Source organism: Cryobacterium serini, assembly GCF_004404025.1.
Taxonomy (GTDB): Bacteria; Actinomycetota; Actinomycetes; order Actinomycetales; family Microbacteriaceae; genus Cryobacterium; species Cryobacterium serini.
Window position 1 is genome coordinate 1 of the sequence record NZ_SOHN01000013.1, and the last position, 109,918, is coordinate 109,918.

100 protein-coding genes, 3 tRNA genes, 1 other RNA gene and 3 pseudogenes are annotated in these 109,918 nt (G+C 64.8%); 53 read left to right on the top strand and 54 right to left on the bottom strand.

Features of this window, described 5'->3' with window-relative positions:
* Window positions 1-454 (bottom strand): DUF222 domain-containing protein (locus tag E3T51_RS10855; protein WP_134529855.1); only part of this gene is annotated, 454 nt, incomplete at its 3' end.
* Between the two features lie 115 nt (window positions 455-569).
* On the opposite strand from E3T51_RS10855, the gene E3T51_RS10860 reads away from it, so the two are divergent.
* Window positions 570-1,007 (top strand): hypothetical protein, encoded by a 438-nt coding sequence (locus E3T51_RS10860; RefSeq protein ID WP_134529856.1) that lies wholly within the window; start codon window positions 570-572, stop codon window positions 1,005-1,007.
* A gap of 217 nt (window positions 1,008-1,224) precedes the next feature.
* A complete protein-coding gene (locus E3T51_RS10865) occupies window positions 1,225-2,424 on the top strand; it encodes a TerC family protein (protein WP_134529857.1) in 1,200 nt (399 codons plus the stop codon).
* A 120-nt stretch (window positions 2,425-2,544) separates the two neighbouring features.
* On the opposite strand, the gene E3T51_RS10870 is transcribed toward E3T51_RS10865, so the two are convergent.
* Window positions 2,545-2,620: transfer RNA gene (locus E3T51_RS10870), tRNA-Lys, on the bottom strand.
* A gap of 125 nt (window positions 2,621-2,745) precedes the next feature.
* Between E3T51_RS10870 and E3T51_RS10875 the strand changes: the two genes are divergently transcribed.
* Window positions 2,746-3,576 (top strand): inositol monophosphatase family protein, encoded by an 831-nt coding sequence (locus tag E3T51_RS10875; protein WP_134529858.1) that lies wholly within the window; start codon window positions 2,746-2,748, stop codon window positions 3,574-3,576.
* A gap of 3 nt (window positions 3,577-3,579) precedes the next feature.
* Here the strand turns inward: E3T51_RS10875 and E3T51_RS10880 are convergent, their stop codons facing one another.
* Window positions 3,580-4,323 carry a trimeric intracellular cation channel family protein gene (locus E3T51_RS10880; RefSeq protein WP_134529859.1) on the bottom strand — a complete coding sequence of 248 codons (744 nt, stop codon included), beginning with the start codon at window positions 4,321-4,323 and terminating at the stop codon, window positions 3,580-3,582.
* Between the two features lie 53 nt (window positions 4,324-4,376).
* Between E3T51_RS10880 and E3T51_RS10885 the strand changes: the two genes are divergently transcribed.
* The 3 genes from E3T51_RS10885 to E3T51_RS10895 all read left to right on the top strand — a co-directional run bounded on the left by E3T51_RS10885 (window position 4,377) and on the right by E3T51_RS10895 (window position 7,678).
* Window positions 4,377-4,826, top strand: coding sequence for an RrF2 family transcriptional regulator (locus tag E3T51_RS10885; protein WP_134529860.1), 450 nt, complete (start codon window positions 4,377-4,379; stop codon window positions 4,824-4,826).
* A 110-nt stretch (window positions 4,827-4,936) separates the two neighbouring features.
* Complete coding sequence (locus E3T51_RS10890) at window positions 4,937-6,100, top strand: globin domain-containing protein (protein ID WP_134529861.1); 1,164 nt, start codon at window positions 4,937-4,939, stop codon at window positions 6,098-6,100.
* Window positions 6,101-6,160: 60 nt separating this feature from the next.
* Window positions 6,161-7,678 (top strand): CYTH and CHAD domain-containing protein, encoded by a 1,518-nt coding sequence (locus E3T51_RS10895; RefSeq protein ID WP_134529862.1) that lies wholly within the window; start codon window positions 6,161-6,163, stop codon window positions 7,676-7,678.
* 4 nt (window positions 7,679-7,682) lie between these two features.
* Here E3T51_RS10895 and E3T51_RS10900 read toward each other — a convergent pair whose 3' ends face one another.
* A complete protein-coding gene (locus E3T51_RS10900) occupies window positions 7,683-8,663 on the bottom strand; it encodes a LysR family transcriptional regulator (RefSeq protein ID WP_134529863.1) in 981 nt (326 codons plus the stop codon).
* A gap of 131 nt (window positions 8,664-8,794) precedes the next feature.
* Between E3T51_RS10900 and E3T51_RS10905 the strand changes: the two genes are divergently transcribed.
* The 9 genes from E3T51_RS10905 (at window position 8,795) to E3T51_RS10945 (ending at window position 18,668) form a co-directional block, all read left to right on the top strand.
* Window positions 8,795-9,682, top strand: a complete 888-nt coding sequence (locus tag E3T51_RS10905; protein ID WP_134529864.1) for an FAD binding domain-containing protein — start codon at window positions 8,795-8,797, stop codon at window positions 9,680-9,682.
* Between the two features lie 13 nt (window positions 9,683-9,695).
* The gene (locus E3T51_RS10910; protein ID WP_134529865.1) at window positions 9,696-10,193 is read left to right on the top strand and encodes a (2Fe-2S)-binding protein; all 498 of its coding nucleotides are present in this window, start codon (window positions 9,696-9,698) and stop codon (window positions 10,191-10,193) included.
* Entirely contained in the window at window positions 10,190-12,583 is a 2,394-nt protein-coding gene (locus E3T51_RS10915; RefSeq protein WP_104192885.1) for an aerobic carbon-monoxide dehydrogenase large subunit, read from the top strand. The genes E3T51_RS10910 and E3T51_RS10915 overlap by 4 nt, the downstream gene beginning before the upstream one ends.
* 7 nt (window positions 12,584-12,590) lie before the next feature.
* Window positions 12,591-13,535: an XdhC family protein gene (locus E3T51_RS10920; RefSeq protein WP_241989277.1), complete on the top strand. Its 945-nt coding sequence runs from the start codon at window positions 12,591-12,593 to the stop codon at window positions 13,533-13,535.
* Window positions 13,536-13,565: 30 nt separating this feature from the next.
* Window positions 13,566-14,468, top strand: a complete 903-nt coding sequence (locus E3T51_RS10925; RefSeq protein ID WP_134529867.1) for an AAA family ATPase — start codon at window positions 13,566-13,568, stop codon at window positions 14,466-14,468.
* Window positions 14,461-15,717, top strand: a complete 1,257-nt coding sequence (locus E3T51_RS10930) for a vWA domain-containing protein (protein WP_134529868.1) — start codon at window positions 14,461-14,463, stop codon at window positions 15,715-15,717. The genes E3T51_RS10925 and E3T51_RS10930 overlap by 8 nt, the downstream gene beginning before the upstream one ends.
* Complete coding sequence (locus tag E3T51_RS10935; RefSeq protein ID WP_134529869.1) at window positions 15,717-16,550, top strand: SRPBCC family protein; 834 nt, start codon at window positions 15,717-15,719, stop codon at window positions 16,548-16,550. Before E3T51_RS10930 ends, E3T51_RS10935 begins: the two co-directional genes overlap by 1 nt.
* A gap of 27 nt (window positions 16,551-16,577) precedes the next feature.
* Window positions 16,578-17,756 carry an XdhC family protein gene (locus tag E3T51_RS10940; protein WP_134529870.1) on the top strand — a complete coding sequence of 393 codons (1,179 nt, stop codon included), beginning with the start codon at window positions 16,578-16,580 and terminating at the stop codon, window positions 17,754-17,756.
* A 153-nt stretch (window positions 17,757-17,909) separates the two neighbouring features.
* Complete coding sequence (locus E3T51_RS10945) at window positions 17,910-18,668, top strand: PIG-L deacetylase family protein (RefSeq protein ID WP_134529871.1); 759 nt, start codon at window positions 17,910-17,912, stop codon at window positions 18,666-18,668.
* A gap of 64 nt (window positions 18,669-18,732) precedes the next feature.
* On the opposite strand, the gene ssrA is transcribed toward E3T51_RS10945, so the two are convergent.
* The 5 genes from ssrA to prfB all read right to left on the bottom strand — a co-directional run bounded on the left by ssrA (window position 18,733) and on the right by prfB (window position 23,014).
* Window positions 18,733-19,107, bottom strand: a transfer-messenger RNA (tmRNA) gene (gene ssrA / locus E3T51_RS10950).
* 119 nt (window positions 19,108-19,226) lie between these two features.
* Window positions 19,227-19,703 (bottom strand): SsrA-binding protein SmpB, encoded by a 477-nt coding sequence (gene smpB / locus E3T51_RS10955; RefSeq protein WP_134529872.1) that lies wholly within the window; start codon window positions 19,701-19,703, stop codon window positions 19,227-19,229.
* An 86-nt stretch (window positions 19,704-19,789) separates the two neighbouring features.
* Window positions 19,790-20,704: a permease-like cell division protein FtsX gene (gene ftsX, locus E3T51_RS10960; protein ID WP_104192892.1), complete on the bottom strand. Its 915-nt coding sequence runs from the start codon at window positions 20,702-20,704 to the stop codon at window positions 19,790-19,792.
* Complete coding sequence (gene ftsE, locus E3T51_RS10965; RefSeq protein WP_134529873.1) at window positions 20,701-21,825, bottom strand: cell division ATP-binding protein FtsE; 1,125 nt, start codon at window positions 21,823-21,825, stop codon at window positions 20,701-20,703. The genes ftsX and ftsE overlap by 4 nt, the downstream gene beginning before the upstream one ends.
* Window positions 21,826-21,901: 76 nt before the next feature.
* The gene (gene prfB, locus E3T51_RS10970; protein ID WP_134529874.1) at window positions 21,902-23,014 is read right to left on the bottom strand and encodes a peptide chain release factor 2; all 1,113 of its coding nucleotides are present in this window, start codon (window positions 23,012-23,014) and stop codon (window positions 21,902-21,904) included.
* 96 nt (window positions 23,015-23,110) lie between these two features.
* Here prfB and E3T51_RS10975 point away from each other — a divergent pair, with 96 nt between their 5' ends.
* The 3 genes from E3T51_RS10975 (at window position 23,111) to E3T51_RS10985 (ending at window position 25,756) form a co-directional block, all read left to right on the top strand.
* Window positions 23,111-24,397 (top strand): MFS transporter, encoded by a 1,287-nt coding sequence (locus tag E3T51_RS10975; RefSeq protein WP_134529875.1) that lies wholly within the window; start codon window positions 23,111-23,113, stop codon window positions 24,395-24,397.
* A gap of 263 nt (window positions 24,398-24,660) precedes the next feature.
* Entirely contained in the window at window positions 24,661-25,098 is a 438-nt protein-coding gene (locus tag E3T51_RS10980) for a nitroreductase family deazaflavin-dependent oxidoreductase (protein ID WP_104192896.1), read from the top strand.
* A 1-nt stretch (window position 25,099) separates the two neighbouring features.
* Window positions 25,100-25,756: a pentapeptide repeat-containing protein gene (locus E3T51_RS10985; RefSeq protein WP_134529876.1), complete on the top strand. Its 657-nt coding sequence runs from the start codon at window positions 25,100-25,102 to the stop codon at window positions 25,754-25,756.
* 50 nt (window positions 25,757-25,806) lie between these two features.
* On the opposite strand, the gene E3T51_RS10990 is transcribed toward E3T51_RS10985, so the two are convergent.
* The 11 genes from E3T51_RS10990 to E3T51_RS11035 all read right to left on the bottom strand — a co-directional run bounded on the left by E3T51_RS10990 (window position 25,807) and on the right by E3T51_RS11035 (window position 34,360).
* A complete protein-coding gene (locus tag E3T51_RS10990; protein ID WP_134529877.1) occupies window positions 25,807-26,691 on the bottom strand; it encodes an EamA family transporter in 885 nt (294 codons plus the stop codon).
* Between the two features lie 85 nt (window positions 26,692-26,776).
* On the bottom strand, window positions 26,777-27,091 hold the full coding sequence (locus E3T51_RS10995; RefSeq protein ID WP_134529878.1) for a hypothetical protein: 315 nt from the start codon (window positions 27,089-27,091) through the stop codon (window positions 26,777-26,779).
* A 199-nt stretch (window positions 27,092-27,290) separates the two neighbouring features.
* Window positions 27,291-27,737: a pilus assembly protein TadG-related protein gene (locus E3T51_RS11000; RefSeq protein ID WP_134529879.1), complete on the bottom strand. Its 447-nt coding sequence runs from the start codon at window positions 27,735-27,737 to the stop codon at window positions 27,291-27,293.
* Window positions 27,734-28,120, bottom strand: coding sequence for a hypothetical protein (locus tag E3T51_RS11005; protein ID WP_241989278.1), 387 nt, complete (start codon window positions 28,118-28,120; stop codon window positions 27,734-27,736). The genes E3T51_RS11000 and E3T51_RS11005 overlap by 4 nt, the downstream gene beginning before the upstream one ends.
* A gap of 46 nt (window positions 28,121-28,166) precedes the next feature.
* Window positions 28,167-28,598: a TadE/TadG family type IV pilus assembly protein gene (locus E3T51_RS11010; protein ID WP_241989279.1), complete on the bottom strand. Its 432-nt coding sequence runs from the start codon at window positions 28,596-28,598 to the stop codon at window positions 28,167-28,169.
* 9 nt (window positions 28,599-28,607) lie between these two features.
* Window positions 28,608-28,784 carry a hypothetical protein gene (locus E3T51_RS16775; RefSeq protein ID WP_166806445.1) on the bottom strand — a complete coding sequence of 59 codons (177 nt, stop codon included), beginning with the start codon at window positions 28,782-28,784 and terminating at the stop codon, window positions 28,608-28,610.
* A 41-nt stretch (window positions 28,785-28,825) separates the two neighbouring features.
* The gene (locus E3T51_RS11015) at window positions 28,826-29,758 is read right to left on the bottom strand and encodes a type II secretion system F family protein (RefSeq protein WP_134529881.1); all 933 of its coding nucleotides are present in this window, start codon (window positions 29,756-29,758) and stop codon (window positions 28,826-28,828) included.
* 16 nt (window positions 29,759-29,774) lie between these two features.
* Window positions 29,775-30,632 (bottom strand): type II secretion system F family protein, encoded by an 858-nt coding sequence (locus E3T51_RS11020; RefSeq protein WP_134529882.1) that lies wholly within the window; start codon window positions 30,630-30,632, stop codon window positions 29,775-29,777.
* Entirely contained in the window at window positions 30,629-31,861 is a 1,233-nt protein-coding gene (locus E3T51_RS11025) for a TadA family conjugal transfer-associated ATPase (RefSeq protein ID WP_134529883.1), read from the bottom strand. Before E3T51_RS11025 ends, E3T51_RS11020 begins: the two co-directional genes overlap by 4 nt.
* A 167-nt stretch (window positions 31,862-32,028) precedes the next feature.
* Entirely contained in the window at window positions 32,029-32,841 is an 813-nt protein-coding gene (locus E3T51_RS11030; RefSeq protein WP_134529884.1) for a 3-hydroxybutyrate dehydrogenase, read from the bottom strand.
* Between the two features lie 112 nt (window positions 32,842-32,953).
* Entirely contained in the window at window positions 32,954-34,360 is a 1,407-nt protein-coding gene (locus tag E3T51_RS11035; protein WP_134529885.1) for an MFS transporter, read from the bottom strand.
* Window positions 34,361-34,520: 160 nt separating this feature from the next.
* On the opposite strand from E3T51_RS11035, the gene E3T51_RS11040 reads away from it, so the two are divergent.
* The 3 genes from E3T51_RS11040 to E3T51_RS11050 all read left to right on the top strand — a co-directional run bounded on the left by E3T51_RS11040 (window position 34,521) and on the right by E3T51_RS11050 (window position 36,644).
* Entirely contained in the window at window positions 34,521-35,465 is a 945-nt protein-coding gene (locus tag E3T51_RS11040; protein WP_134529886.1) for a LysR family transcriptional regulator, read from the top strand.
* 41 nt (window positions 35,466-35,506) lie between these two features.
* Window positions 35,507-35,588, top strand: a tRNA-Leu gene (locus tag E3T51_RS11045).
* 321 nt (window positions 35,589-35,909) lie between these two features.
* Window positions 35,910-36,644: a DedA family protein gene (locus E3T51_RS11050; protein ID WP_199183456.1), complete on the top strand. Its 735-nt coding sequence runs from the start codon at window positions 35,910-35,912 to the stop codon at window positions 36,642-36,644.
* A gap of 13 nt (window positions 36,645-36,657) precedes the next feature.
* On the opposite strand, the gene E3T51_RS11055 is transcribed toward E3T51_RS11050, so the two are convergent.
* From E3T51_RS11055 to murI, 4 genes are all read right to left on the bottom strand, one after another.
* Window positions 36,658-37,566, bottom strand: a complete 909-nt coding sequence (locus tag E3T51_RS11055; protein ID WP_134529887.1) for a cation diffusion facilitator family transporter — start codon at window positions 37,564-37,566, stop codon at window positions 36,658-36,660.
* 101 nt (window positions 37,567-37,667) lie between these two features.
* Window positions 37,668-38,261 carry an RdgB/HAM1 family non-canonical purine NTP pyrophosphatase gene (gene rdgB / locus E3T51_RS11060; protein WP_104192927.1) on the bottom strand — a complete coding sequence of 198 codons (594 nt, stop codon included), beginning with the start codon at window positions 38,259-38,261 and terminating at the stop codon, window positions 37,668-37,670.
* Between the two features lie 3 nt (window positions 38,262-38,264).
* A complete protein-coding gene (rph, locus tag E3T51_RS11065; RefSeq protein ID WP_104192928.1) occupies window positions 38,265-38,999 on the bottom strand; it encodes a ribonuclease PH in 735 nt (244 codons plus the stop codon).
* A gap of 9 nt (window positions 39,000-39,008) precedes the next feature.
* The gene (murI, locus tag E3T51_RS11070; protein ID WP_134529888.1) at window positions 39,009-39,881 is read right to left on the bottom strand and encodes a glutamate racemase; all 873 of its coding nucleotides are present in this window, start codon (window positions 39,879-39,881) and stop codon (window positions 39,009-39,011) included.
* Window positions 39,882-39,922: 41 nt separating this feature from the next.
* Here murI and E3T51_RS11075 point away from each other — a divergent pair, with 41 nt between their 5' ends.
* Window positions 39,923-41,284, top strand: coding sequence for a nicotinate phosphoribosyltransferase (locus E3T51_RS11075; RefSeq protein WP_255453231.1), 1,362 nt, complete (start codon window positions 39,923-39,925; stop codon window positions 41,282-41,284).
* Window positions 41,285-41,302: 18 nt separating this feature from the next.
* Here E3T51_RS11075 and E3T51_RS11080 read toward each other — a convergent pair whose 3' ends face one another.
* The 3 genes from E3T51_RS11080 to E3T51_RS17165 are packed head-to-tail and all read right to left on the bottom strand — an operon-like array spanning window position 41,303 to window position 44,012.
* On the bottom strand, window positions 41,303-41,587 hold the full coding sequence (locus E3T51_RS11080) for a DUF3039 domain-containing protein (RefSeq protein ID WP_134529889.1): 285 nt from the start codon (window positions 41,585-41,587) through the stop codon (window positions 41,303-41,305).
* 32 nt (window positions 41,588-41,619) lie between these two features.
* Window positions 41,620-43,194 (bottom strand): hypothetical protein, encoded by a 1,575-nt coding sequence (locus tag E3T51_RS11085; protein WP_134529890.1) that lies wholly within the window; start codon window positions 43,192-43,194, stop codon window positions 41,620-41,622.
* Window positions 43,170-44,012 carry an ABC transporter ATP-binding protein gene (locus E3T51_RS17165; RefSeq protein ID WP_420898429.1) on the bottom strand — a complete coding sequence of 281 codons (843 nt, stop codon included), beginning with the start codon at window positions 44,010-44,012 and terminating at the stop codon, window positions 43,170-43,172. The genes E3T51_RS11085 and E3T51_RS17165 overlap by 25 nt, the downstream gene beginning before the upstream one ends.
* A 468-nt stretch (window positions 44,013-44,480) precedes the next feature.
* Between E3T51_RS17165 and E3T51_RS17535 the strand changes: the two are divergent.
* The 4 genes and pseudogenes from E3T51_RS17535 to E3T51_RS11105 form a co-directional block, all read left to right on the top strand.
* A pseudogene (locus tag E3T51_RS17535) lies at window positions 44,481-44,888 on the top strand (pentapeptide repeat-containing protein); the annotation flags it as partial.
* 130 nt (window positions 44,889-45,018) lie between these two features.
* Complete coding sequence (locus tag E3T51_RS11095; protein ID WP_255453232.1) at window positions 45,019-45,741, top strand: phosphocholine cytidylyltransferase family protein; 723 nt, start codon at window positions 45,019-45,021, stop codon at window positions 45,739-45,741.
* 140 nt (window positions 45,742-45,881) lie between these two features.
* Window positions 45,882-46,682, top strand: a complete 801-nt coding sequence (locus tag E3T51_RS11100; protein ID WP_241989280.1) for an ABC transporter permease — start codon at window positions 45,882-45,884, stop codon at window positions 46,680-46,682.
* The gene (locus E3T51_RS11105) at window positions 46,682-47,455 is read left to right on the top strand and encodes an ABC transporter ATP-binding protein (protein WP_104192934.1); all 774 of its coding nucleotides are present in this window, start codon (window positions 46,682-46,684) and stop codon (window positions 47,453-47,455) included. The genes E3T51_RS11100 and E3T51_RS11105 overlap by 1 nt, the downstream gene beginning before the upstream one ends.
* On the opposite strand, the gene E3T51_RS11110 is transcribed toward E3T51_RS11105, so the two are convergent.
* Entirely contained in the window at window positions 47,431-47,772 is a 342-nt protein-coding gene (locus E3T51_RS11110) for a helix-turn-helix domain-containing protein (protein ID WP_134529892.1), read from the bottom strand. The two genes, E3T51_RS11105 and E3T51_RS11110, sit on opposite strands and share 25 nt — an antisense overlap.
* A gap of 148 nt (window positions 47,773-47,920) precedes the next feature.
* On the opposite strand from E3T51_RS11110, the gene E3T51_RS11115 reads away from it, so the two are divergent.
* Window positions 47,921-48,766: a hypothetical protein gene (locus E3T51_RS11115; protein ID WP_420898426.1), complete on the top strand. Its 846-nt coding sequence runs from the start codon at window positions 47,921-47,923 to the stop codon at window positions 48,764-48,766.
* Window positions 48,767-48,777: 11 nt separating this feature from the next.
* Here the strand turns inward: E3T51_RS11115 and E3T51_RS11120 are convergent, their stop codons facing one another.
* The 5 genes from E3T51_RS11120 to E3T51_RS11140 form a co-directional block, all read right to left on the bottom strand.
* Entirely contained in the window at window positions 48,778-50,052 is a 1,275-nt protein-coding gene (locus E3T51_RS11120) for a CDP-glycerol glycerophosphotransferase family protein (protein ID WP_134529893.1), read from the bottom strand.
* Window positions 50,053-50,071: 19 nt separating this feature from the next.
* The gene (locus tag E3T51_RS11125) at window positions 50,072-50,947 is read right to left on the bottom strand and encodes a glycosyltransferase family 2 protein (RefSeq protein ID WP_134529933.1); all 876 of its coding nucleotides are present in this window, start codon (window positions 50,945-50,947) and stop codon (window positions 50,072-50,074) included.
* A 34-nt stretch (window positions 50,948-50,981) separates the two neighbouring features.
* Window positions 50,982-51,806: a CDP-alcohol phosphatidyltransferase family protein gene (locus E3T51_RS11130; protein WP_134529894.1), complete on the bottom strand. Its 825-nt coding sequence runs from the start codon at window positions 51,804-51,806 to the stop codon at window positions 50,982-50,984.
* A gap of 4 nt (window positions 51,807-51,810) precedes the next feature.
* On the bottom strand, window positions 51,811-52,839 hold the full coding sequence (locus E3T51_RS11135) for a glycosyltransferase family 2 protein (RefSeq protein WP_134529895.1): 1,029 nt from the start codon (window positions 52,837-52,839) through the stop codon (window positions 51,811-51,813).
* A 151-nt stretch (window positions 52,840-52,990) separates the two neighbouring features.
* Complete coding sequence (locus E3T51_RS11140) at window positions 52,991-54,610, bottom strand: trypsin-like peptidase domain-containing protein (RefSeq protein ID WP_134529896.1); 1,620 nt, start codon at window positions 54,608-54,610, stop codon at window positions 52,991-52,993.
* A 146-nt stretch (window positions 54,611-54,756) separates the two neighbouring features.
* Between E3T51_RS11140 and E3T51_RS11145 the strand changes: the two genes are divergently transcribed.
* The gene (locus E3T51_RS11145; RefSeq protein WP_134529897.1) at window positions 54,757-55,956 is read left to right on the top strand and encodes an aminotransferase class I/II-fold pyridoxal phosphate-dependent enzyme; all 1,200 of its coding nucleotides are present in this window, start codon (window positions 54,757-54,759) and stop codon (window positions 55,954-55,956) included.
* A gap of 130 nt (window positions 55,957-56,086) precedes the next feature.
* Here E3T51_RS11145 and E3T51_RS11150 read toward each other — a convergent pair whose 3' ends face one another.
* On the bottom strand, window positions 56,087-57,160 hold the full coding sequence (locus E3T51_RS11150) for an alkene reductase (protein ID WP_134529898.1): 1,074 nt from the start codon (window positions 57,158-57,160) through the stop codon (window positions 56,087-56,089).
* 205 nt (window positions 57,161-57,365) lie between these two features.
* Between E3T51_RS11150 and E3T51_RS11155 the strand changes: the two genes are divergently transcribed.
* Together E3T51_RS11155 and E3T51_RS11160 are read left to right on the top strand one after the other, a co-directional pair.
* Window positions 57,366-58,448, top strand: coding sequence for an alpha/beta fold hydrolase (locus E3T51_RS11155; protein WP_166806446.1), 1,083 nt, complete (start codon window positions 57,366-57,368; stop codon window positions 58,446-58,448).
* Between the two features lie 112 nt (window positions 58,449-58,560).
* Window positions 58,561-59,001, top strand: a complete 441-nt coding sequence (locus E3T51_RS11160) for a DUF7882 family protein (protein WP_338145157.1) — start codon at window positions 58,561-58,563, stop codon at window positions 58,999-59,001.
* A 4-nt stretch (window positions 59,002-59,005) separates the two neighbouring features.
* On the opposite strand, the gene E3T51_RS11165 is transcribed toward E3T51_RS11160, so the two are convergent.
* From E3T51_RS11165 to E3T51_RS11170, 4 genes are all read right to left on the bottom strand, one after another.
* Window positions 59,006-59,836, bottom strand: a complete 831-nt coding sequence (locus E3T51_RS11165; RefSeq protein ID WP_134529900.1) for a carbon-nitrogen hydrolase family protein — start codon at window positions 59,834-59,836, stop codon at window positions 59,006-59,008.
* A 138-nt stretch (window positions 59,837-59,974) separates the two neighbouring features.
* The gene (locus E3T51_RS17330) at window positions 59,975-60,100 is read right to left on the bottom strand and encodes a hypothetical protein (RefSeq protein ID WP_255453233.1); all 126 of its coding nucleotides are present in this window, start codon (window positions 60,098-60,100) and stop codon (window positions 59,975-59,977) included.
* 60 nt (window positions 60,101-60,160) lie between these two features.
* A complete protein-coding gene (locus E3T51_RS16780) occupies window positions 60,161-60,334 on the bottom strand; it encodes a hypothetical protein (protein ID WP_166806447.1) in 174 nt (57 codons plus the stop codon).
* 397 nt (window positions 60,335-60,731) lie between these two features.
* Window positions 60,732-61,580: a phosphatidylinositol-specific phospholipase C/glycerophosphodiester phosphodiesterase family protein gene (locus E3T51_RS11170; protein ID WP_134529901.1), complete on the bottom strand. Its 849-nt coding sequence runs from the start codon at window positions 61,578-61,580 to the stop codon at window positions 60,732-60,734.
* A 263-nt stretch (window positions 61,581-61,843) separates the two neighbouring features.
* Here E3T51_RS11170 and E3T51_RS11175 point away from each other — a divergent pair, with 263 nt between their 5' ends.
* From E3T51_RS11175 to E3T51_RS11210, 8 genes are all read left to right on the top strand, one after another.
* Window positions 61,844-63,388 (top strand): glycosyltransferase family 39 protein, encoded by a 1,545-nt coding sequence (locus E3T51_RS11175; protein WP_134529902.1) that lies wholly within the window; start codon window positions 61,844-61,846, stop codon window positions 63,386-63,388.
* 4 nt (window positions 63,389-63,392) lie between these two features.
* Complete coding sequence (locus tag E3T51_RS11180) at window positions 63,393-64,160, top strand: polyprenol monophosphomannose synthase (RefSeq protein WP_134529903.1); 768 nt, start codon at window positions 63,393-63,395, stop codon at window positions 64,158-64,160.
* A gap of 87 nt (window positions 64,161-64,247) precedes the next feature.
* Complete coding sequence (locus E3T51_RS11185) at window positions 64,248-64,967, top strand: NUDIX hydrolase (RefSeq protein WP_241989281.1); 720 nt, start codon at window positions 64,248-64,250, stop codon at window positions 64,965-64,967.
* A gap of 98 nt (window positions 64,968-65,065) precedes the next feature.
* Window positions 65,066-66,424: a quinolinate synthase NadA gene (nadA, locus tag E3T51_RS11190; protein WP_134529904.1), complete on the top strand. Its 1,359-nt coding sequence runs from the start codon at window positions 65,066-65,068 to the stop codon at window positions 66,422-66,424.
* Window position 66,425: 1 nt separating this feature from the next.
* Window positions 66,426-68,018 carry an L-aspartate oxidase gene (nadB, locus tag E3T51_RS11195; RefSeq protein ID WP_134529905.1) on the top strand — a complete coding sequence of 531 codons (1,593 nt, stop codon included), beginning with the start codon at window positions 66,426-66,428 and terminating at the stop codon, window positions 68,016-68,018.
* Window positions 68,012-68,899, top strand: a complete 888-nt coding sequence (nadC, locus tag E3T51_RS11200; RefSeq protein ID WP_134529906.1) for a carboxylating nicotinate-nucleotide diphosphorylase — start codon at window positions 68,012-68,014, stop codon at window positions 68,897-68,899. Before nadB ends, nadC begins: the two co-directional genes overlap by 7 nt.
* Window positions 68,896-70,035 carry a cysteine desulfurase family protein gene (locus E3T51_RS11205; RefSeq protein ID WP_134529907.1) on the top strand — a complete coding sequence of 380 codons (1,140 nt, stop codon included), beginning with the start codon at window positions 68,896-68,898 and terminating at the stop codon, window positions 70,033-70,035. Before nadC ends, E3T51_RS11205 begins: the two co-directional genes overlap by 4 nt.
* Before the next feature lie 663 nt (window positions 70,036-70,698).
* A complete protein-coding gene (locus tag E3T51_RS11210; protein ID WP_241989282.1) occupies window positions 70,699-72,081 on the top strand; it encodes a short-chain fatty acid transporter in 1,383 nt (460 codons plus the stop codon).
* Window positions 72,082-72,185: 104 nt separating this feature from the next.
* On the opposite strand, the gene E3T51_RS11215 is transcribed toward E3T51_RS11210, so the two are convergent.
* From E3T51_RS11215 to E3T51_RS11225, 3 genes are all read right to left on the bottom strand, one after another.
* Window positions 72,186-72,259, bottom strand: a tRNA-Met gene (locus E3T51_RS11215).
* 207 nt (window positions 72,260-72,466) lie between these two features.
* The gene (locus tag E3T51_RS11220; RefSeq protein WP_174844592.1) at window positions 72,467-75,388 is read right to left on the bottom strand and encodes a UPF0182 family membrane protein; all 2,922 of its coding nucleotides are present in this window, start codon (window positions 75,386-75,388) and stop codon (window positions 72,467-72,469) included.
* A 133-nt stretch (window positions 75,389-75,521) separates the two neighbouring features.
* On the bottom strand, window positions 75,522-76,625 hold the full coding sequence (locus tag E3T51_RS11225) for a YlbL family protein (RefSeq protein ID WP_134529909.1): 1,104 nt from the start codon (window positions 76,623-76,625) through the stop codon (window positions 75,522-75,524).
* A gap of 209 nt (window positions 76,626-76,834) precedes the next feature.
* On the opposite strand from E3T51_RS11225, the gene E3T51_RS11230 reads away from it, so the two are divergent.
* The 3 genes and pseudogenes from E3T51_RS11230 (at window position 76,835) to E3T51_RS11240 (ending at window position 79,407) form a co-directional block, all read left to right on the top strand.
* A complete protein-coding gene (locus E3T51_RS11230; RefSeq protein ID WP_134529936.1) occupies window positions 76,835-78,136 on the top strand; it encodes a zinc-dependent metalloprotease in 1,302 nt (433 codons plus the stop codon).
* Window positions 78,137-78,201: 65 nt separating this feature from the next.
* Window positions 78,202-78,435 (top strand): annotated as a pseudogene (locus tag E3T51_RS11235) (zinc-dependent alcohol dehydrogenase); the annotation flags it as partial.
* Window positions 78,436-78,561: 126 nt separating this feature from the next.
* Window positions 78,562-79,407 carry a hypothetical protein gene (locus tag E3T51_RS11240; RefSeq protein ID WP_134529910.1) on the top strand — a complete coding sequence of 282 codons (846 nt, stop codon included), beginning with the start codon at window positions 78,562-78,564 and terminating at the stop codon, window positions 79,405-79,407.
* Here E3T51_RS11240 and E3T51_RS11245 read toward each other — a convergent pair.
* Window positions 79,298-81,013 carry an ATP-dependent helicase gene (locus tag E3T51_RS11245; protein ID WP_369852646.1) on the bottom strand — a complete coding sequence of 572 codons (1,716 nt, stop codon included), beginning with the start codon at window positions 81,011-81,013 and terminating at the stop codon, window positions 79,298-79,300. The genes E3T51_RS11240 and E3T51_RS11245 overlap by 110 nt on opposite strands.
* The gene (nudC, locus tag E3T51_RS11250) at window positions 81,010-81,993 is read right to left on the bottom strand and encodes an NAD(+) diphosphatase (protein ID WP_134529911.1); all 984 of its coding nucleotides are present in this window, start codon (window positions 81,991-81,993) and stop codon (window positions 81,010-81,012) included. The genes E3T51_RS11245 and nudC overlap by 4 nt, the downstream gene beginning before the upstream one ends.
* An 84-nt stretch (window positions 81,994-82,077) precedes the next feature.
* On the opposite strand from nudC, the pseudogene E3T51_RS17170 reads away from it, so the two are divergent.
* Window positions 82,078-82,776: pseudogene (locus tag E3T51_RS17170) on the top strand (phosphotransferase); the annotation flags it as partial.
* Window positions 82,777-83,108: 332 nt separating this feature from the next.
* Here E3T51_RS17170 and E3T51_RS11260 read toward each other — a convergent pair.
* Window positions 83,109-86,504 (bottom strand): ATP-dependent DNA helicase, encoded by a 3,396-nt coding sequence (locus E3T51_RS11260; protein WP_134529913.1) that lies wholly within the window; start codon window positions 86,502-86,504, stop codon window positions 83,109-83,111.
* Window positions 86,501-89,677: an ATP-dependent helicase gene (locus E3T51_RS11265; RefSeq protein WP_134529914.1), complete on the bottom strand. Its 3,177-nt coding sequence runs from the start codon at window positions 89,675-89,677 to the stop codon at window positions 86,501-86,503. Before E3T51_RS11265 ends, E3T51_RS11260 begins: the two co-directional genes overlap by 4 nt.
* A 95-nt stretch (window positions 89,678-89,772) precedes the next feature.
* On the opposite strand from E3T51_RS11265, the gene E3T51_RS11270 reads away from it, so the two are divergent.
* Together E3T51_RS11270 and E3T51_RS11275 are read left to right on the top strand one after the other, a co-directional pair.
* Window positions 89,773-89,997: a DUF3107 domain-containing protein gene (locus E3T51_RS11270; protein WP_104192964.1), complete on the top strand. Its 225-nt coding sequence runs from the start codon at window positions 89,773-89,775 to the stop codon at window positions 89,995-89,997.
* A 6-nt stretch (window positions 89,998-90,003) separates the two neighbouring features.
* Window positions 90,004-90,312 (top strand): hypothetical protein, encoded by a 309-nt coding sequence (locus E3T51_RS11275; RefSeq protein ID WP_134529915.1) that lies wholly within the window; start codon window positions 90,004-90,006, stop codon window positions 90,310-90,312.
* 128 nt (window positions 90,313-90,440) lie between these two features.
* Here the strand turns inward: E3T51_RS11275 and E3T51_RS11280 are convergent, their stop codons facing one another.
* The gene (locus tag E3T51_RS11280) at window positions 90,441-91,181 is read right to left on the bottom strand and encodes a ferritin-like fold-containing protein (RefSeq protein WP_134529916.1); all 741 of its coding nucleotides are present in this window, start codon (window positions 91,179-91,181) and stop codon (window positions 90,441-90,443) included.
* Between the two features lie 145 nt (window positions 91,182-91,326).
* Here E3T51_RS11280 and E3T51_RS11285 point away from each other — a divergent pair, with 145 nt between their 5' ends.
* Entirely contained in the window at window positions 91,327-92,925 is a 1,599-nt protein-coding gene (locus E3T51_RS11285) for a DEAD/DEAH box helicase (protein ID WP_134529917.1), read from the top strand.
* Window positions 92,926-93,034: 109 nt separating this feature from the next.
* Here the strand turns inward: E3T51_RS11285 and E3T51_RS11290 are convergent, their stop codons facing one another.
* Window positions 93,035-93,904 carry a PHP domain-containing protein gene (locus E3T51_RS11290; RefSeq protein WP_134529918.1) on the bottom strand — a complete coding sequence of 290 codons (870 nt, stop codon included), beginning with the start codon at window positions 93,902-93,904 and terminating at the stop codon, window positions 93,035-93,037.
* 85 nt (window positions 93,905-93,989) lie between these two features.
* Here E3T51_RS11290 and E3T51_RS11295 point away from each other — a divergent pair, with 85 nt between their 5' ends.
* A complete protein-coding gene (locus E3T51_RS11295) occupies window positions 93,990-95,042 on the top strand; it encodes an endonuclease/exonuclease/phosphatase family protein (RefSeq protein WP_174844593.1) in 1,053 nt (350 codons plus the stop codon).
* Between the two features lie 64 nt (window positions 95,043-95,106).
* The gene (locus E3T51_RS11300) at window positions 95,107-96,651 is read left to right on the top strand and encodes an aminopeptidase P family protein (protein WP_134529919.1); all 1,545 of its coding nucleotides are present in this window, start codon (window positions 95,107-95,109) and stop codon (window positions 96,649-96,651) included.
* A gap of 71 nt (window positions 96,652-96,722) precedes the next feature.
* On the opposite strand, the gene E3T51_RS11305 is transcribed toward E3T51_RS11300, so the two are convergent.
* Window positions 96,723-97,262: a YflT domain-containing protein gene (locus tag E3T51_RS11305; RefSeq protein ID WP_134529920.1), complete on the bottom strand. Its 540-nt coding sequence runs from the start codon at window positions 97,260-97,262 to the stop codon at window positions 96,723-96,725.
* 164 nt (window positions 97,263-97,426) lie between these two features.
* Here E3T51_RS11305 and E3T51_RS11310 point away from each other — a divergent pair, with 164 nt between their 5' ends.
* From E3T51_RS11310 to E3T51_RS11320, 3 genes are read left to right on the top strand one after another with little or no spacing between them, the layout of a single operon-like run.
* A complete protein-coding gene (locus E3T51_RS11310; RefSeq protein ID WP_104192972.1) occupies window positions 97,427-98,758 on the top strand; it encodes a magnesium transporter MgtE N-terminal domain-containing protein in 1,332 nt (443 codons plus the stop codon).
* Complete coding sequence (locus E3T51_RS11315) at window positions 98,745-99,332, top strand: DUF1003 domain-containing protein (RefSeq protein ID WP_134529921.1); 588 nt, start codon at window positions 98,745-98,747, stop codon at window positions 99,330-99,332. Before E3T51_RS11310 ends, E3T51_RS11315 begins: the two co-directional genes overlap by 14 nt.
* Window positions 99,329-100,480, top strand: coding sequence for an Mrp/NBP35 family ATP-binding protein (locus E3T51_RS11320; RefSeq protein WP_134529922.1), 1,152 nt, complete (start codon window positions 99,329-99,331; stop codon window positions 100,478-100,480). The genes E3T51_RS11315 and E3T51_RS11320 overlap by 4 nt, the downstream gene beginning before the upstream one ends.
* Window positions 100,481-100,483: 3 nt before the next feature.
* Here the strand turns inward: E3T51_RS11320 and ppk2 are convergent, their stop codons facing one another.
* Together ppk2 and E3T51_RS11330 are read right to left on the bottom strand one after the other, a co-directional pair.
* Window positions 100,484-101,305, bottom strand: coding sequence for a polyphosphate kinase 2 (ppk2, locus tag E3T51_RS11325; protein WP_134529923.1), 822 nt, complete (start codon window positions 101,303-101,305; stop codon window positions 100,484-100,486).
* A 43-nt stretch (window positions 101,306-101,348) separates the two neighbouring features.
* Entirely contained in the window at window positions 101,349-101,738 is a 390-nt protein-coding gene (locus E3T51_RS11330; protein WP_134529938.1) for a sec-independent translocase, read from the bottom strand.
* An 86-nt stretch (window positions 101,739-101,824) separates the two neighbouring features.
* Here E3T51_RS11330 and E3T51_RS11335 point away from each other — a divergent pair, with 86 nt between their 5' ends.
* Window positions 101,825-102,457 carry an O-methyltransferase gene (locus E3T51_RS11335; RefSeq protein ID WP_134529924.1) on the top strand — a complete coding sequence of 211 codons (633 nt, stop codon included), beginning with the start codon at window positions 101,825-101,827 and terminating at the stop codon, window positions 102,455-102,457.
* A gap of 73 nt (window positions 102,458-102,530) precedes the next feature.
* Here E3T51_RS11335 and E3T51_RS11340 read toward each other — a convergent pair whose 3' ends face one another.
* The 3 genes from E3T51_RS11340 to dapE all read right to left on the bottom strand — a co-directional run bounded on the left by E3T51_RS11340 (window position 102,531) and on the right by dapE (window position 105,168).
* Window positions 102,531-102,707: a DUF3117 domain-containing protein gene (locus E3T51_RS11340; RefSeq protein ID WP_104193188.1), complete on the bottom strand. Its 177-nt coding sequence runs from the start codon at window positions 102,705-102,707 to the stop codon at window positions 102,531-102,533.
* 106 nt (window positions 102,708-102,813) lie between these two features.
* Window positions 102,814-104,064, bottom strand: a complete 1,251-nt coding sequence (locus E3T51_RS11345; RefSeq protein ID WP_241989283.1) for a hypothetical protein — start codon at window positions 104,062-104,064, stop codon at window positions 102,814-102,816.
* A gap of 27 nt (window positions 104,065-104,091) precedes the next feature.
* The gene (gene dapE, locus E3T51_RS11350; protein ID WP_134529940.1) at window positions 104,092-105,168 is read right to left on the bottom strand and encodes a succinyl-diaminopimelate desuccinylase; all 1,077 of its coding nucleotides are present in this window, start codon (window positions 105,166-105,168) and stop codon (window positions 104,092-104,094) included.
* An 83-nt stretch (window positions 105,169-105,251) separates the two neighbouring features.
* Between dapE and dapD the strand changes: the two genes are divergently transcribed.
* Entirely contained in the window at window positions 105,252-106,235 is a 984-nt protein-coding gene (dapD, locus tag E3T51_RS11355) for a 2,3,4,5-tetrahydropyridine-2,6-dicarboxylate N-succinyltransferase (protein WP_134529925.1), read from the top strand.
* A 94-nt stretch (window positions 106,236-106,329) separates the two neighbouring features.
* Complete coding sequence (locus E3T51_RS11360) at window positions 106,330-108,984, top strand: penicillin acylase family protein (RefSeq protein ID WP_134529926.1); 2,655 nt, start codon at window positions 106,330-106,332, stop codon at window positions 108,982-108,984.
* Between the two features lie 45 nt (window positions 108,985-109,029).
* Here E3T51_RS11360 and E3T51_RS11365 read toward each other — a convergent pair whose 3' ends face one another.
* Entirely contained in the window at window positions 109,030-109,794 is a 765-nt protein-coding gene (locus E3T51_RS11365; protein ID WP_134529927.1) for an HNH endonuclease signature motif containing protein, read from the bottom strand.
* Window positions 109,795-109,918: the final 124 nt, after the last annotated feature.

Here is a 109,918-nt window from a genome sequence, read left to right on the forward strand (position 1 = left end):
GGCTGAGCGTGCGGGGCTCGTCGGGGCCCTGCAGGCTAATGGCGGCGTCGGTGACGCGGGTGTAGATGCCGTGCAGGTCGTCACCGGCAGCGCGCAGCCACAGCGTGGCCATGCCGTCTTTGTCCGGAAAGAACATAACCTTGCGGTCGGCCAGGCACTTGGTGCGGCGACCGGTGATGCTATCGGGATGGAACCGTTCCCGCAGCTTGCGGGCCTTGCCGTCGAACTGCGCCGGAGTGAGCCTGCGAGCGTGCGGCAGCAGCACCGCTTCCAGCTCGGCCCGGGCGGGCGGAGGCACGGAGTCGAGCTGGTCGAGCACCCGCCGCGCATGCCGCAGGGAAATGTCCCCGGTGCGCAGCGCATCGAGGGTCTGCGGGCGGGACTCGACCAACACCCGGCTCTCCTGCAGGAGACCGGACGCGGTGCCGGCCGGGATGCGCAGCGCACACGCCACCTCCGCGACCAAGCCCTGCTGGGCGGCGAACGTGGCGTCCCAATCGTGCTCGTGTTGCGGCCCAGCCNCTGGAAGTGTAGTTCCACGCGTCGGCGAGGACCTCGGCTTTGCTCGCTTGCGCCCAGGCAATGACTTTTTCGAAATAAAGCACCCGGTTGACGAACTGCGCCTGCCGCCGCTGGAACGGGTTCAGCTCAGTAAGCGCGGCAGGGTCGCACGCATCAGGGTCGGGCTCGTCGAACAGATGCTCGGGCGACACCGCGGCGAACACCTCAGTCAGATCGAGGTCGGCGGGGATGGGCGGGCCGTCAGCGTTCCAAAAATTTGGGCTAGTGGCGGCTCTCGCGTCGGCTTCTTCTTCGGCCTGCCAGACCGAGTGGCACTCCGCCCGAAAGGCATCACTTCGCGCGCGATCCTCTGCCGACATCAACCAGTCCGCGAACAATTGGCCCGCGAATTGCCCATCAGGCAGCCCTTCCAAGAAGCGGTCAATCACGCCCTGCTGTGGAGTATCGCCGCTTTGGCTCATGGTCTTATTGTACCAAATCGGTGAGTCAGAGTCGAGAAATTCTCAAATGCACTTGTATATTTGTGCGCAATTTTATTCGAAGTCCCGACAGGGACACCTTCGGCCTACAGCCCGACACGACCTCACTAAACTGTCGCCCTGAACGACGAGCTCACGTAGTCTCAGTACCACCGCTGGAGCAGAGAACGTGTTCGCTCCGGACGTCAGAATGCGGCCCGTTTATTGACTGAAAGCAGCAAAAATGGATGTTTCGCCCCTCACTTGGATCTTGACCGTCGCGGCCATCGTCGCTCTCCTCGCTTTCGACTATGTCTTCCATGTCCGCAAGGCGCATGCTCCGACTTTGAAAGAAGCCGCAATCTGGTCATCGCTCTATGTGGGAATGGCCATACTCTTCGGGTTTGGCGTTCTCCTCCTGGGCGGCGCTACCCCTGGTGCGGAGTATTTCGCTGGCTACATCACCGAAAAGGCGCTGTCGGTCGACAATCTCTTTGTCTTCCTCATCATCATGACGAGTTTTCGGGTCCCGCGCGAAGACCAACAGAAGGTATTGCTGTTCGGCATCACGTTTTCACTAATTGCCCGTACCGGATTCATCTTCCTGGGCGCAGCGCTGATCAATTCGTTTGCCTGGGTGTTCTACTTCTTCGGCCTCATCCTTCTGCTCACTGCTGGCAACATGCTCAAGCCGGAGAGTTCAGAGTCCAGATCGTCTGAAAACTTCATGGTGCGAATCGCACGCAAAATCTTTCACACCAGTCCGGACTACGACGGAGACAAGCTCTTCACCGTGCATGAGGGCAAACGAGCGCTGACCCCGATGCTCCTCGTCATGGTCGCAATCGCGGGCACAGACCTTTTGTTCGCTCTCGATTCGATCCCTGCCATCTTCGGACTGACTCAGAACGTCTATATCGTGTTCACGGCGACCGCATTCTCGCTCCTCGGGCTCCGACAGCTGTACTTCCTGCTCGACGGGCTGCTGGACCGACTCATCTACCTCTCCTTTGGTCTTGCGTCGATCCTCGCCTTCATCGGCGTGAAGCTCATCCTCCACGCCCTGCACGAGAACAACCTGCCATTCATCAACGGAGGAGAACCGGTACCGGTGTTCGAAATCAGTACGGGTCTCTCATTGACAGTCATTATCGGTGTGCTCGTGGTCACGGTGCTCGCGTCGCTGCTCAGCCCGGCCGGCCGGGCGCAGACCATTATCGCCAACGCCCGACGCCACGCGATCAACTATTTGGACCTCGGCTACACCGCGGACCGCACCGAACGCATCCGCGTCTACTCGGCCCTGACCCGGGAGGAAGAATCTCTCCGCGCACTCCGGCCGAAATATCAGGAGTTGGCCAAAGACAAGGCTGGACTGATGGAACTTCTTCATGCGGCACACACCGAACATGACGCATCGGTGCAGCGCGCAGCGCGCGAATAGTCAAATAGTCGAATAGTCGAATACGGCAAATACCCAAGCATTCTGGAGGGTTTTGACAACACGTTGCTGCGAGGGTTGCTATGTCCGGCAATCCGACTATGTGCGATACCGCTGTTTCAGTGGTGCACCCCCCCGGACTTGAACCGGGAACCCACTGATTAAGAGTCAGTTGCTCTGCCAATTGAGCTAGAGGTGCGTGTGAGGCAGCGGAACGACCCGCGGCAACGTGTAACCCTAACACCCAAATAGGGCTCGATGCCAATCGAGGCGAAAACGGGGCGGTGACCGGCATCCGCTCGCGAAATTACTATCCTTGGGAGGGTGACCGAACCGCGAATCTACGCCCTGTCCGACGACCTCCAGCTCGGCCTGGCCCTCGCCGAAGCCGCCGACGCCATCTCTAGCGCCCGCTTCACCGCGCTCGATTTGATCGTGACGACCAAACCCGACCGCACACCGGTAACGGATGCCGACCAGGCGGTTGAGCGTGCCCTCCGCGCCCTGCTCGCCGATCACCGCCCCGACGACGGCATCCTCGGCGAAGAGTTCGGTACCGCCGGGTCCACCGCGCGTCAGTGGATCATCGACCCCATCGACGGCACGGCCGGGTTTCTCCGTGGCATCCCGATCTGGGCCACCCTCATCGCCCTCGCCGTCGACGGCGTTCCGGTGCTCGGTGTGGTCAGCGCCCCCGCGCTCGGCAAGCGCTGGTGGGCGGCCGCGGGTAGCGGCGCCTGGTCAATCGACACAACGCAGGCGGATGCCGCGCCCACCCGCCTGCGCGTCTCCGGCATCGAGACCCTCGCCGAGGCATCCATCAGCTATGGCAGCCTGCAGCAGTGGGATCAAGCCGGGCACCTCGATGAGCTCGTCACGTTGTCCCGCCAGGTCTGGCGTACCCGCGCCTACGGCGACATGTGGTCATACATGCTGCTCGCCGAGGGCCACCTCGACGTGGCCGGCGAATTCGACCTGCAGCCCTACGACATGGCCGCTCTCGCGCCGATCGTGCAGGAGGCCGGCGGCACGTTCACCTCGGTCGATGGCCAGCCCGGCCCGTGGCATGGCAGCGCCCTGGCCACCAACGGCCTGCTGCACGCGGCGACGCTCGCCGTACTGAACCCGGCGCAGGCTTTGGCACAGAAACCGTAACGGTCAGAGCGACGCACCCGGATCGTCAGGGAAGATGCCGTTGTGTGCGCGGCGCGCATCGAGTCGGCGCTGGCGCCAGGCCCGGGGGTTCAGGAGCAGAATCGGCTTCGGAATACGCAGCGCGTAGCCGGTCGGCAGAACCCAGCCGTAACGTTTGGCCAGCAGGGAGAGCGCAGCGCCGCTCAGAATGGCCACGCCGGTGCCGACCGCTACGAACCCGAGCTTGCTTAGAATCACCATCTCGACGCTTGCCAGCAGGGCACTCGTGGCATAGAGCGTATTGCCGCCGAAGATCGTCGGCACCTTGAGCAGCATGATATCGCGCACCATACCGCCGCCGACCGCGGTGATCATGCCGAGCAGGATGGCCGGAAGCCAGCCGAGACCGGCATCAAGCGCTTTCTGCACACCCACCGCCGCCCAGCACCCCACGGCGAGCGCGTCAAGCAGCAACAGCACTCGTCGGGTCCAGCGACCGTTGAAAGTCACGAAGAAGGCGATGACCCCGCCGAGGACGGCAAAGATGAGATAGGCCGGGTCGAGCAGTGCCGCCGGGCTGCCCTGCTGCAGCAGGGTATCCCGGATCATGCCGCCGCCGAGCCCGCTCATGATAGCGAGCACGACGAAACCGACGATGTCGAGTCGGGCTGTGCGCGCGGCGACCCCGCCGAGAATGGCATTGGAGAGCACGCCGGCCAGGTCTACGAAACGGATTACCTCAAACAGTGTCTCCGACTCAGTGTTCACCTGCCCCATTCTCTCATCTCGGCGACGGTGGCGGTCGCATCTACAGTTAGAGCATGAGGATCAACGCTTTTTCGGACGTCTGCCTGCGGGTCGTCATGCTGCTCTCTGCGGCGCCGGAAAAAGTGACGTTCACCTCGCGGGTCGTCGCCGCCGAGGTCTGCACCCCCTATAACCATGTGAGCAAGGCGCTGTTGCGCCTGCGCGAGCTTGGCCTGGTCGAGGCCATTCGAGGGCGGAGCGGCGGCGTGCGCATCAGCCCGCTCGGCCGCGAAGTCACCGTCGGGGCGCTCCTTCGTCAGCTCGACACACGCACCGACCTCGCCGCCTGCGACTCGCCCGCCGGGCCCTGCCCTTTATTGAGCGGATGCGGCCTGCGCGGCGCCCTCCGCCGGGCCCGGGATGCCTTCTACCGCGAGCTGGACGACCTCGTCATCGCCAGCCTTCCGCACGGAAAACCGGCCGGGCCGGTCCTGGTCGATCTCGGATTGATGCGGCAGGACTAAAGTCCCTACTTTCTACGACTTGTAGAAAGCATCCGTTTAATTGGTATTTCAAATGCTACTTTTGTAGGAGACGCCCACAAACGGGAGTCGGTCATATAGAAGGAGTATTAATGCTTTCGGCCCAGTCCCTGCCCCTCATCGAAGCCACCCTGCCGTTGGTCGGCGAGCGGATGCCACAGATCGCGAGAAACTTCTACAAGCGCATGCTCACCGCCCACCCCGAACTGTTCGATGGGCTGTTCAGCCGGTCCAACCAGAAGAACGGCACGCAGCAGCAGGCCCTCGCCGGCAGCATCGCCGTCTTCGCGACCCATCTGGTGGCGAACCCTGACACCACGCCGGAGGCCATGCTCTCCCGCATCGCCCACAAGCACATCTCCCTCGACATTCAGCCCGAGCAGTACGACATCGTCTACAAGTATTTGTTCGAGGGCATCGCCGATGAACTCAGCGACGTCATCACCGCCGAGATCGCCGCCGCCTGGACCGAGGTCTACTGGCTGATGGCCCACGCACTGATCAAGATGGAGAAGGGCCTCTACGCCGGACTCGCCAGCGACAAGCCGCTCGCTCCCTGGATCGTCGTGAAAAAGGAAGCGGCCGGTACCGACGCCGTTACGTTCACCCTCGAACCAGCCGACGACACCCCCGTGACGCCCGCCCTGCCGGGCCAGTACATTAGCGTCACCGCCACCATGCCCGACGGTATCCGCCAGGTGCGTCAGTACTCCCTCTCAGCCGGCACGGCCACAACGAGGGTCTTCACCACCAAGCTCGACGCCGACGGCGAGGTCTCCCCCGTGCTGCACCGCGACGTGCAGGTCGGCGACACGCTCATCCTCTCCGTGCCGTGCGGCGATATCACCCTTGATGCGGGCAGCGGCCCGCTGATCCTGGCCTCGGCCGGAATCGGCTGCACGCCCAGCGCCTCCATCCTGCGTTCCCTGGTGGACACGGGCTCGAAGCGCGAGGTGCTTGTGCTCCACGCCGAAAGCAACCTCGAACGCTGGGCGCTGCGCGAGCAGATGAACGAGGACATCGCCCTGCTGGAGGCGGCCGAACTCGAGCTCTGGCTGGAGATCCCGAGCGAGGGCCACCACGAGGGCTTCATGTCACTGGAGAACGTGACGATCCCGGAGGATGCCTCGGTGTACCTCTGCGGTCCGCTCCCGTTCATGCGCAGCCTGCGCGCCCAGGCGCTGCAGTCCGGCGTGCCGGCCGACCGCATCCACTATGAGATCTTCGGCCCTGACCTGTGGCTCGCCAACGCCTGACCAGCCTCTGGCACGCAGCACGATTCGGCCTGGCCGGGCACGCCCGCGCTAGGCTGAATCGTGGACGCTAACGGTGGTATCGAGATAGAACGCAAGTTTGACGTCGACGAGCTGGCCCCGTTGCCACGGTTGCAAGACCTGCCCGGCGTGCAGGCAATCGCGGAACCGGTGGCCTTGGATCTCGCGGCCGTTTATTTCGACACCCACCATCTCGCCCTCAGCGCTGCGCGCATCACCCTGCGCCGGCGCACCGGCGGCGACGACGCTGGATGGCACCTTAAACTGCCCGGTGCCGCTAACCGTCGCTGTGAGATCCACGCGCCCCTCGGCACGAACGTGCCGGGCGAAGCCAATGTCGTACCCGAGTCGCTGGCGCAACTCGTTCGGGTCTATGTGCGAGACGCACCGCTCATTCCCATTGCCCGCCTTCATACCTCCCGTGTCGTATACGCTCTGATCGGTGCGGGCGGCGAAACCCTCGCCGTGCTGTGCGATGATCGGGTGCGCGCTGACCGCCTCATTGATGAACCGGCCTCCAAAGCGTGGCGCGAATGGGAGATCGAGCTCGTCGAAGGACCGGAGGACCTGCTCGACGCCGGGCAGTCAGTGCTCGAAAGCTGCGGCATCCTCTTGTCACGGCACGCCTCGAAACTCTCCCGCGCGCTCGGCGACCGGTCTCCGACCGCACCCGCTTCGAAGCAGCCTCGCCCCACCCCGGGCGGCCCGGCCGGTGATGTTCTACTGGCCAGTCTGAGCGAGCAGATCGATGTTCTACACCGTCACGACCCGCAGGTTCGCCAGCACGCCGACGGCGCCGTACACATCATGCGCGTTGCCACCCGCCGACTGCGGTCAATACTGGCCACCTATCATTGCCTCCTTGACCCGACCGTGGTGCAGCATCTCCGCACCGAACTCGGCTGGCTCGCCGCCGTGCTCGGCGGATCCCGCGACGAACAGGTGCTGCAACGCCGCCTTGCCGGCCTGCTCGACCGCGAGCCCCCGGTTTTGCTCCTCGGCCCGATTCGGGAGCGCCTCGAGGCTCGCTCCGAAGCGGATGTCGACACCGCCGGGCGCTCGCTCGTCACCGCCCTTGACTCCCACCGCTACTTTCGGTTGCTCGACGCACTCGATTCTCTCGCCACCACGCCGCCTTTCACCGCCGCGGCCGGCCAGGACGCCCGCGTGGTCGTGCCCGATCTGATCGTGAAGGAGTGGAAGAAGCTCCGCCGCGCTGTGCGCCGGGCCGCCACGACCGTACCGGGGCCAGCGCGTGACCTCGCCCTGCACGCCGCTCGCAAGCGCGCCAAGCGGCTGCGCTATGCAGCTGAGACGGCGCAGCCGCTCAACCCGAAGCGTGCCGCGCGGGTGAGCGGATTCGCCCAGAAACTGCAGACCATGCTCGGTGACCATCACGACAGCGTCATCGCCCGCGAGCGCCTGCTGCGCCTCGGTGGGGTCGACGCCTACCTTCGCGGCGAGAACACCTTCAGTTACGGCCGCCTGCACGCCTTGGAACAGCAGAAGGCAGCGGATGCCGAGACTCTTTTCTGGAAGACCTGGTCGCGCCGCCCCTGACGATTCAGCTCCAGAGCGCCACGTGCACCTTTGAGCCGCGCCGCGCAACCCCGCGCGAGCCGCCGGGGGCGAGCATAGCGGCGGTGGCCTCAGCGGTGGTGACGAACCGTTGCAGTGTGCGCGCGGCGGCCGGTGCCCGCCCGCGATCCAGGGTGCTCGCGCACCACAACCCAGCAATGGGGGTGTTCGGCACCGGCACAACAATGAGCGACCCTGCCAGCACCTCGGCCCGCACGATGTGCATGAACGCGAGCATGATCCCCTCGCCGGCGCGCACCGCGGCGAGGGCATCCGTTTCGCTGCTGAGCGGCACGATCTCGGGTACACCGAGCGAGGAGGCGAGAAACGCTGCCGCCAGCCAACCGCTCTCGGCCGTGAACTCTTCGACCCCGGCCGGACCGGTGAACCACGGCTCCCCCAGCAGGGCTGCGAGCGGCAACGACTGCTGCCGCCGGCCAAATGGATGCTCCGGCGCAGCCACCAGCACCCGCTGGTAGCGCAGAAATGGCACCACCTCCAACTGTGATCCCCGCGGAGGCCGGGCGCCGAGAGCCACGTCGTAGGCGTGGTCCTGCAGCAGCGACCCCACGTCATCGGCGGACTCAACGACCACGTCGATGCCACCCGCCTGGCCCGGCACCCGGCGCGTGAAGGCATCGAGCAGTCGACCGGCAGCATGCTCGGCGAACCCCGCCGTGGCCACCACGCGCAGGTTCGCCGCGGACTCCTGTGCGTGCGATACCTCCCAGCGCACCTGGTCGGCCAGGCCCACAATCTCCTGCGCGTGATCGGCGAGCGCCCGCCCGCCCGGAGTCAGCGCGATGCCGGCTCCAGCGCGTACGAAGAGAGCGTCGCCGAGGTCGACGCGCAGAGCGGCGAGCGACGAAGACACCGCCGGCTCGCTGATATGCAGTGCTGCTGCTGCCGCGCGCAGGGACCCGAGTCGGGCCACCAGGGCAAAGGCCCGCAGCTGATTCAGCGTCATTGCCACAGCTCATAACCTTTCCCTTAGGTTGATATTGACAGCTTCGGGGGCCGGAGAGCAAGCTGTGGCACACAACAGCGCCGCGCAACGATGCGCGGTGTCATGGAACCTTCTTTCGTAAGGAGAAGCCCGTGCAGATTCCGGCTCCGTTCGATTATGTTCGCGCCAGTTCGGTCGATAACGCCCTCGCCCTGCTCGACCGACACGGAGCTGAATCCCGGGTGGTTGCCGGCGGACACAGCCTGCTTCCCATGATGAAGCTGCGCCTCGCCCGGCCCGACTGGCTAATCGACATCAACGACCTTTACGAGTTGGACTACCTGCTCGTCGACGGCCCGGTATTGCGTATCGGCGCCATGACCCGGCACACGACCCTGCTCGAATCCGACGACGTCAAGCGCCTCTTTCCCATTATTACCGACGCCGAGCGGGTCATCGCCGACCCGATCGTACGCAACCGTGGCACTATCGGTGGCTCGCTCTGCCAGGCCGACCCGGCAGAGGACCTCTCGACCGTGTGCCACGTCCTCGAAGCGGTGGCCGTCGTGCGCGGGCCAGCCGGCGAGCGGATGCTGTCCATGGCCGACTTTCACCGCGGCCCGTATGAGACCGCCGTCGCCCAGAATGAACTGCTCATCGAGGTGCGCATGCCGATTCGCGCCGGCTCTGGCAGCGCCTACGAGAAGGTCGAGCGCCGCGTCGGCGACTGGGCTGTCGCCGCGGCCGGTGCCAGCGTGACGCTCGGGTCCGACGGCACGATCAGCCATGTCGCTGTCGGCCTCACCGCGGTCGGACTCGACCGCACCGTAACCGAGGTCGAAGCCGCCCTCGTCGGCCAGGCTCCCGCCGAAGCACTCTTCGTCGAAGCCGGGCGCCTGGCTGCACTTGCCTGCGACCCCCTCGCCGACCAGCGCGGCCCGATCGACTACAAACGGCACCTTGCCGACGAACTCACCCGTCGGGTACTGCGGGCGGCCTGCCGACGCGCCGCGGCATCCGTCTCAGAGATCACGATTTAGGAGTTGAGCCCTCATGCAGATCAACCTGACCATCAATGGCACCGACGTCACCCGCGAGATTGAACCGCGCGTGCTGCTCGTGCACTTCATCCGTGACGACCTGCGGCTCACCGGAACCCACTGGGGTTGCGATACCAGCAACTGCGGCACCTGCGTCGTGCTGATGGACGGCCAGCCGGTGAAATCGTGCACCGTGCTCGCCGCCATGGCCGACGGCCACGCCATCACGACCGTCGAGGGACTGGCCAACGGCGCCACCCTCGACCCCGTGCAGCAGGGCTTCATGGAGGAGCACGGCCTGCAGTGCGGCTTCTGCACCCCCGGCATGATGCTCACCGCCCGCGCCCTGCTCGACCACAACCCGCACCCGGAACCGCTGGAGATTCGCGAGGCCATCTCAGGCCAGATCTGCCGCTGCACCGGCTACGCCACCATCGTGCGGTCCATCCAGTGGGCCGCCGAACATCCGATGAGTGCCGCTGACACCGCGGAAGAGGAAGTGCGCGCATGACCATTTTGGAGGACCGCCCGACGAACCCGGCGGCCGGCGGCCACGATCGACCGATCGGCCACGGCCGCATGCAGCGCAAGGAAGACCCACGCTTCGTTCGCGGCAAGGGCCACTACGTCGACGACATCGTGCTGCCCGGCATGCTGCACGGTGCCATCCTGCGCGCTCCCGTCGCCCATGCCCGACTGGTGTCGATCGACACCACCGAAGCACTCGCGCACCCCAAGGTGCTCGCCGTCATCACCGGCGCTGACCTCCAGGCCCTCGGCCTCGCCTGGGCGCCCACCCTCTCGATGGACGTGCAGGCCGTGCTGGTCACCGACAAGGTGCGCTTCCAGGGCCAGGAGGTTGCGTTCGTCGTCGCTGAAGACCGCTACGCCGCCCGTGACGCCCTCGAACTGATTCAGGTCGAGTACGACGTTTTACCGCCCGTCGTCGACGCCCGCAAGGCCATGGACCCGGGCGCTCCCGTCATTCGCGACGACCTTGCGGGCCGCACCGACAACCATATCTTCGACTGGGAAGCCGGCGACAAGGCTGAAACGGATGCCGTCTTCGCGAGCGCCGACGTCGTTGTGTCTCAGGAAATCGTCTACCCGCGCGTGCACCCGGCACCAATGGAAACATGCGGCGCCGTGGCCGACTTCGACCCCATCGACGGCCGCCTCACCCTGTACGAAACGACGCAGGCGCCCCACGCCCATCGCACCCTGTTCGCGATGGTCTCCGGAATTCCCGAGCATAAGATTCGGGTGGTCTCCCCCGATATCGGCGGCGGTTTCGGTAACAAGGTCGGCATTTACCCGGGCTATATCCTCGCCGTGGTCGGCTCCATCGTCACCGGCAAACCGGTGAAATGGGTCGAGGACCGTTCCGAGAACCTCATGAGCACCTCGTTCGCCCGCGACTACATCATGCAGGGCGAGATCGCGGCGACCAAGGACGGCAAGATCCTGGCCCTCCGCACCAACGTGCTCGCCGACCACGGCGCGTTCAACGCCACCGCCCAGCCGACCAAGTATCCGGCCGGGTTCTTTCATATCTTCACCGGTAGTTACGACCTGGCCGCCGCGCACTGCACCGTCACCGGCGTGTACACCAACAAGGCCCCGGGCGGCGTGGCCTATGCCTGCTCGTTCCGGGTCACCGAGGCGGTCTACCTGGTCGAGCGGATGGTCGACATCCTGGCCCGCAAGCTCGACATGGATCCAGCCGAGTTGCGCCTGAAAAACTTCATCAAACCCGAGCAATTTCCCTACGCCAACAAGACCGGCTGGGAATACGACTCCGGGGACTACGAGCCCACGATGAGGCTGTCGATGAAGATGGCCGGCTACGACGAACTGCGCCGCGAGCAGAAAGAGAAACGGGCACGCGGCGAATTGATGGGCATCGGCATCTCCTTCTTCACCGAGACGGTCGGTGCAGGGCCGCGCAAAGACATGGACATTCTCGGCCTCGGCATGGCGGACGGCGCCGAACTGCGCATCCACCCCACCGGTAAGGCGGTCGTGCGCATCTCGGTGCAGAGCCAGGGTCAGGGTCACGAGACGACGTTTGCCCAGATCGTGGCGGAAGAGATCGGCATCCCGCCGGAAGACATCGATGTCGTGCACGGCGACACCGACCAGACCCCGTTCGGCCTCGGCACCTATGGCAGCCGGTCCACTCCGGTCAGCGGCGCCGCCGTGGCCCTCGTGGCCCGCAAGGTGCGGGAGAAGGCCCGGTTCATCGCCGCTGCCATGCTCGAGACCCGGCCCGAAGACCTCGAGTGGGAGAAGGGCCGCTGGTTCGTCAAGGGCGACCCGAGTGTCGGTAAGACCATTGCCGAGATCGCGATGGGCGCCCATGGCACGGTCGCACTGCCAGAGGGCATTGAGGGCAACCTCGACGCCGAGGTCACCTACGATCCGCCTAATCTCACTTTTCCCTTCGGCGCCTACATCTGCGTCGTCGACGTCGACCCGGGCACCGGTCACGTCAAGGTACGCCGCTTCATCGCCGTCGATGACTGCGGCACCCGCATCAACCCGATGATCATCGAGGGTCAGATTCACGGCGGTCTCACCGATGGAGTCGGTATGGCACTGATGGAATTCATCGAATTCGACGCCGAGGGAAACTGCCTCGGCGGCTCGTTCATGGACTACCTCATCCCCACGGCCATGGAAGTGCCCGACTGGGAGACCGGCTTCACCGTGACCCCGTCGCCGCACCACCCGATCGGCGCGAAAGGCATCGGCGAATCGGCCACGGTTGGTTCTCCCCCCGCCGTCGTCAACGCCGTCGTCGACGCTCTTGCCCCGTTTGGCGTCGTGCACATGGACATGCCCTGCACGCCCGCCCGCGTGTGGGAAGCCATGCAGGGCCGCACGAGACCGCCGGTATAGCGTGCCCGTGCTGCAATCCGTGCTGGTGCGCGAGCTCGAGGCACGCCGCGAACCGTTCGTGCATGCGACCGTCGTGCGCGCGGTGCGCCCAACGAGTGCGCACGCCGGCGATACGGCTCTCGTGCGAGCCACCGGCGAGATCAGCGGTTTCGTCGGGGGAACGTGCGTGGAGGCATCCGTTCGCCTGTACAGCCTGCAGGTACTCGAAAGTCGCCAGCCGCTGCTGCTCAAAGTCGTGGCCGGTGTACCGTCGAGCACCGTGCAGGACGGCGCGGTCGAGGTTTCCAATCCCTGTGTCAGCGGCGGGGCAATCGAGATCTTCCTCGAACCGCGTATTCCGCTGCCGCGCCTGATTTTGGTCGGGTCGACACCCGACGCCGAGGCGCTCGCCGCCCTGGCTCCGCTCGTGGGCTTCGACCTCGTGCAGGCGGATGGCGCCTCCGCCGTCCCCGAGGCTGGCGACGCCGCCCTGATCGTTGCGTCGCACGGACGGGACGAGGAACCGGCCTTGCTCGCCGCTCTCGCAGCCGGGGTTCCCTATGTCGCGCTCGTGGCCAGTCCCCGGCGCGGTGCAGCGGTACTGGCGTCGCTCGACGTGTCCCCCGAGCAGCGCGCACGGGTGTTCAGTCCTGCGGGCCTCGACCTCGGGGCGCACACACCCGGGGAGATCGCGGTGTCGATCTTCGCGCAGCTGGTGCAGGAGCGGGCCGGGCACGGGCATCCGTTTGCTGCGGGTGTCGATGCGGCCGCCGAGGCGTCGGCCGCGGCGAGCACCGCCGAGTCGAACGCGGAGATCGCCGGCGCGGCCATCGACCCAGTCTGCGGCATGACGGTGGCAGCGCTGCCCTCGTCGCTGCAGGTGGAGTTGGACGGCGAATCCGTGTATTTCTGTGCGCGGGGTTGCCGCACAGCGTTTCTGGCAAATCCGGAGCGGTATGCGACAGCGCGCTAGGGCGTCGCTTGCCTCGGCATGGGGCGAGCGATGACTACGGAGGGCGTAGCAAAGTTGTTGCCCTCAGTTGCCGCGTTGCAACGCGACCTGGATGCCGAGGATTATCTGGCCGACGATGGGCTCGCCACGGCCGTGTTTTTGGCCGTGCGCATGCAACAGCCGCTGCTGCTTGAGGGCGAGCCGGGGGTCGGCAAGACCGAGATCGCCAAGGCGCTCGCCCGACTGCTGCACACCGAACTGTTTCGCCTGCAGTGCTACGAGGGAATCTCCGCTGGTGAAGCGCTCTACGAATGGGATTACCCGCGACAGCTGCTCGGCATCCGTGTGGCTGAGGCACGCGGGGTCGAACTGGCCGAAACCGATTTGTTCAGCCGCGACTACCTGCTGCGTCGCCCTTTATTGCAAGCAATCGAACATGCCGGGCCACGGCCGGCCGTGCTGCTCCTCGACGAGATTGATCGGGCCGACGCCGAGTTCGAAGCGTTCACCTTTGAGCTGCTCGCCGAGGCGGCCGTCACCATTCCGGAGCTGGGAACGATACAGGCGACGCATCCGCCGATCGTGATTCTCACGAGCAATCGCACCCGCGACCTGCACGACGCCCTCACCCGGCGCTGCCTGTATCACTGGATCGACTACCCGGGGCCGGAGCGGATCGCCCAGATCGTGCGACGTCGGGTGCCGAGCAGTTCGCAGGACCTTGCCACCGAGGCTGCGGCCGCGATCACCCGGTTGCGCTCGCTCGACCTGGTGAAGCCGCCCGGTATCGCCGAAGCCATCGACTGGGTCAGCGCCCTCGGAGTGCTCGGTATCGAGCAGCTGAGCGGCCGCGCGGTAGAGCAAACTTGGGGCTCGGTTCTGAAGAATCGGGACGACCTTGATTTGGCGGCCGCCCGCGGCGGCGCCTGGGTGGCGGAGGCCGCGCGTGGCTGACCGCGATCTTCAGCCACGGATCGAAGCGGCCGCCCTCGCCGCCGGATTCAGCACGGCCCTGTACCGGGCTGGGCTGCCGGTGTCGCCCGACCGCGCGGCCCGGCTGGCCGAAGCACTGCGGCTGGTCCCGCCGACCGACCGGGCAGCCCTCTACTGGGCCTGCCGCATCGTATTCGTCTCCCGGCAACAGCACCTCGCCCGCTTCGACGCGGTGTTCAGCGCCGTGTTCGACGGCCGACTCGACCCGGCCGAGAGTCGCGGTGATCCGAACGCTCCGCCGGCAATCGGGGCGGAGACACGCACGAAAGCCGCCCCCTCGACCAACCGGCCGGCCGGCGCGCCGGAACCGCAGCCCGATCGCCCGACTGCCCCGCTGCCCGGCGCCGACTCGGCCGATGAAGAGACCGACCGCCCGGAGCGTGACGCGATCCTCGCCCTGGCGTCCCGCGACGAACACCTGCACGAGACGGCGTTCGCCGACCTCGACCCCGAGGAACTCGCCCGGTTGCGCCAGCTCGTGGCCCGCATCGTGCTGGCGACGCCAACGCGGCTGAGCCGCCGCACGCATCCGTCGCCGCACAGTCGCGACCGGCTCGATCCAGCCCGCACCGTGCGGGCCGCGCACCGCACCGGCGGAGATCCGATCACCCTCCACTACGCCCGGCGCCGCCCGAGGCCGCGCCGACTCGTGCTGCTCTGCGACGTCTCCGGTTCGATGGAGCCCTACACCCGGGTTTTTCTGTCGCTGTTACAGGGCGCGGCCTCCGGCGCGCGGGCCGAAGCGTTCGTGTTCTCGACCCACCTCACCCGGTTGACCCGCCAGCTCACCCTGCGCGACCCCGACCAGGCACTCGCGCAGGCGGCAGCCACCGCGACCGACTGGGCCGGCGGCACCCGACTGGCCGCCAGCATCCGTCGATTCATCGATGACTTTGGGCGGCGCGGCCTGGCTCGCGGCTCCGTGATCGTGGTGTTTTCCGATGGCTGGGCGCAGGACGACCCCGCCGACGTCGACGCCCAGATGGCGCGCCTTCGCCGACTGGCGCACCGCATCGTCTGGGTGAATCCGCGCAAGGCCGCAGCGTCCTACCGGCCACTCGTCGGCGGTATGGCCGCCGCCCTGCCCTACTGCGACGCCTTCGTCAGCGGGCACAGCTACGCTGCCCTCGCCGAGGTGGCGGCGGCGATTCGCGGCGACGTGTCGGCAGCCAATCGACCATCCGTAACCATCCAGCAGAGGACACCCTGATGCAACTCGACAGTACTTTCACCGTCATCGCTCCCGTCGATACGGTGTGGAACACCCTGATGGACTTCGAACGCGTCGCCGGCTGCGTGCCCGGTGCGCAGATTCTGAACAAACTTTCCGACGACAACTACCAGGTCGGAATGAAGGTCAAACTCGGCCCGGTGACCATGCAATACCGTGGCCAGATGAACGTCGACGAGCGCGACGCCGCAGGACACCGGGCCGTGTTTTCCGGCAAAGCGCAGGAAACCCGCGGCCAGGGCACCGCCCAGGCCACAGTCACACTCGTACTGGTCGAAACCGACGGCGTCACCCAGGGCACGGTCAGCGCCGACATGTCGCTCTCGGGCAAGGCGGCAGCCATGGGCAAAGGCGTCATCAGCAGCGTCACCGAGCAGATGATGGGGCTGTTCGCTGGCAACCTTCAAGACCTCATCGAAGGCGACGACGACGCTGCCGCTGCGACGCCCGTCGGCGACCATGTCGAAGACCCGACCACCCTCGCCCAGGCAGCTCCGCGGGCGGTTACCGACGTGACCGACATTCCGCCGGGGTACGCCCCCGCCGCCGACCGTCTTCCCGACATTCAAGCGGATGCCCCGGAGCGGCCCGGCCTGCCGCCGCGCCCGGTGCCTCCCCGCGTCGCACCCGCCAGCGAGCACCGGGTCACGCCGCGTCGGTCAGCGGCTGCCGCAGCGCCGAGCCTCGACGCTGTGAGCCTGGTCAAGGGCGTCATTACCGACCAACTGGCCGACCCGGTGAAACTTTTGGGCCTGCTGGCCACGGTAGCGTTCATCGCATACCGAATTGGTCGCCGCGCGTCCGGCCACTAGCGCCACGCTAAGAGAAGGAACACCGATATGCGCGAAGTTTTGGACACCCTCTTCACTGGCTGGGAGAGCGGTGCCACCGCCGGCTTGGCCACGGTCGTGCGCACCTTCCAGTCCGCGCCACGCCCGGCGGGTGCTTCGATGCTGGTCAGCGCCGACGGCACCGTAGCCGGATCGGTCTCGGGCGGCTGCGTCGAAGGCGCTGTCTATGAACTGGCCACTCAGGTAGCCCAGGACGGTGTGCCTCTGCTCGTGCGTTACGGCATCAGCGACGATGACGCCTTTGCCGTCGGGCTCACCTGCGGCGGCATCCTCGACGTCTTCGTTGAACCCGTCTCGCGGGCCACTTTCGCGCTGCTTGAGAGCGTGCACGACGACGTGGACGCCGGCCGACCGGTCGGCGTCGCCACGGTGATCGAGCACCCGGATGCTGCCTGGCTCGGCCGCCACCTCGTGGTGCGGCCGAACGGTTTCGAAGGCGATCTCGGCTCGGAGCATGCCAACCACGCCATCGGCGACGACACCCAGGGCTTGCTCGCCGCCGGACGCAACACCATCCTCACCTATGGCCCTGACGGGGAGCGGCGAGGCGAGGGAATGCGGGTGTTCTTCGCGAGCTACGCGCCGAGGCCGCGTCTGCTGGTGTTCGGCGCGATCGACTTCGCCACCGCCCTGGCCCGACTCGGCACCTTTCTCGGGTACCGGGTCACGGTCTGTGACGCGCGCGGCGTCTTCGCGACCGCGGCCCGGTTTCCGGGTGTCGACGAGGTCGTGGTGAGCCGGCCCGACCGCTACCTGCGCGAGCAGATCGCTGGCGGGTTTATCGACCCCCGCACGGTGATCTGCGTGCTCACCCACGACCCCAAATTCGATGTTCCCCTGCTGGAAGCTGCCCTGCACGGCCCTCCGGTCGCGTATATCGGCGCGATGGGGTCCCGCCGCACCCACCTCGACCGGCTGGCGCGCCTGCGGGCGGTGGGGGTGACCGACGCCGAGCTAAACCGCCTGCGCAGCCCGATCGGCCTCGACCTCGGCTCACGCACGCCGGAGGAGACGGCGGTCTCGATCGCCGCCGAAATCATTTCGCTGCAGTGGGGCGGAAGCGGCGAGCCGCTGCACACCCTCGTCGATGCCATCCACCACGACGACCTCGTCGACCGCAGCATGCCGCCCGCCGCGTTTCTCGAGACGACACCTGCGGCCCCTTGAGTCGGGCCAGTGGGAGCGCTCGGCGCTGCACGCACGGCCGTCCCGCCACCGCGATCGGGTGAGACCGGGCCGCCCGCGATAGGCTCGACGAATGGCTCCCGCATCCGCTGTCCCCGCGCAGTTGGCACCTATCGCTGGCCGCTCCCGAGCACGATGAGCATTCTGGATTCCGTCACGTCGGTGCTGTTCGTGCACGCGCACCCCGACGACGAGACCATCGGAACCGGCGGGCTGATCGCTGAGCTCGCGAGCCGCGGCATCCGCATCACTCTCGTCACAGCCACCCGCGGTGAGCGTGGAGAAGTCGTCGCCGGGCCGCTCTCGGCGCTCGCCGAAACCGCTGCCTTGGCCCAGGAGCGCGAGCACGAACTCCAGCGCGCTGCCCGCATACTCGGCATCAACGAGGGATTCTGGCTCGGCGAGGCCCCTGCCCGAGCTTCCGGGCTGCCCGAACGCCGTTACCGCGACTCGGGTATGGAATGGATTCGCCCCGGTGTGGCCGGTCCGGCACCCGACTCCCAAGCGGATGCGTTCGCCCGCGCGCCGCTCGACGAGGTCACGGCCGACCTCGTCGCCGTTCTCCAGCACGTGCATCCGAGCCTTGTCATCAGCTACGACCGCACCGGCGGTTACGGGCATCCGGACCACGTGCGCGTGCACGACGCCGCCCTCTCCGCCAGCCGCAGCCTTGCGATCCCCTACGCCGAGATCATCCACAGCCCCGAAGCGGATGCGGAATGGTTCGAACTCGACTCACAGCTGGGCCCAGTCGTCGCCGCCCTGCGCTGTCACGCGAGCCAGCTCACCGTCGACGGGGATTTCATCGTGCACTCCGGCGGCCAGCGCGACCCCATCCGCTCATCGATCGGCCTGCGCCTGCTCTATGCACCCAGCCCGAAATCGCGCACTTAAACAACTCAGGCCGCCCAGTGGACGGCCGAAGAAGCGGTGACTCAACAACGTGTGACAGAACCTACTGTGGAGATGCGGGGAATTGAACCCCGGTCCACTGCTGTGGTCATATGCCTTCTACGGGTGTATCCAGTGAAGTCGCTTTCTCGGCCCCGGAATTTGCCACTGGCATCTACTCCGACAGGCCCAGCCTTCGTTTAAGTCCCTCTACGCCCCGTGGCTCAATGTAGAAGCAAGCTCTCTAAATGGCGTCAGGATCCGGGTAGAGAGCATTCCCGGTCTGGCGGACTTCTTTAGTGCTTTCGCTTAGGCAGCGAGAGCGAAGTCAGTGCGGTTTGATTTGGCACTTATTGTTTTGCAGAGATCGTTTACGAGATAACCCTGCATCCTCGACCCGCTTCTCACAATTGCGCAAACAATGTCGAAACCGATCATCCCCATACACATCGCGCCCGGCGTCTTAATCAAGACCGGAGCTGGCGATGGATTCATGTCACACGCTGTTGAATTACCAAACTGCACTTTGGGTGCAGCCCTCTACCCTACTACAGAAGCGGGCTAGTCGCCGAGGTGGCGCTGCGCCGATATCGCGCGGTCCGATTCGCGCTTGTCGGTGCGTTCCCGCAGCGTCTGGCGCTTGTCGTACTCCTTCTTGCCCTTGGCCACGGCAATTTCCACCTTGGCCCGACCGTCCGCAAAATAGATGCGCAGCGGAATGAGCGTATAGCCGCCCTCTTTGGTCTTGTGGCTGATCTTGACGATCTCCTTCTTGTGCAGAAGGAGTTTGCGCTTGCGGCGCGGCGGGTGGTTGGTCCACGAGCCGCCGGAATATTCCGGAATGTGCACCGCGTCCAGCCACGCTTCGCCGCCCTCGATGAAGGCATAGCCGTCGACCAGAGTCGCCCGGCCGGCGCGGAGCGATTTGACCTCGGTGCCGCTCAAGACCATCCCGGCCTCGTAGGTGTCACTGATGAGGTAGTCGTGTCGGGCCTTGCGGTTGGTCGCTACGACTTTTTCGCCACGTTCCCTGGGCATGTGCTCACCTCGATTCTTCTTCTTCAAGCGGATGCCGTCGGCCGTTCGGCAGACAGCCCACTAGTCTAGCGGCATCCGCTTGCAGGCTAGACCTTGAGGTAGCGAGTGATCGCGAAGTTCGCGGAGAACGCGGCGAGCACCGCACCGACCACGAGCAAAATAGGCACCACCACGAGAGCATCGTCCATGCCAACCAGGGCGAAACCGGTCAGCCTCGCACCGAGGTAGCCCTGCACAAAGAAATACACGAGCGCCACAATCGCGCCGCCGGCCAGCAGCGAGCCGAGGAGCGCTGCGAACACACCCTCCAGAATGAACGGCGTCTGGATAAACCGGTTGCTCGCGCCCACCAATCGCATGATGCCCAGTTCCCGACGCCTCGAGAATGCCGACAAACGGATGGTCGTGGCGATCAGAAGCGCCGCCGCGATCAGCATCAACCCGGCGATACCGATGGCCGTGTAGCTTGCCACATTGAGCACGGAGAAGATCTGGTCGAGATATTTACGCTGGTCAGCGACATTCTCAACGCCGGCGACCCCCGACAGGCTCTCCACCAGCACGGCGGACTGGGACGGGTCTTTCAGGTTCACCCAGAACGTCTGGTTCAGCTGGTCAGCCGTGACATAGTCGGCGACCGGGTTGCCCTCGAACTGCTTCTTGAAGTTCTCGAAGGCCTGCTCGTGCGTCTCGAAATAGTAGTTGTCGATGAAGGACGCTAGCGTCGGTGAGGTCAGCTGGGCTTCGACCGCGGCGATCTGCTCTGGTGACGCGTCGCCGCCGGTGCAGGTTTCGCCCGGCGAGATATCGGAGCACATATAGATGCCGACCTGGGCCTTGTCGTACCAGAAGTTCTTCATCTGGCCGATCTGCATCTGCATGAGAATGGCCGCGCCGACAAAGGTGAGCGAGATGAAGGTCACGAGCACGACGGAGACGACCATGGACGCATTGCGCCGAAGACCATTTGCGGCCTCGGACAGCACCAAACCGAACCTCATCGGGTTGGCCCCACGTTCTGTTCGCCCGTTTGATCGGGTTTCTCCCCCGGCGCCCGCAGCCCGAGTTTCTCGGCGAGAGTGAGCTGCTCCGGGTCATCGTTTTGGGCGACCGGCAGCACCGGGCGTGTCATCGGGGGCACCGGTGTAGTGAGGACTTCGTCGACAACTGGGGCGTTGACAACTGGGGCGCTGACAACTGGGGCGCTGACAACGGGGGCGCTGGCGGGAGGCGCAGCGATCGGTTCCGGCGCCACGGCCGCCGCCGCGGCAACAGCCGCCGCTGCAGCCTGGTGCAACGACACGGAAGTTTCGGGAACCGGCGCAGAGGGGTGCGTCAGCGATGGTTCAGGCGCAGCGGCAGGCCGGGCGTAGGCGACGGGCGCCGGCTCGCTGGCCGGGACTTGGGCTGTCGATGCCGGCAGGATGGTGGGAATGGACGCCGTGGCGTAGCCGCCCTGACGCTCGTCACGCACGATCTCACCGTGCACGAGCTCGATCACCCGGCGCTGCATCTGGTCGACGATGCCGGCCTCATGGGTGGCCATGATGACGGTGGTGCCACTGGCGTTGATGCTCGCGAGCAGCGACATGATCTCGGCGCTCGTGGTGGGGTCGAGGTTTCCGGTGGGCTCATCGGCCAGCAGAATCTGCGGCTTGTTCACGATGGCGCGGGCGATGGCCACGCGCTGCTGCTCACCTCCGGAGAGTTCGTGGGGCAGCCGCTGCGCCTTCTCTGCCAGGCCGACCATCTTGAGGGTGTCGGGCACAGCTTCCTGAATGAAGCCGCGGCTTTTGCCGATGACCTGCAGGCTGAAGGCGACGTTGTCGAACACGGTCTTGTTGGGCAGCAGGCGAAAGTCTTGGAAGACGACACCCATGTTGCGGCGAAAGTAGGGCACCTTGCGGTTCGAGATCGATCGCAGGTCCTGGCCCAACACGTGAATGCTGCCGCTGGTCGGCTTTTCCTCCTTGAGCACGAGCCGCAGACAGCTCGATTTGCCCGATCCGGAGGCGCCGACCAGAAAGACGAATTCGCCTCGCAAAATCTCGACGTCGATCGAGTTCAGTGCCGGCCGAGAGGTGCCGGGATACTTCTTGGATATGTGATCAAAACGGATCATAGCTCTTAGAGCCTAAGCATCCGCGGGCGTTTTCCCTATAGCGACATACCCGCGGGGCCCAAGCCCCAGCAAGCCTTTAGTCTTCGGGTGCCTTCTTGCGCCAGCGGATGCCGGCCGAGATGAATCCGTCGAGGTCGCCGTCGAACACGTTGCTGGGATTGTTCACCTCATACTCGGTGCGCAGGTCCTTGACCATTTGGTAGGGCGCGAGCACGTAGCTGCGCATCTGGTCACCCCAGCTCGCCGTGATGTTGCCGGCGAGTTCTTTCTTGGTGGCTGCTTCCTTCTCGCGCTCCAGCACCAACAGTCGCGACTGCAACACGCGCATGGCGGCCGCGCGGTTTTGAATCTGGCTTTTCTCGTTCTGGCAGCTCACCACGGTGCCGGTGGGAAGGTGAGTGATGCGCACGGCCGAGTCGGTGGTGTTGACAGACTGGCCGCCGGGGCCGCTGGAACGGAACACGTCGACTCGAATGTCGCCGTCGGGAACCTCGATCGACTCGGTCTGTTCGATCAGGGGCACCACCTCGACCGCAGCGAACGAGGTCTGGCGTTTGCCGGCCGAGTTGAACGGGCTCATGCGCACCAGGCGGTGTGTGCCGGCCTCGACGCTGAGCGTGCCAAAGGCGTAGGCGGCGTCGACCTCGAAGGTGGCGCTCTTGATACCGGCCTCTTCGGCGTAGCTGATGTCGAGCACCGTGGTGCGGTAGTCGTGCTGTTCCGCATAACGCAGGTACATGCGCAGCAGCATCTCGGCGAAGTCGGCCGCGTCCACTCCCCCGGCACCGGCACGAATGGTGATCACGGCATTACGCTCGTCGAATTCACCGTTGAGCAGGGTCTGCACCTCGAGCTCGCCGAGCAGTTTCTGCAGGCCGGCGAGTTCGACGGTGGCCTCGTCGGCCAGTTCCTGGTCACCCTGGCCATCGTTGGCCATCTCCACGAGAGTCTCAAGATCGTCGAGCCGCGTCGAGATGCTCTCGATGCGCGCCAGCTGCGCCTGCCGGTGGCTGAGGTCGCTGGTCACCTTCTGCGCGTGCTCGGTGTCGTCCCATAAGTCGGGCATTCCGGCCTCGCCGCTGAGGTCGTCAATGTCCGCGCGCAGTCGATCAATGTCGATCACCGAACGGATGTCGCCGAACGTGGTCCGCAGCGCGGCGATCTGTACTGAGAAATCCAAGTCAATCATGTTCTGTTCAGCCTACCGGGCGAAGTCTGCGGTGGGGCGGGCACGGCAAGCACGCGGAAAAGCGTGGAACGAGTGCACCGGGGTAGCATCGAAGCGATGAGCAACGACGAGCGCCCCTTTAGCCTGCGCTCGGTCGCCCTGGTGGCGTTTCTGCCGACGCTGCTCTTTTCGATCGGTGAGGGCGCCATTATCCCCCTGATTCCCGTGGTTGCGAGCGACCTCGGAGCGTCCCTCGCCATCGCGGGCGTCATCGCGGCAATGGTCATGCTCGGCGAACTCGTCGGTGATATTCCCAGCGGCTGGATTGTCTCGCGCATCGGGGAGCGCAATGCGATGATCGGGGCATCCGCTTTGACTATCGGTGCCGTGATCGTGTGCATTCTCGCACCCAACCCGCTCGTACTCGGCCTCGGTATTTTTCTGGTGGGCCTCGCCACGGCAATCTTCGCTCTCGCCCGGCACGCCTTCATGACCAATTACGTGCCACTGGTCTACCGGGCCCGCGCGCTGTCCACCCTCGGCGGTGTGTTTCGGGCCGGCTGGTTTGTGGGCCCATTTCTCTCGGCGGGACTGATCCACCTGACCGGCGGCACCCAGGTCGTGTTTTGGGTGTTCATCGTCTGTTGCGTCGGTGCCTCAGTGCTGCTGCTGTTGTTGCCAGACCCATCGAAAACATTTGCCGTTCCCTCCGCTGGTGAAACCGTCTTCGACGCCACCGACACGACCACGGGGGCAATCAGCAGCACCGGAACCGCGCGGCCGGCCGTGCCCGTTCAGGGGCTGTTCCAAACCATTTGGAGTCACCGCGGAGTTCTGCTGCGGCTCGGCACCGGCGCTGGCCTGATCGGTGCGATGCGGGCCACCCGCACAGTCATGCTCCCGCTCTGGGCAGTCAGCATCGGCATCAGCGCCCCCGACACAGCGCTCATCATCGGCATCGCCGGCGGCATCGACTTCGCCCTGTTTTATGCCAGCGGCCAGATCATGGACAGATTCGGTCGCATCTGGAGCGCCCTGCCGTCAATGATCGGACTCGGCGCCGGTCATCTGGCGCTCGCGTTTACGCACGACCTGCCGAGCAACGTGGAATGGTTCATCGGCGTGGCCATGTTTCTGTCGCTGGCCAATGGGATCGGCAGCGGCCTGCTCATGACCCTCGGTGCCGATCTGGCTCCCCGCCCGAATCCCGCACCGTTCCTCGGCGCCTGGCGGTTCACGGCCGACTTTGGCAGCGCCGCCGCCCCGCTGGCCGTTGCGGGCATCACTGCCCTGGCCTCCCTCTCGGTCGCGAGCGGACTCATGGGGGTTATCGGCCTGTGCGGTGCTGTTCTGCTGCGCCGTTACCTTCCCCGGTACGCCCCGCACCACCCCCGCCAGCTCTAACCACCCACCCAGCCGCCCAGCCGCCCAGCCCGCACACCCACCCACCCAGCCAGCCCACCCAGCCCGCACACCACCCACCCACCCAGCCAGCGGCGCATATCTCCTGCAATTTGCGAGCCGGCCAGAGTTTTTCCTTGAAATTGCGGGCATCCGCACATCGGGGCCCACGATATGCAGGAGTTATGCTCCGGGTGTGGTGACGTACGACTCGCCGGTGCCGGCCGGGTGGAATGTTCCCAGCGGCTCAGGCGTTGCCTCCGAGTATGCCCCTCATCGGAGAATACGAACCAAGCACCGCCCAATGGGTGCGCGACCAGGTCGACCAGATCGAGAAGTCCGGCGGCACGGAGGGAACGACCCTGCGCGGCATGCCCGTGATCGTGCTGACCACCGTCGGTGTGAAAAGCGGCAAGCTCCGCAAGGCACCGCTGATGCGCGTCGAACACAACGGCCAGTACGCCGTCGTCGCTTCGCTCGGCGGCAGCCCCAAGAACCCGGTCTGGTATGCCAATGTTGTAGCTCATCCCGAGGTTGAACTGCAAGACGCCACAAAGAAGTGGGACATGCGCGCCCGCGAAGTCACCGGCGACGAAAAGGCTGCCTGGTGGAAGCGTGCCGTGGCAGCATTCCCCGACTACGCTGACTACCAGGTCAAGACCGAGCGCGAGATTCCCGTCTTCGTTCTCGAACCCATCGAATAGGGTGGCGAAAGCAAGCACCCGGAAGGCGTCGATCGACCGCATCATCCTGCCCGACCTCGTTGACGACGATGGCGTGCTGTTGCGCTCCGGCGACACACGCGAAGCCAAGCGGTACACCGGCATCGACCTGGATGGCCGCGACCTCACCGGGATCACCTTCGAGGAGTGCGAATTTAGCAAGGTGTCCCTGCACGAGACCACACTGCGCGGGGCATCCTTTTCGGAGTGCCTCGCGACCGACCTCCACGCGCCGGTGTTCAGCGCGCCGCGCTCCAGCTGGCGTGACGTACGCATCGAGCACGCCCGGCTCGGCTCGGTCGAGGCCTACGAGGCGACGATGCGTTCCGTGCACATCGACGGCTCGAAGCTCGATTTCGTGAATCTGCGCAACGCCACCCTGACCGACGTGCTCCTCAGTAACTGCATCATCGAAGAACTCGACCTTGGCAGCGCCACCGTGCAGCGACTGGAGCTGCAGAACTGCCGCATCGGCACACTGGAGATCGGCAGCGCCAAGCTCAAAGACGTCGACCTGCGCTCGAGTGATTTCTTGGCCGTGCACGGCCTCGAGGGACTGCGCGGCGCGACGATCGACGACGCCCAGCTGAGCCTGTTGGCACCGTTGTTGGCCGCGCACCTCGGCCTGCGCGTCGAGTAGCGCCGTTTCATGAGTGGATACCACGCCCCTGCCCCACAGATCCATCAGCTCTAAGGAATGGCGGTCGCGGTCAGTTCGAGGTCGTAGATTGGCCGGTCGCGCTGGGTCGCGATCGCTGCGCCCGCCGCCACGCAGACGACGACGATAGCGATCTGCTGCAGCAGTGTGAAGGTCTCGCCCAGCACGAGCGCGCCGAAACCGGCCGCGATCACCGGGCCGAAGCTGGTGATGATCGCGTACAGGCGCGGGCTGATCCGACGCAAAATGTAGGTGTCGAGCGTGTACGGAAAGGCCGAGGAGACCACGCCCACGAGCAGGAGCAGTCCAACGACGCCCCAGGTGAAGGCCGACAGATCGAGCGTGAACAGGGCGATCGGTACCACGATCACCAGGCTCACCATGCTCGCGACTGAGATGCCTTCAAGTCCGGCGAATTCGGTCGCCACCCGGCGGGTCAGCAGAATGTAGCAAAACCACGAGGCTGCTGCCGTGAGCGCCAGCACAATTCCGAGCACGTCGAGAGTGCCGTCCGACCAGGTCAGCAGAAAGACTCCTCCGGCAGCGGCCGCAGCGCACACGAAATCCAGGATGCGGCGGCTTGTGATCAAAGCCAGGGCGAAGGGCCCGAGAAATTCAATCGTCGCCGCGATGCCGAGTCCGAGGATGCTGACGGCCTGATAGAAGGTGAGGTTCATGACGGCAAGCACGACGCCAAGGGCCAGCGCCGGCCAGATTCGGACCCAGGTCAGGTTTTTCAATTTGGGCCGGGCGAGCGGCAGCACGACAACGACCATGACGATCTGGCGGACCGCGACCACGATGGGCGAACCGACGACGGGAATGAGTAGTCCGGCCAGTGATGAGCCAAAATTGATGCTGACCTCGGTGGCGAGCTGAGCTCCGGCACCGCTCAGTTTGTCCCGCCTGGTACGCACACTGCTCCTGTCGGCGCCGTCAGGGCACCTACCGACAGTACCGCTCGCGGCATCCGCTTTCGATAATGCGGGTACGAGCCGCCGTCTACAGCTGCAGGGGAATGAACTGGTATTCGCTCGTGAGATGTTCGTGCCGGCACGAGCCGCAGTAGAGCACGCCGGATACGCGCATAGCGTCGACCCGCGGCGCACACTGAATCACTTTGGGGCCGCAGCACGGTGAAATCACCATGTAGCCGCCCGATTCGGCCGGGTCGTGCCCGCTGAGTCCGCGGTCGTGGTGCACGCCCTCGCAAGGAAGTAGTGCATCGAAGTCGAGCTCGTCCACGACGTGCTCGTCCAGTAATGCATCCATGATTTCCCAGCCGATCTCGGTGTGCACGCCGCCGAGTTGGTCCACGTCAACCGGCGGCGACCTGCCCGGATGAACGACGACTCAAGATCGTCGGCACTACCAACCGGGGACCGGGGCTGGCACGGTGTCGACGGAGGTACAAAACCTGAAGCCCTCTACGAGGTAGGAGGCTTTATGTCGACTACGTGTCTGTGTATCGTACGCTTTTATCCTGAAATTACCAGTGCGACTTTGTGCGCCCCGTCTAATAAAACACCGCCCGGGACACCGCCGTCACCTCCAGTGGTACCCCGTCGGGCACCACGAAGGTCAGCACGGGTGGGCGCCACCACGATCGCAGCGTCACCGACGCGCTCTGCCCGTCAGCGGATGCCGCGCTCGTCACGGTGAGCGCCTCGAATGAGTCGTGCGGAACGAGGCGCAGATATTCACCGACCGCCGCCGACACGTCGCCCGATCTCAGCTGCGGCCGTGGCCCGACCACACCGACCCGCACCGCGTCGAGGGTGAACGCCTCAGACCCGGCCAGCGCTGCACCGTCGGCGAGGCTGAGCAGCCGCTTGTGTTCGAGGTAGAGCGACGTCGCTGACAGGGCCACCAGTACGAGGCTCAGTGCCAGAAAGCCATAGAAAATTGTGAGCAACAGGGTCGAACCATCTTCGTTCGACGCGCGCGACCGGTGCCCAGTCATCCAAGGCCGCCGAATCGGGACACCATCTGCGTCGACGCCGCTGTCATCGGCACACTCGCACTCTGGTTCAGTGCGAGCAGGTCGGGCACCAGCGGCAGCGCAATGCCGATTCGCACGGTGACCGTCACGAGCCCGTGGCTGGTCAAACAGCCACTGGTTCCGCCAGCGCACTCGATCTGCACTTCAGCGTCGCCCGGGTCGAGCCCGTAATCCGAAAGCGCGAAGGCAACGGCTCGATGCGCCCGCGCCGTCGCTGTGCCCTCGTCGGGGGCCTGAACGTAGACTCGCGCGGCCTGCCGCGCGGCTCCCTCGACGGCAAGCGCGCCACCCTGCAGGGCGGACAGCGCGAGCACCAAATAGACCAGGGGCACCAGCAGGATCATGCCCGCCGTGATGAATTCGAGCGAAGCCGAACCCGCCTCCGACCATCTACTGCAACGATTCGACCGCAGCATGAGCGACCACGTCCAATCCGCGCGGGGCGCCGAGCAAGCCCATCAGCGGCAGCGGCGCGACCACCCGAACTTCGACGGTGGGATACCCGGCACTCACTCCGTACTGCACCGCGACATCGGTGGCATAGGTCGCTCCGATAGCGGTCGTGATCAGATCGCGGGTGCGTTGGGCGCCCGCGGGCAGACTGCTGTCGGCGAGCGCGGCGTAGCGGGCACCCTCAGCCGCGGCGTCGAGCACTGTGTTGCGAATGTGCAGCGCGAGGGCCAGCTGCATGACCATAAGCGTCAGAAAGCTCAGCAATGACACCACCATGACAAATTCGGCCACGGCGGAACCCGCCTCGCCTCGCAACGCGGCGCGGCGCAGTGGGGCGAGGCGCCGCATCCGCTTACCGAATTTGGGCATGTCGAACGGTCAGAAACTGCTCACGCGATCCATGGCCTGCTGGAACACCCCGCTGAGCGCCGGGCCGGCGAGTCCCCAGATGATCAAAACTAAGCCTGCCGTCATCAGGGTTATCAGCACCCAGCCGGGCACGTCTCCTGTTTCATCGCGGAGCAGGCTATTGACGCGGAGCATGATTCGGGTCATGTCATTCTCTTTTCTCGTGGAGTGGATGGTGCAGTGGAGCGTCAGAACCCGGCCTGGAGCACGACGAGTCCGGGAAAAACAGCGAACAGAACAGTCATCGGAAGAATGAGAAAGACCAGCGGCACGAGCATCGCGACTTCTTTCTTTCCTGCCAACTCGAGCAGCGTGCGCTTGGTCTGGTCGCGGGAATCCTGCGCCTGCGCGCGCAGCACCTCGGCCAGCGGCGACCCACGGTCCAGGGCGCCGGTGACCTGCTCGACGAACCGGGTCACCTCCGGCAACTGGATGCTGCGCGACAGCGATTGCAATGCCGAACCAATGGGAATCCCGGTATGAACGTCGGCGACCACGCCCGCGAATTCGTGAGACAGCGCCCCCGTGCTGGTGAGCGACACCCGTCGAATCGAATCCAGGATGCCTTCTCCCGCCGACAGCGACAGGGTGAGGAATTCAAGAACGGTCGGCAGTTCGCTGCGTATACGAGCCAGTCGTGCGATGGCGGCCCGGTGGAGCAACCAGTCCCGCAGTACGGCGCCCCCGACCGCGGCCACGAAGGGCACGACCAGACGGGCAGGCAGTAACAGCTCGGGCAGGGCAACGATGGTGATCACCGTTCCCGCGGCAAAGGCCAGTAACGCCCAAACGAGCTGCACGGAGCGAAACTCCTCCACCGTCTTCGTCGACCCGGACTGATGCAGTCGGCGTGCAATGGTCTCGCTGCCGCCGAGAAGACTCGATAACCCCCGTGTGAGCGCACCGAACAGCGGCGCGAATAGGGTTCCCAGCACGGGAATCGGGTTCACCGTTTGCCGGGCGACGATGCGACGCGCTTCCGGAGAAATATCAAGAATGTAAGGCACCACGCGGTCGATCAGGCGGGGCCTGGTCAGCCGCGGCGTCAGGCTCACGAGCGACCACAACCCTACCCCGAGACCCGTTCCGCACAACACGGCCCAGCCGAGGGCGGCGCTCATCGGCGACACCCGCCGATTAAGCGAACCATCGGCGTTCCTCCGGAAGTCGACCGAGAGCAATCATCACTCGATAGGCGATGACCGACAGGACAAGTCCGCTCGCGATCACAACGATGCCGGCCGGCGAGTTGTAGGCGATGGCCGCTTCGGGGCGGGAGGCGAGCAGAATGAGAATGATCCACGGTGCCGCAACGCCCAGTCGGGCAGCATTCACGACCCACGACTGGCGGGCTTCCACTTCGAGCCGCACCGCGGCATCCTGACGCAGCCAGGCCGCGAGGCTGCGCAGTACGACGGTGAGGTCGCTGCCGCCAACTTCGCGAGCCATCCGCAACGTCTCGAGAATGCGGTCGGCAACCGGGTCGGCGAGGGAACGTTTGAGTTCTTCAACGCAGTAGCTGAAATTGCCGGTCGCGCGATATTCTCGCTCGAATTGGGCGAAGGCGATGCGGGTCGCGACCGGGCCGGCCTGGGCGAGGCTGCTCACGCTGTCTGGCAACGCCAGCCCGGAGCGAAGCGCCGAGACCAGATGGTCGACGACGTCGGGCCACACCGTGCGATTAGCCCGGCGCCGGGCCGCCGCCCGCCACGACACAATCGACCAGGGCAGCACTAGTCCGCCCAAACCGGCGACAGCGCTGAGCGCGAGCACCGCGAAGATTCCGTGCACCAGGGCAGCGGATGCCACACCCACAATCGCCGACAGAGCCAGGAACGCCGGAACCGGAACGGCTCGCAGTCCGCTTTGAACCAGGCGCGCCCGCATTCGCTCCCCCATTCTCGCCCGCTGGGGCGTGGCCCCGGCCGGCCACAGTAACGGTGCGAGAACCAATACGAGACCGCTCCCGAGCAGGCACCCCAGTACGAGAGTCATGCGGCTCCCTGCCGCAATACCGCCGCCGGGTCGACGCCGGCTGCGCGAAACTTGGCGAGCTTGGTGGGATGCGAACCGGTCGGCTCGAGGTGGCCATGCGGAGAGAGGAAGAGAGGGCTCGCCTCGATGGTCGAGCCCGCCAACTGGCCGCTCGGGGCGATGATTTCGGTGACCCGCCTGCGGCCGTGGCGATCGATCTCGCAGTGCACCACGATGTCGATGCAGCCCGCCACGGTTGGCAGCACGAACGAGGAGTCAATGTTACGGCCGGCCAACAGCGGCAGAGTTGAGAGTTTCGCGAGCGCATCCCTGGCGCTGTTGGCGTGAATGGAACACATGCCGGGCAGCCCGCTGTTCAGGGCGATGAGCAGATCGAGACTTTCTGCCTCGCGTACCTCGCCGACCACGAGCCGGTCGGGCCGCATCCGTAATGACTCTTTGATCAGCCGCCGCAGGGTGATCTCCCCCGTGCCCTCCAGGCTCGGCTGCCGGCACTGCATCGCGACCATATCACGGGCCGACAGGTCGAGTTCGAAGGTCTCCTCTACGGTCACGATGCGTTCGCCCGGCCGGGTCGACGAGAGCAGGGCGTTCAGCATCGTCGTTTTACCGGTCTGGGTGGCGCCGGAGACCAGAATATTCTGCCCGCCCAGCACGCAGATCCGAAGAAAATCGGCTGCCTGCTGGGTGAGCGCGCCGAGCCCGACCAGCTGGTTGAGGTCGCGGATTCGCCGGGTGAACTTGCGAATGTTCACCGCCCAGTGTTTACGCGTAATATCCGGAATCACCACGTGCAGGCGTGAACCGTCGGGCAGCGACGCGTCGACGAACGGCGACGAGAGGTCGACGCGGCGACCGGAGGCCTGCAACATCCGCTCGACCAGATCACGCACGTCTTGCTCTGCGAGCAACAGTGGGGTCAACTCGGGCACCCCGTCTCGTGCTACGAACACTCGGGCCGGGCCATTGATCCAGATTTCTTCGATCTCCGGATCGTCAAGAAACGGCTGCAGCACGCCAAACCCAGTGAGCGCGGCCACGACCTCGCGGGCGGCCTGGTGTTCATCGGCGATCATCGGCGCGAGCCCTCCGAGCGCCCGCTCGCTGTAGCGACGCAGTTCGTCGCGCACGTACTGCTCCACCAACGCGTTGTTGGCCGCGAGGTCAACGCCTTCGCGGCGCACGCGCAGTCGAACCTGCTCTGTAATGATACGAACGGCTTCGGTCATCCCCGAATGATGGCCCGATTTCTGATTCTTCGCCTAAGTTGTCCACAGGGCTTGTTTTTTACTTTTCTGAACAGCAAAAATGATCGCAACGGATGCCGGGAATCCATTGCGATCATCCCGACCCGCCGCTTCTGACCAGGGCAGCCGCCCAGCGCAGCGACCCAGCGTTACCGCGCCGACCAGCCGCCATCCATCGTGTAACTGGACCCGGTGACCATGGCGGCGGCGTCGGAGGCGAGCCAGGCCACGAGCGAGCCGACCTCGGCCGGTTCAACCAGGCGTTTGATTGCGCTCTCGGTGAGCATGATCGTGCTCAGCACCTCCGATTCCGGAATGCCGTGCACGAGTGCCTGGTCGGTGATCTGTTTCTCGACCAGGGGCGTGCGCACATAGCCAGGAGCAACGCAATTGCTGGTGACTCCGTGCTCGCCGCCCTCGAGTGCGGTCACCTTGGACAGCCCTTCGAGTCCGTGCTTGGCCGACACATAGGCGCTCTTGAACGGCGACGCCCGAATGCCGTGCACCGACGACACATTGATGATGCGCCCGAACTTCGCTGCATACATCTGCGGCAACACTGCTCGAATCAGCAGGAACGGCGCCTCCAGCATGAGGGTGAGGATGTTGTGGAAGTCGGCCGGCTTGAAGTCCTGGATGGGGTTGATGCGCTGGATTCCAGCATTGTTGACCAGGATGTCGACCCCCGTGAGCGCGGACGCGAGCGCATCATCGGTGAGGGCAGCGGCATCCATGAGGTTGACGGTCCAGACCGACCCGCCGACCTCCTCGGCGAGCGCGGTGGCACCCGCCGTGTCGATGTCGGCGACGACGACATGCGCGCCGCGGGCGGCAAGCGCCCGAACGACGGCGGCGCCAATTCCGCTCGCACCGCCGGTGACGACGGCGCGACGCCCGGCGAGGGGCTCTGCACTGGTGCGAACGGGGGCGGCGTTGCTGCCGGCGTGGGTGAGATCACTCATGATGCTCCTTTGGTTGCACATTCACTGCACGGGCAGGTCGGTGGGAGGCGAGGCACCACCGGCGCCTCACCTCCCTGACCAGTTGCTTGCCGACCCAGTCGCTTGCGCCGGATCAGTCCCCGGTACCGACGGGCTCGAGCCCGTGCTTGCGGGCGTCGACAGCGTCGACTTCGCGCAACGACGCTCCCCTGGTCTCCTTGAGCGTGACCACGGCGACCACCGTGATGGCGCACGCGATCATGATGTAGATCGCGACGGGAATCCAACTGTTGTATCGCTGCAATAGCGCAGAGGCGATGATCGGCGCCATCGATCCGGCCAGGATCGAGGTGACCTGGTAGCCGAGGGACACCCCGGAGTAGCGCATTCGGGTCGGGAACATCTCGCTCATGATGGCGGGTTGCCCCGCATACATCAGGGCGTGGAAGCACAGCCCGACCGTGACGGCCAGAATGATCAGCACCGGGTTGAGGGTGTCGAACAGGGGGAAGGCGAAGAACGCCCAGGAAGCACCGAGTACGGCGCCGGCCAGGTAGACGGGCTTACGGCCCAGGCGGTCGGAGAGACGACCGACCTGGGGAATGACGATGAAGTGTACGACGTGTGCGATGAGCAGGGCGATCAACAGCTGGCCAGTGTCGTATTCGTGCACGGTCTTCAGGTAGACGATCGTGAAGCTCACGATGATGTAGTACAAAATATTTTCGGCGAATCGCAGGCCCATGGCTCCAAGGATGCCCTTGGGGTACTTGCGTACGACCTCGAGCACGCCGTAGTTGACGGCCTTCTCGGCTTCAACCTGCGCGCGGGCCTCGAGAAAGATCGGGGCTTCACTGACATGGGTGCGAATGTAGTAGCCGATGACGACGATGATCGCGGAGAGCCAGAAGGCCACGCGCCAGCCCCAGCTAAGGAACTGTTCGGGCGGAAGGATCCACGTCATGGTGAGCAGCACCAGGGTGGCGAGCAGGTTGCCCACCGGCACGGCGGCCTGCGGCCAGCTTGACCAGAAGCCTCGGGACTGGTTCGGGCTGTGCTCGGCGACGAGCAGAACGGCGCCGCCCCATTCGCCACCCACGGCGAATCCCTGAATGAAGCGCAGTGCCACGAGCAGGGCCGGCGCCCAGTAGCCGATGGTGTCGAAGCCGGGCAGGCATCCCATCAGGAACGTGGCGGCACCAACCATGATGATGGTCACCTGCAGCGTGTGCTTGCGGCCGAGCTTGTCACCGATCTGACCGAACACGATGCCGCCCAGAGGCCGGGCGATGAAGCCGACCGCATAGGTGAGGAAGGCTGCGATGATGCCGTCAAGCTCACTGCCGGCGTTCGGAAAGAAGACCGTACCGAAGACCAGGCTCGCGGCGGTTGCGTAGAGGAAGAACTCGTACCACTCCACGACCGTGCCGACCATGGAGGCGGCGACGATTTTCTTGAGGCCGGATTTCTCGGTTTCGCTGCCGGCGTTGCGCGTAGCCTTGCCGGAACCGGCAGCCCCAACGCGTTGATTGACACTCATTGTCTGTCTCCTTTGTGTCGTCGATGACACGTAGTTGCGGTCCGATGATTCGGGACGATTGTGGTCGCCTTAACAGAATCACGACCTAACCGAGTATTCACGCACGACGGGCGGAGCATCAAGAGCCAAAACGACAGAGGGCGTGTGCATAATTGCAGATATGACCTTTCCCGACATCGGTGTCGCCCCCAATCCCGATGATCTCCTCATCTTTCTCGCGGTCGCCCGCACCGGCCGATTCACGACCGCGGCTGAAAGCCTGGGCCTCAACCACACCACCGTGTCTCGGCGCATCAGCGCCCTCGAAAAGACCCTCGACGGCCGTCTGCTGGCCCGCGCCGTGGGTGGGTGGGAACTGACCGAGCTTGGAGAACGCGCCCGCACGGCGGCCGAGGGCGTGGAATCGGCCGTCAGCTTACTGCGCGGTTCTGACGACGAAGCCCAGCAGATCTCCGGGGTGGTACGCATGTCGGCGACTGACGGCTTCAGCGCCTACATCGCTGCCCCGGCCGTGGCCTTACTGCAGCGCCGGCATCCGCTATTGCGGGTCGAAATCGTTACCGTCACCCGCCGCGCCCTACAGCACCGTTCGGGGCTGGATATTGAAGTCGTCGTGGGTGAGCCGCAAGTGCATCGGGCCGAGTCAATTCTGCTCGGTTACTACAGCCTCGGAATGTACGCCTCACGGCACTACCTCAAGACCCACGGCACGCCGGCCACCATTGCCGACCTGACCGAGCATCCGCTCGTCTATTTCGTGGATTCCATGCTTCAGGTCGACGACCTCGATGCCCCCCGGCGGCTCGTGCCCGAGATGCGGGAATCACTCAGCTCGACCAACGTGTTCGTTCACGTCGAGGGAACCCGGGCCGGCGCGGGAATTGGTTTCCTGCCATGCTTTATGGCCGATCAGCATGCAGATCTGGTGCGCCTCCTTCCGGACGATTTTCAGGAACGATTGCCGTACTGGATGGTTTTACGCACCGAGTCATTGCGGCTGCCGGCGGTCGCAGCGCTCGTCGCGGCGCTCCGGGTGCAAATGGAGTCCTATGCGCCGGCGCTGCTCGGCCGAAACGTCACTACAGGAACAGACCCAGCCAACTAGACCCTGGCGCGTGGCTGGCCAACTAGACTGGGAAGGCACCAGCGGGAGTGGTGGAATTGGCAGACACGCAGGATTTAGGTTCCTGTGCTTTCGAGCGTGGGGGTTCAAGTCCCCTCTCCCGCACATGGTCCACTTTTCGCACTGGTCAGCACATTGGAAGACGCTCTCTCACGGGCGCCGTTCTCTCCTATGTGCTTGCTCATTCGTGGCTCGGTCTTCGCCGAAACGGTGCCCTTACTCAGGGCATTCGTTTCGTTCATCATGGGCGACTGGCTGCAGGTGCCGCAGTCGGCGACTTCGAGACCAGCCCACAACCGGCTGACGAGGCGCCTGTTTCAGGGTCGACGGCCCGGCGTTCTCTCACCATTAGGCGCTACCCTGTGTTTCGGCACCCGCCGTCGCTACCCGAACGTCTGCCCTCCGCCGACTGGAGTTCCCCGCGTGATTCACACCGCCCTGATTCCCTGGCTCGACCCAACCCAGATCATTGAATCGGCCGGCCCGTGGGCGTTGCTCGTCGTCTGTGCGATCGTGTTTGCCGAAACCGGCCTCTTGGTCGGTTTTCTATTACCGGGCGATACCCTGCTCATCATCACCGGCTTGCTCGCGTTCCCCGCTGCCGGCGTCATCCAGATCGACATCTGGTGGGTGGCACTCGCCATCGGGTTTGCTGCTTTTTTGGGCGGTGAAGTCGGCTACCTGATTGGGCATAAATTTGGTCCCCGCGTCTTCGAGCGCAAAGAATCCGGCCTCTTCAGCATTAAAAACGTCGACCGCACCAATGCCTTCTTCGTGCGATTCGGTGGCGTCGCTGTCATCGTCGCCAGGTTCGTGCCGATTGTGCGCACTTTCGCACCGGTCGCCGCCGGCGTCGGCCACATGGACTACCGCAAGTACACGTTGTATAACCTTATTGGCGCTCTGCTCTGGGGTACCGGCCTGACCTTCGGCGGGTACTTTCTCGGCTACATTCCGCCGGTGGCCGAATTCGTCACGTCGTACATCGACCTGATCTTGCTCAGCGCGGTGGTCATCACCCTCATTCCCACGGTGTACCACTATGTGCAGTCAGCCGTGAAAGCCCGCCGACTGCGCGGCCTGCCCACCACGGTCACGGGCAGTCACCTACTCGCCCCCGAAACGTTCAACACCAACCACACCGGCCGCCACGAGGGCTGAAGCCGCTACCGTCTCAGCGGTGCTGGCGGTCTTCATGCTCCGCGTGCTCGGCCGGTTCCAGCTGAAAGGTTGAGTGCGCAACGTCGAAATGCTTGCTGAGACATCCCGACAGCTCATCGAGCAAAGCGTCGGTACCGTACGCCAGCACGGCCGCCTCCACGACGATATGCGCGGTGAACACGTGCGCACCACTCGTAATGGCCCAGACGTGCACATCATGCACGGCGACCACACCATTCGTGCCGAGCAGATGGCGCCGAATCTCGGAGATATCGGTGTCGGCCGGCGTGGATTGGCTGAACACGCGCACGACGTCACGTAACAGCATGAAAGCACGCGGAACGATCATGGCGGCAATAACGAGCGAGGCGATGGCATCCGCTTCGGCAAAACCCGTCACCAGAATACTGATGGCGGCCACGATGACGGCAACAGATCCCAGGGCGTCGCCGAGCACCTCGAGGTAGGCGCCACGCATGTTGATCGACCCCGCGGCCGCCGGGCGAAGCAGCAGCACCGCGACGATGTTCGCTGCAAGCCCAATGATGGCAACGACGAGCATGGGGGCCGGCAGCACAGCGTTCTCGCTCGGAGCGACCAGGCGAGTGATCGCAGCGACCGAAACGACACCGGCCACGCCGAGCAGGATCAACCCATTGATCAGCGCGCCGAACACCTCGGTGCGCTGAAAACCGAAGGTGGCTCGGTCCGTCGCCGGGCGTGACGCCACGACGGTGGCCGTCAGGGCAACGATGAGCCCGAACAGGTCGGACAGCATGTGCCCCGCATCGGCGAGCAGAGCCAGCGATCCGGTCAGCCACGCACCGATCACCTCGAGCAGCAGCACGACGAACACGATGCCAATGGCGAGGGTCAGTCGCCTCCGGTTCGAGTCGGTGCCGTGCGCGTGATCGTGGCCCATGGCTCAACGTTAGAGCCGCGCGCACCAGCTCGCCAGCCGACGGGCTAGATGGGAATGAATGCCGTTCTCAGTATCCGAGTGGTACTCGATCCAACAGAGCGCTAAGAGGCGCTGAGCACCTCACGCAGCACCGGAACGAGACCCTCGAACGCGATCGCCCGATGGCTGACCTGGTTCTTCACGTGGGCCGAGAGCTCGGCCGCCGAAATGGCGTACCCTTCGGGCAGAAAGATCGGGTCGTATCCAAAACCGTTGGCGCCGGCCGGTTGGAACAGAAGCTGTCCTGGCCATTCACCGGTCACAGCCCGCTCGGTGCCGTCGGGCAGGGCGAGAGCGGCCACACAGGTGAAGTGGGCGTCACGGTGCTCCTCGGAAACGTCGCTGAGCTGCCAGAGCAGCAGACGCAGGTTCTCACCGGCATCCTTGGCCGGTCCCGACCAGCGCGCCGAAAAGATTCCCGGTGCACCGCCGAGAATGTCGACGCAGATGCCCGAGTCGTCGGCGATCGACGGCAGCCCGGTATGAGCGGCAGCGGCACGCGCCTTGATCAGGGCATTCTCGGTGAAGCTGATGCCGTCCTCGACCGGTTCAGGGCCGTCATAGGCGAGCACCTCGATGCCAGGCAACTGGGCGGCCAGGATGCGCCGCAACTCTTCGACCTTGTGGGCGTTGTGCGTGGCGAGAACGATCTGCACCGCTCAACGCTCCAGTGCGCTGGTTTGAAACTCGGTCAGGGTGACGGCGCCCTTCAGGGCGAGGTCGAGCAGAACGTCGAGCTCGCTGCGGTCGAACGGTGCAGCTTCGGCGGTGCCCTGCACCTCGACGAACTTGCCGCGCCCGGTCACGACGACGTTCATGTCGGTGTCAGCGCGCACGTCTTCGGTGTAGGCGAGGTCGAGCATGGGCACTGTGCCGATGATGCCAACGGACACGGCCGAGACGCTGTCGATGAGCGGCTGCGCCTTCTGCGAGATGAACTTCTTGGTGCGTCCCCACTCGAGTGCGTCGGCGAGGGCGACGTACGCGCCGGTGATGGCCGCGGTGCGGGTTCCTCCATCGGCCTGCAACACGTCGCAGTCGAGCACGAGCGTGTTCTCGCCGAGCGCCTTCATATCGACGACCGCGCGCAGGCTGCGACCGATCAAGCGACTGATCTCGTGGGTACGACCGCCGATCTTGCCCTTGACCGATTCGCGGTCCATGCGGCTGTTCGTCGAGCGTGGCAGCATCGAGTATTCGGCGGTGACCCAGCCCTTGCCCTTGCCGCTCATCCAACGCGGAACGCCGTTGGTGAACGACGCCGTGCAGAGCACCTTGGTGCGGCCGTAAGAGATCAGGGCTGAGCCTTCGGCCTGGTCACTCCAGCCGCGCTCGATCGTGATCGGGCGAAGTTCGTCGTTGGTGCGCCCATCGGCGCGCAGGGTCTCGGTCACAGTGTGCTCCTAGTGATTCGGGTGTGAAGGGGAAGACGGGGAACCGCTCAGGGCGGATGCGGCCAGTTCGGCAAGGTTAAGCGTGCCGGTCTCGATCAGGTCGACGCGGCTAACCTCGGGTCCGATCAGACGATGGGCCAGGGCCAGAAAGTCCTCGGCACTGTCTCCGGTAGCCTCATAACGGTAGCTGGGCGGGCTCGTGCGTGCGCGTTCGAGGCCCTGACTCACCAGCACCCGGTAAACGTCATTGGCCGTTTCGGTATCACTCGAGACCAGGGTGACGTCTTCTCCCATGACATACGAGATGGCACCGCGCAGAAAGGGATAGTGGGTGCAGCCGAGTACGAGGGTATCGACACCTGCAATGCGCAGCGGCGCGAGGTATTCCTCAGCGACGGCGAGCACCTCGGCGCCGGTCGTGACGCCGGCTTCGACAAACTCAACAAACCGCGGGCAGGCCTGGCTGAACAGCGTGATCTGGGGCGCTGCGGCGAAGGCGTCGTTGTAGGCACGCGAATTGACAGTCCCAAGGGTGCCGATGACTCCCACTCGCTGGTTGCGGGTGGTTGTGACGGCGCGGCGCACGGCCGGCTGAATGACCTCGATCACGGGCACGCTGTAGCGTTCGCGGGCGTCGCGCAGCATCGCTGCTGAAGCCGTGTTACACGCGATCACCAGCAGTTTCACGTCTTGCGCCACGAGATCGTCGAGCACGTCAAGGGCGAACTCCCGTACGTCGGCTATTTTCTTGGGCCCGTACGGCGAGTGGGCCGTATCGCCGATGTAGAGGATGGACTCGTTGGGTAACTGGTCCTTGATCGCCCGGGCAACGGTCAGGCCGCCGACTCCGGAATCAAAAATACCAATCGGTGTATCCGTCACGGAGATCAAGCCTAGCCCGACAAGCGGATAAGCTGTGCCGGGTGACTCCGTCCCCAACGTTTCCCGTGCCAGCGTCTGGCGGCCCCACCGCCCGCACCCCGGCTTTACGCACCGACCGGTACGAGCTCACGATGGTGGACGCCGCTATCCAGAGCGGGACCGCCGACCGTGAGTGCATGTTCGAAGCGTTTGCCCGGCGGCTGCCCACCGGCCGGCGCTACGGAATCGTCGCCGGTACCGGCCGTCTGCTCGAGCTGATTCGCCAATTCCGCTTCACCACTGAGGAACTGACCTGGCTCGCCGACAACGCCGTCGTGCGCGCTCCGACCCTCGACTACCTGGCCGACTATTCCTTCAGCGGCAACGTCTGGGGTTACCAGGAGGGCGAAGCGTACTTTCCCGGATCGCCCCTGCTGCTGGTGGAGAGCACCTTCGCCGAGGGTGTCATTCTGGAGACCCTCATTCTCAGCGTGCTCAACTACGACATCTCAGTCGCCAGCGCCGCCGCCCGCATGGTCTCAGTGAGCCTCGGCCGCCCGATCGCCGAGATGGGATCACGCCGCACCAACGAGCACTCAGCGGTCGCCGCCGCCCGCGCCGCATTCATTGCCGGCTTTGCGTCGACGAGCAACCTGGAAGCCGGCCGTCAGTGGGGCCTGCCCACCATGGGAACAGCGGCGCACTCGTTCGTTTTGCTGCACGACAGCGAAGAAGAAGCGTTCCAGGCGCAAGTGGATGCCTTCGGTACCGCCACGACGCTGCTCGTGGACACCTACGATGTGCCGGCCGGCATCGCACTAGCGGTCAAAATCGCCGGGCCCGAGCTCGGTTCGATTCGCATCGACTCCGGCGATCTCCCCATCGTCGTCGCGGCGGCACGAGCCCAACTCGATTCTCTCGGTGCCGTCAACACGAAAATCACCGTCACCAGCGACCTCGACGAGTTCGCCATCGCGGCGCTGTCGGCCAGCCCAGTCGACGCTTTCGGCATCGGCACTTCGGTGGTCACCGGTTCGGGAGAACCGGCTGCCGGCCTGGTCTACAAGCTCGTCGCGCACAAGGGCCACGGCGACGACTGGATCTCCGTCGCCAAAACATCGACCGCGAAACTATCCGTCGGTGGCCGTAAGAGCGCGCTTCGTCGAGTGGATGCCGTCGGTACCGCCCAGGAAGAGATCATCCTGCTCGGCGACGGCCCCGGCGGCAAGTTCGATTCTCGCAGCGGCCTGGAACGAGCACTCCTGGTTCCGCTGATTACCGACGGCACTGTCGACGAACGTTATTTGGGGCCGGCTGGAACGCTGCGCGCACGTGCGCACAACGCATCCGTCATGCAGGAACTGCCAATCGAGGCTTTTCGGCTGGGGCGCGGCGAGGCCGTGATTCCGACCTCCTACCGCTAAGCCCGGGAAGAATACCCGCTACTTGTCCTTCATCTTTTCGTAGATGGCCTTGCATGTCGGGCACACCGGAAACTTTTCCGGGTCGCGTCCCGGCAGCCATTTCTTGCCGCACAGTGCCTTGACCGGTTTGCCCGAGATAGCCGATTCGAGAATCTTGTCTTTGGGAACATAGTGCGAGAAACGTTCGTGATCGCCGGGTTCGATCTGCTCCTGGTTCAGGAGCTCCTCGAGCTCACGATCAAGCGTGGATGTTCCGCCGCCGGGCTGGCCGGGCTCTGCAATGCTCGCGCGAAATTCAATCATGGAACCAGTCTAAACACTCTGGCCGCGACGGGTCAGGCCCGTTGAGCAGACGCCAGCATCTCTGGACCGCGCCGGTCGAAGGCCCGAGAGCCGACCCAAATTCCCGCGACGACGGCAACAAGGCCGACGCCGACGCCAACGCCGAGGGCGCGCAGGTGCCAAACCGGATCTTCAACGATTCCGAGGTAGGCGAAAATGAGCGCGGGTAGCGCCACGACGATTGAACCCGTGAAGGTGAGCGACTGCACCAGCGCCGCGGCTGTTTCCGCGGCCTGCGGCTGGGCGAACGGGCTGTCACCTGGCTTGGTGACGGGGTAGGGAAAACGAGTGGAGGTGTAGCTCGAGAAGCCCAGACCCGCCAAGAGGATGCACGTGCTCACGCCCAGCATCGAGGGAAGCACTGACCAGTCGCCGTACGATGAAACGCTGATAACCGAGCCAATGCCGATGAGCGGTATGCCCATGACAAGCGCTGGAAGGAGCCGGCCGATCCGGTCGGCCAGGCCGTGCGTTCCCGACGCCACGTGCAGCCAGATCGCCGTGCTGTCGTAGGCAACGTCATTGTGCATGGTCCACCCGAGAAAAATGCACATCAGAGGCACCGGTACGAGCGCGAGGAAGTGCAGCGGCACACCGACGATACTCAGTGGCAGGATCGCGATGATGGGCACAATCGGAATCATGATCAGCGACACCCAGTACCGTGAGTCGCGCGCCCAATAAGTGAAGGTACGGGCGGCGATCGCGCCAACGGAACCGTGCGGCAGCCGGTCAAACCACCCCAGCCCGGAATACTGTTTCGCCGCTGCTTCACGGCCGGGCGAGACCAGCATGCGGGCCACGACGAACTGCCAGATGAGCCAGAGCGCGTAGACGAATCCAACGGCTATGAGCAGTTTGAGAATGGCCGCGCCCCAGGCGCCGGTGGACGCGTCACCGGGAACAGCCCACGCTGCTCCGAGCGGAGTCCAGCCCAGAATCGTGGCGAGAGTGGCCACCAGGGTCTGGCCATGACGGCCCCAGTCCGTGCTGAACAGCACGACGACGAGCGGAGAAATCAACACCAGCACAACAACACCGATCAGCCCGGTGAATTCGCGCGAGCGTCTGGTCGACAGGAGAAATGCCGCAAGGGATGCGCTCACTCGCGACAGCAGAATGCAGGTCGAGAGGATCAGTGCGGCGGAGATCAGAGCGAGCAGAGTCTGCCCGATGCCGCGCGACCACGTGACCACGGTGCCGAGCAGCACGATCGTCAGGGCGAGCGCCGGAACGCCGATGAGTGCCGAACCGGCCAAGCCCAGGGACAACGAACGGTTCGGAATTCCGAGGAAGGCAAACTTACGGGGGTCCATGCTGTCGTCGATGCCGACCACGATGGGGATGATCAGAAAGCCCAATGTCACGGCCGATCCGGCCACAATTAGCGAATCGCGAATCACTGCAGGGTCACCGACGAACCGCAGGGTGATCAGTGCAACGAGAATTGCGATGGCGACGCCCAGGCCGTAGAGCAGTCCGACGACCAGGCCGACAACCTGCCAGGGGTTACGGCGAAACAGGTTGGCGAGCAACCGGAGTTTTAGTCCGAAAAATTGTGCAACCATTCCATGCCCTCCGCGACCTTGCGCCCACCGGCGAGCTCGACGAACCGATCTTCGAGCGACTTTGAACCACGGACCTCGTCGATGGTTCCTGCTGCCAGAACGCGGCCCTGCACGATGATCGCGACATGATCGCAGACGCGCTGGATCAGATCCATGCCGTGGCTGGACAGCACGACAGTGCCACCGGCGGCCACATACTTCTGCAAAATCTCGGTGACGTTGACGGCAGAAACCGGGTCGACCGACTCGAACGGCTCGTCCAGCACGAGCACCCGCGGGGAATGAATCATCGCGCAGGCCAGGGCGATTTTCTTCGTCATGCCGGCGGAGTAGTCCGCAACGAGACGGTTGAGGGCATCCTCGAGACCAAAAGCCGCAGCGAGATCCGCCGACCTGCTGCGCACGGTGTCGTTGTCGAGGCCGCGCAGGGTGCCAGCATAGTAGAGGAGTTGCGCCCCGGAGAGGCGATCAAAAAGTCGAAGCCGGTCGGGCAGAACGCCCATCACACGCTTTGCTTCGTTGGGCCGAGCCCAGACATCAATACCGTGCACCGTGATATTTCCGGCGGCTGGCCGTAATAACCCGGTGATCATCGACAGGGTCGTGGTCTTTCCGGCCCCGTTCGGCCCGACCATGCCATAGAACGAACCGGCCCGAACGGTGAGGTCGAGATCGGAGACCGCAACGTTGTGGCCGAATCTCTTCACGAGTCCTCGGGCTGCAATGACTATCGGAGCTTCAATGACGGCGGGCTTCTTTGCCGACTCCGCTGCCGGAGAGGTGACAGCCTTCGCGGCTGACTGTGAGTTGGTGCGAATTGTGGCCGTCTTGGGCGTTTCCTGTGGGGATGAATCGATGGTTGGATCAGGCAGCGGCGGGACCGGCGTCGAAAGCGGCTGTTCCGCATCGACCCCGACGAGCGCATCGCGGGTCGCGTAGGGTCGCGTCGTTTCGTCGGTTGCGTTCTCGGCAAGTGTCTGTTCAGTCGTCCTGGCTAACGGGACAACGTCCGGTTTTGGCGTCGTCAGCTTTCTGGGCGTCGTCGACGTGCGCACTGCTGGTTTACGAACCGCTGGTTTAGCCGCCGCTGGTTCGCCGGCCGCTGGCTTAGGCACAGCTGGCTTACGCACAGCTGGTTTGCGCACAGCTGCTTGGCGCACAGCCGGCTTACGTGCGCCTTCGTCCGGAACCGCCTGAGTGTCGGCTGACTTGACCGCCGCCGGCTTGCTGGCTGCCGGCTTACGAACTGCCGGCTTGCTGGCCGCTGGCTTACGAACTGCCGGCTTGCTGGCCGCCGGCTTACGAACTGCCGGCTTGCTGGCCGCCGGCTTACGAACTGCCGGCTTGCGCACTTCCGGATTGCCGGCTGCCGACTCGGTGGCAGCCGACTCGGTGGCAGCCGACTCGGTGGCAGCCGACTCGGTGGCAGCCGACTCGGTGGCAGCCGACTCGGTGGCAGCCGACTCGGTGGCAGCCGACTCGGTGGCGAGCGGTGCCATCGATTCGGCGGAACGGTCCACGACAGGCTCGTCGTCGCGTTCAGGGTGGGGCGGCACAAAAGTCACTCCGCTAACCTACCAAGGACCGCCGACTTGAGGGCACGACTGCAGTTGGCAGCCATTTCAACCTGTGAGTACGCTCCATGCCCGGTCACGAAATGGACACGTGCTGAGGTGATTCTTTCCTCATATTGAGACAACAGGTTATGGTGAGAATGACATAACGGTGTGTCTTTACGTGAACATGTGGGTGAATCCTAAGCAAACTCTTCGCAACGAGAGCGGGTTTTGCGGCGTAGCCCCAACCATTCTTGAGGAGATAATCGTGACGACGCAGGCGGCTAAGACCCAGGCAGTAAAGACGCAGGTTGTCATTCTGGCGGCCGGTATGGGCAGCCGCCTCGGGCGCTCACTGCCGAAGCCGCTCACCGAGCTGAGCGACGGCCGTACGATCATGCAGCAACAGTTCGACAACATCAACCACGCCTTCGGCAGTGCTGCCAAGGTGACGATTGTCGTCGGATACAAGCTCGAGCACATCATCGAAGCGTTCCCGCAGGCATCCTTCGTCTACAACGAAGAGTACGACCAGACCAACACTTCGAAGAGTCTGTTGCGTGCCCTGCAGGCCTCGAAGCCCGGCGGCGTGCTCTGGATGAACGGGGATGTAGTCTTCGACCCGGCCATTCTCGACCGCGCTGCCGCCATGATGGCCCGGGACCAGTCCTTCGTCACCGTCAACACTGACAAGGTGTCCGATGAAGAAGTCAAGTACACCACGAGCGCCGAGGGCTTCATCAAAGAACTGTCGAAGACTGTCAGGAACGGCCTCGGGGAGGCCGTCGGCATCAACTACGTGTCGAGCGCCGACAAGGCAACGCTGATCCGCCAGTTGACCCGGGTCGCCGACCAGGACTACTTCGAGCGCGGCATCGAGTTGGCCATCGAACAGAACCGCATGTTGGTTGAGCCGGTGAACATCTCTGACTTCTATGCCGTCGAAGTGGACTTCGCCGAAGACCTCGAGCGCGCCAACCTGTTCGTCTAGCCAACGCACCCGCATTATCCCAACCCCCTGCGCCTTGGCGTGGGGGGTTCGTCATCACTGCATCGGGAACCAACCCCACGCATTGGGAACCAGCACCGACTGGCACGGAACGCTACGCGCGCTCCCATACGATAGACGGCGTGAGTAGTTACGCCCAGGTGCGCCCCGAACAGCGCACGCCGATCGCCCGGTATCGACATTCGCTGTGGTTGCTGACGCAACGCGATCTGCGCGTGCGCTACTCGACCTCGGCGCTCGGCTACTTCTGGTCCATTCTCGATCCGCTCGTGATGGCTGGCATTTACTGGTTCGTCTTCACCCAGGTCTTCGACCGCAGCGTCGGCAACACCCCGTACATCGTGTTCCTTCTGGCCGCCCTGCTGCCGTGGATGTGGTTCAACGGTGCAGTCTCGGATTGTACCCGCGCATTTCTGCGCGAGGCGAAACTCATCCGCTCTACCCGTATCCCCCGCACCATCTGGGTGAACCGCCTGGTGTTGTCCAAGGGCATCGAGTTTCTCGCGTCCCTTCCGGTGCTGGTGTTGTTCGCAGTCCTGTTTGGCGCTGAACTCAGCATCGACGCAGTGTTCTTCCCCCTCGCGATCGTAATTCAGGCGATGCTGACCGCTGGCGTCGGACTACTCGTCGCCCCGCTCGTGGTGTTCTTCCGTGACCTGGAACGGGCCGTCAAACTCATCCTGCGGTTTTTGTTCTATGCCTCCCCCATCATCTACGGCACCTCCGATTTACCACCCGAATTGCACTTCTGGGCTGCGTTCAACCCGCTGACCGGCATTTTCAGCCTGTATCGCTCGGCATTTTTTCCCGAGCAGCTCGACTGGTTCGCCGTCGCCATCAGCGCAGGTCTGTCCCTCGTCTTCCTCGGATTCGGACTGCTGGTTTTTCGCCGCACCGAACGTGCCGTTCTGAAGGAGATCTAATGACTCAGGTGAGGGCGTCAGCCACGGGAACGCCGGTGATCTCTCTGCAGAATGTCGGCATCCGCTTTCGACGGAATCGGCGTGGCCGTCGAAATTTCAAGGATCTCTTTGGTGCGAGCAAACGGCGCAGCCGACCCGGCGAGTTCTGGGCCCTGCAGCACGTTTCCTTTACCGTGCAGCCGGGCGAAGCCATCGGAGTCGTCGGGCGCAACGGGCAAGGCAAGTCGACCCTGCTCAAACTCGTCACCGGAGTCGTGCTGCCCGACGAGGGATCAGTGCACGTCACGGAGGGCGTGGCACCACTGATCGAGATCACCGGCGGGTTCGTGGACGACCTCAGTGTGCGCGATAACGTCTATTTGACGGCTGGCCTGCACGGCATGACACGCAAGCAGATCACGGAACGCTTCGACGAGATCATCGAATTCGCCGAGATCGCCGACTTCATCGACACACCATATAAGCACCTGTCGAGCGGGATGAAAGTACGAATCGCCTTTGCGGTGATATCCCGGCTCGAAGAGCCGATTCTGCTGGTCGATGAGGTCTTGGCCGTGGGAGACAAAGCTTTCCGGGAAAAATGCTATCGCCGCATCGAGGAACTCCTCGCAGGCGGGCGTACCCTCTTCATCGTCTCGCACAATGAGCGGGACCTGCGGCGCTTCTGCACCCGCGGTCTGTACCTCGACAAGGGCGACCTGGTGCTCGACGGGCCCATCACGGACGTGCTCGCACGGTACAACACCGACTACGGCGTCAAACCAGCAACCTGACCCGAGTCCAGACCCCGATTCGCCGTGACGTTTTGGGAACGTCGAAAATCGATCGCGATGTACGAGTCGCGGGTCGGCGGCAGGTGCTCGACAGCCAGGCCGGTCAGGAGCTCACTCAATTCGAGTTGCAGCACGGCCGCCAACCGAACGAGCGTGTACATTGTCGGGTTTCCATGTCCGCGGTCGATGCGGGCATAGTTTGAGACGTTGAGTCCGGCGAGCAAAGCAACGGACTCCTGATTGAACCCGAGCGCAAGGCGGCGCTCTCGCAGGCGCAGGCCGAGCAGTCGAGAGGCTTCTGATTTGGGCTCAAGCATTACTCATTTGTAGCGGCACAGTGGAGTCTTGACTAGCGGGTGGACTTTTGGGCAAAGATAGTGTTTGTCTCCGGGCCCGCGCATGTAACCCAGCGTGCGTCCCGGTGCACCACGTAAACTCGACCAGACGCACCGAGAGAGGCGAGCAATGGCGAGGAAGAGCGTACCGATGCTGTCGTCGACCGGCGGCACTCCGCAGGCTGGCGCGCTCCCCAGCGGGTTCGTCAAGGGCTTTGATCGGGTACTGGCCATTCACCGACCCGTCGTGCTCGCACATATCCGCAGCATCCGACGGCGCAATCCCCAGGCCACCCCCGAACAAATCGTGCGCGTTCTGGAAAAACGCTACCTCGCGGCGGTCACGACCGGCGGTGCCGCGGTGGGCGCCACCGCGGTCATTCCCGGCGTCGGCACCGGAATCACCCTCGCACTGTCGGGCGTGGAAACCGCCGGATTTCTCGAAGCGACGGCGTTGTTCACCCAATCGGTGAGCGAGGTGCATGGAATCGCGGTGGAAGACCCGGATCGCGCCCGCGCTCTCGTCATGACGATGATGCTGGGCCGGGAGGGAAGCGATCTGGTACGCCAACTCGCCGGTCAGGTGACCGGTTCGGGAACCGCACGAAACACTTACTGGGGTGAGCTCATCACCAACAGTCTTCCCCGCGCCGTTCTCGGCCCGCTCACCGATCGACTGAAGAGTACATTTCTGCGCCAGTTCGCCACCCGCGGCGGCGCGAGCCTGCTTGGGAAGGCCCTGCCGTTCGGCATCGGCGCGGTGATCGGCGGTGCCGGAAACCACATTCTGGGCACCAAGGTGATGCGCGCGTCACGCCTCGCCTTTGGTCCGGCCCCAGCCGGTTTTCGGCCGGATTTAGACCCGCAAGTGCCCGCCATCAAGGTTCGCGAAAAGCGCCGTGGTAAGTCGATGACGGCCATATCGGCCGAGCCGGCGGCATCCGCCTCGTGGCCGACCAAGCCCGAAGACACGTAGCTTCGGGCGTACTACGCCCCACCGGGATTGTCTGCAGCATCGGGCACGATCGCACTGTCGGCTTCGTGCACGGCCGCGAACCGGTCCCACTCATTCATCAGGCGCTGCACGGCCGAGTGAAGGCGTTCGGTCGCGACGCCGGACTCGGTGTCACCGAAATAACGGTGTACCCAGCCCTGCAGGCGATCGACCGCCGCCTCATCGTGGGTGAGTCGGTCGACGGCGAGCACAATGTCGGCGGCATGATCGACAGGCAGCCACTCGCAGTCGGAAAGGTAACCGCTCGTGTCTATCACCGCCGTCGGGTTGACGGGGCGGGTGATGATGAGTGGTTTGCCGGTGGCGAGCCGGTCGTAGACCATGGCGGAGATGTCGACGATGGCGATATCTGCTGCAGCCAGCTGCCAGCCGAGGTCCGGGCCAGAGTCGTAGACGTGCTGCGCACGCGGATCTCGGGCGTTGGCCGCGGCGATGGCCGCGATAATGGCCTTGTTGGCGGCCCCGTAGCTGTGATCGACGACGCCGCTGCGTGGGTGCGGCCGGTAGATGACGCGGTGGGTGCCGGAGGCCAGCAGCGCGCTGACGAGCGCGACACCGTGGGTGGCGACAGAGCCGTAAGCCGCGGCAGCCCGGTCCCCCTCCCAGGTGGGTGCATAGAGCACGACCTGGCGTTCATCGGGCACGTAGGGCAGTTCACCGCTGAAATAGTCGGCCTGTGGGCGCCCGATTTTAATGGCGCGCTTGTCGAAGTCGTAGTCCCAGAGCACCCGGTCGAGCCGGGCGAGTGCCGCGTCCCCCGCGACGAACGAATAGTCGTAAGCCTTGAACTGGTTGGTGATCATGTACATCTTGTCGCTCTCACCGTGGTTGATGAAAACGTGCCAGCAGCGCCCGTAGCGCATCATCTGAAAGTTACGCGGGTTCTGGTTGACGTAAAACACGATGCGAATATCCTGCTCGGCGACGATCTGCTCGAGCTGGGGTACCGTGCGCGCGTAGGCGACGGGAATAGGCGCCTCGTCCATGAGCTTCAGGGTGCCGCCGCCGGTGCGGCTGATCACGAGTACCGGCCACGTCTTGGCGAGGGTGGCGAGGGGTTGGTACCACTGCCGCATCTGGTAAATGTTGACGGGTCCGTCAGCAAAGTACACGGCAATCTTGAAGTGGTTGTCCTCGCGCAGCTCGCGCGATTTCAGCGGACCGCGGAGTTCGTGCTGGGCTTTGCGGGAGGCCACAACATCCCTGACCAGTTTGACTGCACGCCTGACATCTTTGCGAATTTCCACCGGTCAAGCCTACCTTTCGTTAGATGATCGGCGGGCGCCCGGCCCAGGTCATCCGCCACACCGTGTGTGCACGTAATCGACGCCGCTGTCCCGGGTCGTGGCTCCACCCTTCGCGCCAGCCACCAAACCAGGCACGCAGCGCCAGACGATTGTTCGGTGCCCAGCGCAGCACCTGAATGGCCGTCCACGAGGCCACGTACAGCGGCACCAACGGAACCGGAAGGTTGCGACGGGCCAGCCAGACCCGGTTGCGGGCGTTCAGCCGATAGTAATCAGCGTGGCGGGTCGGCAGGATGACCGGGTGGTTGGCGACGAGGTCACCGGCGTACCACGCCACCAAGCCCAGATCCCAGACCCGCCACGCCAGTTCGATGCCTTCGTGCGCGTAGAAAAATGGTTCGGCCCAGCCTCCGGTCGCGTCGAAGACGCTGCGCGGCAGCAGAACGGCGCCCTCCCAGACCGAGAACACCCGTCCGGGCGAGGTGGCTTCACCCTTGCGGATACGGGGAATCCACCGACGCGGCGATTCGATTCCCGCCGGGTCTTCGACCCGAGGCTGCAGCAGCCCGATTTTCGGGTCGGCGCGCATCTTGCCGATCGCTTCGATCAAGAAATGCGGGTCGGGAATGCTCGCATCGTCGTCGAGGAAGAACAGGTATTCCCCGGTCACGAGCGAAACGCCGCGGTTACGACCGGCTGGAATGCCTAAATTGGTCGGCAGCCCGAGGGACCGCACGCCGACCGGCAGTCCGGTCGGTTGCCAACCATTGCCGACGCAGACCACGTCGAGGATCACTCCCTGCTGAGCGAGCACCGAGCGGATGCCCCGCTCAAGATCACCCGGACGGGTGCCCTGGGTCAAAACCACCACTCCGACCGTCACATCGCCGGCCATTGCACCGCCTGCCGGAACGGCGCCGGCCGTTGCGTCAGGAACGGACACGCTTGGACGCCATGATGGCCACGAAATGGCCGATGAGCGATAGGAACGCGAGCGGCACCAGTATCATCAACACGGTCCGGTCGACGAGTGGCTGCCCGAGAAATAGTCCGACGACTGCAGCGGCGAAGATGACCATGGTCAGTTCGACCGAGTGGTAGAGGCGGTGGAAGGGTACGAAACGGGCGAGTCGGCGTACCCGGGCGATCACGCTCGAGGTCGGAGTCTTCTCGCCGTGGGTGTCGGCGAGCTTGGTCAATCCGGCATTGGCCCGTGCCACGTGCACCATGTCGTTGAGCGCCTTGTTCAGCACGATGATCAATGCAAGCAAGAGCGCAAGGCTGGTCCACAAAAAATCCTCGGGCATGTCGAACGGGTACGCGGCCGCCCGAATTCCGAGGGCGATGGGAATAAGCGCCTCGGTGGAGTAGTGCCCGACCTTGTCGAGGAACACCCCGGCCGGCGAGGACGTGCCGCGCCACCGCGCCACTTCGCCGTCGCAGCAGTCGATGAGCATCTGCACCTGGCTGAGCGCGAGGGCGAGCAATGCCCCCCAGATTCCGGGGATGAGCAAGGCTGCGGCAGTGGACCAGCCGGCCAGGATCATCAGCGCGGTCACACCGTTGGCGGAGATGCGGGTTTTCAGCAGCACCCAGGTGAGGTACGGAGACAGATCGCGCAGATACAGGCTCGCCGTCCAGTGCTCGGCGTTGGCACGCAGGCGCACTTCGGGCGGCTGAGCCACCGCGCGCAACTGAGCGATCGATTCCGGTCGGGCCGGGCGCCGATGCGAGGTCTTGGGCGAACTGGTCATCTGCTCACCTTCCCGTGTGTGCTGTGATGTCGCTGGTGAGTTTGAGATACCCGAACACAAACCCGACCCCCCAGCAGAAGTGAATGCAGGGCAAGACTACGAGAAAATTCAGGGAGGTACGAATTCCGTCCGGCCTGGCCACCGCGAGCGTCGCAGCCACCACGATGCCCATATACCCAATGGGAACTATGAGACCGAGGAACAACCACGGTGCCGCTCCGACTGCCACCTGCACGATTCCGACCACTCCGAGGAGCAGCCCGAAAGCTACCGCCAGAACCATGGCCGGCGGCACAAAATAGCGGATGCCGTTGGCCGCCGGATACCGACGAGCCAGTTCGCCGCGCCAGAGCCCGGTCGAGAGCATCTGCCGGGCGAGTTGGGGCAGCGTCGGCCTCGGACGATACAGCACACGCAATTCGGGGGTGAACCAGACCAGGCCGCCGGCTTCACGGAGGCGCCGGTTGAGGTCCCAGTCCTGACCGCGCTTGACGTCCTCATCGAACAATCCGACAGCAAGGATGCTCGCGGTGCGAAAACAGCCGAGGTAGACGGTTTCGGCGGCGCCCGCAGTCCCGCCAACGTGGTGCGGGGTGCCGCCGAGACCGATGCGGGCACCGTACGCGCGGGCCACCGCACGCTCGAATGCGCTGATGCCGCGGGCATCCATGATGCCGCCGACGTTGTCGGCGCCGGTGCGCTCGAGCGTCTCCACGGCGATGCGGGCGTAATCGGGCGGCAGCACCGAATGAGCATCGACACGAATCACTACCGCATACTGCGACGCGCGAATGGCGATGTTCAGGCCCGCCGGAGTCGAGCCGATATCGTTGGGCACGACCCGGATTCGCGAGTCAACCGCGGCCATTTCTTCGACCAGTTCGGTCGTGCCATCGATGCTCGGTCCGAGCGCCAGAGTGACCTCGAACGGGCCCTCGAAGTCTTGGGCCAGCAGGCTCTCGACGGCGGCTCGCACGTGCGTCGCCTCGTTGAGCACTGGCATCACATACGACACCCCGGGAAGAAATCCCATACCACGTTGGTGCACCTGGCTGGCCAGCTTTCCGGTTATTGGGTAGGACGATCGAGCCTACCAGCCCACGAAATGGCTGTGCGCCTGGTGGTAGACGCGCAATCGCGCCGCCGGCGGGCCGGCGACGCGATTGCGGGGAAGGAACGAGCGGCTAGCTGGAGAGCGCGCCGACCGTGACCGAGACGGTGACCGACTTGCCGTCCCGCACATAGGTGAGATCGGCGCTGGCGCCGGCCGGGAGCACCCGTACCTGAGCGGTGAGGTCGATCGAGTCCGTAATCGGTACACCGTTGAAGTTGGTGATGACATCGTCGGCAGCCAGACCGGCCTCGGCTGCGGCGCCACCGGACGTGACCTCGCTGATGAGCGCACCGACGGTGCTGCTGGTCGAACTGGACGCGTCCTTGACGCTCGCGCCGAGCAGGCCGTGGGTGGCCGTGCCGTTGGCGATGATCTCGTCGGAAATGCGCTTAGCGAAGTTCGAGGGAATGGAGAATCCAACACCGATGCTGCCAGCCGCCGCCGACGCTGTGGTGGAGCCGGCGCTGGCGATGGCCACGTTGATGCCGATCAGTTCACCGCTGCCGTTTAGCAGGGCGCCACCGGAGTTGCCCGGGTTGATGGCGGCATCCGTTTGAATCACCGGGAGCGCAATGCTGGCGGTAGCGGTCTGCGAGCCCTGCGACTGGGTGCCGTCCTGGTTTGGAAAGTCGAAGAAGAAGGGGTTCTGGTTCTGTCCTTCATCGGGCGTTGTGGCGTCAGGCGAGCTCGGCGCGGCCGAGCTCGCGACGGTGATGCTGCGGTTGAGGGCACTGACGATACCGTCGGTGACCGTGCCGGAGAGGCCGAGCGGAGCGCCGATGGCAATAGCGCTGTCACCGACGTTGAGCTCGGAGGAATCGCCCCAGGTAATCGGGGTGAGTCCGCTGGCGTCGGTCAGTTTGATCACGGCGAGGTCGGAAATCGGGTCGGTGCCAACCATGGTGGCGGCGTACAGCTTGCCGTCATTGCTCTTGACCTCGATTTTCACGTCGGAGGCGGCGCCGTCGAGGGTGACCACGTGGGTGTTGGTGAGCACGTAGCCGTCAGCGCTGAGAATCACGCCGGATCCGGTTCCGCCGGAGGAACTGCTGGAGACGTCGATGGTCACGACACTCGGCGAGGCTTTGGCCGCGACGGCGGTGATCTGGTTGACGCTCTTAGTGTTGTTCACCACGACATTGCTGGGCCCGGAAGCCTCGCTGACCGGTACGCCGTTGCTTTGGCCATTCATCATCAGGGCGGTGATGCCGGCGCCGGACGATCCGCCGACCAAGGCACCGATGGCGAGCGCGGCGATCAACGCGACGCTGCCTTTGCGACGACCGGGTTCCTTGCTCTTAGTGGAGGCGAAGGGCTGGCCGGGAAAGGCATCCGTGGGGTACGAGTCCGCGGTCGCATACGCCTGCGGCGAGGCGCTTGGAGCATAAGCGGAGCTCGACGCTGTCGGGGACTCGATCGGGCGACCGAAGGCATCCGTCGGGTAGGCAACGGTTTCAGCGGCGTCGGGGATGTCGTGAGTCGGCAGGGTCGGTGCGTTCACGACCGGCACAGTGGGCTCGACATTCGCCGGGGGCGCGGTCGGGGCGGAGGGCGCGGCCGGAGCGTCGGTAGTCGGTACGGACGGTCGGGCGGTGGGTAAGGTAGCCTCGCCGGAGTCATTCACAGCAAAAGCGGCGCTATCATCAGCCGGATCAGGGGTGGTGCCGGAATCTTTGGTGTTGTCGGTCATCGGGTGCTCCTTCCAAGCGTTGCCAGCTTTGCGCCCAAACCTGAACGTTCGATATGTACACACTGTGAGCAGTCAATGATCATGCCGAGACGTTGCCTAAGCGATAGTTTGGAAGCCATGCAGCACTCGACACAGGCAAGCCAGCGATGACCATTTCCGGTGCGTGGCGACGCACGGCTCGCGGAGCTGGACTTCTCGCCGCTGACGGCACCGTTGCAGCCAGCATCTTCGCCGAGATGAGTGCACTCGCGGTGCGCACCGGTGCGATCAACCTCGGTCAGGGTTTTCCCGATGAAGACGGGCCAGCCGCAGTGCTCGAGGCGGCCCGCCAAGCCATCAGCGACGGGGTCAACCAGTATCCGCCCGGCCGGGGCCAGCCGGTGCTGCTGGAGGCGATCGCCCGGCACCAGCACCGGTTCTATGCGCTGGCCCTCGACCCGGGCAGCGAAATTCTCGTCACGGCGGGGGCCACGGAAGCTCTCGCAGCCACCATTTTGGCACTGATCGAGCCGGGGGATGAAGTTGTCACTTTTGAGCCGTTCTACGATGCCTACGGCGGTCTGATCGGCCTCGGCGGTGGTATCCATCGACCAGTGCCGCTGCGGGCACCTGACTTTCAACCGGACCTCGACGTGCTGCGGGCAACCGTCACCGACCGTACCCGGCTGATCATCGTGAACGATCCACACAATCCCACCGGCGCGGTTTTCTCCCGGCAAGCTTTGGAGCTGATCGTCGAGCTCGCGCAACACCACGATGCGATCATCGTCACCGACGAGGTGTACGAGCACCTCACGTTCCAAGCGCCGCACATTCCGATCGCAACTCTGCCGGGCGCCTGGGATCGAACGGTCACCATTTCCTCGGGCGGTAAGACGTTCAGCCTCACCGGTTGGAAGGTGGGCTGGGTCTCTGGCCCTTCTTCGATAATCACGGCAATCCTCGCGGTCAAACAGTTTCTCACCTATGTGAATGCGGCGCCGTTTCAACCCGCGATCGCAGCGGGGCTCGACCTTCCCGATTCGTACTTCACGCGCATTGCCGCCGACTTGAAGCACAAGCGCGATGTGCTTGCTACCGGGCTTCGCGCCGCCGGCTTCGAAATCACGCTGCCGCAGGGCTCATACTTCATCGTGGCAGATGCGACGCCGCTCGGTTTCACGGATGGCGAAGCCCTGTGCCGAAGCCTGCCGGAGCTGGCTGGTGTGGTCGCGGTGCCGATCACCGCCTTCTGCTCCCCCGCCCACCGCTCGGAATACGCCCCCCTGGTGCGTTTCGCCTACTGCAAGAAGGTAAAACTCCTGGAGCAGGCGTCGGAGCAGCTCGCGGCCCTGTCCCGAAGCTAACCGCATACCCCCGCGTGCCTAACTCCTGCAATTTGTGTGGCAGCGCGTTCTAAACCCCGCGAATGACGCGGAATTTTCGCCGACCGCCCCCGAATTGCAGGAGTTATGCTCACGACCTGAGTGAGGTGGGTTAGGAAGCCAGGGCCGGGTAGTCGGTATAGCCCTCTGCGCCGTCGGCGTAGTAGGTGAGCGGGTTGGGCTCGTTCACGGGCAGGTCGTCACGCCAGCGACGTACCAGGTCGGGATTGGCAATGGCCGCACGACCGACCACGACGGCGTCAGCGATGTCGTCACGCACGAGGGCGAGGGCTTCGTCACGCGCGGTGATGACGCTGAAGCCGCTGTTGATCAGGAAGACACCGTCAAAGCGGGCGCGCAGGTTTTGCACGAATTCACTTCGTGGGTCGGCATGGAGCACACTCAGGTACGCCAAGTCGAGCGGGGCAAGCCCGTCGACAAGAACGCCATAGGTGGCCGTGACGTCGTCGGCATCCGTTTCGAGCGCATCTTGGATGTTGTGCTCTGGTGAGATACGAAGGCCCACCCGATCGGCGCCGATCGCCAGGGCGACTGCGGTCACCACGTCGATGACGAACGCGGCGCGCTTTTCGGGCGAGCCGCCAAAGGAATCGTCTCGCACGTTGGAGGCCGGCGACAGGAACTCATGGAGCAGGTAGCCGTTGGCACCGTGCACCTCGACGCCGTCGAATCCGGCCGCGATGGCGTTCTTCGAGGCCTGCACGAATTCATCCAGAATGCCGCCCAGCTCGTCGATAGTCAGAGCGTGTGGCACCGGGTAGTCCTTCTTGCCGTCATAGGTGCGCGTGGTGCCTTTGACGGCGATGGCGCTCGGCGCGACGACCGGGTAGCCACCGGTGGTCGCTTCGTGCGTGACCCGGCCGGCGTGCATGATCTGGGCGACGATGCGGCCGCCAGCGGCGTGCACCGAGTCGGTGACGATTTTCCAGCCGGCGAGCTGTTCGGGTTCGACGAGCCCGGGCTGGCCAGTGAAACCCTGGCCAGCGTGGCTCGGGTAGGTGCCTTCGCTCACGATCAGGCCGAGCGAGGCGCGCTGCGTGTAGTACCGGGCAACGAGCTCCCCGGGAACACCAGACTGGCCGGAGCGGATGCGGGTCAGCGGCGCCATGACGAGACGGTTGGGCAGTTCAAGGTCGCCTAGGTTAAGCGGAGAAAAGAGTTTCACGGGCTTCTTTCTAAATCATCCGGTCAGTCAGACCGGACTCGTTCTTCTGGGAGGCTTCAGGTAAGTCCTGTACATCCGTAGGCAAAACGGATTGCAGCCGCACGATATTCCTGCCTGCCAATTGACTGTATGTTCGGCTGCTCGGGTCATGCGATTAGGCAATCCGCTTCGACCGCGGCACCGAACTACCACCATGAGCATTTTGATGTCCCCCCCAGCGACCCGTATCTACGCCGTGGCAGCGCTCGGTGCCCTGGATGCTCTCACGCCCGGCCCACTGGTGCCCGCCCGGCCCCAGCCAGCGCCACCCGCCACAGTGCTGGGGTACAGTCCCTTTCCCCTCGACGCCGATGCTCGTCACTTCGGGCTGACCACGAGCACTATGCGCCTTCGGCGCGGGACGGTCGTGGTTCGGCACGGGCGCCGCACCGCGAGCGACACCGCAACCATTCTGCTGCATGGCGCCGCCGGGTCATGGACGACGTGGACCCCCCTGTTGCAGGCTGCCGATGCGACCAGCCGCGACCTGGCCGATCTCATCATTCCCGACCTGCCAGGGTGGGGCGATTCCCCCATGGCCCCCGACGAGTCGGCATTTGGCGTCGAGTCGATGGCCGAGCTGGTCGCCGACACAGCGCGCTCCCTCGGCTACGAACGCTGGAACGTTGTCGGACACTCCATGGGCGGGTTCATCGCGCTGCAGTTGGCGGCGAGCGAAAAGCGCGCCACGGCATCCGTCGGCCTGGTCTCGGCCACCTCGTTTTCGATCCAGGACAGCGTTCGTCACCCGATTCGCCAGTTCTCTGTGTTGCCGGCGTTCACGGCGCTGCTCTTGACCATGCGGATGCTGCGGCTCGCCGGCCCCCTCGGCCCAGGCCTGGTGCGGGCGGTAACGCGCCTCGGTCTGCTACGCGCCCTTGTAGCCCCGCTGTTCAGCTGGCCGGAGGCTGTCGCTTCGACGGTCGTCGCAGCGCTCGGCAACGAGGTTAGGCCAGCTGGGTTCGTTCGAGCGGCCGTGCGGGCTGGCACCTACGACGCAGACGCCCGGTGGGCGCAAATCTGCTGCCCGGTGCGTTCGGTGCACGGTGACCACGATGTGTTCGTAACGGCCGACGATGACGAACGATTGCGCGCTGCCGTGCCGAACTGCGTGATCAGCACCATTGCAGGAGCCGGGCATTTCGGTCAGATCGAACGCCCGCTCGAAGTCCTGCTCCGGCTCGAATTCGCCGTTCCGCTGCCGATCGTGGCGACCACGAGTGAGCCGGGCACTTTCTTAAAACCTTGAATTTACCCCCCGAACAGAGGACAGTAGGGAGTGGTATCCGGTTCCACGCCACGGTGCAGCCCTCGCTTTCATTCGTTCCCGCCTGCGGCATCTAACTTTCGGATTCCAGCCAGTGCACAAGATCAAGGCGCAACCGATTATCCAAGTGGAAGTGGCGATCATGGGTTCTCTCACGTATGACCGTGTCGTCGTGGAATTCGAAGACAGAATGCTGGCACACCTGCAGCTCGTGATCATTCAAAAACTGCGCCGCGGCGAGAGCTTTCTGCTGTCCTGGCGTGACGCCGCGGTGGTCGGTGACGGGCGCAGCTCAGCCTGGCTGCATCCGGCGATTCCGCTGTACTTCAAGTTTGCCGGTGGCCACGCGCCGACCATCAACCCGAACTGGGTCGCCCAGCTCACCCGTTCGGCCAACAGCGCCCAAGGACTAGTCGTCACCGCCGAAGAGAGCGCCGCAGTCGACACAAACGCGGCTGGCAAAATCGAACCGGCCATCGGCATCCGAGCGGCCGCACAGGCCCGCGCAACCAAGGCCAGTGTCACCGAACGCTGAGCATTCAGCGCGGAACAACGGCGAAGCGACGCAGCGCGAGGGCCGGATTGATCGCCCGCACGGCGGCGACCCGCTCTGGTGACAGGAACGCAACGGCGACATCCGCGCTTTCACCAAGACTGACCAGTGCAACGCCCATCGGGTCAACGATGAGGCTGGTACCGATTCCGATCGGCGGTGTGTGATCGGCCGCGGCCAGAAAAACAGTGTTTTCCACTGCCCGGGCCGTGAGCAAGGTGCGCCAGTGGTGTTCTTTGAGAGGGCCCCGCACCCACTCGGACGGCACGAGCACCAGGGTGGCCCCAGCATCGACGAGCCGACGCGTAACCTCGGGAAAACGCACGTCGTAGCAGGTTTGCAGGGCCACCCGCAGCCCGCCGACGTCGAAAATCTCCGGGTCGGTCACTGTGCCCGGCAGCACCCACTGGGATTCGCGATCGCCGAACGCATCGTAGAGGTGCAGTTTGCGGTAGGTCGCCACGAGGCGGCCGGTTGGGTCGACGGCGACAAGAGTGTTGGAAAACCGGGCCGGGTCTGCGGTCGTTTCCAGCATGCCCGCCACAATATGAACGCTCAGTTCGGCGGCGAGCGCCGCCAGCGCCGTAACGAATTCTCCGTCGAGCGGTTCGGCTGCCGCCACAAACGACCGCCCAAGTTTCGGCTCGAAGAAGGCGGAGTACTCGGGAAAGACCACGAGGTGGGCGCCGCGCGCTGCGGCCGTGGTGGCGAGCTGTCGCAGCACGGCACGATTGTGCGCCCGATCGTTTGTCGGTGCGAACTGGGCCACTGCAACGCCGACCGTGCTGGTTTCGCTGGGTTTCACGGCGTTATTCATGGCGAAAGCCTAGCGGGAGTTTTCGGTCCAGCTCTGACTAGATCCGTAGAAGAGCTGCTCAGCGGCCCGAACGAAATCGGGAAGGATGGTCGCGTGACGGCCACCCTTCCCCAAGCAGAAGCTCTATTCAGCCTTCAGCTACCCGATCGCGAACTGGTCGAGTACGGCGAATGGGTTCTCGGCATCACGGTTTGAAGCGACGACCACCCTGCGGCTGAGAGTGGGGCAGGCACCACCGGGAATCTCTACCTGAAATTTGCTCATGATCCAGTTCCGAAAACCGCAGCCGGTGAACTTTCCGCTCTCCGCGGTGTAAATCAGCCCCTACGTCTGCTGGTCCGTGCCGGTTCCGGTCTGGCCGATCCACAACCCGGTCGGATCGAAGCTGGCAGCCGAGCCCGGATTGATCAGCGGATGCCCCGCAACGCCGCTGCGCTGGCCGGCGGTGTCATAGTCCATGGCGTCACCCACCGGAACTCGGTCTCGGCGCTGATCCATTGCTCGTCCGCGTTGGCGGTGTAGGTGGCAACCACTGTCAATCCGGGGTGGTCCGCCGACGTTCCGATCGCCCGAACGACGGCTTGTTGGCCCGTGTTGGTGATGATCTCGACGGACTCCGAACGAACTGCAAGCTGCCGCCAGGCGTTGGCACCGAGCGGCTTTCCAACGGTGGAGTTATCCAGCTGAGGGTCATTGAAAACCACAGATGACGACCCGCTCAAAGAGGGAGGCCGAGAGATTCGCTCTGCCGGCCTCCAGCGCCTTCTGACGCGAAGCGTCGTCGACCGCCGCCTGCGCCTGCGGGCCAAGGTCGACGGCCTTGGCAAGGATTTCGTACTCGAGAAGACCAGCCCCAGCAGGGCGATGCCCCTGGGCACAAAAAACACGCTGCTGGCTAGCCCCGGCTCCCGAGAAACTTTGCCAGGGCATTGAGGTCATCGGTGTTGATGTGGTCGACGCCGGCCGCGTGCAGCTCCGTCCAGATGGCCTCGCGGGCTGCGCCAGGCACGTCTAAAGTCCCCCAGAAGCGCACGCGGTAGCCCTGGGCGTGCGCCAGCTCCACGTATTCGCCCAGCTTGATTTTTTCGCTGTCCGGCATCGAGCCCACACCCTGCCAGACGAAGAGCTTGTTCCAGTTGTCGCTGACCAGCGGCATGAGATCAGCCGTTAATCCAGATGCGAGGTCAGCAGAACGTCCATCGTAGAAAGCGAACCGCGAGTTCAGATCTTGCATCGTATCCAGGGGTCGATTGCCGCTGACGACGGCGGTGACCGGTGCGATTTTCGTCTTGCCGTTGCTGTACCGCGTCATGATGGAGCGGTGCTCTGCCAGGTTCTTCTCGATCGCGGCGTAGGTGCTCTCCCCGTCGCTCTTGATGTCGATCAGGAGCTGAAAGCTGCCCTCCCATTCCGGGTAGACACCGCGACCGTGCCCACGCACAAGGTCGGACAGCGGATCAAGGTAAAGGCTTTCCAGGGTGGCGCCCGGTTGCACATCCTCGAGATCGTGGGCGACGAGAAGGTCACCGTCCACCAGCCAGACATCGGCTTCTACGCTGGTGAATCCCCGTTCGAGGGCATCGACCAGAGGGCGATCATGCTCGTAGTCGTTGTGGGCATGGGCGGCATTCTGCGGGGTGCCAAGGACGACCGCCGGTGCTTCCGCCACGGGTGCTGAGGCCCCGGTGACGGTCGTGACGGCGACAAGAGCGATGAAAACCGAAGGGGTAAGTCTGGAAAACATGGAAGTCTCTTTCCGGGTGAAGGTATCTACGCGGAGGCGCATCGTTCTCAGGTTTATCCGCACCGTGTGTCCAAACGGCAAACGAACGATGAACCGCGGTCCTGAGACCCGGACCGCTGTGATCGCGGCCGCCGCCGAATTGGCAGAGCCTCTCGCTGGCTGGCCGCGGGCTGCCGACAGTGAACGCCAAACGGATTGGTCCGGGCATGCAATTCAGGGTCATTGCGAGGCTGTCGTTAACCTTTACTGGGTAGGTTAAAACGGTGACTACCGTTCTCGCACCACGTGTTGTGGCCAGAAGCGGAATTAGTCGACGCCATTTCACGCTCACTCCCCCGGCTCGGTCAGCGCTTCTTGTCGGACTGGTGGCGTTCTTCGTGTCGTTCGCGTGGTCCTGGCAGCCGTCCTACTGGGGCGATGAGGCGGCGAGCATCATGTCGGCCGAACGATCGTTCTCCTCGCTGTTCGGACTGCTCGACAACATCGATGCCGTGCACGGCCTGTACTACCTGTTCCTGCACGGCTGGATCGACCTGTTCGGCGGCTCCGAAATCTCCACCCGGCTGCCGAGCGCGATCGCGATCGGAGTCGCCGCTGCGGGGACCGTGGTTCTAGCGCGATTCTTCATGGGGTCACGCGTGGCCATCAGCGGCGGACTGATCTTTGCCGTGCTTCCCCGGGTCACCTACATGGGCGCCGAAGCACGATCCACCGCCATCGCGACGGCCATCGCGGTCTGGCTCACGGTGCTGCTCGTGCACGCGCTCCGCAGCGGCACAGCCTCTCGCCGCCGACAGGTCACTCTTTGGCTGGGTTACTCCCTCCTGCTCGCCCTCGGAATGTACGTCTTCCTGTTTTTGGCTCTGCTGTTGCCGGTACACGCTGTGGTGGTTGTGGTGGCGGCCCGTCGGCATCTGCTTGGGCGCAACGTTGTCGCCTGGCTGGGGGCGAGCGCATTCGGGCTACTGCTGGCCGCCCCGATCATTTTGATTGGAACGTCGCAGCGCGAACAGATCGCGTTCATCGGCCGGCGCCCGACGGTCACGGTGACCGAGGCGGCGGTGATGCAGTGGTTTGACACTATTCCGGTGGCGATCATGGCCTGGTCACTCATCGTCGTGGCCGTTCTCGTGGTGTTTCTGCGCCGTTCCGGCCTGCATCGGGCCGGCCTGCCTGATCGCGCCGCACTGTCGATTTTTCTGGCCTGGATGGTGCTGCCGAGCGCCATTCTGCTGATCGGCACCCAGGTGGTCACCCCGATGTATTCGCTGCGCTACCTGTCTCTGTGCGCCCCTGCGGTAGGCGTGGTGATTGCCGTGGGCGTGGCTGCCCTCACCACGAAGTGGCTGCGCGCCCTCGCCGTTGCGGCGCTCGTAGTTGTGATCGTGCCGGCCTACGTCGTGCAGCGTGGTGATTTCGGCAAGAACGAGGGAAGCGACTGGCGCCAGGTGGCCGAAGTCATGGCGGCCAGGGCTGCGCCAGGTGACGGCGTCGTGTTCGACCAGAGCGTGCGGCCATCGCGGGTGCCACGGTTGGCCATGCACGTGTACCCCGACGCGTTCGTCGGCCTGAAGGACCTGACGCTGACCCGGTCTTATGCCGAGACGGGCTGGCTCTGGGACGATGTCGCACCGCTGTCCAACGTCCTGCCGACCGTCGCGGACCTCGACCGGATCTGGCTGCTGCAATATTCAGGCAGTGGAGAATCGCGCCGAGGAACGGATGTCCGGACGCTCACCCTGCAAGGATTCCACGTTGCCGACACGACGCTGCTCAATCGCACCCGCATCATTGAAATGACGAGGTAACCCCATGACCACTCCTGTGCCGACCACCCTGGTACTGGTTCCGACCTTCAACGAGGCCGAGAACATCGAATCGATCGTAGATCGACTGCGTTCCAGTGTGCCCGACGTACACATCCTGGTCGTCGATGATTCCTCCCCCGACGGCACCGGCGCACTCGCCGACAGCCTCGCGGCCCGGGATCCGAGCGTTCACGTGCTGCACCGCACCGAAAAGACCGGCCTCGGAGCGGCGTACCTCGATGGCTTCGGCTGGGGCCTGTCCCGCGGCTACACCCAGCTCGTGCAGATCGACGCCGACGGTTCCCACTTGCCAGAGCAGCTCACGAGTTTGCTGGCAGCGGCCGACACGGCCGATGTCGTGATGGGGTCACGCTGGGTACCCGGCGGGGCCATCGAGAATTGGCCCTGGCACCGGCGCGCGCTCTCCCGCGGAGGGTCGTTCTACTCCCGACTGCTGTTGCGGCTGCCACAACGAGACGCTACCGGCGGCTATCGGGTGTACTCGGCCCTGGCCCTCGAGCGGATGGACCTGTCCAGCGTGGACAGCCTCGGCTATTGTTTTCAGATCGAGATGCTCCTGCACGCCGTGCGGGCCGACCTGCGCGTGGTCGAAGTGCCGATCACATTCGTCGAGCGGGTACGCGGAGCGTCGAAGATGAGTCCACGCATCGCCGTCGAGGCGATGGCCCGCGTAACACTGTGGGGCGTGATGGGTATGGGCATCAGCCGAACCGGTGCACGCGAGGCCGCCGCGGCTGCACGTCAAGCCTGAATACGACATATTTCGGTGTTTGAGTCAAATTGACTATATGATTGCTCCAGCAGTTAAAGTCATTCCGACCTTTACGACTGGATTCCCGTGCTGGAGCACCGTCTGACCGAGCAGAGCCCGCTCGGGCGCGGGAGCGCCCACGCAACGCTGGCCGTCTCAACGGTGATCTTCACCCTGCGCCACGACGATACGTCGGGACGCAAGACCTTGTGGCTGCCCCTCGTGCGTCGTACCCGCGAGCCGCATCTGGGCCTCTGGGCGCTGCCCGGCGGCTGGCTGCCAGCCGACGAGGAACTTGCGGCGGCCGCCGCTCGCACCCTGCGTGAGACGACCGAGCTCTCGCCGAGGTATCTTGAGCAGTTGTACACCTTTGGCGATATCGACCGCTCCCCCGGGCTGCGCGTGGTCTCCGTCATCTACTGGGCGCTCGTGCGTTCCGAAGTCGCGGAGCGGGCATCTGTTGGAGAAAACGTGCGCTGGTTTGCCGCGGACAGACTTCCTCCGCTCGCGTTCGACCACAACCGCATCGTGGAATACGCGCTCTGGCGGCTGCGTACCAAGGTGGAATACGCCCGCATCGCGCATGCCTTTCTCGGCGACACGTTCACCCTCGCCCAGCTGCGCGAGGTGCACGAGGCTGTACTGCAAAAAGCGCTCGACCCGGCCAATTTCCGCCGGTCAATAGAGGCGAGCGGCAGCCTGATCAGCACCGACCAACACGTGGCCGGGGCGAGGCATCGCCCAGCACGGCTCTACCGCTACGACGACCGGGCCAGCGAGCATGACCCACCCGGACCAACCCGCTAGCTCAACCCTCACCCCTCACCCCTCACCCCTCACCCTCACCCTCACCCTCACCCTCACCCCTCACCCCTCACCCCTCTTCATTCTCAAGGAGCAGGACCATGACAAATCCCTCGGTCGAGACCACCATTCGTCTCATCAGCACCGGCAAAGCCGCCGGCAGCACGTGCAGCACCGACCTGGCAACCCCTCCGTGGGAGTTCGACGCGGCCGCGCCCGGCTATGGGCCCGGTTCCTCGATGGGCGACGTGATTCCGGCCGGGTCGCCCCGCCAGGGAGCACTGCCGGAGCGCTATCGCACCGCCTCACCGGAGGAACTCAGCGCCCGCATCGTCGAAGCCAAGAACGCGCTCGGCGACTCGGTAGTCATTCTCGGTCACTTCTACCAGCGCGATGAGGTGCTGCGGCACGCGGATTTCGTCGGCGACAGCTTTCAGCTGGCCCAGGCCACAAAGAGCCGCCCCGACGCCGCCGCGATTGTGTTCTGCGGCGTGCATTTCATGGCAGAAACCGCCGACCTGCTCTCCGGACGCGACCAGGCCGTGATCCTGCCCAACCTCGCCGCCGGCTGTTCCATGGCCGACATGGCCGACATCGACTCGGTCACCGAGTGTTGGGAGCAGCTCGAGGAGCTCTACGGCACGGCTCCGGATGCCTCCGGCCGGGTTCCGGTGATTCCGGTCACCTACATGAATTCCTCCGCGGCACTCAAAGGCTTTTGCGGCGAGCACGGCGGCATCGTCTGCACCTCGTCGAACGCCCAGGCCGTGCTCGAGTGGGCGTTCGAACGTGGCCAGCGGGTTCTGTTCTTTCCGGACCAGCACCTCGGCCGCAACACCGCCAAGGCCATGGGCGTTCCACTCGAGCAGATGCCGATGTGGAACCCGACCAAGCCCCTGGGCGGCAACACTGCTGCCTTGCTCGATGACGCCCGGGTCGTGCTCTGGCACGGCTTCTGCAGCGTGCACCGCCGCTTCACCGTGCCGCAGATCCAAGCCGCCCGCGCTGAACACCCCGGCGTGCGGGTTTTGGTTCACCCGGAATGCCCGATGGAGGTCGTCGACGCCGCCGACTCGGCCGGATCCACCGACTTCATCGCCAAGGCGATCGCCGCAGCTCCGGCCGGCACGACCTTTGCGATCGGTACCGAGATCAACCTCGTGAACCGGCTCGCCGCCCAGTATCCCGAGCATGAGATCTTCTGCCTCGACCCGGTGATCTGCCCCTGCTCGACCATGTACCGTATCCACGCCGGCTACCTGGCCTGGGTGCTCGAAGCACTCGTGGGCGGCGGCGAAGCGCCAGGTCGGGTGCTCAACCAGATCACGGTCTCGGCCGATGTCGCCGATCACGCCCGACTTGCCCTCGAGCGGATGCTCGCAGCCCGGCCACCGGCATCCGCTGCGCCGGTTACTGCGCAGCCAATCGCTGCGCCGGTCTTGAGCACCGTCGGCGTCTGACATGGCAACGATTCTCGTCATCGGCAGCGGCCTCGGTGGATTACTTGCCGCCGTGCGGGCAGCGGATGCCGGCCACCGGGTCGTGCTCGTCACCAAGTCGGTGCTGCCGGAGAGCAATACCCGGTACGCGCAGGGCGGCATCGCCGCGGCCCTGTTTCGCGACGACTCGGTCGACGCGCACGTGCTCGACACGCTGCGCGCCGGCGCAGGACTCTGCGACCCGGCCGCCGTGCAAGTGCTCTGTGCGGAAGGCCCGGCGCGGGTGCGCGACCTCATTCGTTTCGGGGTGGACTTCGACCGGGATGAATCCGGTGTGGCCCGCGGCCTTGAAGCGGCTCACTCCCGCTCACGGGTCGTGCACGCCGGCGGCGACGCAACCGGCGCTGCGGTCGAAGCCGCGCTCGTAGCCACCGTTCGACGCCGAGCTGCGATCGAGGTGCACGAGCACACGATGCTCGTCGATCTGATTCTGGACCGGGGCGAAGTGGTCGGAGCCCGGATGCTCGGCCCCAACGGCGTGCAGTTCTCGCTGACCGCCGACGCCGTAATTCTGGCCACCGGCGGCGCCGGCGCGCTGTACACGCACACCACCAATCCCGTAGTCGCGACCGGCGACGGGGTGGCTGCGGCGTATAGAGCCGGGGCATCCGTCGCCGATGCGGAGTTTTACCAGTTTCACCCGACCGCCCTGGCGGTGCCGGGCACGCCGCTGGTGTCGGAGGCGGTGCGCGGCGAGGGCGCTGTGCTGCGCGATCAGCTCGGCGAACGCTTTATGCTCACCGAGCACCCCGACGCTGAGCTCGCGCCGCGCGACGTCGTCGCCCGCGCCATCGCCCGCCAGATGGAACGGCAGAACGGTGCCCCCGTGCTGCTCGATGCGACCGGGCTCGGCCGCGACCTGCTGGAAACCCGATTCCCCACGATCACCGCCGCCTGCCGGGCGGCGGGGCTGGACTGGGCGGTCGAACCAATTCCCGTGGCGCCAGCCGCGCACTACTGGATGGGCGGCGTCGAAACGGATACCTGGGCTCGCACCAGTCTGCCCGGGCTCTTCGCCGTCGGCGAGGTGGCTCGCACGGGAGCGCACGGCGCCAACCGGCTCGCCTCCAACTCGCTGCTCGAGGCCGCCGTGTTCGCAGACCGCGCCGTGCGCGCGCTGGGGCAACCGTGGCCGATTCACACACACACCACCCCCACCCAAATATTCGACGCGACCCAACCCGCGGATCTTTACCGTCCGATGGTCGAGACGGCACTACTGCCGACCGATCTTAAAACGCTGATCAATCGCAGACAATTGCAGCGACTCCTCTGGGACTGTGCCGGCGTACACCGTTCCGGTACCGGCTTGAGAAGCGCCGCCGCCATACTCGGCGACTGGTCCTCACCACCCGCCACCAGCACGTCGGTCGCCGCCCTCGAAGACCGCAACCTGCTGGACCTCGCCCGGCTGCTCGTGGCCGCCGCCCTGGCCCGCGAAGAGTCCCGCGGCGCACACTTCCGCGCGGACTTCTCCGAAACCCGCCTCGAACTGGCCTGGTCCCGCTCACAATCGCTCGAACTCGTTCCGGCCAAGGAGGCCATCGCATGCTGACCCAACACTCCATCGACGTTGTCGTGCAGGCCGCCCTCGACGAAGACGCCCCCTGGGGTGACCTCACCTCGACCGTGCTCATTCCCGAGGACGCCGTCGCGACGGCCAAACTTGAAGCGCGCGAACCCGGCGTGTTCAGCGGCGGTGCCGTGTTCGCGGCCGCTTTCCGTCTGACCGACCCGCGCATCGAGGTGCACCAGTTCGTCACCGACGGCGAGCGGTTCGAGAGCGGCGACACGCTCGCCGAGGTGACCGGCCCGGCCCGCGGCATCCTGCAGGCTGAGCGCATCGGACTCAACTTCGTGCAGCGGATGAGCGGAATCGCCACCCTCACCGCCCAGTACGTCGCCGAGACGGCCGGCACACACGCCCGCATCGTCGACACCCGCAAGACCACCCCCGGCTTGCGCGCTCTCGAACGCGCAGCCGTGCGCGATGGCGGCGGGCACAACCACCGGTTCAGCCTCTCCGACACCGTCATGGCCAAGGATAATCACCTCGCCGTGCTGGCGGCCGGTCCACTCGGCCTCACCGAAGCGCTGCTGGAAGTGCGCGCCCGCCTCTCCCACACCACCCACTTCGAGGTGGAGGTCGACCGACTGGACCAGATCGACGACGTGCTCGCGGCCGGTATCGACACGATCATGCTCGACAATTTCAGCACGGAGGATTTGCTTAAAGGTGTGCAGCAGATCGCCGGGCGGGCGATCGTCGAGGCCAGCGGCGGCGTGTCGCTGGGGACGGTGCGCGAGATTGCCGCATCCGGTGTCGATGTCATCTCGGTCGGCGCGCTCACGCACAGCGTGCACTCTCTCGACCTCGGCCTGGACATCGCCATCCGGGTGAACGCTCCGGCCGGGTTTGCGCTTTCGAACCCATGATTTATCTGGACAATGCCGCGACGACACCGGTGCGCCGCGAGGCGCTCGAAGCCATGTGGCCGCAGCTCAACGGCTTCGGCAACCCGTCGAGCCACCACCAGGTTGGTGAGGCCGCCGCCGCCGCGCTGCTGGAGGCGCGCCGCAGTGTCGCCCGGTCACTCGGCTGTCGACCCGGCGAGGTGACGTTCACCAGCGGAGGTACCGAGAGCGACAACTTGGCGATCAAGGGGATCGCCCTTGGCGCTCCCCGCGGCCGCCACATCGTGACCACTCCAATCGAGCACGAAGCCGTACTCGAATCCTGTGACTACCTGCGCCGCCTGCACGGTTTTCAGATCACCCTGTTGCCGGTGGATGCTGCCGGCCGCGTCACCCCAGAGGCCCTCGCCCGCGCTGTGCGCCCCGACACCACGCTGGTCTCGGTGCACTACGCCAACAACGAGGTGGGCACCGTGCAGCCTCTGCTCGAACTGGCTGCTGTCGCGCGCGCTGCCGGCGTGCCCATCCACACCGACGCTGTGCAGGCCGGTGGCTGGCTCGACCTAAACGTCAGCACGCTCGGTGTCGATGCGCTGAGCCTCTCCGGACACAAACTAGGCGCTCCCCCCGGAATCGGAGCGGTCTTTCTGCGCGGACGCCTCCCCATCGAACCGCTGCTGCACGGCGGCGGCCAAGAGCGCGGCAAACGCAGCGGCACCGAGAACGTCGCCGGCGCGCTCGCCCTGGCCGTGGCTCTCCGCCTCGCTGGCGAGGAACGAACCGAGGCGGCCCGGATCACAAGCGCCCTCCGCGACGAGTTCATCGGTACCGTACTGCGCGAGACATCCTCAGCCCGGCTCACAGGCCATCCGACCGAACGCCTGCCGGGCACCGCGTCGTTCGTGTTTGCGGGCACGAGCGGCGAGGCGGTGCTTATGGAGCTCGAACAACGCGGCATCGTGTGCTCGAGCGGGTCCGCCTGCGCGGCCGGCAGCAGCGAGCCCTCACACGTGCTCACCGCCATGGGACTGCCCGCCGACCTGGCTCAAACGGCGGTGCGGTTCACGCTAGGTGTCGGTACGACGGCGGCCGAGGCAGCCGAGGCAGCCGCATTCGTTCGCGCCGCTGTCGCCGCGGTGGCGCGCCTGCGCGCGTAACGCGTTTTCCCCCGACGGGCACGACAAAGCCCCCCCGGGTCTTAGTGGTTACATAGAATTCAGGGGATTCACTGCGGGTCCGGATTGGTTCGCGGCGTCACGATCATGAGGGCGACTAACTGAGCTTGCGGAGGCGCGGCCGTGTACGCCTCCAAGCTGAGCGAATGCCTGACGCGGCTATAGCCGTGCTCGATGGTTCCCTTGCGCGGCAAGACGTCTTCCCGTGTCTGCACCCAGCCTTGTTTCTCGAGCCACGACTCCAGATCATCAGCGAACTCGATCGGGGTCAGACGTTCGTGATGTTACGGACCGAGGTCCTGTCCGCTGCGCACGGTGATGAGTGGGTTTCTATACCGCAACGGGCTGTCTCCCCCGGTCCAACGTTGACCGCAGGCGTGTCCTCCGCTCCGTCCTCCGCTCCAGCCTCCGCTCCAGCCGGCTTGAGCAGGTCCTGACGCCTTCTGGCTTGACGGTACGCCGGGAAATCTGACCACATTGACATGCCTATCGCGCCGCACCTAGCCTGCAAATGGCTGTTCATCCCCATCGGGGTGCGGCCATCTCCCAATCGCGCCATCGCGCGTGCACACTCGCCTCAAAGAAGAGAGATCCACCGTGACGGCTACCGTCCCACAAATTCGCACAGAAAAAGGGCTGGCGCGTGTGGCCCAGTCTCTCGCAGGTTGGACTCAGAAATGGTTTCCGGATGCGTATATCTTCGCCCTCGTCGGTGTACTCCTCGTCGCCGTCGCCGCCCTGGCTAATGGTTCAAGCCCGCAGATCATCGTCGATTCTTTCGGCAACGGCTTTTGGGACCTGACGGCGTTCACCCTGCAAATGGCTATGGTCGTCTTGACCGGGTACGTCGTGGCGACGTCCCGACCGGTGGCTCGACTGATCGATACGCTTGCGGCTGTGCCCCAGTCCGCCGCGACGGCAGTGAGTTTTGTGGCGTTCCTGTCCATGTCCGTTTCTTTTGTCAATTGGGGCCTGAGCCTGGTCTTCGGCGGCTTGTTGGCGCGAGCCATTGCCCGCCGAACCGATCTTCGTGTGGACTACCGAGCGCTCGGGGCTGCTGCATTCATGGGCTTGGGAGCAGTCTGGGCGCTGGGCATGTCCTCATCCGCCGCACAACTACAGGCCACGGCAACGTCCCTGCCGCCAGCCCTTCTGCAGGTCACCGGCGTACTCGACTTCGGCACAACGATTTTCACCTGGCAGTCGCTCACCATGTGCGCGATCATCATTGCCTTGACAGTACTGATCGCACATTTCTCCGCTCCGCGTGGGGAAGCCATTCGAACAGCACAGGATCTTGGCGTGGACCTCAATGACGAGCCGGAGCCGGCAGCGCCACGCTCACGACCCGGCGAATGGCTCGAGTACAGCCGCATCCTTCCCATCCTGTTCGCGCTCCTGACGCTGGGTTGGCTTGTCTCACAGTTCTTGACGAGTCCGGTCTTATCGGTGGTCAGCAGCCTGAATGGGTATCTTCTGGTCTTCCTGATGCTCGGGCTCGTGCTCCACGGAACACCGCGCAAGTTTCTGCAAGCTGTGTCCAAGGCCGTTCCTGCCACTGCCGGAATCCTGGTTCAGTTTCCGCTTTACGCGGCCATGGCTGCAATTCTGACCCGGGCAGTCGGAAATGGGGGTATGACCGTCTCGGAGCATCTGGCCGAATTCTTTACCAGCGTCGGCGGTGGCGGCGGCTTCACAGTAATTGTCGCGCTGTACACGGTCATCCTGGGAATCTTCGTGCCTTCGGGCGGTGGTAAATGGTTGGTGGAAGCACCGTATGTCATGCAATCGGCCACAGATGTTCAGATGAACCTGGGCTGGACGGTGCAGGTTTACAACGTGGCCGAGGCATTGCCCAACCTCATCAACCCGTTCTTCATGCTGCCCCTGCTCGCCGTCCTCGGCCTCAGGGCACGAGATCTCGTGGGATTCACGTTCCTGCAGTTCATGTTCCACTTGCCGGTGGTATTGCTTCTGGTCTGGCTGCTCGGACGAACCTTCGAGTTCGTGGCACCGGTCATCCCCTAGTGCGCCGACAGGATGAGCGGGGAGAATTCCTGATGGGCTCCTCGCTGCCTGACTGAATTCGGGCACGAAAAAGCCCCCGGAACCAAGGGTTCCGGGGGCATCTGTTGCGGGGGCAGGATTTGAACCTACGACCTCTGGGTTATGAGCCCAGCGAGCTACCGAACTGCTCCACCCCGCGCTACAAGTACAAATTTAGCACACCCTGAAAGCGCGGTGGACCACTTTGGGTCGGTATCGCAAACTCGCACCCAAATTAGCGACAAAAAACGCTTCCTTATAGGCATCAAACACCACCGGGCCAAACAACCGCAAGCCCCCACCCGAGACGGGTGAGGGCTTGCAGGGGGTCGTACGGCACGCCGTGCGATAGTTCGTGCGGGTAAAGCTATTCGCCGAGCAGGGCGAGCATGCTCGCGATCGTCTCGGAGAGTTTGGCGTCCGCGGTGCCGTAGTCGGCGAAGTTGCCGGCGGCAAGCGCGGTTGCCTTGTCGGCGAGCGCCGTCTTGGCGACGGCGAGCAGCGACTTGAGTTGGGCATCCGTTGCTGCATCACCGGTTGATCCGGTCGGCACATCCGTGCCGCCGGTCGCTGGATCGGTCGGTGCAGCGCCATTGTTCGTCGTGGCGTCGTCTGGCACGGCGGTGTCACCGGCAGTCGCACCCGAGTCACCGCCGAACAAAACGTCGAGGGCACCGTCAAGGGTGTCCTCAAACGCGATCTGGTCACCGAAGGCCACGAGCACCTTCTGCAGCAGCGGATAGCTGGTCTCACCGGTGGACTTCACGTACACCGGCTGCACGTAGAGCAGACCGCCACCGACCGGGAGGGTCAGCAGGTTGCCGTTGAGCACGGTCGAGGAACCCTGCCGCAGCAGGTTGAGCTCAGTCGAAACCGTCGGGTCGGCATTGAAGACGTTCTGCACCTGACCGGGGCCGGGCACGGTACCGTCCTTGGGCAGGTTGAGCAGCCTCAGCTTGCCGTAACCGTCGGCACGCACACCGTCTTCCGCTCCAGCATCGGCATCCACGGCGAGGTAGCCATAGAGCACGTTTCGACTGGATTCACCGGTGGCTTCCGGCTGGAAAGTTGTATACAGCGAGAATGACGGCTTGTCCGATCCGGGCACCTGCATGGTGAGGTAGTAAGGCGGCTGCAGGGTGGGGTTTGTCGCCGGAGAATCCGGGTCGTTGGGTGAGATCCAGGCGTCGTCCTTGGAGTAGAACGAGCCAGGGTCGGTCACGTGATACTGGCCGAGAATGGCGCGCTGCACCTTGAACAGGTCGGCCGGGTAACGCACGTGGCTCATCAGGTCACCGCTCATCTCGCTCATGGGCTTGAGCGTCGAGGGGAAGATCTTCTGCCAGGTCTGCAGCAGCGGCTCTTTGTCGTCCCAGGCATAGAGGGTGACCTCACCGCTGTAGGCGTCGACGGTGGCTTTGACCGAGTTGCGCATGTAGTTGATGCTGTCGAGGGCGTACGGCTGCGGTGGTGTCTGCGTATCGGCGATGGCCTCGCTCAGGCTGACCGGCGTCGAGTAGGGGTAGTTCGCCGAGGTCGTGTAGCCGTCGATGATCCACTTGACCCGGCCATCAACGACCGAGGGGTAGGCGTCGGAGTCCAGCGTCAGGTACGGCGCCACTTTCTGCACGCGGGTGACCGGGTCACGATCGTAGAGAATCTCCGACTGGTCGTTGACCGATGAGGCCAGGAAGATCTGCTCGGACTGGAACTTCAGCGCATAGATCAGTTTCTTGAATGCATTGTCGAGTTTCGGTCCGCCGTCTCCGGAGAACGTCGTGTACGTCTGACCCGCGCCCTCTGCGCCCGACGGATAGTCCAGTTCGATCGGGTTGGCACCCTCTTCGGCTCCGACGATCGAGTACTCGGGTGACGTCTCGCCGAAATAGATGCGCGGTTCGAAGTCACCGAGCGCGCCGCTTGTTGGGATGCCCGATTCGAGGAACACCGGCTGCCCATCGACCGAGCGCTGGTTGCCGTAGGCGGCAACTACTCCGTAGCCGTGGGTGTAGACGGTCTTCGAGTTGACCCAGGTGTTACCGGTGTTCAAACCATCGATGTTGAGGTCGCGCACTGCAACAACGGTGTCCTGAGACACTCCGTCGATCATGTAGCGGTCGACGTTCAGGTTGTCGGGGAACTGGTAGTACTGGCGGAACTGCTCGAGCTGACGGAACGAGTCACTGACCAGGGCGGGGTCGAGAATACGAATGTTCGCGGTCGTCGCGGCATCAGCACGCAGGGCTCCCGGCTCAGCGGTGGTCTTCGCGTTGTACGGAATCTCCTCAATGTCGGCCACATCATAGGCATCCCGGGTGAGATCGATATTGCGCTCGATGTATTCGGCTTCGAGCGCCTTCGCGTTCGGCTCCACCTGGAAACGCTCGACGACCCAGGGGTAGAGCGAGCCGATCAGCAGGCTCGACACGATGAGCAGCGCGGTGCCGATGACCGGCAGGCGCCAGCGGCCGATGATGGCCGTGAGAATGAAGAGTAGGGCGACGACGGCGGCGATACCGGCAAGAATGGCTCGGCCGGGGATGGTGGCGTTCACGTCGGTGTAGCCAGCGCCGGTGATGAGCGAACCCTGGTTGGTCAGGGTGGAGTACTGGTCGAACCAGATGCTCACGGCCTGCAACAGCAGATACACGCCCGCCGTGACGGCGATCTGCACGCGGGCGGCCTTGGAGATGAGCACCTCACGCCCGGATACCCGGATGGACCCGTACAGGTAGCTGGTCGCGACCGTGACGAGGGCGGAAATGAGTACGACAGCGGATGCGAAGGCGAGCACGGCCTGGTAAAACGGCAGATCCATCAGGTAGAAGGAAATGTCAAAGCCGAACTGCGGGTCAACGCGCCCAGTCTCGGTGCGGTTGAGCCACATGAGCACGGTCTGCCAGCGGGTGGCGGCAGCCACACCGGCGAATAGGCCCAGAAGGGCGGGGATTCCGTACATCGCGAGGCGACGCAGTGGCTCGATGACCTGCTGGTAGCGATCGAGCTGCGAGTTGAGCTTCGCGTACACCGGGCGCAGGCGATAAGCCAGCTGGATGCTCACCCAGACCGGCACGGCCATGGCCACAAACCCGATCAGGAACAGCACTGAACCGGCGATCCACTGGGTGGTCAGCACATTGAGGAACCCGAGTTGGTCGAACCACAAGACATCGGTATACAGTCCGGCAAAGATAAAGAACAGGATCACCAACCCCGCGATAATTGCTGCGGTAATTGCTAGCGGGGCTCGGCTGCGCCGGGGGGCGTTGTCGGCTGCTGATGAACTCACGTATTGGCCTCTTGCGCTCAGTCATTAGGAACAGGGTGATCATAAACCGCGTGATCAGGGTCGACCCCTATCCTACTTATGCACCCCTGAGAGAGTCATCATTACCGGGCTGCCGTAAGTTTTTCCTTCGCCGCTAGCGCGTTGGACAGGTCGGGACCTCGCTCGTGTCGCCGGTCTTGATCGCGTCGAGGGCGGCGAGTGCCTCATCGAGGGTGGCAACGGAGAACACGGTCAGGCCGTCGGGGATATTGCCGGTCACTTCGTCGCAGTTCTCGGCAGGAGCCAGAAACCAGCTCGCTTCATTCTCGACGGCACCGTATAGCTTCTGCTGAATACCGCCGATCGGGCCGACCGTGCCGGACTGATCGATCGTGCCGGTACCGGCCACATTTTCGCCGCCTTGAAGCTCCCCAGGGGTGAGCTTGTCGATGATTCCAAGCGCGAACATCATGCCGGCGCTCGGTCCGCCGACCTTGTCGAGTTGAATCTGCACCTCGAACGGAAAGTCGTAAGCGACTGAGACGTTGACCCCGGCCACGACCGTGCCGGCGCTGTCAATCGGGGTGACCTCCACGGTCTGGGCTACGCCGCCTCGCACAATATCGAGACTGGCCGCCGTCTCAGCGCCGTTGATCTGCAACGCGGCACGCAGTTGCGCAACGTTGACAACCGGCGTCCCGTTCACTGCGGAGATCTGATCTTCGGGTTCGATCACATCCTCGGCCGGAGAGCCATCGGGCAGGCTCACCACCGAGACCGTCGTTGGGTAGTCGTAGCCGAGATGAGTCAGGGCCGCGGCGATGGCATCCTGTTGGGAATTGATCATGTCGGCGCTGGAGCGCGCATCCCGCTGTTCGGTGCTGACATCGGCGGGAAAGACCTGATCGATGGGGAGAACGGCCTCACTCGGGTCGAGCCATGCTCCGGCAACACTGAGCCAGCTCGGGCGGTTCTCCCGGTTACCGAGCAGGGACACCGTGAGCAGGTCCAGCGTGCCCTTGGTCGGGTAGACCTTTTCACCCGGGATGGTGATGAGAGCCGTCTCGACGTCGTTTTCATCGGTGGCGGAACCGAGGGTGTTGTAGACCGGTCCGGGTTTCTCGATGACGTAGGGGGCCGGCATGATGCCGAGAATCACCCCGGCGACGAGAGCGATCAACAACGCCGTCCAGCCGATCGAGGGGCGGCGACGCCGTGCACCCTGGGGTGCCGGTGAGTCATTGGTGAAGAGAGCCACCGTGCTCCTTTGTGTTGGTTCGTGCCAGGTTCCGGGCCGTGTTCGCGACGGGCGCACAGCAAGCCCTTCAGCCTAGGATATTTCCCAGCCCTGAGCGGGCTACTCGCACTAGCGTAGAAGCATGCAACTGAGAGGGGCCTGAAGTGGCCGACGACTCCCTACCCCCGAACGATCAGAACCCGGGCGAGCCTAGTGACGAGTTCCGTGACATGCTGCGCGACATTCTGAGCGGCAAGAGCGGCATCGACCCAAGCCAGCTCGCCAACGCGGCCGGCCTGCCCAGCGACCCGGCCAGCGTGGCCGCACTCATGCAACAGCTTCAAGGTGCTATGAACTCCCAGGGCACCGGCGTGGATTGGCAGATTGCGCTCACTCAGGGTCAGCAGCGAGCGGCTAACGGCCAGCTCACGGCTACCGACGAGCAGCAGACCCAACTGCGCCAGGCTTTTCACATCGCGGCCCTCTGGCTCGATGACGTCATCTCCGTGGCTGAACTAACCGTTGAACCCCGGCTGATGACCCGCCGCGAATGGGTCACCGCGACCATGCCGCTCTGGACGCAGCTGGCCGAGCCCGTCGCCACGAGCATCTCCGACTCGCTCACCCGGGTGTTCGCCGAACAGGTGCCAGAAGAGATGCAGGGCATGGTGGCCAACGCGAGCCAGCTCGTGCGCAGCATCGGCGGCACCCTGTTCGCGATGCAGCTCGGTCAGGTCGTCGGGCAGCTGGCCAGCGAGGTCGTCAGCGGCGGCGACGTCGGGATTCCACTGCTCGGCGAACAGCAGGCTGCTCTGCTCCCCCAGAACGTCGCCGACTTCGGCGCCGGCCTCGACGTTGCCGCCGACCAGGTGCAGATCTATCTGGCCGTGCGTGAGATTGCCCACGCCCGACTGTTTCGTCACGCCCGCTGGCTGCGCCTGCACCTGACCAGCGCGGTCACAGCGTATGCGCGCGGAATCAGCATCGACTCCAGCCGGCTCGAAGAACTCGCTGGGAGCTTCGACCCCTCCAACCCGGAAGACCTGCGTCAGGCCATGGTGGATGGTTCGCTCATCCAACAGAAGTCCGAGTCGCAACTCGAGGCCCTGTCCCGCCTCGAAACGATGCTCGCCCTGGTCGAAGGCTGGGTCGACGTCGTCACCGCGCGCGCCACGATCAGGCTGCCCAAAGCCGATGCCATCGCCGAGACGGTCAAACGCCGCCGGGCTTCCGGCGGTCCGGCCGAATCCGCTTTCGCGACTCTCGTCGGTCTCGAGCTGCGCCCGCGCCGGCTGCGGGAGGCCGCAGCGATGTGGCAGGCCGTGACGGATGCCGTCGGCAGCGAAGCGCGCGACGCCCTCTGGTCGCACCCCGACCTGCTGCCCACCGAGAAGGACATCGATGATCCTCAAAAGTTGATCGCCCGCCTCACGAGCGCGGCGCGAGGCGAGCCGGAGGTGCTTGACGACGTCGACCAGGCCCTTGCGGATCTGCTGCGCGATGACGGCGCCGAGCGCCCGCACGAGGAGTAGCGGCGCGCAACGTTGCCACAACCTTTGCTGACCTATCGTCGTTCAACGGACGAAATGTCCCAACCGAAGGCCTGCCGGCGGGAGACTTTTCCGCGCCGATCTTCGACATCGTGCTGAAGGGTCTGACCATCCGCGGTTTTATCGCGGATACCCGTCAGGACATGGAAGAAGCCTTGCAGTTCTGCGCCCGCGGCCAGATTCATCCCACGGTCTCCGAACGTCGCCTCGACGACGTCAATGAGGTACTCGACGAGATGAAGCACGGCAAGATCGACGGCCGCGTGGTTATCCGCCACTGATAATCAGGTGCGGGCGGCGTTAGTGTCGAATCCCAATATCCGCGCGTAACCGCCCGCACCCTCGCCCCCGATAACGTGCCTGTGGAGAACTTATCCAGCCGGGGTGATGTGCGTCATCATGTCGGCATGGCTCTTCGACTGAATCCTCGGTACCCCCTGGTGTGGCGCACACCGGATTGTGTACAACTCGGCATCGACCACGCCGTTGTCACGATCGGCGGGCTCACGCTCGCTCACGAGGCAGTGCTGTCAGCCCTCGCCGCGGGGGTGCATCGATCAGGTGCGATGCTGCTGGGAACGCTGGCCGGAGCATCCGCTGCCGAGGTAACGCGCCTGCTCGAACTGCTTGAGCCGGCGCTGCTGTACGTATCAGACGATGCGCAACCCCCGGTCACGCCGCTGCCCCGCACCGTGCTCGTCGATGGCATTGGAACGACCGCTTTTCGCGTGCGCACCCTGCTGGCCAACCTCGGAATCGAGGAGCCGCTACCCGGCAATGAACCAGAACTGGCAGTGTTGGTCGGACAGTACGTCTTCTCACCGGAGCGCCACGGGCGCTGGCTACGCCGCGACATTCCCCATCTGCCGGTGGTGTTCAGCGACAGCTCCGCGCGGGTGGGCCCCCTGGTCGAACCGGGCCTCGGGCCCTGCCTGACCTGTCTCGAACTCGCGCACGTCGACGACGATTCGGCCTGGCCGGCCATGGCCTGCCAGCTCGCCCAACGGCAGGCTCCAAGCGAAACACCCCGGTTGAGCTTTGAGGTCGCCGCCCGGGTAGCCGGGCTCGTGCAGGATCGCCTGGAAACGGGGCGGTCAGCCGTGTTCGCCCGGTCTTTGCGCATTGACGCCGTCTCCGGCAGGGTTACGCGGAGCGAGCACCGGCTCCACGAGCGGTGCGGCTGCCAAGCTCTTGCAGAAATCGAGACCGTTCCCGAGGCGCACGAGCCTGCACTCCGGAGGACGACCAGCTGAGCGCTAGCCGCCTGCGGGCCCGCGTGATACCGACGTAGAGCAGTCGGCGCTCCTCGTCTATCTGGTCGAAAGTGCTCGCATAGCTGATCGGCACCAGACCTTCGCTCAGGCCGACCACGAACACGACATCCCACTCGAGGCCCTTGGCCGAGTGCATGGTGGCCAGTGTCACCGCCGAGACGGTCGGTTCATGCTGGCCGGCCTGACGCTCCATCAGCTCGTCGGTAAACTGACGAAAGGTCGTTCCGGCGGCGGCCTGGTCGACCAGGCCCATCAGAGCATTGAGCGATTCCCACCGAGCCTGAACTGCGCCGCGCGTCTCGGGAGCGGTCTGGCTCCAGCCGAGGGACCGCAGCACGTCGCTGACCGATTTGAACAGCGGTTCCCCGATGATGGAAACGGATGCCGCGCGCAGGCTCATCACCGCCTGCTTCACCTCGGGCAGGTCGAAGAACCGTTTGGCGCCGCGAATCTGGTAGCTCACTCCCACCTCGGTCAGCGCTGTTTCCAGCAGTGCCGCCTGCACGTTGACCCGAAACAGTACGGCGATGTCTTCGGGCTTGGTACCGGTGCCGATGAGCTGCACAATCTGCTCCGCAACACCGCGCGCCTCGGCCATATCGGAGGCATACCCGCGCACCGACGGATCAGGACCGGTGTCGGATTGTGCAGCGTGCAGGGTCAGCGCGCCGGAACGGCCGCGCATGAGCTGGTTCGCAGTAGCAACGATGGGCGCGGTCGACCGGTAGTTCTGCTCGAGCCGCACCACTGTGGCATCCTCGTAGTGTTTGGGAAAGTCGAGCAGGTAGTCGCTGCGGGCACCGGCGAAGGAGTAAATGGTCTGGCTGGCGTCGCCGACGACGCAGAGATCGCGGCGGTCGCCGAGCCAGAGCGCCAGCAGGTCGTGCTGCAGCGGGGAGACGTCCTGATATTCGTCAACGACGAAGAACCGGTACTGCTCACGCACCTGCAGGGCGACGGACGGTTCGGCCTCGATCATGCCGGCCATGGCGAGCAGCACGTCTTCAAAGTCGATCTGCTTGCGATCGTCTTTGAGCTTCTCGTAGGTCTGTTGCAGGGCGACGACCTGGTCGACGTCGAGCCGTCCGGGCAGGCTGCGGCGGGCGATGCCGGCCGCATACTGCTCGATGCTCAGACCGCTGGTCTTGCGCCACTCCACCTCAGCGGCAAGGTCTCGCAGGGTGGCCGTGTCGATTTTAAGGTGCAGGGCCTCGGCGGCGTGCCCGAGAATGCGGCCCTTACCGTCGAGGATGCGCGGTGCCTGCCCGCCGACGACGTGCGGCCAGAAATAGTTCAGTTGAGACAACGCGGCGGCGTGAAAGGTGCGGGCGGCTACCCCACCGGCACCGAGCTGCCGCAGGCGGCCACGGAGTTCGGCCGCCGACCGGCTCGTGAAGGTGAGCGCCATGACCCGGTTCGGAGCATAGGCACCGGTAAGCACACCGAGGGCGATGCGGTGCGTGATGGCGCGGGTTTTGCCGGTTCCGGCGCCGGCGAGCATGCAGACCGGGCCGATCAGCGCTTCGGCGGCAATGCGCTGTTGTTCATCGAGGCCGTTCAGCAGCGAGTGGGCGGTCACCGTCACGGGCGGATCAGTTCCGTCGCGGCCGGCAACGCAGCTCCGAGCCAGCGTTCGATCATGGCGTGCGCGATTGAAGACGGGCCGGGCAGCAGCATCCACGCGCCCGCATCGAGCAGCTCTTGCCGGCTGAACCAGCGCAGCGCCAAAATCTCGGCGCCGTCGGGCCGCAGATCACTTGCCTGCTGGTCGTCGGCGAGTCGAGCGGTAAACCCGCACATGATGGAGGCCGGGAACGGCCACGGCTGCGAGCCGACGTAGGCCGGATCGGTGACCCGCAGGCCGGATTCTTCGAACATTTCGCGGATCACGGCCGATTCCAGGGCTTCGCCGGGTTCGACGAATCCGGCGAGCAGCGAGTAGCGGTTGTTCTCCCACATTGCGTTGGAGCCGAGCAGAATGCGATCGTCGGCATCGGTGATGAGCACGATGACGGCGGGATCGGTGCGAGGAAAGACCTGGCTGTTGTCCACCGGGCAGCGACGCACCCAACCGCCCTCCTCGACCACGGTCGCAGCGCCACAGCGCGGGCAGTGCGCGTGCGAGGCGTGCCAGTTGAGCACACCGAGGGCCTCGGTGAACAAACCGGTGTCACGGTCACCCAGCACGGTCGCGACCGTTCGAAGATTCACCCACCGGCTCTCGTCGGGCTCCAGCCGGGCCGCAGCGTCGTCATCGAGCTGCGCAGCGACAATGCGGGTACCGGTCGGCTCGGGCAGGTCGGTTGGCAGGGACCGGCCGAGGTAGACGCGCAAGCCGGGGTTCTGGCGACTCACCGCCACGCGCGCCGGAGGCAGCAGGGCCAGGTGCACGGCGCTGGTCGAGTCGTTTGGCGCGAGCAGTATCTTGCCGTGCCAGACCGGCAGAACGCGAGTCGCGGAATCCGCCCAGAGCTGATCGAACAGCCCGGGAATGCTGCGGCTCAGGTGGTCTCGGTCGACCGCGTGGCGAGACAGCGGTAACCGCGTCGTGAAAGTGAACGACATGGTAATCTCCGAGCTGTGCGAGAACGTGGGTGTGGAGGCGTGGCGAACAACCACGCAACCGGAAGTCGATCTAACCTAGTAGGCATGGCCAGAACTCAACTCACTCTAGCCGCGTTAGCCACCTCCGCAGTTCCGGGGCTCGACGTGGCCTACACCCGTAAGCACAGTGCCGGCGCGCACGGACTGTTCGACTCGGCGCTCGTCATTGACACAGACGGGCGGGCGCTGATCATTCGCGTTCCCACCAGCCAGTCGGCCGAAACCGAACAGTCCGCCGACCTCGTGGCGCTGCGCGCGCTCACCACCGGCAATCGCAGTCGACTGCCGTTCGACGTGCCCGAATACGTCGGCCAGACGCCCATTCAGGGAACCCGTGCTGTCGTCTATGAGCTGCTGGCGGGCGACAGTTTCGATGCGGATGCCCTCACCGGACACGAGGGCGTCTCGGGGTCGATCGGTCGCGCCATCGCCGCGATCCACTCACTGCCGAGCGCGTTCATCGGCACGGCCGGGCTTTCCCAGCAGAGCGCCGAACAGTGCCGCAAAGACGCCATCGACCTGATCGACCGGGCCGCCAACACCGGATACCTGCCCGCAGCACTGCTGCGCCGCTGGGAACAGGCCACCGACGACGATGCCCTCTGGCAGTTCGCGCCCGCGGTGGTACACGGATCGATGTCGGCCGATTCTATTTTGATCACCGACGACGCCGTATCGGGTATTCTCGGCTGGTCCGGCCTGGCCGTCGGCGACCCCGCCCGCGACCTCCACTGGTTGCTCGCCGCGCGCGGAGATGCCGCTGAACTAGCCATCACCGCGTATTCGACCACTCGTCAGGGCAGCGACACCCACATCACCCAGCGTGCCATGCTCTACGCCGAGCTCGAGCTGGCCCGCTGGTTGCTGCACGGTGTGAGCAGCCATGACCAGTCCATCGTCGATGACGCCGTTGCCATGCTCGACGGCCTCGTCGACACCGTGCACAGCCACACCCAACAGCCGCTCTCCCCCGAAACCGGCCCGATCATGACCGTCGGTGACGTGGAGAACATGCTCGACCATATGCCGCGCGCCGCCCGCGACTACGACCAGCACGCGGCGATGCACACCGACAGCTACAACTTCTCGGGGCTCAGCATGGACTCGGACGCCGACTCTGATTCCTTTGACCAGTCCGATGACGGCTCCGAGCCCAACGACTCGCGCACCGGGATCATCGCCCCCGACCAGGCGGCAAGCAGGTCTGCCTCCGAATAGAGGCGCTCGGGGGCGATGACGGTGTCGTCGGCGACGAAATAAAACACGGCGTCGACAATGCTCGGATCGACTCCCTTCCACCGGGCGTAGGCCAACCGGTAGAGCGCGAGTTGCGTTTGCTTCAATTCGAGGTCAGCAGCGTTCTTGGGCGCCCGCCCGGTTTTCCAGTCGACAACCTGGTACCCCGTTTCAGTGCGATAGACCGCGTCGAGCTTGCAGACGAAGACCTGGCCGCCAAGCACGTGGTGAATTTCGATCTCGACGTCGACCGGCGCTCGATCGGCCCACTCGGACCGTTCAAAAGTGGCCTGCAAAACCGCAAACTGTTCCTGCTCGGGCACGGCGAGGTCATTCAGCGCCCCGGTACCGCCGTCATCGCCCGCACCGTCATCGCCGAAGTCCAGTTCGTTCAGCGCGGCATCGACGCGGTCGGTGCCGGTCGCACCGCCAGCACGCCGCTCCACCCAGGAGTGAAACAGGGTACCGAGCCGTGTGGCCCGGTAGGGGCGCTGCGGCATGGGGCGCCGTAGTTCGGCGGCGACTGCGGCCGGGTCATCGACGTAATCTTTGAACCGGGATGCGGGGATGCGGGTGGGAACGGGGGTAACAGCGCCGCCGGCCAACCGCAGGGCACGTTCTTCCAATAGCAGGGTGACCGCGTGGGACCAGCGGGTGGGAGCATCCGCCTCGCTGCCCAAGACGCGGGTCGCGGCGGCTTCGACGAGGGCGCGGCGGGAGCCAAGCGGGTCAAACGGCCACAGTTCCGTGCCGCTGGAGGCGGAAGCAGGTTTGTCGGCCTCGGCACTCGTGTCGGGGATAGCCGGAATGAGCCCCGCTTCGGCAAGTTCCACGAGGTAGCGGCTGGGCTTTCGAACCGTCAGTCCTGGCCCCCAAAAGGAGCCGGTCAGCAAGAGTTCTTGCCTGGCACGGGTGATGGCGACGTAGATGAGCCGGCGTTCTTCGTCGTCGTGTCGCGTCGCCAAGTGAGCCTTGTAGGTCTGGAAGGCCAGATCATAATCGAGCTGGGTGTCGTGGCCGGCGACTTCAAGCTCGGGCAGCTCGGAGCGATCACCCCGAAAACCGTAGGGCAGCTCGCCAAAGCGCAGCCACCCGCTGGAATCGTGAGCTAGGGCGGGCAGGCTTTTTTCCGTGAGGTTCGGAATGGCGACAAAATCCCATTCGAGGCCCTTGGCGCCATGAATCGTCAGCAACTGCACGGTGCCCTGTTCCGACATTTCAGCGCGCGGGCCGAGGTCGTCTTGCAGCTCCGCCCGCTTCAGCCAGCGCAGAAAACTGGCCAGGGTGCCTTGTTCGTCGCTGTCGAGGAATGCGGCCACCGTATCGTGGAAGGAATACAGGTTGGCGAGCCCGAGGTCGTTGTCTTCGTTCGCGGTCAGTTCGATGTCGAGTCGAAATTCCTGTTCGATCAGCCGCACGAAGTCCAGCAGCGGCAGGCTGGCGCGCGAACGTAACCACGCCAGTTGCCGGCCAGCCGACTGCACACGCGCGCGCCCCAGCTCGCTGAACTCGGCGAATTGGCTATGAGAGTCCGGCGCTGTGCCCAGAAAGTCCAGCGCGTCAACCAGAGAGCTGCCCTCATCACCGGCGACGGATGCCCGCAGCTTGCCCCGCAGGTCGGCCGAAATGGCCTTCTGGGCCCAGTCGTGCCGGGCCAACCAGCGTGCCACGTTGGCGAGTGCCTGCAGGTCGCGTGCACCGACACGGTAACGAGCGCCGCTGAGGAGGCGCACGAGTTCGCTGCCGGCACCGGGATCGTGCACCACCCGCAGAACGCTCACGACGTCGGCGACTTCCGGTGTGGAAAGCAATCCGCCGAGGCCGAGCACGTGGGCGCGCACTCCATGGGCGCGCAGCACCTCGGCGAAGTAGTCCATCTCTCTGCGGGCCCGAAAGAGCATGGCCCCGGTGTGATCACCGACGAGCCGGGCGGCGAACCAGTCGGCCACCGCGTCGGCCTCAGCGGCAATGGTTTCAGCCATGAGCGCGTCAACGGTACCGGCCCTGGTTCCGGCCGGCACCTTGAGCGTTTCAACCTGGATTCCGCCGGGTTGGGCGCGCAGTGTCTGACTCAGCGGATCGACGACGGCATTCGCGGCGTCGAGCACGAGGGCGGGGTTCCGCCAGGTGAAGGACAGCGACATGGTCGGCGCTGCGGCCTTGCGACTGGATTCGCTGGTGTTGAAGTCTCGCCCGAAGCCGAGCAAATTCGCCGAGCTCGCCCCGCGCCATCCGTAGATCGACTGGTGCGGGTCACCGACGGCCATCACCGGGTGGTTTTGAAAGAGCGTGTGCAACAGTTCGGTCTGCAGCACGGAGGTGTCCTGGTATTCGTCGAGCAGCACGACACGGTACTGGTCGCGATAACGGTCAACGACCGCATCAACTTTCTGGCAGACCTGAAGCGCGAGGGCCACTTGGTCGGAGAATTCGATGAGGCCGAGGCGGCGCTTCTCGCTGCTGTACTGCGCAGCGAGTTCGGCGAGCACGGGCAATGGCGCGACTGCGGCCAGGGCATCTACCACCGAGTCGTACGGTTTTTTCTTGCGCGGGTTGCCGTAGGGCAAATCGCTCAGATAAGCGAAGCTTTCGGCCAGGCCGGCGAGATCGTGCGGGGTTCCCGGTGCGCCGTCGCGCCAGGCCGGCGGATTCTCAGCGACGGCACGACTGAGCTGCAACACGGCGTCGGTGACCTGGTCGACGCTCTTTCCGTAAGGTACCAGGCGGCCGTCGCCGTGCTCGATGACCACGCGCCGAGCAAGCAGCCAGGCGCTCGTTTCACTGAGCAGCACAGATTCCGGCTCGCGGCCGAGCAGCAGGGCATTGTCGGTGAAGAGCCGGCTGGCAAAAGAGTTGTAAGTGGAGACGCTCGGCGTGTTGAACAGGTCGGACGACTCAGCCGTCAGGCCGTCGTCCGGGCCGGCGATGATCGGCATCAGTCCAGCGGCATCGAGGTCGGTGATGCGCTTATTGATGCGATCGCTCAGCTCGCCGGCGGCCTTGCGGGTGAAGGTGAGTCCGAGAATCTGATCGGGGCGGGCGTGGCCGTTGGCGAGTAGCCAGAGCACCCGGTTGGCCATCGTCTCGGTCTTGCCGCTTCCGGCGCCGGCGACCACCAGGGTCGGCGTAAGCGGCGCCTCGATGACCTCCTGCTGCTCAGCGGTGGGCGGAGGAAGCCTGAGTTCTGCGGCAATGTCGAGGGCGGAGACCGTGGTGGCCGTTGTCGTGGGACTCATGAGCTGACCTGCTTAATGACGTGGATGCGGCAGGACCCGTGGCTTCGCGGGTCGAGGCAGTGCTCGGTGATTTCGGCGATGAAGGTGCTGCTGCCCATGCCTGCCGCGTCGTCGCGTACGCGGGTGCGAAAAGCGTCGAGCTGCTCCGGAGTGAACGCTGGCTGGGTGGGATTACGGTAGTTCTGTTTCACCGTGCCGGAGGAGACGATGACCAGGCGGGCACCGGCCAGCGCCATGTCACCGGAGACGCCCTCGATGACGCCCTCCTGAAACGCCAGTTGGTAGGCGCCAAGTTGTGGATGCTCCGCGACTCCGACATCGCTTGTCGCGTCGCCCTTGCCGGTTTTCAGGTCGACGATCACGGCCCGCCCGTCGGCTTGGCGTTCCACTCGGTCGATGGTGCCCGACAGCACGGCACCGCTCACTTCGAGTTGGAAGGTTCCCTCGGCGCTCAGCAACTCACCACCCCCGTTCTCGAAATCGAGCAGGTACGAGGCGAGCCGGTCGGTGAGCGCTCTGGCGGCGACCTTCTGCACGCGTGACTGCCAGTCGGCGTCGAAGTCGAGTTCGTTCCAACGGGACTCCACACCCTGCCAGAGCGCCTCTGGCCGACGATCGACGCAGTCTTCCATGACCTTGTGAATGATCGTGCCGAGGTTGGCGGCGGTATTCGAGCTGCCCCCGCCAACCTGTCCGATCAGCCAGTGCAGCGGACAGGTCTCGAAGGCGGCCATTCGCGACGGCGAGACACGCACCGGATCATCACCGGCCGCAGAGTCATTGAGCGGGCGCACGGTGCTCGGGTCGGTCAGGCCGTACCACTGATCCGGTGCGGCGCCGGGCACATTTTCGCTGGCCAGGCGGGCCAGGGTGGCCGCGGCATCCGCTGCCCGGGCGGCCGTCTCGGAATCGATGCGGGCCGGCGAGCGGATGGCCCGGGTCAGGTCACGGCGCATCCGCCCGGCCAGGCCGCGCAGCGACAGAGGGTACCGGGCAAAATCGTCAACGCCCCGCTCCGGCTCGGGGTCTGGCAGCAGACGAAGGAACACCGACGGCTCATTCTCTTCGTTGCTCACTGCGGTGACCAGCAGTTCAGTCGTGGCACGACTGACGGCCTGGGCGAACATGCGTAGTTCATCGTGGAGTACCGCGGTGCGAGCGTCGGTGCCGGTAGCGTCATGCCCGGTGCCATCCTGGCCCGTGGCAACCAGGGCCAGGTCGCCAGCACCGAGCAGGGAACCACGGATGCGCAGGTCAGGCCAGACATTGGCCTGCACGCCGGCCACCACCACAATGTCGAAATCGCGCCCGATGGTGCCGCTTGGGGTCGACACGGTGACGGCCGCGCCCAGGGCACGCGGCGCGAGGGTATCTTCGGGCACATCGGTGTCGACGAGATGTTCCAGGAACAGCACCGGCGGGGCTGACGGGGTGCGCTCGACGTAGCGCTGCGCCGCCGAGAACAGGGCCACGACGGCGTCAAGGTTGTGGTTGGCTTCGTCGGCGACGATTCCGGTTCCGGTGGACTGCTCTTTCCACTCGCGATCGAGGCCGCTGCGCTGCCAGAGCCCCCAGAGCAGTTCCTCGATGGTGGCACCGGCTTCGTATTCGATTTTCGCCTGGCGCAGACTCGCTCCGCAGCCTGCTGCGCGGCGAGCGGTGCGGTTGTCGATGGTGGCGAGCAGGTCGGGGTTCTGCAGCGCGACAACGAGCAACTCGTCGGCGCTTTGCGGTGTGGGGGTGTCAGTGCCCAGCTCGTGCTGGCGCAACGCGGCACGTAGCCGGCGCAGGGTGATCGGGTCGAGCCCACCGAGCGGGCCGCGCAGCAACTGGATCGCTGCCTCGGGGTCGAGCGGTTTGCGACCCAGAGTCACCTCGAGTGCCAAGATGAAGGCCCTCACCGCGTATTCGTCACGCAGGGCTGTGCTCGCGGTAGAGATCTGAGTCGGCACTTCGAGTGCGGCGAGCCCCTTGGAAATCGACGGCACGAGCGCTCCGGTGCGCACGATCACGGCCATGCGCGACCAGGGGATCCCGGCAATTACGTGGCGTTCGCGCAGCAGCCGGGCGATGACTGCGAGCTGATCGGCCGGACTGGTCGCAACCACGGTTTGCACGGAACGGTCACTCGCTTCTGCCGAATCGCGACCGGCCGCCGCACGCTGGGTTCCAGCCGCGGCGGCACCGATCCGTGCGGTGATCTCCGCCACGACTCGACGGATGTCCACGCCGTGCCGATACACCGTTTGCAGCACAATCGGCGCGGCTACCCGGCCGTCGGGTACGGCCCGGCCCTCGCTGAGATACGAGCCAAGGCGACCCAGGGCATCCGGATGCGCACCGTGAAACGAACCGGTGCTAATGTCCGGGTCACCGACGGCGATGACGGCCACCCCCCGCGTCTGAAACTGGGCCAGCAGCGTGATCGTGGCCTGCGTGACTTCCTGGGCATCGTCGAGAACAATCAGGCGCAGGTCGGCGAGGGAGCCAAGTGTTGCAACGCCGGCCGGTCCGGCCGGGGCGCCCGCCACGATAGCGGCAGCATAGCGAGCCAGTTCGGTCGAGTCGTATTGGCCCGGGCGGGCCTGGTCTTTGGCGTCTTCGTATCCGCGAATGAACTCGGCCGCAGCAACCCACTGCGGACGACCGAGGGCGAAACGCTCGAGCTGGCCCGGCGACACACCGTATTCGACGGCGCGCATCATGAGATCGCGAAGTTCGGTGCGAAAGCCACGCAGGCGGCGTACATCGGGACCGAGGGTCGCCGGCCAGGCCGGGCCGGTCTCATCATCAACGTGGCCCTGCAACAGCTCGGCAATGATCTGGTCTTGTTCCCCACCGGTGAGCAGCGTGGGAGTCGGACCGCCGGCCTGCGCGACCGCCGAGCGCACAATCTGAAATGCCACCGAGTTGGTGCTGCGAGCCAGCGGGCCGTTTGTCGGCACGCCAAGGCGCAGCGCAAGCCGGTCGCGCAGCTCCGTTGCACCGGCACGGGTCGGTACCAATACCAATACCTCGCTCGGCGAATACCCCCGGTTGAGCACCCTGTCTGCAACGAGTTCGACGAGCGTGGTCGTCTTGCCCGAGCCGGGCGCGCCGATCACCGCGGCACTGACCCCGTCGGGAAGGTTTAGAACGGCGGCCTGGGCGGAATCAAGGGTGTGGTCTGTCACATTTCAACGGTAACGGGTTGCGCCGACAGTGAACTCTGTCAGGGCGGTGGCGCGTTCTGTCGTACTCTGGGCGCAAGGCTACGAAAGGCAGTTCTGTGGACATTCGCATTGGTATTTTCAACTCCCCCCGGGAGATCGGTTTCGAGACATCGCAGCCAGCAACCGAGATTGAGCAGACCGTTGCGGCGGCTCTCTCTGATCCGACCGGCTATCTGAAGCTCAGCGACAGCAAGGGTCGCGTCTATATTGTTCCGACTGTCGGCCTGGCCTACGTCGAACTCGGCAGCGAAGAATCACGTCGCGTCGGTTTCGTCGCCTAAAGCGCCATGGAACTCCTGTTCGTCGCACTTTTCGGCGCTCTCATCGGTCTCGGCGCGCGCTATTTTCTGCCCGGTCGGGCGACGCAGGGTTCGGTGCTGGTTCCGGCGATCGGAACGGTCGCTGCAGCTGCTGTCTGGGTCGCGCTGACCTGGCTCGGCTGGAATTGGGCCGGTGGATGGATTTGGTGGGTGTCTCTCGGGGGCGCCGCCGTGTCATCCGTCGTACTCAATCTGGTGATCAGCAGGCGACGCATTCATGCCGACCATCGGATGCTGCAACGCCTCGCCAACACCGGGTCCCCCGCTACCGCGTAACTTGAAAAAACCGATGGGCCCAAGCGACCGCGCCCCGGTCGCTTGGGTAGGGGTCAAGCAGCGGTGGCATCTACGCCAGCTGAAGTGTTTACCATTGAGTCCGCCGCGATCGACTGATTGACTCCCTGTCAGGCCGTCAGGCCGAGTCCGTCCATGCGACGGGTGTGCGCGGCAATGAGTTCGGTGAAGACCGGTTCGATGCGCGCCTCGGCCGCGGCGCCAGGGCCGGCGCCTGGTTCCGTGCCTAGGTCGGCGGCCGGCATCGCGGAGCGAGCCACCAGCAGGGTATCGCCGACGAGCCGACGGCCCCACATGGCCAGCCGGGAGCCGAGCTCAACGTCGTTTTCGATGGCGGTTTGCAGTTCGTGTACGAGCACGTCGGTGCCGGAATTTTCTCCGAGCAGCTGCGCTACCCGCGGTCCGATATCGCGCGGCAGGCCGTCCGAGAGCCGGATGAAAAAGTCCTCGAGGAGGCCGCCAGCGAGATAGCAGCTCAGGAGCAGCTCATGCCAGTCGGCGCCGCTGGTCTTGCGGCGAAACTCGTCGAGACCCACGACAAACGGGGCCATCTCGGTGGCTGGCTCGTGCCCGCGGCGTCGAATCTCGGTGATCAGGCCGTGATGTTTACTCAAGGCTCGACCTGCGGCGGCGCTGAGGCCTTCCTTCACGTCAAGGTTCGGCGCGGTGGCAACGGCGCGAGCCAGGCTTTCGAACTCGCCGAGCTCGCAGTAGGCGGCTTGGCCGAGAAAATGCTGCACGTCGGGGGCCAGCGAACTGATGTCCACTTTTTCGGTTGGCTGGGGCGCCCCGCGGGAGGAAAGCCGCGGGGCTTCATTGCGCTGCGGGCGCCGACCGAACCACGTGACCACGGGCTCAGCTTAGGACAGCGCGCCTGTGGTCGCGGTACAGACTGGGCAGTAAGGTGGAATTACGTCGCCGACAAGGATCGGCGGCCGCTGCCCGAGACGCAAAAACGGGCGCACTTCGCTTCCAGTTAATGACAGGCATACATTCGTGACTTTCTCCGAACTTAATATTGACCAGGACATGGTCGACTCCCTTGCCGCCAAGGGCATCCTCGAACCGTTCCCCATTCAGACCCAGACCATTCCGCTGGCGCTTGCCGGCCAGGACATCATCGGACAGGCCAAGACCGGCACCGGCAAGACCTTTGGTTTCGGCCTTCCGGTCATCCAGCGCCTCGGCCTCGATCCCGTGCCCGGCGTGCAGGCGCTTATCGTCGTTCCGACCCGTGAACTGTGCGTGCAGGTCTCGGAAGACCTCGAGCTCGCCGCAGCCGGCCGTAATACCAAGATCGTTTCCATCTACGGCGGCAAGGCCTATGAGGGCCAGATCGAACAGCTCAAGGCCGGCGCGCAGATTGTCGTCGGAACTCCCGGCCGCCTGCTCGATCTCGCCAGCCAGCGCCTGCTCACCCTCGCCAACGTGCGCGAAATGGTGCTCGACGAAGCAGACAAGATGCTTGACCTCGGTTTTCTCTCCGACATCGAGAAGCTCTTCGCGCAGACCCCGTCGACCCGCCACACCATGCTGTTCTCGGCGACGATGCCCGGGCCGATCGTGGCCCTGGCCCGACGCTTCATGAACCGACCGATTCACATTCGTGCCACCGACCCCGATGAGGGCCTGATGCAGGCCAACATCGAGCACCTCGTCTACCGCGCCCACAACATGGATAAGGACGAGGTCATCGGCCGCATCCTCATGGCGGAGGGCCGCGGCAAGACCATCATCTTCACCCGTACCAAGCGCGCCGCCGCGAAGCTCGTCGAGGAACTCGGCGACCGTGGCTTCAACGCCACGGCCGTGCACGGCGACCTGAACCAGGAGCAGCGCGAGCGCGCCATGGCGAGTTTCAAAAGCGGTAAGAAGGAAATTCTGATCGCAACGGATGTCGCAGCTCGCGGCATCGACGTTGAAGACGTCACCCATGTGATCAACCACACCATTCCCGAAGACGAGAAGGCGTACCTGCACCGCGTCGGCCGTACCGGCCGCGCCGGCAAGAACGGCATCGCCGTCACCTTTGTCGACTGGGACGACCTGCACAAGTGGTCGCTCATCAATAAGGCCCTCGACTTCGGCCAGCCGGAACCGATGGAGACCTATTCGTCGTCGCCGCACCTTTACACCGATCTGAACATTCCGGCCGGTTCCAAGGGCCGTCTGCGCGCGACTCCGGTGAAGGAACTCAGTGCCCACGAAGGGCGCGCCGGCGATGCTCGCACCGGCGGTGCCGGTCGTTCTGGCGGAGCACGCTCGGCGGCCGCGGGAAGTCGTTCCGGTGCGGCACGCGGCGGTCGTCCTGAAGGCGGTCGCTCCGAGGGCACTCGTAGCGACCGCCGTGGCGATTCAACGCGCGGCACCGACCGACCGGCGACGAGCTCGGTACGTGAGGGTGGGGATGATGCTGGTCGCCCGACGCGGTCACGTACCCGCGTCGGTTCCAGTACCAACCCCGACGCCCCCGCTGCGACCCCGGCAGCCGGGACCCACGACGGCGGCGGCACCGAGCACCACGACGGCAACAACGCACCGCTTCGCCGCAGCCGCACCCGTCGTCGCTCGCCGCAGACCGGCAGCGCTATCTAACACCTGATCAGCACCAAAACGTCCGACCCCCGGGCTGCCATCGTCTCGGCCGTGGCAACCCGGGCGTCGGGCTTTTTTGTTGCGGTGCCGCGGCATCCGCAATAACCGATCAGCCGTAGACGGGCGCGGAGCCGCGACCCTCGGCGATAATGCGGTCGAGCACCTCGGGAGCGGTCGTATTCTCGCCGAGCCGATTGGGTTTGCCGGTGCCGTGGTAATCGCTCGAGCCGGTGACAGACAACCCGAATCTTGCGGCGAGGTCGTACAGGCGCGCTGTGGGCTCCGGCTTGTTTTCGCGATGCTCGAGTTCGAGGCCGAAGAGTCCTGCTTCGACCATGGTCTTCAGCCGACTTTCTTCGACGACATCGCCGATGCCGCGCGTAGCGGGGTGGGCGATAATTGGCACTCCCCCGGCGGCGCGTACGAGTTCGATCGCGCGTAACGGGTCTGGCGCGTAGTGCGGCTGGAAGTAACCGGCTTTCCAATGCAGAATGTCGGCGAAAGCGGCGCTGCGATTCAATGCGTGACCGCGCGCGACGAGCGCGTCGGCGATGTGCGGCCGGCCGACAGTGGCACCGGGAGTGGTCTGGTCGAGCACGTCATCCCAGTTGAGGTCGTAGTCCACACCGATGCGGGCCACCATCTGCTCAGCCCGGCTAAGCCGGGCGGCCCGCACCCGCGTCATTTCGGCCAAGAGTGCGGAGTCGGTCGGATCGAAAAGATATGCCAGTAGATGCACACTGGCGTACTGCACCCGGGTACTAAATTCCATCCCGGGAATAAGTGTGATCCGTGCGGTAAGCGCCGCACTGGATGCCTCGGCCCAGCCGGCCGTGGAGTCGTGGTCGGTCAGGGCAACCGTCCCGAGCCCCGCACGAGTCGCCGCACGAACCAACTCGGCCGGCGTTTCCGTACCATCTGACACGCTCGAGTGCGCGTGCAGATCAATCGGACCCTGGAATTGCCGCGCGACTGCCATGACCCCATGCTAGTTGGACGCCCCACCCACTCTCCGCGGTGCAGCGCTGGGGATTCCCCAGAATTCTGATCTAGGGTTCACAGCAATGTTGACGCGACTCCTCCGGGCACTGATACTCCTCGCTGCCGCCGTTTTCCTGCTGGTCCTGACCTGGCCGCAGGCATTCGGCCTGCACACCACCTGGGTCGTGGCACATCTCGTCTCGTTTCGTACGATCGCTGTCATCGGCGCGATCATCGGCCTCGTTCTGTTCGGATTGCTCCGATTCATGCGGCCACTGCGCCGAACCCTCGGCATGGCCATGGTGCTGCTGGCCTTGTTCGCCGTGGCCAATGTGGGCATTCTCGCATCGCGCGGTTTTACCGCGAACACCGTCCAGGTGAGCACGGGTCCAGCCGGCACCGAAACAGATGTCGGCACCGTCACGGTTCTCAGCTGGAACACCCTCGGCGATGTCCCCGGCGCTCGGGCCATCGCAGAACTAGCCGTCACCCAGAACGCCGACGTCGTGACCCTGCCAGAGACAACGGAAGCTACCGGCATTCATATCGCCGAACTGATGCGCGAGGCCGGCCGACCGATGTGGGTGCACACGCTCGCGTTCGATTTGATCTCCAAGGCTCGGTCAACGACGCTGCTGATCAGCCCGGATCTTGGTAACTATGCCGTGACCAACGCCGCGGGTTCCGGCCCGCCAGATAACACCAACGTACTGCCGACCGTGGTGGCCGAACCGGTCGACGGTAGCGGCCCGACCATTGTTGCCGTGCACGCCGTCTCCCCGATTCAGTACGAGATGTCGAATTGGCGCAGCGACCTCGACTGGCTTGCCACCCAGTGCCAGGGCGACAACGTGATCCTTGCAGGGGATTTCAACTCAACGCTCGACCACATGGCCGGCCGAGCCAACGATGGTGTGAACTCTGTTCTCGGCAACTGCGCAGATGCTGCACTCTCGGCCGGTGCGGCAGCCGTCGGCACCTGGCCCACAAGCATTCCGGCGCTCCTCGGCAGTCCGATCGATCACGTGATGGCAACTGTGAACTGGCAGGTCAGTGCGCTGCAGGTGATCGAGTCGCTTGACGGTGCTGGCAGCGACCACCGCCCGATCGTCGCCACGCTCACACCGGCCGGATAGTTTCTGCCGCGTCCCGCACCAGCGTGATCGGTCGCTGCCCAGAGTGCGGTGCGAGAATAGTGAGATGGCTGATATAACTGCACCCACTCTTATCCCCGCTGCGCGTTCGAACGAGAACCGATCGACGACTCCGGGGTCGACCGGCTTTAAATCGTTCATCGCGAGCGGCTGGGCCGATCGTACGGATGTGCTTACTGACGCCCGCGAGCAGGCGCCCTTTGCCGCCGCGCGCCGCGAACGGCTCTCGGCTGCGTACCCGGGACAGCGCCTGATCATTCCGGCTGGCCGCTTGAAGCAGCGCTCCAACGACACCGATTACGCGTTCCGTGCGCATTCCGCCTTCGCCTACCTGACCGGTTGGGGCAGTGACAGCGAACCCGGCGCCGTACTCGTGCTCGAACCGGCAGCGGCCGGCGGCCACGACGCGACCCTGTACTTTCGCGAACGAGCCGGCCGCGACTCCGACGAGTTCTACGCCAATCCCGACATCGGCGAATTCTGGATCGGTCCGCGCCCCTCGGTCGCCCAGGTAGCGAGCGACCTTGCTCTCCATGTGCGAGGCATCGCCGAACTCGCTGGCGTGCTGAGCGCAGTGGACAGCGAAACGCTCGTACTACGTGAAGCCGACCCGACCTTCACCGACCAGGTCGACGAAGCCCGCCTGCGTTTCGTCGCCGAGCGGGTGCTCGGAAGCAACGCCACGGACTCACCGTTCAGTATCGAGATCAACGCCGAGCACGAGCCCGACGCCGGTTTGGCCCGCGATCTCTCCGAGATGCGCCTCGTGAAAGACGCCTTTGAAATCGCGCAGATGCGCCTCGCCATCGCAGCAACAGCCCGCGGCTTCGACGATGTCATCGCCGATCTGCCCCGGTCGAGCCAGCACGCCCGAGGCGAGCGGCTGGTGGAGGGCGTCTTCAACACCCGGGCCCGCACCGACGGCAACACTGTCGGCTATGACACCATCGCAGCCTCCGGACCGCACGCGTGCATCCTGCATTGGACCCGCAATGACGGCGCCGTCGCTCCCGGCGACCTTATCCTCATTGATGCCGGAGTGGAACTCGACAGCTATTACACCGCCGACATCACCCGCACCCTGCCGATTAATGGTGTCTACACCGAAGTGCAGCGTCTGGTTTACGAGACAGTGCGTGAGGCAGCGGATGCCGCCTTCGCCGTCGTTCGCCCCGGCGCTGTGTTTCGTGAGGTGCACGCCGCGGCAATGGCCGTGATCGCCCGGCGCACCGCCGAGTGGGGCATGCTCCCGGTCACCGCCGAAGAGGCCCTGCAGCCGGAGAACGGTCAGCACCGTCGTTACATGGTGCACGGCACCAGCCACCACCTCGGCATCGACGTGCACGACTGCGCGCAGGCGCGCCGCGATATGTACTTAGACGCAGTGCTCGAACCGGGCATGGTCTTCACCATCGAACCCGGACTGTACTTTCAGCCAGACGACCTCACCGTTCCGGCGGAGTTCCGCGGCATCGGCGTGCGAATCGAGGATGACATCCTGGTGACCGAGGCCGGTGGCGAGAACCTCTCAGCAGCCATCCCCCGCACCGCCACAGAGGTCGAGGCCTGGATCGCCGCAGCCCAGCGCTAACTTGATCGCGGGAGCGAAAAGATCACCATCCAGCGCCGCTGTTCTGGTGATCTTTTGCGCTGCCGCCCGATTTACTCCGGGTTTGCCGGGGCTTCGGGGTGCGACGGAGCTGCCGGTTCGTTCGAAACGCCACCGAGCACGTTTCGCGCCCGGTTGATCAATTCGACGTCGACGATGATCTGGTAGCTGGTCGCAATGACCTGCATGGTCGAGGTGAAGTCGCGCCGACGCCGGTTGATGGCATAGCTCGCGATACCCAGCAGCATGCCGAATCCGGCACCCATGATGAGGGCTGCGAAAACAAACGGCAGGCTTGACCCGGTGGGGGAGAACAGAAAGAACAAAATGCCAAAGAAAATCCCGAGCCAGGCACCGGATGCCGCTCCAGCGAGCGCGACCCGGCCGTAGGTGAGTTTGCCGGTCACGCGCTCGACACTCTTGAGGTCGTTGCCCACGATCGAGAGCTGTTTCACTGGGAAATCGGCCTTGGCGAGCGTATCGACGGCGGCTTGCGCGTCGGCATAGGTGCCATAGGTGGCGAGCACCTCCCCGCGCGGCAACACGGGAGGAAGCACCGGGCGGCGTCGGGAAAAAAGGCTCTGATTGCTCATTGCGCCATTCTTCCATGCCGTGCTGATTATGAAATGTGCCGAATCGGTGATGTTCGGTGTGGGATCGCACTGTGACATTCAAACAGTGACAGCCAAACTGTGACATTCGCACCGGGGCACCGCGCAGTGGCCGTATTATCGCGCCGGTGGCCTAGATTTGTTATGTGAGTGCCACCAGAGTTTTTGTCGCCCGACTGGCCGGGTGCATCGTTTTCGACCCTGCGGGCGACCGCGTGGGCAAGGTGCGCGATGTTCTTGTGGTGTATCGAAAAAACGACCCGCCCAGTGTCGTCGGCCTGATCGTGGAGATTCCAGGCAAACGGCGCGTGTTTGTATCGATCAATCGGGTCACCAGCATCGGCAGCGGCCAGATCATCACGACCGGCCTGATCAACGTGCGCCGCTACGAGCAGCGCGGCGGTGAAGTGCGGGTCATCGCCGAATTGCTCGGCCGCAAAGTGGTCTTCAACGACGGCTCTGGTGAGGCCACGATCGAGGACGTTGCAATCAAGGAAGGTACAGAGGCCGACTGGGCGATCAGCCAGCTGTTCGTACGTCGGCCCAAGACCAGCGCCTCCCCCTTCGTCAAGGGTGTCACGACTTTCACGACCTGGGCCGACGTGCACGAGAAAGAGACCAAGGGCCAGGCGCAGTCCGCCGAGCACCTCATCGCTACCTATTCCGACCTGAAACCGGCCGACCTCGCCAACACCCTGCTCGACCTGCCCCGTGAGCGCATGTTCGAGGTGGCCGGTGAACTGCCCGACGATCGCCTCGCCGATGTACTCGAGGAGATGCCCGAAACCGATCAGGTCGGCATTTTGACCAGCCTTGGCGACGCCCGTGCCGCCGATGTTCTCGACCAGATGCAGCCAGACGACGCGGCAGACCTCATCGCCCAGCTGCCCGAGGAGCGCGGTGAGCAGCTGCTCGACCTGATGGAGCCCGAAGAGGCCGAGGACGTGCGTTTTCTGCTCTCCTACGCTCCCGACACCGCTGGCGGGCTCATGACGACCGAGCCGATCATCGTCTCGGCCGACGCCACCGTCGCCGAGGGGCTCGCCCGCATCCGTCGCCACGACCTGGCACCGGCGCTCGGCGCGGCGATCTGCGTCACCCTCCCGCCCTACGAAGCGCCGACCGGCCGCTTTCTGGGCATGGTGCATTTTCAGCGGATGCTGCGCTACCCGCCCCACGAACGCCTCGGCACGCTGCTCGACGCCGGGCTGGACCCGGTAACCGCCGACACGTCGGCCGCCGAAGTCAGCCGCATCCTGGCAAGCTACGACCTCGTCTCGGTGCCCGTCGTCGACGAGAATTACCGACTGGTCGGGGTAGTCACGATTGATGACGTGCTCGATTATCTACTCCCCGACGACTGGCGCAGCCACGATGGCAACGATGACGTGCGGCGCCGTGCGGCGGCCCGCAGCGAGCTGAGAACCGGCAGTATCCCGCTGCCCGGAGCGCAAAGGACAACTCGTGGCCCGCAATAACCGCGTCGACCTGCGCCTCGATGCGCCGAAGGGACTGCGCTCAAGCAACCTTGTGGGTCTCGGGCGTATCGGCCACAGCCGAGACCGGTTCGGCCGGTTCACCGAGGCGATCGCGCGCGGTATGGGAACCCCGTGGTTTCTGCTCGGCCTCACCCTGTTCGCCGTTTCCTGGATCACTTGGAACACCCTGGCACCGGTGGAGTGGCGCTTCGACTCCGTCGCGCTCGGGTTCATCGCACTGACCCTCGTCTTATCGATGCAGGCGTCCTATGCGGCTCCGATGATTTTGCTCGCCCAGAACCGGCAGGACGACCGCGACCGGGTGCAGTTCGAGCAGGACCGGCAGCGCGCAGAACGCACCCTCGCCGATACGGAATACCTGGCCAGGGAGGTCGTGGCTCTGCGCATCGCGATCAAGGACATGGCCTCAAAGGATTTCATCCGCGCGGAACTGCGCGGACTGCTTGAACACCTGGATGAGCGCAGTGACGAGCGTAGTCGCGTGGGCGAGCGCAATCCGGTTGATGAATCTACTGCCCCAAACAGCACTACGGAAAGCCGCCCCACCACATGAATTCTGCTTCCGATGTCATCCGCGCCCGTGTTTTCGCCGCCCTGGCCGGGGTGACCGACCCGGAGATTCGCAAGCCCATCACCGAGCTCGACATGGTCTCGGGGGTGACGGTGAGCGACACCGGGTGGGTGAGCGTCGGCATCCGCCTGACCATTGCCGGTTGTCCGGCCGCTGCACGCATCGAGAGCGATGTTCTCGCCGCCGCCGAATCGGTGTCGGGGGTGGGCCGTGCGAGCGTTGAGGTCGCCGTCATGACGCGCGAGCAGCGCACCGCGCTCACCGAAAAACTGCGCGGCGGGCAGGTGCAACGCAGCGTGCAGTTCGGCCCGGAGTCACTCACCCGGGTCTACGCGGTCACGAGCGGCAAGGGCGGCGTCGGCAAGTCCACCGTCACCGCCAACCTGGCCGTCGCTTTGGCCGGAGAGGGACTGCGCGTGGGGATCGTCGACGCCGACGTGCACGGTTTCAGCATTCCCGGCCTGCTCGGCCTCGTGCACAACGGGCTCGCGGTCAAACCGACCCAGGTGGGCGACATGATCCTGCCGCCGATCGCGCACAACGTGAAGGTCATCTCGATCGGCATGTTCATCGACGATGCGTCGGCAGCGGTCGCGTGGCGCGGCCCGATGCTGCACCGCACGATCAAACAGTTTCTGACCGACGTGTATTTCGGTGATCTCGACGTACTGCTGCTCGACCTGCCGCCCGGTACCGGGGACGTCGCCATCACGGTGGGGCAGCTTTTGCCACACGCCGAGGTCATCGTCGTGACTACCCCGCAGGCTGCGGCGGCCGATGTGGCCGAGCGCAGCGGAATCGTGGCCCGGCAGACCGGGCAGAGCGTCTATGGCGTGATCGAGAACATGTCGGCGATGGTGCAGGCCGACGGCAGCCTGCTCGAACTGTTCGGCTCGGGCGGCGGCGCCGAAGTGGCCAGGCGTCTCTCCGTCGGCCAGACGGCACCGGTGCCGGTGCTCGCGCAGATTCCGCTGAGCGTGGCGCTGCGGAGCGGCGGGGATATCGGCCTGCCGATCGTACTCGGCGCGCCGGATGACCCCTCGGCCCGCGCCATTCTGGAGCTCGCCCACAGTATGAAGACGCGTGCCAGGGGCCTGGCCGGTCTCAGCCTCGGACTCACGCCCCGCTGACGCCTAGTCCTCGGGCTTGATTAGGGTCGCCGCGTGGTCGGGAACCTGGTGGTTCATCTCGCGCGGCGGCCGCTCATAGTCGGAGTCCGGTGGGCGCTTTGGAATGTGCACCTTGGGCGGGTCTGTTTTCTCGTAGGGCACGAGCGAGAGCAGATGGCTGATCGCGTTCAGCCGGCTGGCCCGCTTGTCTTCACTTTCCACCACCCACCAGGGCGCTTCGGCAATGTCGGTGTGCACGAACATCTCGTCTTTCGCTTTGGAATAGTCCACCCACTTGGTGATCGACAGCACATCGGTCTCGGACAGCTTCCACCGACGCATCGGATCTTTCAGGCGTGAACGAAAACGCCGTTCCTGTTCCAGGTCAGACACTGAAAACCAATATTTGACCAGCAGGATTCCGTCTTCGACCAGCATCCGTTCGAACAGGGGGGCCTGGTGCAGAAACCGACGGTATTCATCACTCGTGCAGTAGCCCATGACACGTTCAACGCCGGCTCGGTTGTACCAGGAGCGGTCCATCAGAACGATCTCACCGATCGAGGGCAGGTGCTCGATATAGCGCTGAAAATACCATTGGCCGCGCTGGCGTTCGGTGGGCATCGGCAGGGCTACCACGCGCGCAACACGTGGATTGAGGTACTGGGTGATGCGCTTGATCGCCGACCCCTTGCCGGCGGCGTCGCGGCCCTCGAAGATCACCACGACCCGGGCACCGGACGACTTTACCCATTGCTGCATCGTGACCAATTCGGCCTGCAGCCGGGCGAGCTCGGCCTCGTAGACGTTCTTCTTGACGCGTTTGAGCTTCTTGACCTCAGACATCAACGTCTCCTTCTGCTCTTCGCTGTGCGCGAACGCCTGGCAGTTACGTGGATTCGGAATCGAACGGGGCCGGCTCGAGCGCGGTCAAAGCAGCATCCCTGGCACGCTTACGTTTTAGGTAGGCGCCCTCCGGATTGGGCTCGGCGCGTGAAATCGTCGCGGATTGATCCTTGAACGGGTCTTCGTCGGCGAGGGCTTCCCGGATGATGCGGCGCGGGTCATACTGGCGCGGGTCCAGTTTTTTCCAGTCCAGATCGTCGAACTCCGGGCCCATTTCATCGCGCATACGATCTTTGGCACCGTTGGCCATGTCGCGGAGCTGCCGCACGAGACGACCCAGCTGGGCGGCATAGTGCGGTAGCTTATCGGGGCCAAGCAAGAAGACAGCGATGATCCCGATAAGAAGAATCTTCTCGAACGTCAGCCCAAACATGTCCTTAGAGTAGCGCCCGGCGAGGCATCCCCAGACCACACGCACCACGGCCCTAGTCTTGACCTAATCATCTACTGGAGTTATTTGTGTCTGACATTGAACTGAACTGGAAATTCTCTGACGACTGTGTCGTGGAGTCCGAAGCCATTATTCGAGCGCGCCAGCAATCCCTCGAGCTGGGAATCGACGCGATAACGCCCGCGGTCGGTGCGCAATCGGCCGTTCTGGCCGCAGCTACCGGGGCACGCAGTATCCTCGAGGTTGGCACAGGGGCCGGAGTTTCGGGCATCTGGCTGTTGACCGGGGCGCCTGGCGCCACCCTCACGTCGATCGACACCGAGGTCGATCACCTGCAACACGCCAAGGCGAACTTCACCGAGGCAAAGGTTCCAGCCAACCGGGTGCGCCTGATCACGGGCAAGGCCAGCGAGGTCCTGCCTCGCATGAACGAGAATTCTTACGACATTGTATTCATTGATGCCGACCCGCAGTCGGTCATCGAATACGTCGAACACGGACTGCGCCTGGCCCGTCCGGGCGGCACCGTGCTCGTCGCGCACGCCCTCTGGCGAGGCCGGGTCGCCGACCCGGCCCAGCGCGACGATGTCGCGACGGGCTTCCGCACGCTGCTGACCGAAATTGCCGCGTCGAGCGCGGTCATCAGTGCGCTCTCCCCCGTCGGCGACGGCCTGCTGCAGATCACCAAGCTGCGCGCCTGACGCGCCTGCACACAGCAGAACGGCCGCACAGTGACTGCGCGGCCGTTCTGCTGTTAGCTACAGGAACACGAGGCTACTTCGCTGCAGCGACAACCCCGGCGAGTGCATCGTGAAGTTCCCTGGCCTCAGCGTCGTTGACTGAGACAACGAGCCGACCGCCACCTTCGAGCGGTACACGCACGATGATCAGGCGCCCCTCTTTTACAGCCTCCATTGGCCCGTCTCCGGTCCGTGGCTTCATGGCCGCCATGAACTCCCCTTCCATTCGTCTTTGTATACCCATTATCGACTATCTCGGCCCGAGACGTAAATTCGGGTCGGACTCAGTGTCAGATTCAGTCGTTCATGCCGAGTCTTCAGGGCGGTGTCCAGTCATACCCGTCGACGCCCCAACAGATCAGCAGCCAGCCCCATTGGCCGGCCACGAAAAGCAGTACGATCGCCACCCGGTAGACCCGGCTGCGCGGCAATGCGGCCGCGCCGAGCACAGGAAACATCGGCATGAGAAGCCGAAACGTGCTCGATTGCGGAAAGAAAACCGCGAGCAGGTACAGGCCATAGCTAGCCAGCCACAACCGCAGATCCACACCGAGCCGGCGTACGGCCGGCATGAACAGGAGCAGGGCGAAGGCCAGAATGAGGGCGGTGACCACGACGATCCCCCACGGGCTGCCGAGCCACCAGGTTCCCCCCTGGAACCACGCGGTGAACGGCACGAGCTCCACGTAACCGATGTACGGGGCCCGCCAGGCCAGCTCCGTGTCGGTGTACGCCATCGAGTCTCCGGTGGCCGCCCAGGCCGCGATCGGCCAGGCCAGCCCCATCAGCGCGCTGAACAGGGCGACAGACGCCGCCAGCATCCGCTCTCGCCCGGGAAACGGGTCGCGAAATCGCGTGACGAAACGGTAGATCACGTGCAGGCCAAGGGCGAGGGCGAATGCGAGCCCGCTTGGCCGGGTCAGGGCCATGACCGCGATGACGGGGTAGAGCAGCCAGTAGCGGCGCTCCAACAGCAGGTAGAGGGCGAGGGTCAGAAAAAACAGATACATCGATTCGGCATAGGCAAACTGCAGAATCGGCGATAGCGGGGCGGCGCAGAACAGCACGACCGAAAACAGGGCCGTGTTCGGCGGCTGCACGCGCGTCATCAGTCGGTAGAACAGCAGGGCGGTACCGAGGCTGAAGACAACCGACACGAACACAGCCACGGGCGCCCATGCAAAGTTGGTCAGCTCTATGAGGAGCCTGGCCACGACCGGATAGCCGGGCATGAACGCCCAGGCATTTTCGCCGATCTGGCCGGTGTCGGTGATCGGCAACACGCTCGGATAACCGAGCACCGCGACGATGTTGTACCAGCGCCCGTCCCACATGGTCGCAAAATCGGTGTATTTCGGGCTCGCACCGGTCCAGGCGTTCGGGCCCTGCACGCTCGCCAGCACCAGAATGAGCATCGTTGTGACCAGTCGCGATAGCGCCCAGACCACGAGCACTTTGCCCCACCACGGGGTCAGCCGATAGCGGGCGTGCCAGACGGCCGGCAACCGGTGGGCGGGCTGGCGACGAACGGGGTGGCGGCGGGCAGCCTGGGTGCGGAGGCGGAACATCCGCTCAGTCATTGCGCTGTCGCTGCGCTACCGAACGGATGCGCTCAGCCAGTCGCGCAGGCCCTTCTCGCAGGCCGTGATCTCGGCCACGGCGACGCGTTCGTCGTCGGCGTGCGCCTTGAGCGGGTCACCCGGCCCGTAGTTGACGGCCGGAACTCCCAGGGCCGAAAAGCGAGCGACGTCGGTCCAGCCATATTTTGGCGTGGCCACGCCACCGACAGCGGCGAGGAATTCGCGGGCGAGCGCGGCATCGAGGCCGGGGCGGGCGCCCTCGGCCCGGTCGACAACGGTGAGGTCGTAGCCGGCGAAGAGCTCGCGTAGATGGGCGACGGCCTCGTCGCCGCTCCGGCTCGGGGCGAAGCGGTAGTTGACGTGCACCATGCACTCGTCGGGGATGATATTGCCGGCGACGCCGCCGGTGATGCCGACAGCGTTGAGGCCTTCGCGATAGACGAGGCCCTCGACCTCGACCTCGCGCGCCTCGTACCCGGCCAGAATGTTGAGAATCGGGGCGGCTGCGTGGATGGCGTTATCGCCAACCCAGCTGCGCGCTGAGTGCGAGCGCAGCCCGAAGGTGCGAATCTCCACGCGCAGGTTGCCGTTGCAGCCGCCCTCGACCCGGCTCCGGGTCGGTTCGCCGAGGATGGCGAAGTCACCGGCGAAGAGGTCGGGACGGTTGCGCGCGAGGCGGCCGAGGCCGTTGAGGTCGTCGGAGACCTCTTCGTGGTCGTACCACATCCACGTCACGTCGACCCCGGGGTCGCTCAGTTCGGCGGCGAGCTTGAGCTGCACGGCCACGCCGGCCTTCATATCGACGGTGCCGCGGCCCCAGAGATATTCGGTGCCCTCGATGGTCTCGTACCGGGTGGGCAGGTTGTCGTTGAGCGGAACCGTGTCGATGTGGCCGGCGATGACGACGCGCTGGGCGCGGCCAAGGTTGGTGCGGGCGACGACGGTGTCGCCATCCCGAATTATCTCGAGGTGATCGAAACCTTCGAGCGCGGCCACGATCGCGTCAGCAAGGGCGGACTCGTTGCCCGACACCGACTCCATGTCGCAGATTTGCCGGGTCAGGTCGATCGACGTCGCCGTCAGGTCGAGCACGGTGAGCTGTGCCGGCCGTGCGGAGGCGCTGGCTGGAGCGGCGGGGGCCGGAAGTCTAGAAGTCACTCTACTAATCTAGAGGTATGCCCTCCGTTGTTACCGAAAACGCCCCAGCCGCACCGACCCAGGCCTGGGGGTACGGTCTCGCCACCGTCGCCGTCGATGGCACCGTACTCGACACCTGGTTTCCGTCCCCCGTGCTGGGCTCCCTTCCGACCGGTCGCGACCGCTGGATCGTTCCGGCGGAACTGTGCGAAGCCGCCGGCGACGACGCCCGACGCGCGGTGCGCCTTGAGGCCATCACCGTGGAAATCACCCTCGATGCGGCGCCGACGAGCACCTCGGATGCCTACCTGCGGCTGCACCTGCTCTCCCACCTTCTCGTTCTGCCCAACAGCATCAACCTCGACGGCATCTTCGCGCACCTGCCCACCGTGGTCTGGACCAATGCCGGCCCGATGCTGCCGGCCGACTTTGCCCGGCTACGCCCGACCCTGCAGCGCGCCGGCATCCAGGCCAGCGGCGTCGACAAATTTCCACCGCTGCTCGACTACGTCGTTCCGGTCGGCGTGAGAATAGCGGATGCTTCCCGCGTGCGGCTCGGCGCCCACCTCGCCCCGGGTACCACGGTGATGCACGAGGGCTTCGTGAATTTCAATGCCGGAACCCTCGGCTCCTCCATGGTCGAGGGCCGTATCTCGCAGGGTGTCGTGGTCGGTGACGGCGCCGATATCGGTGGCGGAGCATCCATTATGGGCACCCTGTCCGGCGGTGGAACGCAGCGTATCTCGATCGGCGCCCGCGCCCTGCTCGGCGCCAACTCCGGCGTTGGTATCGCGATCGGCGACGACAGCGTTGTGGAAGCCGGGCTTTACGTCACGGCCGGCACCAAGGTCGTCCTGGTGGGCGAACCGATCACAGCGGATGGCGTTCGACCCTCGGTGAAAGCGGTCGAGCTCTCCGGAATGCCGAACCTGCTATTTCGTCGCAACTCCATCTCGGGTGCCGTCGAGGTGCTCGCCCGCAGTGGCAGCGGCATCACGCTGAACGCCGCACTGCACGCCTAGTCTGCTGCCGCCGAGCGGATGTCGGTGGGTTCCGCTAGCATCCGGGTAGCGGCATCCGCTCGGGTGGGGATCGCACAAGTCACGAGGGAGTGATGTGGGCACCGACGCACCGCGCAGCAAAGGGCACCGTCGCGTTCGGCGATTATTGATCGCGCTCACTATCGTGGTCAGCCTGGTTGTAGTCACTGCGGGTCTCGGTGTCTGGACGGTCACGCGGTCGTTTCCGACGCTGGCCGGAACCATCGACATCGCGGGGCTCACCGACACGGTCACGGTCACACGCGACGACGCCGGAATTCCCCAGATCACAGCGAAGACCGCTGCCGACCTCTTTCTCGCCGAGGGCTACGTGCATGCGCAGGACCGGTTCTGGGAGATGGACTTTCGCCGGCACGTGACGAGCGGGCGCTTGTCGGAACTGTTCGGAGAAAGCCAGGTCGGCACCGACACATTCGTGCGCACGCTTGGCTGGAGAGCCGTCGCCGAGCAGGAAGTTGCCCTGCTCGACCCGGTGACACTCGGCTATTACCAGGCCTACGCCGATGGCGTAAACGCCTATCTCGACACCCATCAGGGCGCCGACCTCTCACTCGAGTATGCCGTCTTGGGCCTGCAGAACCCCGGTTATGAAGTGGAACCCTGGACCCCGGCCGACTCCGTCGCGTGGCTAAAAGCCATGGCCTGGGACCTCCGTTCCAACCTCGACGACGAGATCGACCGCGCGCTGTTGTCGTCGACGCTCACGCCCACCGAGGTGAGTCAACTGCACCCGAGCTTTCCGGCCGACCAGCACCCCACCATCACCGGCAGTCAAACCGTCATCGTGCCGTCGCCCGGGGCACCGGCCGCTGCGCCGAACGTTGATTCAACGGATGTCCCCGCCGCCGACGGTAGCGTCACCTCGAGCACTTCGCCCGATGCACCCGGCGCCGGTTCCATCGATTCGTACGCGGGGGCCCTCACCGAGTTGCGCGCGCACCTCGGATCGGTGCCGGAATTGCTCGGGCCGGCCGGCGGGGAGATCGGTTCCAATTCCTGGGTCGTTGCCGGTACCCTCACCGACACCGGCAAGCCCCTGCTCGCCAACGATCCGCACCTCGGCCCTGCACTGCCCTCGGTTTGGTACCAGGTGGGGTTGCGCTGCCAGTCGATCACCGTCGATTGCCCGTTCGACGTGGCCGGATACAGTTTTTCGGGAATGCCCGGCGTGATCATCGGCCACAACGAGCGCATCGCCTGGGGTTTCACCAACCTTGGCCCCGACGTCGCTGATCTCTATGTCGAGAAGGTCACCGGCGATAGCTACGAATTCGACGGCGTTCTCCAGCCCCTGCTGCTGCGCGACGAAAAGATCTCCGTCGCCGGCGGTGACGACGTCAAGATCGAGATTCGCTCGACCGGACACGGGCCGCTGCTGAGCGGGTTCGAGGGCACCACCTACCCGCAGATCGCAAGTGACTTTCCAGAGGCGGCAGGGTTACCTCCAGCCCCGATCGCCGCGGCGGGTGCTGACCAGACGACCTATGAGCTGTCATTACAATGGACGGCGCTCACGCCGGGGCGCACGGCGTCCGCCATTTTCGCCCTGAACCAGGCAACCGACTGGGCCAGTTTTCGCGCCGCGGCCGCCCTGTTCGAGGTGCCGGCGCAAAACCTGACCTATGCCGACGTCGACGGAAACATCGGCTACCAGGCGCCCGGGCTTATCCCCATTCGGGCCAGCGGCAACGGCACCCTTCCGGTGCCGGGCTGGACCAGCCAATATGGCTGGACCGGGTACATTCCCTTTGACGCCCTGCCCAGCACGTTCAATCCGCCGAGCGGATACATCGTCACGGCCAATAACGCGGCTGTCGATCAGAGCTACCCGTACCTATTGACCGCCGATTGGGACCTGGGCTATCGGGCGAACCAAATCACGGCTCGGCTGCAAACCCTCATTGCCACGAAAACCCCGCTGACCGCAGAGCTGATGAGCGAGATTCAGGGTGACAACTACAGCGCCATCGCAGCGGCCCTGGTGCCTGCCCTGCAGCAGGTGCGACTCACCGGCGACGCCGCCGAAGCGCAGACGCTGCTCGACGGCTGGGACTACCAGATGGACGCCGACAGCGCCGCCGCCGCGTACTTCAACGTGATCTGGAGCACTCTTTTGCACGACATGTTTACCGGCAAGATCGACGCCGGCGCTGCGCTCACCGGCGGTGATCGTGCCTTCTCCGTGGTCACGAGCCTGCTCGCTGAGCCGAACTCCCCGTGGTGGTCCAACGCCGCCTACGGAACCGTCGGGCAGGAGAGCACGCTGCGGCGAGTGATGACGGATGCCTCGGTGGAGGCTGTCGACCTCATGGGATCGAACCCGACCGAATGGCAGTGGGGCAGCATCCATACCCTTGAGCTCACCAACCAGAGCTTCGGCAAGTCCGGAATTGCCCCGTTGGAATGGCTCTTCAACCGCGGGCCGTACGAACTCGCCGGAGGTTCAGCCGTCGTCAACGCGGTCGGCTGGGATGCCACCCAGGGCTACCAGGTGGACTGGGTACCGTCGATGCGACAGGTGGTCAGCCTGGAGAATTTCGACGACTCCACCTGGATCAACCTCACCGGGGCATCCGGGCACGCTTTCCACCCCAACTACACCGACCAGGCGCCGCTCTGGCGCGACCATGAGACACGGCCGTGGCTGTTCACGCCGGCCGCCATCAACGTCACCGCAACCAACACGCTGACACTCGAGCCGGCCTCCTAGGGCCGCGACCGAGTCCACCGTTCTCCATCGCCGCAGCCTGCGATGTCAGCCACTCGGGTCGTCGTCCTTGGCGCCGTCGAGCTTCATGGGCACGTCCATGAGGGGGTTCTTGCTCGGCAGGGCAATCAGCGTTTGCTCGAGGTCGATCTCGACCGGCGGTTGCAGCCAATATTGGTCGTTGAGCACAAGCACCGTCCAGTGCCGATTGTGGAGTAACAGGTGGTGGTGCGCACAGAATAGTATGGCTTGATCAATATTGGAAAGTCCCAGATCAAGCCAGTTTTCGATGTGGTGCGCCTCGGTCCACGACGGCGGTTGCTCACAGTCGGGCCAGCGGCATCCGCCGTCGCGCACCGCCAAAGCCCTGCGTTGCTCACGGTTGAAGAGTCGTCGCTCACGTCCAACATTCAGGGGCTGCCCGGCCTGACTGAACAGAATACCGAGGTAGCCCGCATCGCACAGTTGGCGGCAAATCGTCTCCCCCGAAACCGTCGCCGGGTTGCCTTCGAAATATCCGAACGTCTTTGTGATGCGGGCCGCCCGGGCGTTTCCGGTGCCCCGTCCACCAGACTCACCACTCGACGTCCCGCCCGGTGCCCGCTCGTTACCCGTCTCGCTGCCCATATCGCTGCCCATTGCGGTGACGAGCGCGGCGTTCTCGGTTGTCTCGGTGGCCTGACCGGCCTCATTGCTCGCACCACGCTCGGTTGCGGCACGCCCGGTTGCGGCACACCCGGTTGCGGCACTCGCGTCGGCAGCCGGAGCGTGGATGGTGGTGGGGCGATCGTGTTCGGTGACGATGACCCGCACTGGCCTTGACCCCGTTGTGTGGACACCTCACAAGAGAGAATGTTCACTATGGCAAGATCACGTCGGGACTTCACCCCTGAGTACAAAGACGAGGCCGTGAAGCTGGTCGTCACCACGGGCAGAG

Coding starts and splice junctions, on each gene's coding strand:
- E3T51_RS10865 (WP_134529857.1), top strand. CDS start 1,225: ATGGATGTTTCGCCCCTCACTTGGATCTTGACCGTCGCGGCCATCGTC.
- E3T51_RS10885 (WP_134529860.1), top strand. CDS start 4,377: ATGAGGATCAACGCTTTTTCGGACGTCTGCCTGCGGGTCGTCATGCTG.
- E3T51_RS10890 (WP_134529861.1), top strand. CDS start 4,937: ATGCTTTCGGCCCAGTCCCTGCCCCTCATCGAAGCCACCCTGCCGTTG.
- E3T51_RS10900 (WP_134529863.1), bottom strand. CDS start 8,663: ATGACGCTGAATCAGCTGCGGGCCTTTGCCCTGGTGGCCCGACTCGGG.
- E3T51_RS10910 (WP_134529865.1), top strand. CDS start 9,696: ATGCAGATCAACCTGACCATCAATGGCACCGACGTCACCCGCGAGATT.
- E3T51_RS10915 (WP_104192885.1), top strand. CDS start 10,190: ATGACCATTTTGGAGGACCGCCCGACGAACCCGGCGGCCGGCGGCCAC.
- E3T51_RS10925 (WP_134529867.1), top strand. CDS start 13,566: ATGACTACGGAGGGCGTAGCAAAGTTGTTGCCCTCAGTTGCCGCGTTG.
- E3T51_RS10935 (WP_134529869.1), top strand. CDS start 15,717: ATGCAACTCGACAGTACTTTCACCGTCATCGCTCCCGTCGATACGGTG.
- E3T51_RS10940 (WP_134529870.1), top strand. CDS start 16,578: ATGCGCGAAGTTTTGGACACCCTCTTCACTGGCTGGGAGAGCGGTGCC.
- E3T51_RS10945 (WP_134529871.1), top strand. CDS start 17,910: ATGAGCATTCTGGATTCCGTCACGTCGGTGCTGTTCGTGCACGCGCAC.
- smpB (WP_134529872.1), bottom strand. CDS start 19,703: ATGCCCAGGGAACGTGGCGAAAAAGTCGTAGCGACCAACCGCAAGGCC.
- ftsX (WP_104192892.1), bottom strand. CDS start 20,704: ATGAGGTTCGGTTTGGTGCTGTCCGAGGCCGCAAATGGTCTTCGGCGC.
- ftsE (WP_134529873.1), bottom strand. CDS start 21,825: ATGATCCGTTTTGATCACATATCCAAGAAGTATCCCGGCACCTCTCGG.
- prfB (WP_134529874.1), bottom strand. CDS start 23,014: ATGATTGACTTGGATTTCTCAGTACAGATCGCCGCGCTGCGGACCACG.
- E3T51_RS10975 (WP_134529875.1), top strand. CDS start 23,111: ATGAGCAACGACGAGCGCCCCTTTAGCCTGCGCTCGGTCGCCCTGGTG.
- E3T51_RS10980 (WP_104192896.1), top strand. CDS start 24,661: ATGCCCCTCATCGGAGAATACGAACCAAGCACCGCCCAATGGGTGCGC.
- E3T51_RS11000 (WP_134529879.1), bottom strand. CDS start 27,737: ATGACTGGGCACCGGTCGCGCGCGTCGAACGAAGATGGTTCGACCCTG.
- E3T51_RS11005 (WP_241989278.1), bottom strand. CDS start 28,120: ATGATCCTGCTGGTGCCCCTGGTCTATTTGGTGCTCGCGCTGTCCGCC.
- E3T51_RS11010 (WP_241989279.1), bottom strand. CDS start 28,598: ATGCCCAAATTCGGTAAGCGGATGCGGCGCCTCGCCCCACTGCGCCGC.
- E3T51_RS16775 (WP_166806445.1), bottom strand. CDS start 28,784: ATGACCCGAATCATGCTCCGCGTCAATAGCCTGCTCCGCGATGAAACA.
- E3T51_RS11015 (WP_134529881.1), bottom strand. CDS start 29,758: ATGAGCGCCGCCCTCGGCTGGGCCGTGTTGTGCGGAACGGGTCTCGGG.
- E3T51_RS11020 (WP_134529882.1), bottom strand. CDS start 30,632: ATGACTCTCGTACTGGGGTGCCTGCTCGGGAGCGGTCTCGTATTGGTT.
- E3T51_RS11025 (WP_134529883.1), bottom strand. CDS start 31,861: ATGACCGAAGCCGTTCGTATCATTACAGAGCAGGTTCGACTGCGCGTG.
- E3T51_RS11030 (WP_134529884.1), bottom strand. CDS start 32,841: ATGAGTGATCTCACCCACGCCGGCAGCAACGCCGCCCCCGTTCGCACC.
- E3T51_RS11035 (WP_134529885.1), bottom strand. CDS start 34,360: ATGAGTGTCAATCAACGCGTTGGGGCTGCCGGTTCCGGCAAGGCTACG.
- E3T51_RS11040 (WP_134529886.1), top strand. CDS start 34,521: ATGACCTTTCCCGACATCGGTGTCGCCCCCAATCCCGATGATCTCCTC.
- E3T51_RS11055 (WP_134529887.1), bottom strand. CDS start 37,566: ATGGGCCACGATCACGCGCACGGCACCGACTCGAACCGGAGGCGACTG.
- E3T51_RS11080 (WP_134529889.1), bottom strand. CDS start 41,587: ATGATTGAATTTCGCGCGAGCATTGCAGAGCCCGGCCAGCCCGGCGGC.
- E3T51_RS11085 (WP_134529890.1), bottom strand. CDS start 43,194: ATGGTTGCACAATTTTTCGGACTAAAACTCCGGTTGCTCGCCAACCTG.
- E3T51_RS11105 (WP_104192934.1), top strand. CDS start 46,682: ATGACTCAGGTGAGGGCGTCAGCCACGGGAACGCCGGTGATCTCTCTG.
- E3T51_RS11110 (WP_134529892.1), bottom strand. CDS start 47,772: ATGCTTGAGCCCAAATCAGAAGCCTCTCGACTGCTCGGCCTGCGCCTG.
- E3T51_RS11115 (WP_420898426.1), top strand. CDS start 47,921: ATGGCGAGGAAGAGCGTACCGATGCTGTCGTCGACCGGCGGCACTCCG.
- E3T51_RS11125 (WP_134529933.1), bottom strand. CDS start 50,947: ATGGCCGGCGATGTGACGGTCGGAGTGGTGGTTTTGACCCAGGGCACC.
- E3T51_RS11130 (WP_134529894.1), bottom strand. CDS start 51,806: ATGACCAGTTCGCCCAAGACCTCGCATCGGCGCCCGGCCCGACCGGAA.
- E3T51_RS11135 (WP_134529895.1), bottom strand. CDS start 52,839: ATGGGATTTCTTCCCGGGGTGTCGTATGTGATGCCAGTGCTCAACGAG.
- E3T51_RS11140 (WP_134529896.1), bottom strand. CDS start 54,610: ATGACCGACAACACCAAAGATTCCGGCACCACCCCTGATCCGGCTGAT.
- E3T51_RS11145 (WP_134529897.1), top strand. CDS start 54,757: ATGACCATTTCCGGTGCGTGGCGACGCACGGCTCGCGGAGCTGGACTT.
- E3T51_RS11155 (WP_166806446.1), top strand. CDS start 57,366: ATGTCCCCCCCAGCGACCCGTATCTACGCCGTGGCAGCGCTCGGTGCC.
- E3T51_RS11165 (WP_134529900.1), bottom strand. CDS start 59,836: ATGAATAACGCCGTGAAACCCAGCGAAACCAGCACGGTCGGCGTTGCA.
- E3T51_RS17330 (WP_255453233.1), bottom strand. CDS start 60,100: ATGAGCAAATTTCAGGTAGAGATTCCCGGTGGTGCCTGCCCCACTCTC.
- E3T51_RS16780 (WP_166806447.1), bottom strand. CDS start 60,334: ATGGATCAGCGCCGAGACCGAGTTCCGGTGGGTGACGCCATGGACTAT.
- E3T51_RS11170 (WP_134529901.1), bottom strand. CDS start 61,580: ATGTTTTCCAGACTTACCCCTTCGGTTTTCATCGCTCTTGTCGCCGTC.
- E3T51_RS11180 (WP_134529903.1), top strand. CDS start 63,393: ATGACCACTCCTGTGCCGACCACCCTGGTACTGGTTCCGACCTTCAAC.
- nadA (WP_134529904.1), top strand. CDS start 65,066: ATGACAAATCCCTCGGTCGAGACCACCATTCGTCTCATCAGCACCGGC.
- nadB (WP_134529905.1), top strand. CDS start 66,426: ATGGCAACGATTCTCGTCATCGGCAGCGGCCTCGGTGGATTACTTGCC.
- nadC (WP_134529906.1), top strand. CDS start 68,012: ATGCTGACCCAACACTCCATCGACGTTGTCGTGCAGGCCGCCCTCGAC.
- E3T51_RS11205 (WP_134529907.1), top strand. CDS start 68,896: ATGATTTATCTGGACAATGCCGCGACGACACCGGTGCGCCGCGAGGCG.
- E3T51_RS11230 (WP_134529936.1), top strand. CDS start 76,835: ATGCTGCGCGACATTCTGAGCGGCAAGAGCGGCATCGACCCAAGCCAG.
- E3T51_RS11240 (WP_134529910.1), top strand. CDS start 78,562: ATGGCTCTTCGACTGAATCCTCGGTACCCCCTGGTGTGGCGCACACCG.
- nudC (WP_134529911.1), bottom strand. CDS start 81,993: ATGTCGTTCACTTTCACGACGCGGTTACCGCTGTCTCGCCACGCGGTC.
- E3T51_RS11260 (WP_134529913.1), bottom strand. CDS start 86,504: ATGAGTCCCACGACAACGGCCACCACGGTCTCCGCCCTCGACATTGCC.
- E3T51_RS11275 (WP_134529915.1), top strand. CDS start 90,004: ATGGAACTCCTGTTCGTCGCACTTTTCGGCGCTCTCATCGGTCTCGGC.
- E3T51_RS11290 (WP_134529918.1), bottom strand. CDS start 93,904: ATGGCAGTCGCGCGGCAATTCCAGGGTCCGATTGATCTGCACGCGCAC.
- E3T51_RS11295 (WP_174844593.1), top strand. CDS start 93,990: ATGTTGACGCGACTCCTCCGGGCACTGATACTCCTCGCTGCCGCCGTT.
- E3T51_RS11300 (WP_134529919.1), top strand. CDS start 95,107: ATGGCTGATATAACTGCACCCACTCTTATCCCCGCTGCGCGTTCGAAC.
- E3T51_RS11305 (WP_134529920.1), bottom strand. CDS start 97,262: ATGAGCAATCAGAGCCTTTTTTCCCGACGCCGCCCGGTGCTTCCTCCC.
- E3T51_RS11320 (WP_134529922.1), top strand. CDS start 99,329: ATGAATTCTGCTTCCGATGTCATCCGCGCCCGTGTTTTCGCCGCCCTG.
- ppk2 (WP_134529923.1), bottom strand. CDS start 101,305: ATGTCTGAGGTCAAGAAGCTCAAACGCGTCAAGAAGAACGTCTACGAG.
- E3T51_RS11330 (WP_134529938.1), bottom strand. CDS start 101,738: ATGTTTGGGCTGACGTTCGAGAAGATTCTTCTTATCGGGATCATCGCT.
- E3T51_RS11340 (WP_104193188.1), bottom strand. CDS start 102,707: ATGGCGGCCATGAAGCCACGGACCGGAGACGGGCCAATGGAGGCTGTA.
- E3T51_RS11345 (WP_241989283.1), bottom strand. CDS start 104,064: ATGTTCCGCCTCCGCACCCAGGCTGCCCGCCGCCACCCCGTTCGTCGC.
- dapD (WP_134529925.1), top strand. CDS start 105,252: ATGCCCTCCGTTGTTACCGAAAACGCCCCAGCCGCACCGACCCAGGCC.